Origin of the sequence: Cellvibrio sp. UBA7671, from assembly GCA_002483145.1 — a bacterium.
Taxonomy (GTDB): Bacteria; Pseudomonadota; Gammaproteobacteria; order Pseudomonadales; family Cellvibrionaceae; genus Cellvibrio; species Cellvibrio fibrivorans.
The window spans coordinates 173,014-261,408 of record DLHJ01000012.1; the positions used below are offsets into that span (position 1 = coordinate 173,014).

At 49.6% G+C, this 88,395-nt stretch carries 78 protein-coding genes (1 of these 78 only partly in view); 48 read left to right on the top strand and 30 right to left on the bottom strand.

Going from position 1 to position 88,395, the window contains the following annotated elements:
- From B4E62_RS09120 to blaKHM, 3 genes are all read left to right on the top strand, one after another.
- On the top strand, positions 1-86 hold the 3' end of the coding sequence (locus B4E62_RS09120; protein ID WP_331351835.1) for a hypothetical protein. Its footprint begins 3,634 nt before the window's first position; the window shows 86 of its 3,720 coding nt (coding positions 3,635-3,720); its start codon lies off the left edge, out of view; it ends in the stop codon at positions 84-86.
- 178 nt (positions 87-264) lie between these two features.
- On the top strand, positions 265-1,467 hold the full coding sequence (gene nhaA / locus B4E62_RS09125) for a Na+/H+ antiporter NhaA (protein WP_331351836.1): 1,203 nt from the start codon (positions 265-267) through the stop codon (positions 1,465-1,467).
- Between the two features lie 56 nt (positions 1,468-1,523).
- Positions 1,524-2,243, top strand: a complete 720-nt coding sequence (gene blaKHM / locus B4E62_RS09130) for a KHM family subclass B1 metallo-beta-lactamase (protein ID WP_331351837.1) — start codon at positions 1,524-1,526, stop codon at positions 2,241-2,243.
- A 165-nt stretch (positions 2,244-2,408) separates the two neighbouring features.
- Here blaKHM and B4E62_RS09135 read toward each other — a convergent pair whose 3' ends face one another.
- From B4E62_RS09135 to B4E62_RS09145, 3 genes are all read right to left on the bottom strand, one after another.
- Entirely contained in the window at positions 2,409-2,690 is a 282-nt protein-coding gene (locus tag B4E62_RS09135; protein ID WP_331351838.1) for a hypothetical protein, read from the bottom strand.
- A gap of 94 nt (positions 2,691-2,784) precedes the next feature.
- Positions 2,785-3,993, bottom strand: a complete 1,209-nt coding sequence (locus B4E62_RS09140) for an RtcB family protein (protein WP_331351839.1) — start codon at positions 3,991-3,993, stop codon at positions 2,785-2,787.
- A 560-nt stretch (positions 3,994-4,553) separates the two neighbouring features.
- On the bottom strand, positions 4,554-5,708 hold the full coding sequence (locus B4E62_RS09145; RefSeq protein ID WP_331351840.1) for a DUF3592 domain-containing protein: 1,155 nt from the start codon (positions 5,706-5,708) through the stop codon (positions 4,554-4,556).
- 586 nt (positions 5,709-6,294) lie between these two features.
- On the opposite strand from B4E62_RS09145, the gene B4E62_RS09150 reads away from it, so the two are divergent.
- The gene (locus B4E62_RS09150; protein WP_331351841.1) at positions 6,295-8,403 is read left to right on the top strand and encodes a pectate lyase; all 2,109 of its coding nucleotides are present in this window, start codon (positions 6,295-6,297) and stop codon (positions 8,401-8,403) included.
- A gap of 77 nt (positions 8,404-8,480) precedes the next feature.
- Here B4E62_RS09150 and B4E62_RS09155 read toward each other — a convergent pair whose 3' ends face one another.
- From B4E62_RS09155 to glyQ, 4 genes are all read right to left on the bottom strand, one after another.
- Positions 8,481-9,242: a lysophospholipid acyltransferase family protein gene (locus B4E62_RS09155; RefSeq protein ID WP_331351842.1), complete on the bottom strand. Its 762-nt coding sequence runs from the start codon at positions 9,240-9,242 to the stop codon at positions 8,481-8,483.
- Between the two features lie 23 nt (positions 9,243-9,265).
- Entirely contained in the window at positions 9,266-9,841 is a 576-nt protein-coding gene (gene gmhB / locus B4E62_RS09160; protein WP_331351843.1) for a D-glycero-beta-D-manno-heptose 1,7-bisphosphate 7-phosphatase, read from the bottom strand.
- Between the two features lie 100 nt (positions 9,842-9,941).
- Positions 9,942-12,020, bottom strand: coding sequence for a glycine--tRNA ligase subunit beta (gene glyS, locus B4E62_RS09165; protein WP_331351844.1), 2,079 nt, complete (start codon positions 12,018-12,020; stop codon positions 9,942-9,944).
- The gene (glyQ, locus tag B4E62_RS09170; protein ID WP_331351845.1) at positions 12,020-12,970 is read right to left on the bottom strand and encodes a glycine--tRNA ligase subunit alpha; all 951 of its coding nucleotides are present in this window, start codon (positions 12,968-12,970) and stop codon (positions 12,020-12,022) included. The genes glyS and glyQ overlap by 1 nt, the downstream gene beginning before the upstream one ends.
- 201 nt (positions 12,971-13,171) lie before the next feature.
- Between glyQ and B4E62_RS09175 the strand changes: the two genes are divergently transcribed.
- The 14 genes from B4E62_RS09175 to B4E62_RS09240 all read left to right on the top strand — a co-directional run bounded on the left by B4E62_RS09175 (position 13,172) and on the right by B4E62_RS09240 (position 29,892).
- On the top strand, positions 13,172-13,717 hold the full coding sequence (locus tag B4E62_RS09175; protein WP_331351846.1) for a cytochrome b: 546 nt from the start codon (positions 13,172-13,174) through the stop codon (positions 13,715-13,717).
- Between the two features lie 221 nt (positions 13,718-13,938).
- A complete protein-coding gene (locus tag B4E62_RS09180) occupies positions 13,939-14,505 on the top strand; it encodes a CBS domain-containing protein (protein ID WP_310069041.1) in 567 nt (188 codons plus the stop codon).
- 395 nt (positions 14,506-14,900) lie between these two features.
- Complete coding sequence (locus B4E62_RS09185; protein ID WP_331351847.1) at positions 14,901-18,356, top strand: glycosyl hydrolase; 3,456 nt, start codon at positions 14,901-14,903, stop codon at positions 18,354-18,356.
- A gap of 175 nt (positions 18,357-18,531) precedes the next feature.
- Positions 18,532-19,416, top strand: coding sequence for a lysophospholipid acyltransferase family protein (locus B4E62_RS09190; RefSeq protein WP_331351848.1), 885 nt, complete (start codon positions 18,532-18,534; stop codon positions 19,414-19,416).
- A gap of 109 nt (positions 19,417-19,525) precedes the next feature.
- Positions 19,526-20,347 (top strand): ATP-dependent zinc protease, encoded by an 822-nt coding sequence (locus tag B4E62_RS09195; RefSeq protein WP_310069037.1) that lies wholly within the window; start codon positions 19,526-19,528, stop codon positions 20,345-20,347.
- 66 nt (positions 20,348-20,413) lie between these two features.
- Entirely contained in the window at positions 20,414-21,979 is a 1,566-nt protein-coding gene (locus B4E62_RS09200; RefSeq protein ID WP_310069035.1) for an inactive transglutaminase family protein, read from the top strand.
- Positions 21,979-22,989, top strand: a complete 1,011-nt coding sequence (locus tag B4E62_RS09205) for an alpha-L-glutamate ligase-like protein (RefSeq protein WP_310069032.1) — start codon at positions 21,979-21,981, stop codon at positions 22,987-22,989. The genes B4E62_RS09200 and B4E62_RS09205 overlap by 1 nt, the downstream gene beginning before the upstream one ends.
- Positions 22,990-23,666: 677 nt before the next feature.
- Entirely contained in the window at positions 23,667-24,926 is a 1,260-nt protein-coding gene (locus B4E62_RS09210; RefSeq protein ID WP_331351849.1) for a DUF5924 family protein, read from the top strand.
- A 90-nt stretch (positions 24,927-25,016) separates the two neighbouring features.
- Complete coding sequence (locus tag B4E62_RS09215) at positions 25,017-26,402, top strand: glycosyltransferase family 4 protein (RefSeq protein ID WP_331351850.1); 1,386 nt, start codon at positions 25,017-25,019, stop codon at positions 26,400-26,402.
- Positions 26,389-27,102 (top strand): class I SAM-dependent methyltransferase, encoded by a 714-nt coding sequence (locus B4E62_RS09220; protein ID WP_331351851.1) that lies wholly within the window; start codon positions 26,389-26,391, stop codon positions 27,100-27,102. The genes B4E62_RS09215 and B4E62_RS09220 overlap by 14 nt, the downstream gene beginning before the upstream one ends.
- Positions 27,099-28,187 carry a prenyltransferase gene (locus B4E62_RS09225; RefSeq protein WP_331351852.1) on the top strand — a complete coding sequence of 363 codons (1,089 nt, stop codon included), beginning with the start codon at positions 27,099-27,101 and terminating at the stop codon, positions 28,185-28,187. Before B4E62_RS09220 ends, B4E62_RS09225 begins: the two co-directional genes overlap by 4 nt.
- Before the next feature lie 56 nt (positions 28,188-28,243).
- The gene (locus tag B4E62_RS09230; RefSeq protein WP_331351853.1) at positions 28,244-28,969 is read left to right on the top strand and encodes a 16S rRNA (uracil(1498)-N(3))-methyltransferase; all 726 of its coding nucleotides are present in this window, start codon (positions 28,244-28,246) and stop codon (positions 28,967-28,969) included.
- Positions 28,970-28,979: 10 nt separating this feature from the next.
- The gene (locus tag B4E62_RS09235; RefSeq protein WP_331351854.1) at positions 28,980-29,441 is read left to right on the top strand and encodes a tRNA-uridine aminocarboxypropyltransferase; all 462 of its coding nucleotides are present in this window, start codon (positions 28,980-28,982) and stop codon (positions 29,439-29,441) included.
- 196 nt (positions 29,442-29,637) lie between these two features.
- A complete protein-coding gene (locus tag B4E62_RS09240; RefSeq protein ID WP_331351855.1) occupies positions 29,638-29,892 on the top strand; it encodes a hypothetical protein in 255 nt (84 codons plus the stop codon).
- 147 nt (positions 29,893-30,039) lie between these two features.
- On the opposite strand, the gene B4E62_RS09245 is transcribed toward B4E62_RS09240, so the two are convergent.
- The 13 genes from B4E62_RS09245 to pilG all read right to left on the bottom strand — a co-directional run bounded on the left by B4E62_RS09245 (position 30,040) and on the right by pilG (position 47,754).
- A complete protein-coding gene (locus B4E62_RS09245; protein WP_331351856.1) occupies positions 30,040-32,061 on the bottom strand; it encodes a DUF3732 domain-containing protein in 2,022 nt (673 codons plus the stop codon).
- Positions 32,058-32,522: a three component ABC system middle component gene (locus tag B4E62_RS09250; RefSeq protein WP_331351857.1), complete on the bottom strand. Its 465-nt coding sequence runs from the start codon at positions 32,520-32,522 to the stop codon at positions 32,058-32,060. Before B4E62_RS09250 ends, B4E62_RS09245 begins: the two co-directional genes overlap by 4 nt.
- Complete coding sequence (locus tag B4E62_RS09255) at positions 32,519-33,646, bottom strand: hypothetical protein (protein WP_331351858.1); 1,128 nt, start codon at positions 33,644-33,646, stop codon at positions 32,519-32,521. Before B4E62_RS09255 ends, B4E62_RS09250 begins: the two co-directional genes overlap by 4 nt.
- Positions 33,647-33,655: 9 nt before the next feature.
- Complete coding sequence (locus B4E62_RS09260; RefSeq protein WP_331351859.1) at positions 33,656-34,006, bottom strand: hypothetical protein; 351 nt, start codon at positions 34,004-34,006, stop codon at positions 33,656-33,658.
- A 95-nt stretch (positions 34,007-34,101) separates the two neighbouring features.
- Positions 34,102-34,440: an FKBP-type peptidyl-prolyl cis-trans isomerase gene (locus tag B4E62_RS09265; protein WP_310069008.1), complete on the bottom strand. Its 339-nt coding sequence runs from the start codon at positions 34,438-34,440 to the stop codon at positions 34,102-34,104.
- 23 nt (positions 34,441-34,463) lie between these two features.
- Complete coding sequence (locus tag B4E62_RS09270) at positions 34,464-34,949, bottom strand: chemotaxis protein CheW (RefSeq protein WP_310069006.1); 486 nt, start codon at positions 34,947-34,949, stop codon at positions 34,464-34,466.
- An 82-nt stretch (positions 34,950-35,031) separates the two neighbouring features.
- On the bottom strand, positions 35,032-35,949 hold the full coding sequence (locus B4E62_RS09275; protein WP_310069003.1) for a chemotaxis protein CheB: 918 nt from the start codon (positions 35,947-35,949) through the stop codon (positions 35,032-35,034).
- A 9-nt stretch (positions 35,950-35,958) separates the two neighbouring features.
- Entirely contained in the window at positions 35,959-42,873 is a 6,915-nt protein-coding gene (locus B4E62_RS09280) for an Hpt domain-containing protein (protein WP_331351860.1), read from the bottom strand.
- A gap of 41 nt (positions 42,874-42,914) precedes the next feature.
- Positions 42,915-43,772 (bottom strand): protein-glutamate O-methyltransferase CheR, encoded by an 858-nt coding sequence (locus B4E62_RS09285; RefSeq protein ID WP_310068996.1) that lies wholly within the window; start codon positions 43,770-43,772, stop codon positions 42,915-42,917.
- 86 nt (positions 43,773-43,858) lie between these two features.
- Positions 43,859-46,015 (bottom strand): methyl-accepting chemotaxis protein, encoded by a 2,157-nt coding sequence (locus B4E62_RS09290; protein ID WP_310068993.1) that lies wholly within the window; start codon positions 46,013-46,015, stop codon positions 43,859-43,861.
- 126 nt (positions 46,016-46,141) lie between these two features.
- Positions 46,142-46,684 (bottom strand): chemotaxis protein CheW, encoded by a 543-nt coding sequence (locus B4E62_RS09295; protein ID WP_310068991.1) that lies wholly within the window; start codon positions 46,682-46,684, stop codon positions 46,142-46,144.
- A 131-nt stretch (positions 46,685-46,815) separates the two neighbouring features.
- On the bottom strand, positions 46,816-47,178 hold the full coding sequence (locus B4E62_RS09300; protein WP_310068988.1) for a response regulator: 363 nt from the start codon (positions 47,176-47,178) through the stop codon (positions 46,816-46,818).
- 180 nt (positions 47,179-47,358) lie between these two features.
- Positions 47,359-47,754: a twitching motility response regulator PilG gene (gene pilG, locus B4E62_RS09305; protein ID WP_007639219.1), complete on the bottom strand. Its 396-nt coding sequence runs from the start codon at positions 47,752-47,754 to the stop codon at positions 47,359-47,361.
- A 362-nt stretch (positions 47,755-48,116) separates the two neighbouring features.
- Between pilG and gshB the strand changes: the two genes are divergently transcribed.
- The 4 genes from gshB to ruvX all read left to right on the top strand — a co-directional run bounded on the left by gshB (position 48,117) and on the right by ruvX (position 51,157).
- The gene (gene gshB, locus B4E62_RS09310; RefSeq protein ID WP_310068976.1) at positions 48,117-49,070 is read left to right on the top strand and encodes a glutathione synthase; all 954 of its coding nucleotides are present in this window, start codon (positions 48,117-48,119) and stop codon (positions 49,068-49,070) included.
- Between the two features lie 44 nt (positions 49,071-49,114).
- On the top strand, positions 49,115-50,038 hold the full coding sequence (locus tag B4E62_RS09315) for an energy transducer TonB (protein ID WP_310068973.1): 924 nt from the start codon (positions 49,115-49,117) through the stop codon (positions 50,036-50,038).
- A gap of 63 nt (positions 50,039-50,101) precedes the next feature.
- Positions 50,102-50,698: a YqgE/AlgH family protein gene (locus tag B4E62_RS09320; RefSeq protein WP_310068969.1), complete on the top strand. Its 597-nt coding sequence runs from the start codon at positions 50,102-50,104 to the stop codon at positions 50,696-50,698.
- A gap of 39 nt (positions 50,699-50,737) precedes the next feature.
- Positions 50,738-51,157 carry a Holliday junction resolvase RuvX gene (gene ruvX, locus B4E62_RS09325; protein WP_331351861.1) on the top strand — a complete coding sequence of 140 codons (420 nt, stop codon included), beginning with the start codon at positions 50,738-50,740 and terminating at the stop codon, positions 51,155-51,157.
- A 71-nt stretch (positions 51,158-51,228) separates the two neighbouring features.
- On the opposite strand, the gene B4E62_RS09330 is transcribed toward ruvX, so the two are convergent.
- Both B4E62_RS09330 and B4E62_RS09335 read right to left on the bottom strand, forming a co-directional pair.
- Complete coding sequence (locus tag B4E62_RS09330; RefSeq protein ID WP_310068963.1) at positions 51,229-52,374, bottom strand: PilT/PilU family type 4a pilus ATPase; 1,146 nt, start codon at positions 52,372-52,374, stop codon at positions 51,229-51,231.
- A gap of 77 nt (positions 52,375-52,451) precedes the next feature.
- On the bottom strand, positions 52,452-53,486 hold the full coding sequence (locus B4E62_RS09335) for a type IV pilus twitching motility protein PilT (protein ID WP_310068960.1): 1,035 nt from the start codon (positions 53,484-53,486) through the stop codon (positions 52,452-52,454).
- A 62-nt stretch (positions 53,487-53,548) separates the two neighbouring features.
- Between B4E62_RS09335 and B4E62_RS09340 the strand changes: the two genes are divergently transcribed.
- From B4E62_RS09340 to B4E62_RS09430, 19 genes are all read left to right on the top strand, one after another.
- Entirely contained in the window at positions 53,549-54,253 is a 705-nt protein-coding gene (locus B4E62_RS09340; RefSeq protein ID WP_331351862.1) for a YggS family pyridoxal phosphate-dependent enzyme, read from the top strand.
- Positions 54,254-54,276: 23 nt separating this feature from the next.
- Positions 54,277-55,098: a pyrroline-5-carboxylate reductase gene (proC, locus tag B4E62_RS09345; protein ID WP_331351863.1), complete on the top strand. Its 822-nt coding sequence runs from the start codon at positions 54,277-54,279 to the stop codon at positions 55,096-55,098.
- Between the two features lie 49 nt (positions 55,099-55,147).
- Entirely contained in the window at positions 55,148-55,741 is a 594-nt protein-coding gene (locus B4E62_RS09350) for a YggT family protein (RefSeq protein ID WP_310068953.1), read from the top strand.
- Positions 55,742-55,754: 13 nt separating this feature from the next.
- A complete protein-coding gene (locus B4E62_RS09355) occupies positions 55,755-56,054 on the top strand; it encodes an antibiotic biosynthesis monooxygenase (protein WP_310068950.1) in 300 nt (99 codons plus the stop codon).
- Between the two features lie 179 nt (positions 56,055-56,233).
- On the top strand, positions 56,234-56,776 hold the full coding sequence (locus tag B4E62_RS09360; RefSeq protein ID WP_310068948.1) for a sigma-70 family RNA polymerase sigma factor: 543 nt from the start codon (positions 56,234-56,236) through the stop codon (positions 56,774-56,776).
- Positions 56,773-57,477 carry an anti-sigma factor gene (locus tag B4E62_RS09365; RefSeq protein WP_310068943.1) on the top strand — a complete coding sequence of 235 codons (705 nt, stop codon included), beginning with the start codon at positions 56,773-56,775 and terminating at the stop codon, positions 57,475-57,477. Before B4E62_RS09360 ends, B4E62_RS09365 begins: the two co-directional genes overlap by 4 nt.
- Before the next feature lie 169 nt (positions 57,478-57,646).
- On the top strand, positions 57,647-59,236 hold the full coding sequence (locus tag B4E62_RS09370; protein WP_331351864.1) for a DUF4331 domain-containing protein: 1,590 nt from the start codon (positions 57,647-57,649) through the stop codon (positions 59,234-59,236).
- A gap of 10 nt (positions 59,237-59,246) precedes the next feature.
- Positions 59,247-59,744 carry an Ig-like domain-containing protein gene (locus B4E62_RS09375; RefSeq protein WP_331351865.1) on the top strand — a complete coding sequence of 166 codons (498 nt, stop codon included), beginning with the start codon at positions 59,247-59,249 and terminating at the stop codon, positions 59,742-59,744.
- Positions 59,745-59,874: 130 nt separating this feature from the next.
- Entirely contained in the window at positions 59,875-60,996 is a 1,122-nt protein-coding gene (locus B4E62_RS09380) for a hypothetical protein (RefSeq protein ID WP_331351866.1), read from the top strand.
- Between the two features lie 2 nt (positions 60,997-60,998).
- Positions 60,999-62,111 (top strand): HupE/UreJ family protein, encoded by a 1,113-nt coding sequence (locus B4E62_RS09385; RefSeq protein WP_331351867.1) that lies wholly within the window; start codon positions 60,999-61,001, stop codon positions 62,109-62,111.
- A gap of 7 nt (positions 62,112-62,118) precedes the next feature.
- On the top strand, positions 62,119-64,194 hold the full coding sequence (locus B4E62_RS09390) for a TonB-dependent receptor (RefSeq protein ID WP_331351868.1): 2,076 nt from the start codon (positions 62,119-62,121) through the stop codon (positions 64,192-64,194).
- A 274-nt stretch (positions 64,195-64,468) separates the two neighbouring features.
- Positions 64,469-66,496: a dynamin-like GTPase family protein gene (locus tag B4E62_RS09395; RefSeq protein ID WP_331351869.1), complete on the top strand. Its 2,028-nt coding sequence runs from the start codon at positions 64,469-64,471 to the stop codon at positions 66,494-66,496.
- A gap of 135 nt (positions 66,497-66,631) precedes the next feature.
- Positions 66,632-67,774 (top strand): homoserine O-succinyltransferase MetX, encoded by a 1,143-nt coding sequence (gene metX, locus B4E62_RS09400; RefSeq protein ID WP_331351870.1) that lies wholly within the window; start codon positions 66,632-66,634, stop codon positions 67,772-67,774.
- Entirely contained in the window at positions 67,774-68,361 is a 588-nt protein-coding gene (gene metW, locus B4E62_RS09405) for a methionine biosynthesis protein MetW (RefSeq protein ID WP_310068857.1), read from the top strand. Before metX ends, metW begins: the two co-directional genes overlap by 1 nt.
- A 42-nt stretch (positions 68,362-68,403) precedes the next feature.
- Positions 68,404-68,862 (top strand): DUF4426 domain-containing protein, encoded by a 459-nt coding sequence (locus B4E62_RS09410; protein ID WP_331351871.1) that lies wholly within the window; start codon positions 68,404-68,406, stop codon positions 68,860-68,862.
- Positions 68,863-68,947: 85 nt separating this feature from the next.
- Positions 68,948-69,553 (top strand): XTP/dITP diphosphatase, encoded by a 606-nt coding sequence (locus B4E62_RS09415; RefSeq protein ID WP_331351872.1) that lies wholly within the window; start codon positions 68,948-68,950, stop codon positions 69,551-69,553.
- A 1-nt stretch (position 69,554) separates the two neighbouring features.
- Positions 69,555-70,748, top strand: coding sequence for a radical SAM family heme chaperone HemW (gene hemW, locus B4E62_RS09420; RefSeq protein WP_331351873.1), 1,194 nt, complete (start codon positions 69,555-69,557; stop codon positions 70,746-70,748).
- Positions 70,749-70,763: 15 nt separating this feature from the next.
- Complete coding sequence (locus tag B4E62_RS09425; protein WP_310068845.1) at positions 70,764-71,084, top strand: heavy metal-binding domain-containing protein; 321 nt, start codon at positions 70,764-70,766, stop codon at positions 71,082-71,084.
- A gap of 78 nt (positions 71,085-71,162) precedes the next feature.
- A complete protein-coding gene (locus B4E62_RS09430) occupies positions 71,163-71,579 on the top strand; it encodes a Dabb family protein (protein WP_310068842.1) in 417 nt (138 codons plus the stop codon).
- A 73-nt stretch (positions 71,580-71,652) separates the two neighbouring features.
- On the opposite strand, the gene B4E62_RS09435 is transcribed toward B4E62_RS09430, so the two are convergent.
- The gene (locus B4E62_RS09435) at positions 71,653-72,423 is read right to left on the bottom strand and encodes an exodeoxyribonuclease III (RefSeq protein ID WP_310068839.1); all 771 of its coding nucleotides are present in this window, start codon (positions 72,421-72,423) and stop codon (positions 71,653-71,655) included.
- A gap of 210 nt (positions 72,424-72,633) precedes the next feature.
- Between B4E62_RS09435 and pyrE the strand changes: the two genes are divergently transcribed.
- Both pyrE and B4E62_RS09445 read left to right on the top strand, forming a co-directional pair.
- Positions 72,634-73,284: an orotate phosphoribosyltransferase gene (gene pyrE, locus B4E62_RS09440; protein ID WP_310068837.1), complete on the top strand. Its 651-nt coding sequence runs from the start codon at positions 72,634-72,636 to the stop codon at positions 73,282-73,284.
- Positions 73,285-73,307: 23 nt separating this feature from the next.
- Complete coding sequence (locus B4E62_RS09445; protein ID WP_310068835.1) at positions 73,308-73,916, top strand: hypothetical protein; 609 nt, start codon at positions 73,308-73,310, stop codon at positions 73,914-73,916.
- A 75-nt stretch (positions 73,917-73,991) separates the two neighbouring features.
- On the opposite strand, the gene slmA is transcribed toward B4E62_RS09445, so the two are convergent.
- The 4 genes from slmA to coaBC form a co-directional block, all read right to left on the bottom strand.
- On the bottom strand, positions 73,992-74,591 hold the full coding sequence (gene slmA / locus B4E62_RS09450) for a nucleoid occlusion factor SlmA (protein ID WP_310068832.1): 600 nt from the start codon (positions 74,589-74,591) through the stop codon (positions 73,992-73,994).
- Positions 74,592-74,663: 72 nt separating this feature from the next.
- The gene (gene argB, locus B4E62_RS09455; protein ID WP_310068830.1) at positions 74,664-75,572 is read right to left on the bottom strand and encodes an acetylglutamate kinase; all 909 of its coding nucleotides are present in this window, start codon (positions 75,570-75,572) and stop codon (positions 74,664-74,666) included.
- Between the two features lie 6 nt (positions 75,573-75,578).
- The gene (locus tag B4E62_RS09460) at positions 75,579-78,107 is read right to left on the bottom strand and encodes a phosphomannomutase/phosphoglucomutase (protein ID WP_331351874.1); all 2,529 of its coding nucleotides are present in this window, start codon (positions 78,105-78,107) and stop codon (positions 75,579-75,581) included.
- Positions 78,108-78,164: 57 nt separating this feature from the next.
- On the bottom strand, positions 78,165-79,367 hold the full coding sequence (gene coaBC / locus B4E62_RS09465) for a bifunctional phosphopantothenoylcysteine decarboxylase/phosphopantothenate--cysteine ligase CoaBC (protein ID WP_331351875.1): 1,203 nt from the start codon (positions 79,365-79,367) through the stop codon (positions 78,165-78,167).
- A gap of 203 nt (positions 79,368-79,570) precedes the next feature.
- On the opposite strand from coaBC, the gene radC reads away from it, so the two are divergent.
- The 5 genes from radC (at position 79,571) to B4E62_RS09490 (ending at position 86,623) form a co-directional block, all read left to right on the top strand.
- Entirely contained in the window at positions 79,571-80,170 is a 600-nt protein-coding gene (radC, locus tag B4E62_RS09470; RefSeq protein WP_331351876.1) for a RadC family protein, read from the top strand.
- A 66-nt stretch (positions 80,171-80,236) separates the two neighbouring features.
- A complete protein-coding gene (locus tag B4E62_RS09475) occupies positions 80,237-82,366 on the top strand; it encodes a hypothetical protein (protein WP_331351877.1) in 2,130 nt (709 codons plus the stop codon).
- Between the two features lie 8 nt (positions 82,367-82,374).
- A complete protein-coding gene (locus tag B4E62_RS09480) occupies positions 82,375-84,555 on the top strand; it encodes a hypothetical protein (protein ID WP_331351878.1) in 2,181 nt (726 codons plus the stop codon).
- Positions 84,552-85,151, top strand: coding sequence for a hypothetical protein (locus B4E62_RS09485; RefSeq protein WP_331351879.1), 600 nt, complete (start codon positions 84,552-84,554; stop codon positions 85,149-85,151). The genes B4E62_RS09480 and B4E62_RS09485 overlap by 4 nt, the downstream gene beginning before the upstream one ends.
- A gap of 164 nt (positions 85,152-85,315) precedes the next feature.
- Positions 85,316-86,623: a tyrosine-type recombinase/integrase gene (locus tag B4E62_RS09490; RefSeq protein ID WP_331351880.1), complete on the top strand. Its 1,308-nt coding sequence runs from the start codon at positions 85,316-85,318 to the stop codon at positions 86,621-86,623.
- A gap of 125 nt (positions 86,624-86,748) precedes the next feature.
- Here the strand turns inward: B4E62_RS09490 and B4E62_RS21395 are convergent, their stop codons facing one another.
- The 3 genes from B4E62_RS21395 to B4E62_RS09500 form a co-directional block, all read right to left on the bottom strand.
- Complete coding sequence (locus B4E62_RS21395) at positions 86,749-87,006, bottom strand: helix-turn-helix domain-containing protein (protein WP_414633257.1); 258 nt, start codon at positions 87,004-87,006, stop codon at positions 86,749-86,751.
- Positions 87,007-87,595: 589 nt separating this feature from the next.
- A complete protein-coding gene (locus B4E62_RS09495) occupies positions 87,596-88,027 on the bottom strand; it encodes a hypothetical protein (protein ID WP_331351881.1) in 432 nt (143 codons plus the stop codon).
- A gap of 54 nt (positions 88,028-88,081) precedes the next feature.
- On the bottom strand, positions 88,082-88,395 hold a 314-nt coding region (locus B4E62_RS09500), incomplete at its 5' end, for a hypothetical protein (protein WP_331351882.1).

Here is an 88,395-nt window from a genome sequence, read left to right on the forward strand (position 1 = left end):
GTAAATATGGCCAGGCACCCTTCAATTCGCCGTTGGCGGGCGACAAGTATTATGTGTTGGGCTTGGGCAAGGTAGCCTGCCAGTAAGCCATTCGCAGTAGTTGTTTTATGAAACCCGCGCTGGCTACACCAGCGCGGGTTTTTGCATTCCAGTGGTGCACCAACCGTAAATTTAGGCAAATAAGCTATTGATTCGCTTGTAAAACTTTCGTTTCACGCCCATAAACCCCAATTCACGTAAAAAGATGAACAGGGCGAGGTACACATGATCCCGGGAATTAAGGCATTTTTTAAACTGGAAGCAGCGAGTGGTATTTTGTTGATATTGGCGGCCATCTTGGCGCTAATCGCAGCTAACTCCAGCTTAAAAATCTATTACGACCAGCTGCTTTCAGTGGATGTAGTCGTCGCCGTAGGCAGTTTTTCCATCGCCAAACCCCTGCTGCTATGGATTAACGATGGCCTGATGGCGCTGTTTTTTCTGATGGTCGGGCTCGAACTCAAGCGCGAAGTATTGGTCGGTGAGTTAAACCAGCTCTCCAAAATCGCCCTGCCGGGAATAGCGGCAATTGGCGGGATGCTGGTGCCCGCGTTGATTTATGCATTTATCAATCGCCATGATGCCTACGCTCTGCACGGCTGGGCGATTCCCACCGCAACTGACATCGCCTTTGCGCTCGGCATCCTGAGTCTGCTCGGCTCGCGCATTCCGGTGAGCTTGAAAGTCTTCCTTGTCTCGCTCGCGATTTTTGATGATATAGGCGCGATCATTATCATCGCGCTTTTCTACACCGATAACCTCTCACTCACCGCGATCATCAGCGCTGGTATAGGTATTGGTGTGATGGTGCTGATGAATCGCCAGGGTGTGGTCAGCAAAGCGGCTTACCTGTTTGTCGGCTTGGTGGTGTGGGTGAGCCTGCTCAAGTCCGGCGTACATGCGACTTTGGCGGGCGTCGCCATCGCCCTGTGCATTCCTTTCAGAGGCCTGGATTCCGAAGGTAAAGTGCAGAGCCCCATGCACGACATCGAAAAAGACCTGCACAGCCCGGTCGCCTTTGCGATCCTGCCGCTGTTCGCCTTTGCCAACGCGGGTTTGTCGCTCTCAGGGCTGAGCATCAACGATGTCTTCTCACCTGTATCGCTCGGCATTTTGCTCGGCCTGTTCGTGGGCAAACAATTGGGCGTTATGCTATTCACCTGGCTCGCGGTAAAACTGCGCATCGGCAAACTGCCGGACGATGTTAACTGGGCGCAGCTCTACGGCGTTGCGGTCATCTGCGGCATCGGCTTCACCATGAGTTTATTTATCGGCTCACTCGCGTTTGAACAAACCATTGAAAATCAGGCAATGAATGACCGCTTGGGGATTTTGGTGGGTTCGTTTTTGTCGGCGCTCTTGGGCTATGTGTGGCTGCGGTATGTGGCTAAGCCGAAGGTGGACGTGGGGAGTCATGATCAGGTGTAGTGATTTGAATATCTATAGGCAGCATCTTTTTTAACAAATTAAAGGAATTCAACGAAATGAAAGTTTTTCTAGCTGCAAGCTTATTTTTTTTATCAAGCATCACTTTTGCTGAAGATCCACTACCCGAATTGGAAATTAAGAAAATCGACGACGGTGTTTATCTGTACACCGCTTACGAAAAAATCGAAGGCTGGGGGCTGGTTGGTTCTAACGGATTAGTCGTGCTTGATAACAAAGATGCGTATCTGATTGATACACCCATTTCAGCCCCAGACACTGAAAAGTTAGTGAAATGGATTGACGCACAGGGCTTTACAACCAAGGCAAGTATTTCAACACATTTCCACAGCGACAGCACAGGCGGTATTGCATTTCTCAACTCAAAGTCCATTCCAACTTATGCCTCCAAGCTAACTAACCAGTTGCTTAAAAAGAAAGGCGAAGCACAAGCCACTCATTCGTTTACCAAAAACCCCTTTTGGTTGGTCAATAAAAAGATAGAAGTGTTTTATCCCGGTGCTGGTCATACACGCGATAATCTAGTGGTGTGGATGCCAGAGCAAAAAATTCTATTCGGCGGCTGTTTTGTCAAACCGGAAGGTCTTGGCAATCTGGGTGATGCAGTGATAGAGGACTGGCCTGCTTCTGCCGAAAAACTTATCGCCCGCTATAGCAGTGCAACATTGGTGGTTCCCGGTCACGGAAAAATTGGCGATGCATCGCTACTGACAAAAACCAAGCAGCGTGCAGTTGAAGCTGTTGCCGCTAAAAAGTGAATGTCAAATAGGAGCGAGCAATGAACACCCATGAAAAACTCAATTACGTCGAATTTGCCGCGTGGTCGGAAGCAACAAATTAATCGCTGTAACTAAATGGCACTGGTTTACGCAGTACCAATTTCATACGAGTACAAATAGAGCAGCCCAAAACACGGATTTCATTTAGTGCAGGGTGATTATCGCGCGCTTTGGGCTGCTCTCTTGCGTATCGAAATTATTAACACTAATTCTGCTCCCCGCTGGTGAACGGGTGGCCGATGCCCCTCCTTTTACATCAAGCCACTCGTTAACTTTGCGTTTCATTTCATGCTTGGCGGCCTTACGTTTAGCTTTTTCCGTTTTTTCATGCACACCACCTTTGCTCATAATGGGGTGAAATGCATGACCGTTGCGCCGTTCCTGTTTCTTACCTTTTGTGTTCCTGTCGTCTTGCTGATTGGGCATGATTGCCTCCTGTTAACTGGCTAGTAAAAACCATTCGGGATTGTTCGCCGCTATTAAGCGGCGTTTTGCTTTTGCATTCTTGGCGATGAGTTCATCATCCTTTTATACACAAAACTTGTTTGAGTGTATGAACCACTTCTATCAAGTCAGATTGGTTGTGCATAACCTCATCAATGTCTTTGTATGCCGCAGGAATTTCATCAATCACTGCTTTATCTTTGCGACATTCAACGCCTTTGGTTTGTGCGATTAAATCTTCTTTGCTAAATGCATGGCGTGCGGCCGTTCGGCTCATTTTTCTACCGGCACCGTGGGCACAGGAGCAAAATGAATCGGCATTGCCTTTTCCGCGCACAATAAAAGATTTAGCGCCCATGCTGCCGGGAATAATTCCCAGCTCACCTTCGCGTGCACTAATGGCTCCTTTACGGGTGACCAATACATCAGCGCCGAAATGATGTTCGCGGCTCACGTAATTATGGTGACAGTTAATCGCGTGGCGATCGGCCTGAAACTTGGGCAAAAACGGTGCTATCGCACGCAATACCAAACCCATAATTTCATTGCGATTTAAACGCGCATATTCCTGTGCCCAATTGACTGCCGTTACATAATCCACAAAGTGCTCACTGCCTTCGGTGAAATACGCCAAATCTTTATCGGGCAAGTTGTGAATGTGTTTTCCCATATCTTTTTTGGCGAGGGCAATAAAATATTGCCCGATCGCATTACCTATTCCACGGCTGCCAGTGTGCAGCATGATCCACACGTCTTTGTTTTCATCCACACAGACTTCAATAAAATGATTGCCGCTACCGAGTGTTCCCATTTGTTTAGTCCAAATGGTGTTCGGTTGTTTTAACATCTTCATCACTGTGGGATGTTTTTCAAAAAGCCACTCCACACCCGCTGCCATTTGTTTGCATGCGCCTTCACGAATGCTTACCGTTTTATGCGCGAGCAAACCGACTGGCACGGCGCGTTCGATCGCACTGCGCATTGCGGGGAGGTTATCCGGCAGTTGGGATGATTTAACCGAAAGCCGCACCGCACTCATGCCGCAACCAATATCCACACCCACTGCAGCGGGAATAATGGCATTTAACGTTGGTATCACCGCGCCTACGGTTGCACCAATACCTAAGTGCACATCGGGCATGGCGGCTATGTGCGAATGAATAATTGGCAGCTCGGCAATTTTTTTCAGTTGCGTCAGCGCCTCATTTTCAATATCGCGGGTGTAAATTTTTACGGGTTTAAAACCATTTCCCGCATTTTTGTTTAATTCAATTTTTACAGGCATAGAAATCCCTTAAGTGAAATTTTTGAAAAATCACTTTGCTTTACAAAAAATGAAACCTTCGAGTTGGCTTTTTAAATCGCAGAAAAGAAAAAGCCCCGATTAGTTTCCTAATCAGGGCTTTAGTGTTGCGCCTGACAGGAAGGTTTTGTTATCACCTTCCAAGTCTGAATACTCAAAAGGGTTTTAGCGGTTGGTATAATTCGCGTAAGTCATAATTGAGTACTCCATAAGTTGTGACAAACAAGTTGTCGGGTTGAAAAACAAAGTGCTTTTAGCACCTTGGAAATTGGGCGCGATAATACGCCGTTTTTTTGAGCTGTCAATAAAACGCCTAAAACTTTTTTAGAAACGCTGTATGCTTTCCTAGCGATTTTTTAAGTATGTTGTCGAATCATTTTCAACGTATCAATCTATTCAATCTTATATCCACTCAACCCCCCAATCGCCTCCAACGCCAACTGCACCGTATCGCGTCCTTTTAAATTCATTGCGATGGGAATTTTTTTGCCGTCGTGGTTGAGTGCGATAATTTTTACAAATGTCTTGTTAGTCGTTTGCGCTCAGTAGTCAGAGCGGGCTTGTTCGGCAGTGGCAAACATGGGGATCTCAAATTCGCGCCTTAGGTTCACACCCGGTAAGCGGGCGGCCAATTCCAGTCGCCAGAAGCGATAGTCAGTACTCATAGGTTCGGACGCGGGCAGATTATCGGGGATGTCAAAATGCAGGCTTAACGCTGTGCCACCCAGTGCGGATGCTTGGCTATCTGCCAGCCCCTGTGCTTGCCAGAGGATAGTTTCCGTGAGGTGGCGATTTTTGTTGGAGCCGGTTGCATAGCTGTGCACACATTGCAGGCGGACGTGAAAACGTTGCTGGTTGTTATAAGCCAATGGTAGTTCGAGTGTCCCCCCAAACTGTCCGCCGATGAGGCAGGGATAGGGGTGAAGCCTCAGTGTCAGTGGACCAAAGCGACGCCAGTCAAGCGTGGTGTTAATTGCCTGGTAGAGCAGGTAAATCCCTATCAATGGAAACACCAGAATAAGCAGGAAGAAAAAATTTCCCGCCGCCAGTTCACGTGGAACTGCCGTAACACCCAGTAGTGAGAGTAGGTTCCAGATCAGGGTGAAGCCCCAGGTAAGCCAGAGCCCACTTTTGCTATTGCAGCTTACTTCCGGGCTGGCCCGCCGCTGTCCGCGCCAGGGCTTGTGCATCGGAGTGCTGCGCAACAGGTTGCTTAGGGCGGAGTATGACAAGCCAATTCCAATGCTGCCGAACATCACTACAAATATCATCTGGAAACCCACCATGCCCCAATGCATATCGCGATTGAGCACTGCCTCGGTGGGGTTGGACGGGTTTACCCAGGCGGGCACGGATTGCTGCTGGCGCCAAGCCTCTTTCAAGACATAAGCCAGGTTGTATTGGAAGTCACCGATATTGTCGCTACCTTCCATGATTGATACCCGCTCGCCGGTGTAGTGTTTTCCCTGATATTGATAGAGGTACCGGGCCTTAGGCGAATAGGTGCTGCTGTCACCACTATTGTCTATCACCAGTTCGGCGTGCTGTAACTCGGCGCTTACCTGAGGCCAGGATTTCATCTGCTGCCATACAAACAGGTTGGGAAGAATACTCAGAAACAAGGTTATTAGGCCGACACCGGCGAAGGGCAATCCCAGCAGCAACATCATCCAATAAACTTGCAGGTTTTTATTCATATGTGCGAATTTCCCTGGTGATCCGAACCTATGGTGGATTGCCATTTTGAGGGCTATCTAAGCCCGATTAAGATCAGAGAGTGTAGCGGTTAAGGGGCTCCTGGGGTACATCGGTACCGGCTGCCTTAAACTAAGTGTTAAGGCGAATGAAAACGATTACACCTGTTTTATTAAAATAAAGTAACCGTTATCAAAGAAATTATTAGTATTTTTATCACAAAAAATAGTGATTTCTGTGATTTCCCAACTTGACGATTTTCCCGCCGACGCGCACTATGTTTGCCTTGGCAAGCGCTGCTTGGCCAAGGCGGGAATCATTCACAGGTTCCCGAAAGGGGTTCCGGTACCAATAACAATAAAGCCGGTCACCCGGGATGAGTTTTCAGGCGGTTCATCCAGTGTTATTTCCCAAGGTTTTTATCCCAACAAGGCTGCGTTCTTTATTGGTTCTCTAAGTCCAGCAGCCATGGCGCCTTGACGGCGTATCGGCGTTTTCGGTCTTTATCCCTGCTGCAGATCAGCGGCAATGTTTTGCACATAACAACAATCCGAATAACAACGATATAGCTACGACAAGGTAACCAAGATGAAATCTACGACTATTACCCGTCGTATTGGCCAGTACGTGTTTTGCGCGGCTGCCAGTACGCTACTCACCTGTGCCGTGCAGGCACAAACTCTCGGCGCTAACCTCGCTATTACCGGCCCCAGTGCTGCTGCCGATGGTTCCGGTTTTGATAATACCAAGCTGGTGCGCGATGGCAGTACCAGCACCGTTTCCCTTGCCAGTGGCACCAGCAACCAGCGCGTGTCGGTGAAATGGGGCAGTGCGGTGACGTTTAATACTGTGATCCTGCGTGAAGCAGGCAGCAAAGTGACGACCTGGAGTTTGGTGGATAACGATACCGGCACAGTCCTGGCGACAGGGACCGGAATCGGTGCGCAGCGAGTGGTAAATATCGCAAGCCGCAGCACCAAAAAAGTTAATCTGATTGTGAATGCGACCAGTGCGCCCGGCATTGCGGAATTTGAAGTCTATAACGCGACCGGCACTGCATCTTCAACTCCAGTCTCCAGTGTTGCTCCGTCCAGCGTCCCTGCATCCAGTACACCGGTGAGCAGTTCATCCAGATCCTCAGTTGCACCGAGCAGTATTCCTGCCTCCAGCAGCCGTTCATCAGTGGCGCCCAGCAGTGTGCCTGCGTCTTCGGTAGCGCCAAGTAGTGTTCCTGCATCCAGTAGATCGAGCAGCAGTGTTTCATCGGTTGTGGATAACGGTACCATCAGCGCTGATTGTATTCGCGTAGCGACTAACCCATCAGTCAACTGGCGCGATACTTCGTTGAAGACCGATCAGGAAATTGTTTCCTGTTTGTCCAAAACCTTGGGCGAGCCAGTCGGTTACGGTGAAAATGCCAAAGGTGGATACGACCCTAACGGCAACAGCAAACTCACCATCATTACCAAAAATTCCAGCGTGTCAGTTGAGCAACAAATTCTCAACGCGATTACCGGCGAAGAACACAACTGGATCGTATTCGACAAAATCCAATTCGCGCAGCCGCACGAAATTGGTATGTACCGTTTAGGTTGCAGCAACCCGACGGTGCAATCGATTCTCGGCGCGACCGAAGCCGAGTGTGTGAACTACACGCAATGGTGCGCAAAAAATGGTGTGAGCAGTGCGAATTGTGTTACGCAATTTTTTAATAACGCGATGAATAAATCCAATAACCCGATTCGCAATCCAGTCATTGGCTCTAACAAAACCATCGACGGCCGCGGCAGTGAGGCTTACTTCCTGTTCAGTGGATTTGCGATTGGAAAAGACCAGACAGGCACGCCAACGCAAACTGCTAACAGCGTGATAATGACCCACCTGAAATTCCAGGGCGCCGGCCACACGGAAGACCATTACTGTGACCCGGATATGATCCGCTCCACTGGGGCATCAAAAGATATCTGGATTCACAAAAATACCTTCGATACCACTGGTGACTCCGCGTTTGATGTCAAAGTCGGCGCACACAATGTGACTATGTCATTTAACCGTTTGGTGAATGTGAAGCGCGCGGTATTGCACGGCTCCAGCGACAGCCACACCATCGACAAACAAATCACCACCACCATGCACAACAACGCGTTTGTCACCACTGACGACAGCTATATGTTGTTGGGTAATACCCTGCGCCGTGTACCACTGTTGCGCCACGGTAAAACTCATATGTTCAACAATGTGTTTGTAAATTATCGCAACCAGATTTTGAGTTTGCGGGTGGGCGCGAGTGCGTTGATGGAAGACAGTGTATTTGTGGTAAATGCCGTACATCAGGAGAAAGCGACAGTCGAAGCATCGCTCGCGGAAATCAGCGCGAATTTATTCAAAGATATTAGCGGCGGCTCTTTCCGCAATGATCGTAACCTGCTCTGGTTCAGTGACGCTGCGTGTAATTTAACGGCGTCTACCCAAACTGCATTGACGGCGACTAACGGCACAGTCGCTAACTTGGCCAGCAATTACAACGCCGCATCACAGGCGACTATTAATAGCTGGCGCTTTGCTGCCGGTCAGTATCTGGTGGATTATGTGAGTGCAACAGCGGGCAAACACGGCCAGATCCCTTATAACTCACCACTCGCGGGTGACCGTTATTATGTATTGGGTTTGGGCAAGGTGGCTTGCCAGATTCGCTAAGTTATTGGTTCTAACGCGTTAAATAAAAACGGCCGATCTGGAAACAGATCGGCCGTGTTGTTTCAAATCTACTACGCTTATTTCATATCAAGATCGGCATTAACACTCATTCGCTTTCCATCTTTTCGTGCTGGTGGCATTTTCGCAATCTCACCTTCAATCCAATTTTTTACTTCTTCCGTTAATTGCTTGCGGTCTTTGCCTTCGGTTGCAAAAGGTTCGCTGATCACAACGCGAATAGTGCCGGGGTATTTTATAAACTGTTTGTGCGGCCAACATTCACCCGCGTTGTGTGCAACGGCGATAATCGGTACTCCTGCGCTGATGGCGATATCGGCACCGCTGCGTGCGTAGTTGCCAATCTGGCCAACAGGTGTACGAGTGCCTTCAGGAAAAATCAATAAGTTATTGCCTTGCTGTAAACGACGCAGGCCTATGCGTTTAATTTCTTTTAAGGCTTGGATCGGGTTGCTGCGGTCAATGGCGATGGGGCGCAAACTCGCTAAACCCCAACCAAAAAACGGGATGCGGAATAATTCTTTTTTAAGGATAGTGCTGACCGGGCCAAAATAATATTGCAGGAACATGGTCTCCCAAGTGCTTTGGTGTTTGGCCATTACTACACAAGGAAATTTATCTGCGTGTTTGCTGCCAATAATTTCAAGGCGTACACCGCAGCAAATGCGCAACCAAAACATCACAAAACGGTTCCAGCAAGTGACAATGCGCCAGCGCCAGCTGTACGGAAATATCGGCCAAATAATGACGCCAATCAAACCGATAATGATGCTCGTCAGGTTGTAACCAATACTGAATAAAAGACTGCGGAGTTTGAGCACGTTAATTCCTGTTATCTGTTCCGTTAATGAGTAGATGCAAGAATAAAATCTGCAGCGGCGGCGAGGTTGTCAAACACTTGCACTTGCTCGGACGTGACTTGTGGTGAATCTGTTTGCAAACCGGGAACTGCTAATTGCGCCAGTGTGCGCACGCCATTGCCGGTTCTTACCAGCGCTGGTTTGCAACCCTTTTGCACGGCGGCCTGTAAATCGCGCAGGCTGTCACCGATAAAATAACAAGACTCTACGGACGTATTAAATTCGGCTTCAATCGCATCCAACATACCCGGCATAGGTTTTCTGCATTTGCAGTTGTCATCCGGGTGATGGGGGCAATAAAAAATCCCGCCGAGCTCTCCGCCGTTTTCTTCTACCAAGCCAGTAATTTTTTCGTGCATGGACTCCAGGTCTTCCAGCTCAAATTTACCTTTGGCAAGGCCAGCCTGGTTAGTGGCGATAACAACGGTAAAGCCCGCTTTGTTCAAGCGCACAATGGCATCGATGCTGCCTTCAATCGGAATGCATTCATCGGCGGATTTCACATAGTCGTCGCGGTCGTGATTAATCACACCATCGCGGTCGAGAATAATTAATTTCATGGATAAATCCGATAGATCTGTATGCCCTCGTCATACCCGCGAACGCGGGTATCCAAAAGCTGGATTCCTGCGTTCGCAGGAATGACGGAGGGGGATGAGATTAGTTCTTGGCAGGAACCAAATAAGAAATATCCGCCACTTCCAAAAACAATCCACGCAGTTGTTGCAGTAACGCCAAGCGGTTTTGTTGCAGCGCCGGGTCATCACTCATCACCATTACACTGTCAAAAAAAGCATCAACAGGTTGTTGTAAATCGGCGAGTGCCGCGAGTGCTTTGGTGTATTCACGTGCAGCGAACAGCGGAGCCACTACAGCGGCTTTTGCACTGACAGCTGCAGCGAGAGTTTTCTCTGCGTCTTCTTGCAAGAGTGCAGCATTAACTTCCGTACTATGCGCCGCATTTTGTTTAGCGAGAATATTGGATACACGTTTGTTCGCCGCAGCGAGTGCCTGCGCTTGCGACAACTTGCTGAATTCATTGACCGCGAGTACACGCTGGTTAATGTCCAGTGGTTGCGACAATTGTTTTGCGGTTACCGATTGGAAAACTTCTGCGGGGATATTGGCATCTTCAAAGAAAGCGCGGAAACGCTCCAGCATGTAAGCCAATACTTGCTCGACCAACTCATCACCAACAGTGAGATTTTTGTGTTGGTTTTTAGCGAAGGTCAGCAGCTCACGCAAATCGAGCGCGAGATTTTTTTCCACCAGAATGCGTAGCACTGCAATACTTGCACGACGCAAGGCAAACGGATCTTTGGAGCCGGTAGGTTGTTGGCCAATACCAAAAATACCGGTGATAGTATCGAGGCGATCAGCAAGCGCGATAATCGCGCCGGTCGTTGTTGCAGGCAATTGGTCGCCCGCAAAGCGCGGCATATATTGCTCGTTCATCGCAGCGGCAACTTCGGCGTTTTCGCCATCGTTAACCGCGTAGTAATAACCGGCGATGCCTTGCATATCGTCGAACTCGCCGACCATATTGGTTACGAGATCAGATTTACACAATTGTGCAGCACGTTCTGCTGATGCGGCATCCGCATTTAATTTACCGGCAATTAATTTTGCCAGGCCAGCAACGCGTTCGGTTTTATCGTAAATGGTGCCGAGCTGCGCCTGGAACACGATAGTTTTTAAACGATCGCGCAATGACGCGAGCGTGGTTTTCTTATCAGTTTCAAAGAAGAACGCCGCATCGGAAAGACGCGGGCGAATTACACGTTCGTTACCGTCGATAATTTGCGATGGATCTTTACTTTGAATATTTGCCACGGTAATGAAGTTGTTTTTTAACTTGCCGTTAACATCCACCACATGGAAATATTTTTGGTGTTCTTTCATGGAAGCAATTAGTGCTTCAGCTGGAACAGCGAGAAAACGCTCCTCAAATTTTCCGGTCAGCGCGACTGGCCATTCAACCAAGGCGGTAACTTCATCGAGCAGGGCAGGTTCGATAACCGCAACACCGCCGACTTTTTTCGCTTCGGCTTCCACTTGTTGTTTGATGGTCGCACCGCGCTCAGCAAAATCCGCGACAACAAAACCGGTATTTTTTAATACGCTGGCGTAATCGCTCGCTTTAGCGAGGTCGATAGTGTTGTTGTAATGGAAACGGTGGCCGCGTGTGGTGCGGCCAGCGGTTAAGCCGAGCAAGCTGGCGTTGATAACATCGCTACCAAACAACATCACCAACCAATGAACAGGGCGTACAAACTCTTCGCGTTTTGCGCCCCATTTCATGCGTTTGGCAATGGGTAATTTTGCCAAGGCATCGGCAACAACAGCTTCAAGTAATTCAACGGTTTTTTTACCTTCGGCGGTAATACGTGCAACCAGTTTTTCCGCTTTGCCGTCATTTTCTGCTTTCAGCTCGGAGGCTGCGATACCATTTTTTTCGGCAAACGCGAGCGCGGCTTTGGTGGGCTGGCCTTCTTTATCAAACGCGATTGCCGCTGGTGGGCCCCAGACAACTAATTCTTTCGACGGGGTTTCGCTGGCGAGATTTTCTACCAGTACGGCCAAACGGCGCGGTGCGGCAAAAGGTTTAATTGCGGTGAACGATAATTCCGCCGCTTTTAAATTCGCTTCAATAGTTTCGGCAAACGAAGCCATCAAATTCTTCAATGCTTTTGGTGGTAACTCTTCGGTACCCAATTCAACTAAAAAATCAGCAGACATTATTTTTCCTCCGCAATTGCAGCGAGCATTTCGTTGCGCAGGGCTTCAGGCGCAAGTGGGAAGCCGAGGGCTTTGCGGCTATCGTAATAGGCTTGGGCAACAGCGCGGGACAGCGTGCGCACGCGCAAAATAAAACGCTGGCGCTCGGTCACGGAAATCGCGTGGCGCGCATCGAGCAAGTTAAAGGCGTGTGAGGCTTTCATCACCATCTCGTAAGCGGGCAGCGGCAGATTTTTTTCCATCAAGCGCTGGCTTTCTTTTTCGTAGAAATCAAAATTATTGAACAAGAATGTGGTGTCGGCTTCTTCAAAGTTGTAAGTAGATTGCTCCACTTCGTTTTGATGGAACACATCGCCGTAGGTAACTTTGTCGCCGTTAGGATTAATTGTCCATACCAGATCAAAAATCGAATCCACACCTTGCAGGTACATGGCGATACGCTCGATGCCGTAAGTGATTTCGCCAGTAACGGGGAAACATTCGAGACCGCCAACTTGTTGGAAGTAAGTGAACTGCGTAACTTCCATCCCGTTCAACCAGACTTCCCAACCCAGACCCCAAGCGCCGAGGGTGGGCGATTCCCAGTTGTCTTCCACAAAACGGATGTCATGCACGTTGGTGTCGATACCCATTTCGCGCAGTGAACCTAAATACAAATCCTGAATATCGGCGGGCGAGGGTTTCATCGCCACCTGGAATTGATAGTAGTGTTGCAAGCGGTTGGGGTTTTCACCGTAGCGGCCATCTTTCGGGCGACGGCAGGGCTGCACATAGGCGGTATTCCAGGTTTCCGGGCCTATGGCGCGCAGGAAAGTCGCAGGGTGGAAAGTACCGGCGCCGACTTCGAGGTCGAGCGGCTGCAGAATCACGCAACCCTGGCGCGCCCAATAATCTTGCAGGGCGAGAATCAAGCCCTGGAAGGTGCTTACGTCATAACGTTTTTCGGACATGGTAGACCTGATCTTATGAAGGTAGAAAAATGCGGCGATTATAGCCATCAAACCCGCGCAATGGCAGCGCCTGGTCAAGTTCTGTAAAAATACCTGTGCGACCGGAACGATTCGCTCAACAACAGGACAAAAGCGCGCAGACCGCTACCCTGCTTCCAGGGCACACAACAACAAAAATCGATTAGCAACCAAGGAACACCTATGGATACCCAAGAAAAACTAAGCCCCCTGACCATCGCCCTGCACTGGGTTGTCGCCCTGACCCTGATTGCCCTTATCGGGATCGGCTTTTATATGTCGTGGTATGAGGTTTACCCGTTGTACGACTGGCATAAAGCCTTTGGCGTGCTGATTTTTGCGGTGATTCTGCTGCGCGTGTGGTGGCGGATCAAAAACGGTTGGCCAACGCCAGTGCGTGACTACCCGAAACTCGAACATCGTTTGGCGCAGGCGACCCATTGGGTATTGATTGTTGGCACGGTGCTGATGCCGATCTCGGGCATGATTTATTCCGGTCTGGGCGGTTACGGCATCAAAGTCTTCGGTTGGGTGATGGTGCCGGGCAATAAAAATGCGGAAGGCCAGACTGAACCCTTCCATGCGGGGTTGAGCAGCTTGGGGCAGTTCACCCATGAGTGGCTGGGCTATCTGCTTGCGGTGGCGATCATCCTTCACATTGCCGGTGCAATCAAGCATCACCTGATCGATAAAGACCGCACGCTTTTGCGCATGCTCGGCCGCAAATAGCCTTGAATTGGTGCGTTTTGATTGTAGATTTGCGCGCCGAGTAAAGCCCACGTAAACACGGAGTAAATCCAGCGTAAAAGCCCGCTTGTGCGGGTTTTAATCAGCCCCGGTAAGGCCTATGTTGTATTTACAGAGAGAGCGCCAGGAGGGCGATCAAGTCGCCGGATGCATTTGAATTACGCGCTCCTTCTGGATTACTCATTTTCTTATCGGGGCTTGTTATGAAAAATTTAAACGTGTTTGCGTTAGCGGCGAGTGACCATTTGGTGCAGCCAGAAGAGTTTAGCGATGTTCAGGCCACTACCTCCGCGCTGGCGATTCTCACGGATTTCCGCAGCCATAAACCTCATATGGTGGATAGCCATCTGGAAGCGACTGAAGCGCTGGAAGTGATGTTGGCCGAAGCTGTCAAAACCAAAATTGTGGTGGATGACAGCAAAGAATTTATCGGCGTGATCAGCGTAGACGACCTGGCCGACCACAATATGTTGCTCAAACAAATGGCGTTGCACGTCAAACGCGATGAGCTGCTGGTGCGCGATCTAATGCACGCCCGCGCCAATATCCGCGCCGTTGAATACGATCAATTCAAACATGCGACTGTGGCCGATATCGTTTCTACCCTGAAGAAAACCCATCAGGAATATCTGTTGGTTGTGGATAAAGATGCGCATCATATTCGCGGCATAGTCTCCTCACGCGATATCGCCAGCCGTTTGCATGCCCCAGTGGAGATCGAGAAAGAGCTGACCTTTGTGGATATTTTTACCGCGGTAAAAGTGCACTGAAATACAGCGTACTTACTGCTCGCTTATATTGCTTCATCGTTAACACTCCCTCGGCGCCCTGTGGCGCCTTTTTTTTGCATCCCGTTTTTATAGGGCTGTCCCAAGGCCGGCAAATGGCCCCTTGCGTGCGTTGAGACAGCCTCTTCCCGTAGCAGCTGTTACTTCTTGTAACCCTCGCATCCTTTTGATTTTGTTGACTTATTTTTTATGTTGGTGACCTTTGTGCGGGGTTGGATACCACCTTGCAGGCACTTGGCAAACTGGGACGACGCAGGTCATGGGGTGGTAGATCCTGTCGCTTAAGGGGTCTTTCCGGGCATGGGAATGCAGCGGTCTCGCAAGGCAGGTGACCCCTCTAATAATCAATAACAACATTTGTCTTTTGAGAGGTTCACATGAAAACCATCTTATCGGCCGCTGCTTTAATGCTGACGGCGACGCACTTATCGGCACAGGTACCCAATCCCCCACCCAGCACCACACCCACCAATAATCCGGTAGCTGTGGGCGCGGGTAGTTATCTCACCAATTGGGATGGGCGCATCGATGCGGCGATTCCTGACAACCGCGATGTGCAAGTGACCAAACACATCACCACTAATCTCGCTAACCAACCTATGCCCACCAATTCCTGGTGGAGTTCGATCCTCTGGGCGGGTGTAAATGACCCCTGGCAGGATTGGGGCACACGCGGGTCGCACAATGTCAGTTACGCCCACCCATTTGCGATCAAGCCAGAGCTGAATGGGGTGCGCCTTTATTCGCCGCGGCAGGAGGATTTTTGGGCGATAGATTATGCCTTTGTCGGCACTATGCCAGCGCCTGCGACCCAGTGGATCAATGGTGTCGAGCATCCGATGCATGAGACGGTGTACTTTAAAGAGTTGGATTTTGTGTTGGGCAATACGGCGGCGAGCGGCAACTTCAGCGCTAAAGTACACGACTACAGCGACTGGTTTGTCACCACGCGGATGGAGGCGGGCGCAGGTGCTATGGATCTGACCTTCGGTCACGGATCGCCCTATGTATTTGCCAACTACACCAACGGTAACCCCACCATCAGTTTTGCCAGTCACAGCACCGCACCGGTTGCGGCGAAAACCCCGGAAGTCTGGTCAGGCACCAGCAGTTCAGCGGTGATTGGATTTTCGGTGCAGGGTCGCAACTACGCGGCATTTGCACCGGCGGGCACCAGTTGGACCGGTTTGGGAACCTCCAAAATCACCGCCAATCTACCCGCGGGCAAAAAATACTTTTCGGTTGCCGCATTGCCCAGCCGCGCGGCACTCGCGCTGATGACCCAATATGCCTACAACCATGTCACTGGTTCGCAGGTAAGTTGGAACTACCGCGCGAGCGACAGTAAGTTGCTCAGCACCTATGCGGTCACAACCAACAATTACCCCGAATCGACCGGTACCGGCACCTTGATGGGGCTCTACCCTCATCAATGGCGCAAACTGGCCAGCGGCGCGACCCTTACCGGTGAAAGCTATTTCACCCCGCGCGGCAGTATGAAACTGGCGCAAGGCAGTTCATTTACCACGGCGATTACCTACCAAGGGGTGATTCCCGCCATGCCCGCGCTGACCGATACAGCCGATAAGACCCGTCTCTCCACGCTGGTAAACAACGTGCGCAACGAGACCTTTACCCATCGCGATACCTATTACACCGGCAAGCGTTTGGGCAAGGTGGCCTCGCTAATCCCGCTGGCACAGCAAACCGGCAATACCGCCGCTGCCACCCAGTTTAAAGATGAGCTTAAATGGCGCTTGGAGGGATGGTTAAAAGCCGATGTCATCGATGATTTGGAACCATCGCCGTTTGCCAAAAACCTGTTCTACTACAACAGCAACTGGGGCACCATGCTCGGTATTGATGGCAGCTTTGGCAGCCTGAAAGAGCTGAACGACCACCATTTCCACTACGGTTATTTTGTGCGTGCGGCGGCAGAATTGGCGCGTAACGACAAAAACTGGGCGCAACCCCAGCAGTTTGGCGGCATGATCGAGCTATTGATGCGCGACTACGGCAACTGGGAGCGTCCGCGCCATCCGGCCACCAGCGCCACCGGTAAAATGTTCCCCTTCCTGCGCAACTTCGACATCTATGCCGGTCACTCCTGGGCATCTGGCCATGCGCGCTTTGGTGCGGGCAACAACAATGAGTCATCATCCGAGGCGATGAATGCCTGGACCGCGATGATCCTTTGGGGAGAAGAGACGGGTAATACTGCGGTGCGCGATGCCGGTATCTTCCTCTACACCACCGAGATGACGGCGATCCAGGAATACTGGAACAACGTCTACGGCACCAACTATCACCCCACCTACACCAAGCCTATGGCGTCATTGGTCTGGGGTGGCAAAACTGACTATGCCACCTGGTTTAGTGGTCAGGCGGAAGCCATGCACGGCATCATTTTGTTGCCGATCCAGTCAGGCTCGCTCTATCTGGGCCAATTCCCGGACTACGCCAAAACCAATTTTGACTTTATGGCTAATGGCCGCACCATGTTTACCATGTGGGACGCGATTTTTTATGCCTACCAAGCGGTTTATGATCCGGTGACGGCACTGGCCAATTTCAATGCGAATGAAGGCCGGATGCGCAACTCAATTGCCGGGCCTGCCTGTGCAACTGAAGAGGGTAACTCACTAGCTAATACCTACGCCTGGATCAAAACCTTTCACCGTTTTGGGCGCATCGATAACCAGGTAGTCGCAACCAATCACGCCAGCTTTGCGGTATTCCGCACCGCTAATGAGCGCACCTACGTGGCCTACAACGCAAGCGCTACCGATGCCAAAAACGTGACCTTTAACGACGGCACCAGTTTGCTGGTCAGCCCGGGAGAACTGAAGGTTTATACCAGTGTGGTTGTGCCGGTATCGTCCAGCAGTGTGTCTAGCAGCAGTGCAGTAGTGCCCAGCACTAGCAGTTCGGTGCCTGGGACATCAGCTAGCAGTCGGTCGTCATCAAGCCACAGTACTCAGTCGTCCTGCAGTTCAGGCTTCTGTGGTCCATCGTCGGTTAGCTCTTCATCACGTAGCTCGTCATCCGTATCCAGCTCCTCCTCGTCAGTAGTGACTACGGGAGTGGTGCAAATGACCGCTTTGGCCAACGGCGGCATGCAGTTCAGTGTTCGTGTTAACGAGCGTAAGCAGCAAGTACATTTGTTTGCGCGTCGCAATGGCGGCCAGGACTTTGTGGTGATCGACCTGCAGGCGCAAGCTGGTGGTGAAGTAAATAATGGCGATGGAACCTACACCTACCAAGCTAGCCGCACCGGTGCTTATGTAGCGGGCGATTTGGTTGAGGCGCGCTTCTACACCTTCACTCCTGCTAGCGGCCAAATGTTCCTGCCGGGTCCAGGTGAAAATAGCTGGAGATCAGTGACCTATGGGGCAGCCGCATCCTCGTCGGCTCCATCGAGTATGTCCAGCTCGTCGATACTGCCCAGCAGTTCGTCAGTGCCGTCAAGTAGGTCGTCAGTACCGTCGAGTCTGTCCAGCTCTTCAGTGTCATCCAGCAGTTCGTCGGCATCGACTACCGGGTACACAGCGACAGCGGTAATGCCCAATGGTGCACCTGTGGCCTACACCACCACTGCGACCTATGTTAACGGCGGGGTAAAAATCACCTTTACGACCAGTGAAAATCTCAACTGGGCATGGTGCTTTACCCCTGGCTGGAACAACATGACCCGTGTTGTCGGAAACAGTTTTGAGGTCACTATCCCTAATGTGACTCCCGGTTCTGCTATCAACTACTACTTCACCGTAAATACAGCAACGCGCGGTGAAGCCAACAATAACAACCAGCCCCATCAGTGGACGGTTCAATAACCTTGTAGTGAATTGATCACCAGGGACTAGTGCGTCGACAGGAGGGATCTTGTGAATTACCAACCGGCACCTGCAAAGGTGCCGGTTTTTTACATTAAGGCACTGCTGGAATACTGTGTCCATCGCACTTTTCCGGTAAGCTGCGCGCACTTTTAGTTGTACTGGCGCAGGCTCCATGAAAGACCATCTGGCTCCCCTGATTTTTAAACTGCTCGCCTTGCTACCGCTTGGCATGTTGCGAGCGCTGGGTAGTGCCGTTGGTTTAATGATGTGGTTGCTTAATGGCCGCGCCGCCAAAGTAACGCGCGAGAATATCGCGCTCTGTTTTCCTGAATTATCTCCCGCTCAACAAACAACGCTCACCCGCCAAAGCTTGCAAGAAACCGCTAAAACGGCGATGGAAGCCGGTGCCATTTGGCGCAATTCCTGGGCGTGGTTGCAGGGCAAGATTGTGGCGCTGGAGGGCGATGAAATCCTCCGCGCAAAGCTTGCGGAAGGGAAGGGGGTGCTGGTGCTGGCGCCGCATCACGGCAATTGGGAAGTGGTTGCGCCTTATCTGGCCAGCGTCGCCAACCTGACTGCTATGTACCAGCCGCTCGATAATCCGAAAATGGACGAGCTGGTGTTGGCCGGGCGCAGCAAACTCAATATCACCATGGCACCCACCAATCGCAAAGGCGTGATGATGCTCTTCAAGGCACTGCAGAACGGCACTATTGTTGGCATCCTGCCCGACCAGGTACCGGGGCGCGATGCGGGCGGGGAGATAGCCCCCTTTTTTGGTCAGCCAGCGTTGACGATGACACTGGTGCATGGGTTGATCCAGCGAACTGGCTGCGCTGTTTGTTCCTGCTATGCCGAGCGTGTGGCGGGCGGTTTCAAGCTGGTGGTGATGGCGGCTGACGAACAGATTTACAGCGAAGAACAGTTCGCTTCGGTTACGGGTTTGAATGCCAGTGTGGCCGCCTGTGTGCGCCGCGCGCCTGCGCAGTACCAATGGGAATACAAGCGTTTCCGCCGATTGCCGGAACCTTATCCCAAGCGCTACCAGTTCAAATAGGCGGCTAAGGTTAAATCCAGCTGCAGTGGTGTCTTAGCGGGTTTCAGCGGCTACAATTAGCCCACTGTTTTTTTTAATAACTATTTTCCTGATATTTCTGGTTGTTGTGATGAATAAAAAATCTGTTTTGATGATGCGCCATCCCTTGCGCAATCTGGCGTTGGTGACACTGGCGATCACATCGCTCGGTGCCTGTACCCAGCAAAAAGCACAGCAGCAATTGCAGGCCGAGTTGAACGCCTCCAAAGCCTGTATCGCCAAGCAGGAGCTGCAGGCCCAGCAAGTCAGCGGGCAGCAGGTTGAAATCCTGCGTCAGCTGCAGGCAGTGCAACAACAACTGGTGGTGCAGCAACAGGCAATTGAAGCCAAACCGCAGATTATCGAGCGCGCTGCGCCGCAAGTAGCCTGCCCGCCAGTACCGGCGGCCAACAGCAAAAAAAATCAGGCGAAAGAACAACCGCAGACCGATAAACAAATCGTGGGCTTGCGCGAGCAGGCATTGATCGCGGGGTTGAATATAGTGATGCAAGCGCGCATCAGCACCAATGTTGCCAACTCGGTAGTAGACGCGCGCAATATCCAGATGTTTGAGCGCAACGGCGAAGAGTGGGTACGTTTCACGATTTACAATCCCGAGACCAAAGAGCCCCATGTCCTGGAGCGCAAGCGTCTGCGTTTCCAAACCGTGCAGACCGCCAACCCCACACCTGACCGCCGCCCGGTTGTTGAGATTCGCTTCACCATCGGCAAACTCACCCAGAAAGGTGAATTTATCCTCGCCGACCGCAGCACATCTGAATATCCCATCCTGATCGGCCGCAATTTACTGCGTGATGTGATGCTGGTGGATGTGAGCGGCAATAACCTCGCGCCGCTGGTGCGGGTCGATGACGCTGCCAGCAGTGCCAGCTCATCCGCCGCGAAAAAATAATGTATCAATACTAGCGCCGGCCATCCGCGCCGGCGTTGCAAGGCCCGCCTTTAAGGAAACCGATTCATGAAAAAACCTTCACGCGCCCCCTTTTACGCCGTTATCGGCCTGCTTGCGCTGGTCGGGCTGACCACTGCCTGGATGCGTCATCACCAGATGGAAATTCCCTTCACCCCCGGGGTGCAAAAACCCGTGTGGCTGATTGAGGCGCGCATCGATTTTGATGCGACCGGCGAGCCGGTTACCGCGCGTTTGGGTTTGCCCGATGATCCACCCGGCTATCGCAGCTTCAGTGAGCAGGCTGCCGCACCCGGTTACGGCTATTCAGTGGTGAGCGAAAACGGCGTGCGTCGCGGTGAATGGTCCAAGCGCGAAGCGGTAGGTCCGCAGACGATTTATTACAAAACCCAATTTATCGAAGTGGATTCAAGCCCTGCTGTGCCCGCGCCCTTTGAAGTGCCCAAAGCGGCCCACGTCGATTGGGACGGTTCCTCGCAGGAGACTGCTGCCCAGCAAGTGCTGGACACCGCCTACGCCAAGTCCAGCACCCCGCAAAGTCTGGCGCGTGAACTGATCAAACTGCTCAACTCAGACACCCTCGACCAAAACTCGGCGCTGCTGCTCTCAGCGCAAACCGAAAAATCGGCGCTGCTTGAAAAGCTGATTAACCAAGCCGGCATAGCCGCGCGTCCGGCGCTGGGTTTGTATCTGGAAGATGCCCGTCGCCACCAAAACCTGACCCGCCTGGTACAGGTGTACGACGGTGAAGACTGGGTGTTGTTCAATCCCTACACCGGCGAGCAGGGCGTACCTGAGAACCTGTTGCTCTGGCATACCGGCGGCGAATCGATTCTGGATGTGGCAGGCGGCAACCGTTCGCGCGTGAGTTTCTCGATGATCCACCAAACCGTACCGGCGCTGGATCTGATCAAGGCCCAATACAAAGACAGTGTGTTCAGCGTGCTCAGCATCCAGCACCTGCCAATTGAAGAGCAGAGCATGTTCAAGCTGTTGCTGCTGTTGCCGATCGGCGCGTTAGTCGTGGTGTTTATGCGCATCATCATAGGCCTTAAAACCTCGGGCACCTTTATGCCGATTTTAATCGCCATGGCCTTTTTGCAGACGTCATTGGTGTTGGGGGTGGTGAGTTTTGTATCGGTGGTTGCCATGGGGCTGGTGCTGCGCACCTATTTATCGCGGCTCAACCTACTACTGATTTCACGGATTGCGACGCTAGTGGTGCTGGTGATATTTATCATCTCGGCGCTCAGTTTGATCGGCTACCAGATGGGCTTTAATACCGGCATGACTATCACATTCTTCCCGATGATCATCATCGCCTGGACGATTGAGCGTATGTCGATCCTGTGGGAAGAAGAGGGTCCTAAAGAAGTGATGGTGCAGGGTGGTGGCAGTCTGTTGGTAGCGGTGCTCGCTTATACCCTGATGCAATTCTCGCTGGTCGGCCACCTGACCTTTAACTTCCCCGAGCTGAATCTGGTGGCGTTGGCGCTGATCATGTTGATGGGTCAATACACTGGCTACAAACTCTCCGAGCTGCGCCGTTTCCGCGCCATGGTGGATAACGCCAATACCGGCAAGCTGACTGATAGCAGCAAGGGAGCCGATTAATGAGTGCGCCATCAACACCTGTAGCGGCACCGGCGGGTATCAAGCGCTGGTGGAATTCCTGGGTTAGCCCCTGGCGCCTGAAGCGTATGGGCATCCTCGGCATGAACTGCCGCAATCACGACTTTATCGCCGCCTACAACCCGCGCAGTCTGTTTCCCTTGGTGGATAACAAGCTGAAAACCAAACTGTTGGCAGAAGAGTACGAAGTCGCCACCCCGAAGTTGTTTTTCGTGGTCAACGTCCAGCATGAAATTGCGACCATTGAAGACAAGCTGATGGCGCTCGATGCCTTTGCCGTCAAGCCCGCCAAGGGTTCAGGTGGTAAAGGGATTCTGGTGATCATCGGCCGTCGCGGCGACAAGTTCATTAAATCTTCGGGGGCGGAAATTACCATCGAAGATATCAAGCGCCATATGACCAACGCCCTCGCGGGTCTGTATTCATTGGGTGGCAAACCGGATGTGGTGATCGTCGAAGACCTGATCCAGTTCGATGACTACTTTAAGGATTACTCCTACGAGGGTGTACCGGACATCCGCATCATCATCTTCAAAGGCTATCCGGTGATGGCTATGCTGCGCCTCGCGACCCACAAGTCGGACGGTAAAGCTAACCTGCACCAGGGTGCTGTTGGTGTTGGTTTGGATATCTCCACTGGCCGTGCACTTAAAGCTGTGCAGCACTCCAAACCGGTCACCCATCACCCGGACACCAAGCGCGCGCTCGATGAAATCCAGATCGCCGATTGGCGCAACTGGCTGCTGCTGGCGTCCAAGTGCTATGAAATGACCGGCCTCGGCTATATCGGCACCGATCTGGTATTGGACAAAGTGCGCGGCGCGCAATTGCTAGAGCTCAACGCGCGCCCCGGTCTCGCAATTCAAGTTGCCAATGGCCGCGGTTTACTGCCGCGCCTGCGTCACGTTGAATCGCTCAAAGAACGCATGCACCGCACCGCTGAACAGCGGGTGGATTATGTAATGAAGACGTTTACGGCAGATGGTTTGTAATCTGGCGTAATTTTTTAATCAGCGGCGACTATCGCCCTAAACCTGACTGGAGTAGTAATTATGGCGACATCCGCTATTGTTGGGCCTGGCCTGTTAATGGGTACCTTTGCACTTATCATCCTCACCGGTGTTGTTCTCGCGCTGGTTGAAAAACGCCTGGAGCCAAAACGCGAGCATTGATATGCGTGGGTAAACAAGCGCAAGCGATAAATAAAAAACCGGGTCATTTTGAACCCGGTTTTTTTATGCGCGAATGAAATCCCGCCAAATAGAGTGCGCAGCACTTACACGAGTGGAATTTGCGCTGGATCAAATAGTATCGCGCGCGCGCGATTGTGACCCATCGCAATTGATCAAGATCAAAAGCACCGGATCATGAAACTAGCAATCTACTCCTGAAGGCTCTGTGCTTTTGTTAACTGTAGTGTCGTTAATAGATCAGTGCGATAACTGATGGAGAAATGATTATGTTGATTTCAGGTATTGTTGCAACTGCATCCCTAGTAGCAGTGTTGGTACTCTTGTTTGTCGGTGGTTTGGCGCTTGCGGCGGTGGATAAACACTTTGATGCGGGGCGCAAGCACTAACTTTTGCGATAGTTCACAGCCCGGCAGCGGTTAACCTATACACTGCAGTGACTTATTGGCTATTTTGTCGATAACAACGAGTGATAGTGAATGATGTTGTCGGTGCGTGCGAGAATTACAGCGCTAGTTGAGTGGCTATTTGCGTTTGCGCAGCGCTATCCGTTTGCGATAGCGCTGTTTGGTTTTGTCTCGGGTGTGCTCAGTTTTGTGATGGTCGAGCGCAATCAGGAATTCGCCCAGCTAATCGCCGCCATGATGCTGGTGAGCTGGCTGTGGCTAGCCTCGGAGGTGTTATTAAAGCAGGGCATTTTTCATTGGTTTGGCTTTAAGTTACCGCCCGCGTTGGTCAGTTTCGCTACGCAGATGGTGCATCAGGAAAGTTTATTTTTTGTTGTGCCCTTCTTTTTTATCACCACTGCATGGAACAGCGCGCAGATGACATTTACCGGGCTGTTAATGGTGGCCGCGCTCGTATCGATTATTGACCCCATTTATTACCGCTGGCTAGCGCAGCGCCGCTGGCTGTACTTTATCTTTCACGGTGTGACCTTATTTGCAGTATTACTGACTGCGTTGCCGATTATTTTTCAAATACCCACACCCAAAGCCTATCTTCTCGCCTTGCTTATATCGATCGCAATGACGCTGCCCAATGTTGTGAACTCGATGAAGATGGTGTGGTGGAAACGCTTCTTTTCCGCCTTATTCTTAATTGCTGCTGCAGGTTTATTCGGTTTATTGATGCGCCCCTGGGTTCCCCCGGCGACACTCTGGCTCACCGAGGTAGCCATTACCGATGAAATGAATACCGAAGAGCGCGTGCCGGTGCGCGTTTATAAAACGGTGTCGGCTGAGCAGTTGCGCCAGGGTATTTATGCTTATACAGCGATCCACGCTCCGCGCGGTTTAAATGAGACGATTTACCATGTCTGGACCCACAACGGCAAAGTCATCGATAAGGTAGCGTTGCATATCAGCGGCGCGCGCGAAGAGGGCTATCGTTCTTGGTCGCGCAAAGAAAACTTCCCCGAGAATTCAGTCGGGCGGTGGAATATCCGGGTGGTGACTGAAGCCAACCAATTGATTGGCATTCTGCGCTTTCGGGTTGTTACCGCCCCCGGTGTTGAGCAGCCTAGCAAGGAACCTACTACCGACCCTGTTGAGGCACCTGAAGTAGAGGCCAAGACAGAAGCCGGTACAGAAGTCGGTACAGAGTCCGGCACTGAGTTAAGCGCGGAAACCAGTGTGGATACAATCACCGAAACGAGTACAGAGACAAGTAAAGAGACCGATACGGAAACGACCAGTGAAGAACCTGTTATCCCGCCCGTATCTATGCCAAGCGAATAGCGCCAGCTGGAAAACTGCCCGGCAGTGCCGACAAACACCTGTCGGCAACAAACACCTATAATGCGCAAAACATTCAGGTGTCTGTTGTCCATGTCTTATTTCCCTGTCACCAATGAACAGCCCAATACTAATAGCTCGGCGCCGTCGGTAGCGCGTGTCGAAATTTCGGCGGCTAAACCACGCGCCTTGCGTATTGCATTATTGGGCTACCGCAGTCATCCACATGTGGGCGGGCAGGGGATTTACTTGCAGTATTTAAGCAAGGTGTTGGTGGAGTTGGGTCACAGCGTTGATGTCATTTCCGGCCCACCCTATCCTGAATTAGATCCACGTGTATGCTTGATCCAATTGCCAAGCCTCGATTTATACGCGCACCCGAATCCCACGCGCGCGCTGCGGCCAAAACATTTTCTGTCACTCGCGGATTTTTACGAGTGGTGGAGTAAATTGAGCGGTGCCTTTGGCGAGCCTTATTCGTTTGGCCGCCGGTTGCGTGCGTATTTTAAAAAACATAAACCGCAGTACGATATCGTCCACGACAACCAAAGCCTTTGTTATGGCTTGTTGGATTTGCAAAAACGCGGAGTGAATGTCATCGCCACTGTGCATCACCCGATTACCCAAGACCGCGATCTCGCACTCGCTGCCGCCACCGAAAAAGGCCAGCACTGGTTGATCAATCGCTGGTACAGTTTTTTGGCGATGCAAAAAACCGTGGTGCAGCAACTCAGCCATGTGATCACCGTATCGCAGCAATCGCAGCGCGATATCGCCGCCGCATTTGATCGCCCGGCGCAAAACATTCAGGTGATTCCCAACGGTGTGGATACCAGTATTTTTAAACCGCTCGACAATATTTCGCGCACACCATTTCGTTTAATTACCACCGCCTCATCGGATCAACCCTTAAAAGGCTTGAGTGTACTTTTGCGTGCGCTGGCACAATTGCGCAGTGAATTTCCCGAGCTGCATTTAATCGTGATCGGAAAATTAAAAGAAAATGGTGAAACACAAAAGGAGTTGCAGACGCTAAATTTGCAAGACGTAGTGCAATTTAAATCTGGTATCAGTAATCAACAACTAGTCGAAGAATATGCGCAGGCGAGTATCGCTATAGTACCTTCACTCTATGAAGGTTTTGGTTTGCCCGCTGCCGAAGCCATGGCTTGTGCAGTGCCACTCATTTGCAGCGACGGCGGTGCACTGCCAGAAGTGGTGGGAGATGCTGCGCGTTTGGTGCGCGCCGGCAATGTGGATGAATTACAAAACGCGCTACGCGAATTATTAATCGACGAAAATGCACGCGAACATTTAGGTTCACAGGGTCGTGCGCATATACTGCAACAATTGAGTTGGGATTGCGTCGGCAAAAAAATGGAGGCTTATTACCACCATATGTTGCAGCAACTAGCACAGGGTGACGCAGTAGAAGACCGAAAATTATCGCGCGAGCAGATACAAAATGCTTACGATTAATTTTCACGATTTTCCGCTCAATGACGGCGATCTGGTGTTGGATCTGGGCTGCGGCGAAGGCCGTCATGTGATCAATGCCTACTTGCACGGCGATGTCACCGCCATCGGCGTCGATTTAAACCACCGCGATCTACTCACCAGCCGCGAACGTTTTTTACCTTTTGCACAAGCTTCAGGTAATAAACAATTTTATCTGCAACAAGCCGATGCAACCCAATTGCCCTTTGCCGACCACAGCGTCGATAAAATTATTTGCAGCGAAGTACTGGAACATATTCCCGACTATCAAGGCGTGCTTGCTGAAATCGAACGCATCTTAAAACCTGGCGGCCTGCTGGCTGTTACTGTGCCGCGCGCTTGGCCAGAAAAAATTTGTTGGTGGTTAAGCCGCGAGTACCATCAAGTTGAAGGTGGCCATATCCGTATTTTTAATGGCGCACATCTGCGTCGCGAAATAGAAAAACAATCGTTTCAATTTTACAAACGCCACTGGGCGCATGCACTGCATTCACCCTTTTGGTGGCTAAAATGCCTCTGGTGGAAAACCCAGGATACCAATCCGCTGATCAAAAGCTATCATCGTTTATTAGTCTGGGATTTAATGAAAAAACCCTGGCTAACACAAACGCTGGAAAAATGGCTAAATCCGATTATGGGAAAAAGTGTGGTGATGTATTTCAGGAAAGAGAATTCACAATGAAGAATTTATTGCTCACTAAAGGATTTTTCCCCGAGTCGCTCCTGCGTCCGACGGTCAATTATATTTTGCAAACCCAATTACCCAACGGTTGCATCCCATGGTTTACCGGCGGCAAGGCTGATCCTTGGGATCATATCGAAGCCGCTATGGGTTTAACCATTGGTGGTGAACTCGCCGCCGCGCGCCGCGCCTATCAATGGCTTGCACAAGAACAGCTTGAAGATGGCAGTTGGTGGGCAAATTATCTCGGTGACGAAGCAGTCGATAAAGATCATCGCGAAACCAATTTTATTGCTTATATCGCCACTGGCATTTGGCATTATTACTTGGTGACGGAAGATCTAAATGTTCTGCGCGAATTTTTCCCGTCCGTAAAAAAAGCGATTGAATTTGTCTTGCGCTACCAGGCACCGACGGGCGAAATCTATTGGGCAGTTGCTGAAGATGGCAGCGCAAAAAAAGATGCGTTGGTAACAGCGTCCAGCTCAATTTATAAAAGCCTTGAATGCGCAATTTTAATCGCGCAGACGCTGGGCGAAGATTCGGCGCATTGGTATAAAGCCTATCAACATCTCGGAAATACATTGCGTCATCATCCTGAATGTTTTGACCGCACCTGGGAACCCAAAACCCGTTTTTCTATGGATTGGTTCTATCCTATTCTTACCGGAATTGCGCAGGGCAAATCCGCGCAGCAACGCATCGACAGTAAATGGCATACCTTTGTTGAACCCAATATCGGCTGCCGCTGCGTAAGCGATGAACCCTGGGTAACAGTTGCAGAGTCCTGTGAATTAACACTCGCATTATTAGCAGCAGGCGAACACGCCAAAGCGGTAAATTTATTTAGTTGGTTATTCCAATTTATGGACGCAGATGGTGGCTACTGGACCGGCTACAATTTCCGCGATGACGTAATCTGGCCACGCGAAAAAACTACCTGGACTACCGGCGCAATTTTATTAGCGGCCGATGCCCTAACCGAACACACAGGCGCGTCGCGTCTATTTATTCAATCTGCATTAATAGCGGAATCTGCGGTGGATGATACAGACCAATCACTGCATGCCAAAACCGAACATTGATTTTTGCGCAGTTGATCTTCTACGCAACCAATTGATCTTTTAAGAAACTAGCGACTATGCGAATCCCACGAATTTTTACCGAACAAAATTTGCTGAGCGGCGAACAGATCGAACTGGAAGAATCCGCCTCGCACCATTTAAGCAAAGTGCTGCGCATGCAAGCCGGACGCGAATTGATTCTATTCAACGGCGCCGGTGGCGAATTCGCTGCGACTATCCATGAAGTGAATAAAAAACATGTGATCGTCAGTGTGCAAGAACACACAGTGGATAATCGCGAATCGCCACTGGAATTGGAACTCGCCATCGGCATTTCGCGCGGAGAACGGTTTGAGTGGGTGCTGCAAAAAGCCACTGAACTCGGCGTCACCAAAATTACGCCGTTAATAACCGAACGCACTGAAGTGAAAGTGAATGGCGACCGTCAGGAAAAAATGCACGACCGCTGGCAGCACATCCTCGTTAGCGCCTGCGAACAATGCCAACGCAATTTGCTTCCACAATTATCCGCTCCCATCCAAATTTCCGATTGGCTCCCGCACGTTAATTCTGATTTGCGTTTCGTCTTACATCACCGCGACAGCCAGCGTTTACCCGCCGATAAAACGCCCGTCAGCGTCACCCTGTTAATCGGCCCCGAGGGCGGATTAAGCGAACGCGAAATCGCCCACGCATTAGAGCAGGATTTTAAAGCGCTGACTTTAGGCCCGAGAGTATTACGAACGGAGACGGCACCGGTAGCGGCGATCAGTCTGGTGCAGTATTTGTGGGGGGATTTTTAACACATAGAGAATGAAAATATTTTTACTTACTCATGAACGCGAACTGTCGCGCCCCTCCAATACGGGCGTGTTGGCACAAAGCATCGCGCCGGAAATAGTAGAGCGAATCATTTGGGCGAGAAATACACCTAACCCTGCTTTGTTGAGTGCAATCAACAATAAAAATACCGTATTACTTTATCCTACAGACGATACCGACGCTGAACCGATTGAGTCGTTTGAAAATATCATTTTGCTGGATGCCACTTGGCAAGAAGCACGCAAAATATTTAACAAAAGCCCTTATTTAAAAAGCTTACCTAGAACTCATATTAAACCCCGACAAATTTCCCAGTATCAACTTAGGCGCAATCAACCGGAGGGAGGTTTGTGTACGGCTGAGTGTGTGGTGGAAATACTAATTGCAAAAAATCACCTTGATATTGCTGAGCGTTTAGACGCTGCATTTATGCTTTTTAATTCGAAGCTATAGCTCTGTCCTAAGCATTCCGGATGCTGAATTAACACTAATTAAGTGTCCAGCCAAACATACAGGCGCAGCAAAGCCAAATTAAGATGGTACTTCCGGTGAAATACCCCCAGCAGCAACTGGATCTCACTGTACAAAGTTTAAAGCGGGTACGTTGATTAACCTTAGATACATGCTTTTTAACAATGAGGTATTTGATATGTCTAATGAATTGAAATTTGAATATGAAGGCATGGAGGTTAGCATCACTTACGATCCATCAACCAACAAAGTTAAGCGCACCGTTACCGAATCCGGTACGGAAATTCATAGCGATGAATTAACGTTTGATAAATCGTTGGTTGCGAGCTTCGATGTAATGAGTGCGGAAGAGCAAGCAAAAATAGTTACTGCATGGGGTTCGGCAGGAATTAAAACGAGAATAGAAGAGGGGCAGCTTGGTTCGAAGAAATAATATGAACGTCTTTGGCTAAGAATAGTTATCCATTGCTATCCAAAATTCCTTAAGCAGCTAAGCGATCTAGACTTGAACAAGAGGCTACCCAAACCCCTCGTTCAAATTTTTTTAATTATTTCAGGTAAATAGATTCATTATTAATCTTTATTCTTGCCAAGAAGGTACTGGTTCAATTAATCCACGCGTTCTCCATCTATTGCCATAAACCAGAGATTCGAAGTCGGTACCATCGGATAACGTCAAATTATCAGTATGATCAGTAACAATAATTTGCGGAGAAAAACCATAATTTTCTTGTGTTTCAGTGCAGTAAATTGATAGTTGACTGAACAGGTTTTCCACTGCCTCCATATCGTCATCAGTTTGATAATCCTCCCCATCACGATGTTCGAGTTTATTAATTAATTCTTTGTTGAATTGCTCAGACTTGTCGAGCTTAAAACTTGGAAAATAGACTTGAGTAGGTTGATCTAAAAATAGTATCGACGGGATTGCGCACTGCTCACCTAATGAAGCGAAATATTTATGCAAAGCAAGAAACAATGTTACATGACAATAAAGCCAATTGGCGCCACTACCCATTGACCTTAAAAATATTTTTTCATCTTTAGGTGTTAAGTGATAAAGATCAAAATTTTCAAATGAAAAATGCAAATTAATAGGTTTATAACTCGACTCAAACTCAAAATGTTTTCCTATTTCAACCATAAAACCATTTACTGTCTCATCGGCTATACGCATTCCATCTTGATAATTATAGTTATTAAGCTTAGCCATTACGTCTTTTAGCTCAGATTTGGTTTTTTCAAGTCTTCGCTCGACATCTGAGTCGTCAGCCAAACTTAATGAATCTATTAGAACATCTAACTTAGCCTTAGATTGCAAAATAAGTTCATAAAGGCTCTTCTTTTCTGCCATTTGCTTTTCAATCTGCTCAAGTTCATTTGCTTGTGACTTTATTTTTGAAATTTCTTCGCTCAATTCATTAGTGTCATGTTTTATTTTTGCTAGTTCTAAGTCGAATTTAGCTCGCATCGGTTTGGCTTGAATCAAGTTGTTTGAAAGTTTAAAAATGGCTTGCTGAAGCTGTTGCGCACTTTCTTGTAGTTGTTCATGTTCAGTGTGACAAAAGGGGCAGACAGATTTAGCAACATTAACGGTTCCGTCTTGATTAAAGCCTATACCGTTAGTAACGAAGCGCTCCTCTTCCTCAATGTGTCGATAAATTGAACCGGACTGGCGTTGTAATTTTCTGAGTTGCGCAGTCTTGGCTGCTAACTCTCTCTGCAGTGATATATGTCGTTGCACCGCTATGCCAGAAAGAGGTTCTATATTTTCAGGCCTAATGACACTGTTTAACCTCTCTTTAGCATTTTGTGGGTGTAGGAAAATATCTCCTAAAGAAACGGGATCATGTTCAAAACCCATTACTGAATATAATTGCCGAAGGACAGGTTCTATTTTTTGCTTTTGATTATTTGCTAGTTTTACATTAGCTTCCTGTTCTTTTTTAATACGGCTTAACTCGAAAGTTAACGATTCTTTTTCTTGAGATAATAAGAAAAATTCTTGATCTACTAACCCTAAAAAAATCTTACTATGATCTATTGCTTGATCTCGCTTTGCCTTTTCATCAAATCTATAAAATAGTGCATGTTTATTTGCCACTAGGTTTTGGTGTTGCAACATAAAAGATGCAAAACTACGAATAGATGGAGTAGGAGATTTCGCATTGTTTTTACGATTTTCTCTTACGAACAAAGACTCATCAACATCATCAATATCTAAAAATAAGTCTCTAACTATTTTTAGATAATCTTTCAATGGCCTAAAATGTGTTGAGATAAAATATTCTGTATTTATTTTTTCAGGTGAATATTTTTCTTCTCGTCGAAAGAAAGCTTTTCCATTATCCGGCAACCGGCCAAGTACAATATGCTGTCCATTAACATTAATATACACGTAATAAATGGCTGCGCTGTCTGTTATTACACCTTTTGGTACTGTGTATTCGCTGCTCCCAAAGCAATAATCAAAAATCTCTATCAACGCACTTTTTCCAGTTGAAGATTTTCCCGTAACAACATTTAATCCTTTCTTGAATTTAACGGGGTGCGTTTTGCCTATTTTGTCGATTACTCCTAATTCATGGATAAATGTTTTCATCGCGGTTTTACCCCTAGCATTGCATAAATTTCCGTTACGGAAAGATTGCTAAAAATCCTTCCTAAATTTGAAGCACATTTTTGATTTATAAATTTTTTATTGGTGGATTTATTAAATGATACATTTAATGACTTTGGGTCTATATTTAGCCAATCATTAACTAAGCAATACTGTAAACTCTGATCAGTCAATCCTCTAAAATTATCTAACCTTTCTTGCATGTCGTATAACATGGCTTTATCAGAAAAAATAGTCCAAATCGTACTTCCTCCAATGCCTCCTAATCTGGCTCGTTCAATTTTTCCGTTAAATAAATGATGGCTACATAAAGGAATAACTAATTGAGACAATAATATATTTTCATCTACACCTATGAGTTCCGAATAAAAAGACGACAAAAATTCTCCATACTTAAATGGATTATATTTTGTTAAGTACAGTGCATCAACTAGGCTATTCATGGCTCAACCTTCCAACGTAGGTCTTGTTCTTCTGTATCCATTGCATCATGGATAAGTCCATTTTTGTATTCAATAGGAGGAATATCTGATTCAATATTTAAAGGTATTTCATTAATAATTTGATTATAAAATAATTTTGAATCTCTAACTGGATGGGTACAACTAAGTTTTGCTGTGGAATGACTTAACTTAAACCTTTTAATTAATTTCTTTTGGTATTCGTCTGTTTTTTTTCTAAATAGTGGATATTCATCTAATTCCTTATTCAATGAATTATTGAGTTCCAACCAATTCCCAATTGCATCTGGAATAACATCGTGATGATCGATTTCAACTATCTTTTTTACAAATAATGAGTCCTGATAGGTAGATATCTGTTCTTTTGTTGCTTCATAGCCTTCAAATGTTGGAAATGTGTACTCTTTTTTACAATACGTAGAAGTTAGTTCTTCGCATTTGGCTGCGAACTGCTCCTTTTTAACTTCCCATGCATGTGAATGTGCTTCGTCATATACGAAGCCCACAAGTCCTTGTAAATAAGCTTCTTTGTTACTATTAGGTATTCCAATTGGGTTAGAGAGAAGTTTATCTCGAAGAGCTTTTTCATCATCAGACTCAGTGAATAGCACGACCTTAGCTAGAACAGATTTCAAATGGATTGGATCTGCCTCCATTACAAATTTTTGAAGTACCACAATAGGCTTTGGTTTTTCAGCCGTTAAATCTTCTTGTGTTCTAGTAGCGAAGATAGCATTTAATATGTTGAATCTTTCTTCTGCGTCTTGTTGATTCCAATTTTTTAAAGTACTAGTTGAACCAAATTTTTGAGTAGTGTGGAGAACTAGCGCACTATAAAGATGATGCTGAAATTCTGGGGCCAGCCAGTTCTTGAGTGTGTTCCATAAGTTCTCATGATGATCACCCAAAGAGTCAGAATAGTTTTTCACTTCAACCTGTTTAGATTCTTCCATCGAATCACAAAGTAAACTGACGTCACCATCTCGCTCGAACCAAATGGACTGACCTTCTTTTAAGGAGAAACATTGATCCAAACCAATTAGCACTTGATAATGAAATGCAAGAGCTGTTTTCAATGCAGAGTTTTTTGTTTGCCCATTACTCATGTTCGCTCCTTACCGGGCGCCTTTAAGTTGTGAATTGAGAGTTTTTGCATAATATTTAATTACACTATTTGTATTGCCCATTAGTAGTTTCAGTGTCTGGAAAAACTTATACGGTGCTTTCAACTCTTTTCCATCCAAAGAAATTAAGTTGTGGCCAAAGTTTTTTACAATGAGTGTTAATTTGATATTTTTTGAAGAATAAAAAATGAGTCTGGCGACATTAACTGCTTTTAAGAAAATAGCTGACAGCAACCAGCTATTGAGTTTAGCCAGTGAGATGAGTTTGGGATTGGTTTCGCGCAATTCGTTAACCACAGTCTTCCCATCATGGGTATTGGCTAACACCCTGTCATTATTCATATGTATTTCCTATCTCCATCCAATGGCACAAGTTTCTACTATAGCCAAGGATTTGAAAAATACACTTCATTACAGGGGATTTGGGGCGGTGAGGGTTAATCGTCCCTTGTCAGAACTTCCAGTAATTCGATTTCAAATACCAGATTCGAATTGGGTTTTATCAGCGCGCCGATTTGGCGTTCGCCGTAAGCTAAATGTGCGGGAACTTGCAGTTTGCGTTTGCCGCCGACTTGCATGCCGATCAGGCCTTGATCCCAGCCTTTGATCACGCGGCCGGTGCCGATAACGCATTGGAAAGGTTTGTTTTTGCGGAGGGAGGAATCGAATTCGGTGCCGTCTTCGAGCCAGCCGGTGTAGTGGGTGGTGATGAGGGCGCCTTTGACGACGGTTTTGCCGTCGCCAATCTGCAGGTCTTCAATGATGAGTTCGTTCATAGCTGGGGGGATTGCGCGGACAATTAATTATCGAGGTGCAGATAATCCAAAAACGCGCGCTCCATTGCTTCTACGTGAGGGATAACCGCTTCTTCGCCCGCCCATGAGACGTGCATAAGTTCGAAGGGTTTATTGTCGGCGTCTTCGCGTTCGGTAATTTCTTCTTCGGTGACGCGCGCCAAACGCGGCAGGCCTTGGGTGAGAATCGCGATAAAGGGGAGCGACTCATTGACACCGGTGGTGTTGAGTACTGCAAAACGCGAGCGCGAGGCGACGCCGGGTTTGTCTTCACCGTTCATCACTTCAAATGAAAGCAACGGAATGGTTTGCTCGCGCCAGCTGCAGTTGCCGAGATACCAGGCAGGTGCATCTTCCACGGGAATCACTTGCGAGACGGGCACAATTTCCGCCACGGTCACGTTGGGTGCGAGTAGCAAACGCCCCTGGATCGGAATGAGCAGGCTGGCGACTTCTTGTACTTTTTTCTCGATGCGCTGGGGTGCTCTCATGAAAATCTGATCCTGTCGGTTCTCGTTGTACTTATTAAAGATGTACTTATCGAATTTGTACTTGGCACTTATCTAACTGGTGTTAGCGTTTCAACTGTGCCAGTGAACGCGCCAAATATTCAGGCGTGCCATTGAGGCTGACACAGCCGGTAGCAAGGGCGGAGACGGGCATGGAATCGCTGGTGCAATCATCGGGTGATTGTGCCCAGGCCTTACCGCCTACTTGTTTGATAAGTCGGCAACTTGCCGCGCCATCATCACCCATGCCGGTAAAAATAATCAAGCCGCAGCGCTCGCGGTAAATACGCGCGGCATTGGCGGCAATCTGGTCAATCGAAGGCGCGTAACTGCCTTTCCACGACTGGCCGTAATTCACGACTAATGTACCGTTTTCCAGAATCTCAACTGGATCGCGCGCGGTTACCAGCGTCAGGCTGTTGGCCTCTAACACTATGCCCTGGGTGGCGACCATGGCCGGATAGCTACCGGCGTTGCTCATCATGCGGTTGAGCGTTGCTGCCTGATTGGCATCTATGTGTTGTACATACAAAAACGCGATACCCAGATTGGCGGGCAATTGCGCCAGAAACCGCTTTACCGCCGCCGGACCACCGGTGGAGGCGGCTAATACCCAGAGTTCGCTGGCGGGATTGGCCTGCTGCAAGTTGATATCGCCACGCAACCGCTGCAAACGTAAACCGGTGCGCCGCAACCAGGCGCTGTGATCTTCGCTGCCTGGCGCAAATTCGCTGCTATCGCTGAGGATAATCGGCACCCGGCTTTGCGCGAATAACTGTTCTAACAAATGTTGCTCGTCGCAATAATCTTCTGCGACATCCACTACCCAAGCATCCAGCGGCTGCTCCAGTAACTGTTGGTTGGCTGCTTCGCGCGCCGACAGCAACAGGTGACCACTTACTTTGTGACCCGACTGGGTAATCAGTTGGGTCAGCGCCTGCTGCTTGTGGGCACTATCGACCAGTATTCCCAGTTGCAGCATGGGGCCGCCTTACTTCACGGTTTTGCCGAGCAATTCATTAATGTTGCCGAGCAGCAGATCTTCCTGATAGGGCTTGCCCATGTACTTGTTCACGCCAAGGCTGAACGCGCGTTCGCGGTGTTTTTCACCGGTACGCGAGGTGATCATAATGATTGGTAGATCCTTCAGGCGCGAGCTGGTGCGGATATTTTTAGCGACTTCGAAGCCGTCCATACGTGGCATTTCGATATCCAGCAGCATCACGTCAGGCATATGGTCTTGCAGCAATTGCAGGGCTTCAACACCGTCTTTCGCTGCGATCACTCGGAAGCCTTCGCGCTCCAGGAAGCGGCCGGTTACCTTGCGTACGGTTACCGAGTCATCCACTACCATTACAGTCTTCTCAGACAAATCTTCTTCCGGCGCAGCGCCAATTTTGAGCGGTTCGAGCAAGATGGCGTTTTGCAGGCCGAGTGCCAGCTGTTCGCGGATCATGGCGTGCAGATCCAGAATCACCACCACATTACCATCGCCCATTACCGTAGCGCCGGATACTCCGCGCACCGCACTGAACTGGGCGCCGAGGGTTTTTACCACGATCTCGCGCGAGCCGAGCAGGCGGTCCACTTGCAGCGCTACTGTGTGCTCGGTACTGCGCACCAGTACCACTGGCAGCGGCAGGGTTTGACCATCGAGCTTCGGCTGGGCGCTGGAGTCGAGCAGATTGCCCAAGTAGCGCACCAGATAGTTTTCACCGGCGTAATCAAAACGGGCGGTGTCATCTTGATAATAGTGCTCCAGCTCGAAGGGGCTGACGCGCACAATACCTTCAATCGAGTTGAGCGGAATGGCGTAAAGGTCATCGCCAATCTGCACCATCAGTGCGCGGTTCACCGATACAGTAAACGGCAGGCGGATGGTGAATTCAGTACCCGAGCCCCAGTTGGAATCGATAAACATGGCGCCGCCGAGCTGTTTGATCTCGGAGTGCACCACGTCCATACCCACACCGCGGCCGGAAATCTGGGTGACTTTTTCGGCGGTACTGAAGCCGGCGTGCAGGATGAACTGGATAATATCCTGGTCGGCGAGCTGAGCGTCGGCTGACATCAGGCCACGTTCAATAGCTTTTTCGCGCACACGTTTCAGGTTGATACCGCGACCATCGTCGATGAGGCGCAGGATTACATCGCCGCCTTCACGGCCGAGGGTCAGCAGGATACGGCCGTTCGGGTTTTTACCCGCAGCGATACGCTCATCAGGCGTTTCGATACCGTGGTCAACCGCGTTACGCAGCATGTGTTCGAGCGGCGCCACCATACGTTCCAACACGGTACGGTCCAGTTCGCCTTCGACGTTATCCAATTCGAAATCCACTTCTTTGCCCAGCTCGGTCGCCGCCTGGCGGACGATACGACGCAAGCGCGGCACCAGACGGGAGAAGGGCACCATGCGCGAGCGCATCAGGCCTTCTTGCAAGTCGGTGTTAATGCGCGACTGTTGCAGCAGCAAGGTTTCGGTATCGCGGGTTTTATCCGCGAGGGTGTATTTCAAGTCCATCAAGTCAGATGCGGATTCGATCAGCGAGCGCGACAGCTGCTGCAACTGCGAGTAGCGGTCCATCTCCAGCGGGTCGAATTCTTCGTGCTGCATCATTTGTTCCTGACGGAACAAGACTTGTGCTTCGGTTTCGATATCGAGGCGGCGCAGCTGTTCTTGCAGACGCTGGATGGTGGAATCCATCTCCTCGATTGATCCGCTCAAGTCGCTGACTTGCTGCTCCATACGGCCGCGGCTGATGGAGGTTTCACCGGCGAGGTTTACCAGTTCTTCGAGCAATTCTGCGGAGACTTTGACCACTTCTTGCGGGCCGGTGCGGCGTGCAGCCAAATGCTGTACTTGCGCTGGGCCGGTATTGCCTGAGCGCAGACCGCCACCGTATTCCGTGCCGGGAATAGCGCCGGGAACCGGAGCTACAGGTTTGGCTTTAGGCGCAAAGGTCAGTACATTCGGCTTCTGGCTGGGGCTGCCGTCATTTTCGTAACCGGTGCGTTCATAGCTGTTGTCAACAAGATCGCGGGTGTTATCGACGACAATAGTGGGTTTGTTGTAAGACGGTTGTTCGTCTTGCAACATAGGTACATCTTCCGCGTATTGGATGTCCTCAACCGCTTCGTCAACACTGACGTAGTTATCGGCTGGGGCATAGTTATCCAATACAGGAACGTAGCTATCCAACACCGGTGGTTCTGGTTCATCTTCGGCTGTATCAGCTACACCACCGTTCATGCGCGCTTGTGCCTTGGCAACGCCGGCGTGCATACGATCCTGATAGCCATGCAGGCGGTTGAAGAAGGATTGATCCAACTCAACATCATCGCCCATCTCAATCAGGATGGTTTCAAAGTCGTGCGACAAGTCGCCCAAATCAGTCAGGCCAGCGAGTCGTGCACCGCCTTTAAAGGTGTGCAGTGAACGCTTCAGCTCTTCAACACAGCTACTATTGTTCCAGTCGTCCTGCCATTCATTGAGCGACGTATCGATTTCTTCCAGCAGCTCACCTGCTTCTTCGATAAAGATCTCGACGATTTCCGGATCAAAGTCTTCATCTACCGCCAGTTCTGGTTCGGCCAGCGCTGGTTGGGGAGCCACAAATTGAACTTCAGCGACGGGTTCAGCTGTGACTTCTATAGGTGCTTCAACGACCAGATCTTCTGCTTCTGCATAAATTTCGTCAGAGGGCTCGCTGCCTTCCGCTTCCTGAGAATCGTGTAGTTCAACAGCCTCATCATAGACAGGATCTTCTTCAACCAGACTGATTTCCGGCAGCAGGGTGTAGGCGGTATTGTCTGCGTCTTCATCTACCAGCTCGATATTGTCAGCATCAGAGTCATAGCCGGCATGGGCTACAAACTCATAGGCACTTGGCTCGCTACCCGCAGGTTCGTCGAATTCGATGACCTCATCCAATTCGGCGAGCGGAATCTCTTCCTCTTCTGCCGCCGCCTCTTCAACTGCAACTGGTGCAACTTCTTCCTCGAACAGGGGGATATCTTCCTCAACCAACGGAATTTCGTCGTTGATCAGGGTGCTGAGAGTGACCACTTCGGTGCTGAGCAATTCATCCAGTGCATCGTTGACGGCATCCGGAATCCTGTGCAGGTTTTGTCCGGCTGCTATGGCATCCACCATATCCAACAGGGCGATGTGGGCGGCATTTAGGGTGGTGCAAACCGCTGGTGAGCAGGCCAACTGCTCGGCGATCACTGTCTCATAGACACTGTGGATTTTTTCGCTCAGCTCGGCCATGGCCGGCAGATAGGCGTGGGCTGCGGCTTTGGTGAGTTTGCCCAACTCGTCCATTACCGGGATCAACTGGATGGCATCGGATGGATCGGCGGCCCACTGGGCGATAATCTTGTCCGCGTCCAGCAGCAGGTTCATTTCCTCGGCCATAAAAATGGCGAGCAATTCCGGGTCTACCGGACGCTTGCCGCTCTCATCCAGCTCTTGCAGGCTGACGAGCGGGGCGACGTGGATCTCGCGCAGCTCATTCACACGCGCTACAAATTGCTGCAGGCGGGGAATATCGACCACTTCACCTGCTTCGATTTGATGCAGGGCAATTTGTGTGTAGCTGACGGCATCGCGCAACAGTTGGAGGATATCGTCATTGATATTAACGTGATAAGAACGTAGCTCTTTAACGAAGCGCTCCAGCGGCGTTGCCAATTCCGCCACCTGTGTAACTTCGGCCATATGCGCGCTGCCTTTGAGCGTATGCAATGCGCGCTGCATGCCTTCACTGGGCGGCTCGTAAATGGGCGCTTCAGCTTCCATGCGCGCGATATATTCCTCGACCACTTGCAGATGGGTGAGAGCTTCGGCGCCGAAAATTTCCCACAGCTGGGCGTCAGGATCGTCGATGTCAATATCGTCGTTGGTCGCTGCGCTGTAATTGAAGCTAACGGCTTGATGTTCACTGTAGGCTTGCGCCAGTTGGGCGACGTCATCTTCGTCGACGATTTCAACCTGGTCTTCCAGTGTCATCAAGGGTGGCGTTGGTTCTTCTTCACTATCAAGATCGAGAACCTCGTCTCCAACTTCCAACTCAACCACGGGTAAGTCAGCCATTTCCAGCGTTAATTCTTCATCAGCGCTGTCGCTAGCTTCTTCATCTTCAACTGTGAAGTTCAGCTCTTCAGACAGCTCGGTGATGGCTTCGTTATAAGCCTCTGAGACGTCCAGTTGCGGTTCTTCCAGTTGTATTTCAATGTCAGGTTCTTGAATCTGTTGTTCTTCTTGCTCGGCGTCAAGGTCGAGGCCTTGTTCATGTTCCTCATCATCTCCCTGCAGTGTGTAAGCGTCACTGCTATCAACAGCTTCAGGCATGGATACAGGAGCAGGGCTATCGCCCAGTTCGGCGAGCAGTTCGTCCGGGGTGACACCTTGGGAGAGAGAGACCGCCTGTTGGCGATAGGTTTCGGCCAATTGTGCATGGGGATTGGGTTGATTGTCGCGGAAGGCGGCGATCATATCCGGCAGCAATTGGCGTACTTTTTCAATGATATGGATGTGTACGGCGCCGGCGACTATAGTGCGGTCGATCACGCGGTTGAGCATGTTTTCGATCGACCAGGCCAGCTCGCCGATCTCATTGGCGCCGACCATGCGGCCGCTGCCTTTCAAAGTATGGAACGCGCGGCGGAATTCGGTCAGCGCTTCCTTGTTTTCAAAATTCTGCGCCCACTGCGGGAAGTATTCGCCAATGGTCTCGGTAACTTCGGTGGCCTCTTCGATAAAAATCTCGATGATTTCGTCGTCGATGTCTTCATCGTCGCGCTGAATTACCGGGGCATTGCTGGTGGCGACGAGATTGCTTTCCGGTTCATTGACTGCTTCTGCTGTGTCTTCTTCATCGCTTTCATCAAGCTCCGCAATAGCTTCTGCGATGGTGATCTCTTCCACCTCAGCCGCCGGGAGTTCAGCCTCAGTTTCGCTAATCACGGTGTCAGTGGTTAGTACGGGAGCCGGATCAGCTACCGGTGTTTGGACCTCAGCGTAAAGGGCAGAGAGATGGGCGAATTCATCTGCAATCGGAGTTTCCGGTTCAATCACTTCTTGATAAGCGGCGGCTAATTCTTCGGCAGCATCGCTTTCTTCGATGATCTCCTGTTCGGCCAGATTAGCATCGGCATAGTTGGTGGCCTGGGCAGGCACTGCGTCGCTGGTAGATTTACTGGTTTTGGCAACAGCGTAACCAAGGCTGGCAACACTTTCTTCTGCCACGCTCAGCAGCAGGTCGTTTTCTTCTTTGCGGCCGCCGCTACTCAGACGCTCCAGATAGTACTCAACGCTGGTAATGGCATCGGCCAGCGTATCCAATGTGGTCCATTGCGGGGTGGAATCCTGTTGCAGCAGTTGCTCTTCAATAAACCGGGCGCAGGCACCCAGAATTCGCGCTGGGCGCGGCAATGGCATTATCTCCAGACCACCGCGGATTTCGCGCAGGGTGGTAGGCACACTTTGCAGATGTTGGCGGTTCCACTGGGAGGCGATGTATTCGATGATTGCGTCTTTGGCGTGCTCAAGGCCGTTGCGCGATTCGCGCAGCACAGACTCTTTGGCACGCGTGAGGGTGATATCCGAGTCTTCACCGCCCGCGTCTTGCCCACCCATTTCGGCCAAACTATCGAGGGAGTTTTCAACCGCAATCAGCTGACTGGCGACTGCAAGTAATTGTTCGTCGCTGAGTTGGCTGCTGGATTCGACTACCAAATCCAGCGCGGCGCCCTGTTCCAGTACGCGCTTGCGCAGGTCGCCCAAGCCAAGTACCGCCAAAGTATCGGCGACCCGTTTGACGATGGGCAAAGCATCGCCCAGTGCCGACTGGGTATCGCCGCCGGCGAGGCAGATATCCAGGCTATTTTTGATCAGATTAAGTTCTTCTTTGAGCGCACCTACCACCGAGCGCATGGCTTCGGCATCGGGCACCGAGAGCATGTTTTGCGCTTCTTCGCCGCTCTCTTTGCCTTCCAGCAGCGCCTCTTCAAGATGGTAGTTTTCATAGACGCGCTGCAACTGCGAGTTGGGCGGAAAGCCGGGGGCGTGTTTGCCCGCGCGCGCAACGTAATAGAGCAGGTTTTTGATCAGCTCATCGTTGGTGAAACTGTTGAGTGCCTTGGTGCCGTGAACGGCGAGAACCTTGATCTCTTTATCCAGCTGGCGTAGCAGGTTTTTGACCGCGACGCTGATTTCAATCGCATCGATTTCAATCGCTTCAACCAGTGCCAGCGAGATATCCCAGAGCGCAAAGCGCGCAGTGCCGTGAGTGAGTTTTTGCAGGCGCGAAAACGCTTTTTGCAGATAGGCGAGATTTTCCTCCGGGTTGACACCGCGGATAAAACCCGAGGCGGCGTACTGGTACATCTGGCGCAGTTTGAGCACCATGGCCTGGAATTGCACATTATCGTTAGTGACGGGCAGGCGTGCGCCGGATACTTTTTTGGCCGGCGTCAGGTTGGGTACAAAGAGTTTGGTATCGGTGAGCAGGCTCTCGCCACGCACGGCGCGCAGGTCGTTGAGCAGCGGCAAGACCACCAGCGGATTGTCTTTGCGGGTGGCTTTGACTTGATCGAGATAAAGTGGGAATTGCAGGATGGCGCGCATCAGGACTTCTTGCGCTTCACTGCTGTTGGCGACGCTATTGGCGATCATCGCCTGGGTCAGCTGTTCCATTTCGCTGGCGAGCATGGCGGCGCCATAGAACTCCACCATTTGCAGGCTGCCGTGAACCTGATGGATATGGGTCAGGCAAAAGCGGATGCGCGCGGCATCTTTAGGATTCTCAACATAGCTTTCAAGGGCTTGGCGCGCTTCTTTCAGCGTCTCACTGATCTCATGGATCAACCAATCCAACGCGGCAAAATTGCGATTATCTGCCATGCAGAACTTTCCTCTCGTTATTCTCGCTCGGTGCGAATTTTTTATCGTTCTTCACGAACGTAGGCCTGCACGTGATCATCGCCCGTGCGCTGCATTTCGGGGTGTTCCCAGTCCACCACTTCGCCGAGGCCGACAACTAACAAACCGCCCGGTTTCAGGCGCTCGACCAGGGCATTCAGTACATCGCGGCGCAGCCAGCGGCGGAAATACACCAACAGGTTTTGGCAGAAAATCACATCCACTTGCACTACCGGTAGCTGGCGCGCGTGGATAATATTGGTGTGGGTAAAACACACTCGGTCGCGTAGTTTATTTACCACTTCATAGCTGCCATCGGTACAGAGTTGCAGATAGCGTTTGGCTTCGTCTGGTTTTACCTGTTCGACCCGGCGTTTGCCATAGCGGCCCTTGCGACCGGCCGCCAGCGCCGACGAGCTGATGTCCATAGCGGTAATGCCGTAGTAGGGGCTAATAGCTGCCAACTCAAAGCAGTCGTTCACCACCATCGCCAGCGAGTAGGCCTCTTCACCGGTGGCACAGCCCAGGCTCCATATATCAAAGCTGTTGTTCAGCGCCTGATTGTTAATTTTTTGCTGCAGATAATTGCGCACATATTCGATGGATTCGCGGTGGCGGAAAAAGCTGGTTTCTTTCACCGCGATGCGGTCAATCAAACGCGACCATTCCAGTTTCGCTTCTATTGTTTCCTTGGAAACAAAATCGAAATAGGCGTTGTAATCTTCATGGCCATGGTCGCGCATGCGCGAGGTCATCTGCGACTCCAGCCACGCTTTCTGTTGAAAAACCAACTGGATACCCGTGCGCTCTTCCAGCAGCTTGCCCCATTGGAGAAACTGGTCTTCGGTGAGTGTAGGTAATGTGCGCAGTGACCAGGCCATAGGTACTATCTACATAGGTACTATCTGTAAATTACTTTCGTAAGTTACTGGCTGCGATGCCAGCGGGGGCTGGCATCGCTTGTTTATCAGGCTTTTGAAGTGGCGAAGATGTCGTCGTCGGGCAACAGTTCGTCGTCCAGATCGATTACTTCGGCATTGCTATCGAAATCCATAGCCGGGGTAGTGGCCATAGCTTTACGTGCCGCGCTGGCGCGGCCTTCCGACATATCTTCTTCTGGCAGTTTGAAACCAGCCACAGATTCACGCAGGTCGAGTGCCATTTCGGCGAGGTTACCAATCGATTGCGCGGTAGCAGAGGTACCGGCGGAGGTTTGGGTAGTAATCTCTTGAATAACATTCATCGTGTTGGAGATGTGACCCGCAGACGATGCTTGTTGGCGCGCGGCGTTGGAAATGTTCTGGATCAATTCCGCCAAGCTTGATGATACGTTTTCAATTTCTTCCAGTGCCACACCCGCATCCTGTGCGAGGCGTGCACCGCGCACCACTTCAGAGGTGGTTTGTTCCATCGAAATTACCGCTTCGTTGGTATCGTTCTGAATGGTTTTTACCAGCGCTTCGATCTGCTTGGTTGCGGCTGCGGAACGTTCCGCAAGGCGTTGAACTTCGTCCGCCACCACCGCGAACCCGCGGCCCGCGTCACCGGCCATCGATGCTTGAATTGCCGCGTTAAGTGCGAGGATGTTGGTTTGGTCCGCAATGTCGTTAATCAAACTTACGATATCACCGATCTCTTGTGACGATTCACCGAGGCGTTTAATACGTTTGGAAGTATCTTGAATCTGTTCGCGGATGGTATCCATCCCGTGGATGGTGTTCTGTACCACTTTCGCACCGTTGCCCGCGATCGATACCGCGCGCTCCGCTACCGCTGCCGATTCGGCGGCGTTTGCAGATACCTGGTCAATCGTCACCGCCATTTCGTTTACCGCGGCGGATGCACCGGCGATTTCTTGTGCCTGGTGTTCAGAAGCTTCGGCGAGGTGCAATGCAGTTTGCTGGGTTTCCTGCGCAGCGGCCGATACGTTAACCGCAGTTTCGTTGATTCGCGCAACCAGGATACGCAGCTGGTCGATGGTGAAGTTAATAGAGTCAGCGATCGCACCGGTAAAGTCCTCGGTTACGGTTGCGGTCGTGGTCAAGTCACCGTCCGCGAGGTCAGCCAGTTCATCGAGGAGACGCAAAATTGCGGTTTGGTTACGCTCGTTGGTATCCGCAGTTTCATCCGCGCGTTTACGTGCGCCCATATACTGGTTAAAGCCCAGAAAGAACAAAGAGCCGAGAGTAATAGCGGCGAGCACAATAACAGTCATATTGTTGATGAACGGACGGCTGTCTGCTTGCCCGGCAATTTTATCGGAGATGGCGGCCAGACCTTGTAGCAGTTGTGGGGTGTCGTTCAGCAATGCATCAGATGCCTGACGGGCGCGAGTCAGGGTGGTAGAACCTTCAACCATCTCCTGGATCGATTTGTTTACGCCTTCAAACAGGGTGGTGATCTGGTCAAGACTGGCGCGCGCTTGTGCGTCAGATACACGGGTAATACGCAGTGCCGGGTCGCCGTCTTTCATAGCGGTCAGTACGCGCGCGTAGAAGTTGGCGTCGCGGTTGAATTGGTCGGCGGCATCGCCGGAGTCGGTATCACCGCGCAGCATTTTATCCACGTTACGACCGATACGCTCGGCGCGCCAGGAGAGCAGCTGGGCTTGGATCGCTTGGTCGGCAGGAGCGCCGGATTCAAGCAGGATATCCACGATGTTGTTGTGTTCAGTCTGCAGGGTAGGCAGGTTGTCGTTCAGGGTGTTACCTACGTTATTGAGCGATACGATCAGGTCTTTGTTGGTCGCAATCGCTTGGGCGTTGGTTTTTACCCGGTTCCAGATGGCGCCGAAGCTGTCGAATTCTGCACTGAGCGATGCACGGGTGCGCTCGTCGCTAGCGCGCAACATATCCCATGTACTGCCCATGCTCTCTACCACGCCGGTCAATTCACCAAAGGCTTTTTCATCGCCTGAGGTTGCGTCACGCGATAGGGATGTCAGGCGGTAGGCTTGCGCACGCAAGTCAGCGGCCTGTTGCAGATATCGCTGGTCATTGCTCTTACCCTGGTTAATCAGGAACAGCAACACCATCGCGGCAGCAAATGAAGCCACCAGCAAGACCGAAGCGATAACAGTCGTCGGTTTTGCCTTGAAGGTGGCAATCTTTGAATCAGTTTTCATCTAAGCACTCCTAACCAGCGTTCGGTTTTATTTTTTCTATCCACTGCGCTTTTTGCACGAGGCAGCAAGCTTCAATTTGACTCTCAATCTAACGTTTGGGTTGAACTGTTATTGCATATCTATAAATCAGGTTTTTGCCGCGTTGGTAAAACGCGGATCTTCCGCCAGCAGCGCCGGCCGGAACAGCGACCAGCGCTCGCCCCCCTGCGGGTAACTGCCGGTCACAAACGGCAAAATAGAACTTGCTACGGCTCCGGCCTGCTCGCTGTATTCATCCATGGGAAAGTGCTGCATACCGAAAACCTGATCGACGATAAGGCCGGAATAAAGTGTTTCAGTTTCCAGAATTAATACCCGGCGGTGTTTGCGCGTCCCAGTGAGGCGGTCGCCAAAAAACATTGCCAGATCAAATAGTGGTAACAGCCGGCCACGTACGTTGGCGACCCCTTTCACCCAGGGTTGTACACCGGGCAAATGAGTGTGGTTGGGGACTTCCAGCATTTCCGAAATTTCACCAATAGGCACGACAAAATAGCTGCCCATAAGCGCAAAGCCGATACCGCTCCAGTGGGGGCGTATATCGGCCTGTGCAGGCAGACCGCGTGCCGCTGCGCGGCTGCGCTGGGCTAATGTGAGCAGGGCCTGAAAGGCGGCCTGTGGTTCTGACATAAATCTATCCGTAACTGTCGTGTACCAACACCCGGGGTCGACCCATGAGGCCGTTTTACTGAATGGTCGGTGCTGATACTTGTTGTTATTGTCTATCAATCATCCATGCAGTTGATGAGCTTATCCTTCGATTAGCGCAATACCTCGGCCATTGCCGCCATCAATACTTCCTGGGTAATAGGTTTGGACAGATAGGCTTTGGCACCCTGACGCATACCCCAGACACGGTCGGTTTGCTGGTCTTTGGTGGTCACAATAATGACTGGAATATGCGCCGTCTCAGGGGTTTTTGATAATTGACGAGTTGCTTGGAAGCCGTTGAGGCCGGGCATAACCACATCCATCAGGACTACATCGGGCAATTCTTTTTGCGCCATCACAATACCGGCTTCACCATTGTCAGCGGTCATGACTACATGGCCGTTCTTTTCCAGCATGCTGGTGAGTTTGTAGGTCTCGGTGGGTGAGTCGTCAATAATCAATACTCTGGCCATAAATGCTCCAAAAAAACGAATAATTGTTCCGCAGGCAATGCGGCGAATGTTAAACAGTCCTTTGGAAGTTCATCCAGACTATTACTGTGCTGATACAAAGTGCGCAGTTGACGCGCGAGTAATAGTCAAAAAACAAATAGGCTTAAACCCGGTACTCTTCTTAATCAAACGCTCAATCTATCAAGATGCCTTGAGATGTTTGACGTGCGCTTCTATTGCGCCGAGTAACTCGCTTTTGCTAAAAGGTTTGGTGAGATATTGGTCGGAACCGACAATACGCCCTTTGGCTTTGTCGAACAGGCCGTCTTTACTGGATAACATAATGACCGGGGTGGTCTTGAATTCGCTGTTATTTTTGATCAGGGCACAGGTTTGATAGCCATCGAGACGCGGCATCATAATGTCCACAAAAATAATGTCGGGGCGGGTATCGGCAATTTTCGCCAGGGCATCAAAGCCGTCGGTGGCGGTAATCACCATACAGCCCGCTTTTTTGAGCAGTGTTTCAGCCGTGCGCCGGATGGTCTTGCTATCGTCGATAACCATCACTTTGAGGCTTTCGTAAGTTACTTCCATACTCTGACCTTGCCTTTTGTTATTGCTGCAGTAGTTGCTGCCGCTGCCAGATATACACGTTGATTGATGAAACTTGGTTGAGCGAATAGGTTATATAACGCTCATCCATTAAAACGGGCGTCAAAATAACGCCACCAATGAAAAATGAACTTTTAACACAGTTTTTAAGGTTGCGCCATAACTAGTTGAATATATGAGCAATCCATACAGTTTTTTGTTTTTTTAGATCGCTTTAATCTGTCTGTAATAATCTTGCTTTAATTGCCTTCAGGACTTAACTTTAGCCCGCCCTGTGTGTCCCGGCAAAAATATTTATACATCCTAATAATACACAGTTTGTATTATTTATAAGAGTAAGGTTTATGGCTATCTCTCTCGGCGTGGTAATGGACCCTATCGCAGATATCAAATTCTATAAAGACACGACGCTGGCGCTATTGTTGGCGGCGCAAGAGCGCGGTTGGGATCTGCATTATATGGAGCAGAGTGATCTCTACCTCCTGCAAGGCGAAGCGCGCGCGAATACGCGCAACCTGTTTGTTGCCGACAATGGTGATAGTTGGTTTGAGCTGGGTTTGCATGAGGATAAAAAACTGGGTGATCTGGATGTGATCATCATGCGCAAAGACCCGCCCTTTGATAACGAGTATATCTATAGTACCTACATCCTCGAGGCGGCCCAGAATCAGGGTGCGCTGGTGGTCAATGATCCGCGCAGCCTGCGCGACTGCAATGAAAAAATCTTTGCGACCCAATTTCCGCAGTGCTGCCCGCCAGTGTTGGTCAGCCGCGATATGCTGCGCCTGCGCGACTTTCACCGCAGCCATGGCGATGTGATTTTTAAACCGCTCGATGGCATGGGCGGCAGCCGTATTTTCCGCTGCCGTCAGGACGACCCCAATGTCGGCGTCATTTTGGAAACCCTCACCGAATTTGGTGCCCAGACGATTATGGCGCAGCGCTATATCCCGGAAATCACTGAGGGCGACAAGCGCATTTTGGTGGTGGACGGCGAACCGGTTCCCTACTGCCTCGCGCGCATTCCTGCGCAGGGTGAGACGCGCGGGAATCTGGCGGCGGGCGGGACGGGAGTTGCTCAACCGCTCACCGATCAGGATTACTGGATTGTCGAGCAGGTGGCACCCACGCTGAAAACCAAGGGTCTGTTATTTGTCGGTCTTGATGTCATCGGCAACTACCTGACTGAGATTAACGTTACCAGCCCCACCTGCGCGCGCGAAATCGACAAGGCCTATAACACGGGAATTGGGTCACGGCTTATCGACGCCATAGAGCGTAAATTAGCGGCGCAGTAATCAGCTAAGACAATGCTGCATTTCCCAATACCAGAGTAGATCGAATGAATCAGGCCGTTGCCTTGGAAGAAGAAAGTCTCGCCGTGCCGCCGGTCGATACCGGTGATCGCCTGAGCTTTACCTTTTTTCTGGCCATAGCTTTGCACGCCTTTTTAATCTTGGGCTTTAGTTTCAAGCTACCTGATCACAGTAATACTTCACAGACGATCGAGATCACACTCGCGACACATAAATCGCTGAAAGCACCGGACAACGCTGACTTCCTCGCCCAACACAACCAGGAGGCGAGTGGCACCCTCGATGAAGCCAAGCAACTCACCACCGAGCGTCAAGCGGAGTTTGCCGATACCCAGGTGCGCGAGGTAAACCCGGTACCGCAGCAACAGGCGGCTTCCACAAAAAAGATTAAAGAGCAGCAACTGCTTTCGACTACTGCCAAAAGCACCCAGACTACCCAGCTCAAACTGAACCCTGATGAGCGCGAAGAGCGCGAGGCACTAGACGGTTTGATGGAAGACCAGCCGCTGGATTCCACAGAAATTGCCAGCCTGCAAGCCAAGTTGGATAAACAGCGGCAAGAGTATGCCAAGCGCCCACGTGTGCGGACGCTCACGTCGGTGTCCACCAAGGAATCGTTTGATGCCAAATACTTGCACGAGTGGGGCACCAAGATCGAACAAGTGGGCAACCGCAATTATCCCAAAGAAGCATTGAGTCGCCACATTACCGGCCACTTGCGCTTGTCGGTAGTGATCAACCCCGATGGCACTATCTACGAAATCAAAGTTCTGCAATCGTCCGGCCAGCGCATACTCGATGATGCCGCGCGCCAAATCGTGCGTCTTTCATCACCCTTCGCAAGCTTCCCTCCCGAGATACGCAAACAGGCCGACCGCTTGCAGATTATTCGCACCTGGAATTTTGAAATCACCGGCCAAGGTTCCACTATCACCACGTCGGCCAATTGATCAGCAACCAATAAATTTGCCGCCCCTGCTTGTTTTACCTTTGTTAGGCCTCATACTGAATCCATGAACGAAAAAAGCACATTGACTACAAGTTACGATGAACTTACCCCAGGCAGTTTGCGCGACCATTTTCTTATCGCTATGCCGGGTTTGAATGATTCATCCTTTGCCCACACAGTGACTTACATTTGTGAGCACAGTGACAAAGGTGCTATGGGGGTGGTTATCAATACCGCCACACCTATGCTGCTCAAAGAAATTTTTTCGCAGATGGATCTTGATGACCTCTCTGACCAAGGCGATCAGATTGTAATGAGTGGTGGGCCGGTGCAGCCTGAGCGCGGTTTTGTGCTCCATAGCAATGAGGCCAAATGGCAATCGACGCTGGAAATATCACCCGACATCAGCCTCACCGCCTCGCGCGATATTATTACTGCCCTTGCTGCCGGCCGCGGGCCCAAGCAATGTTTGATTGCGCTCGGTTATGCCGGTTGGGGTGAAGGTCAGTTGGAGGCGGAAATTGCAGCAAACAGCTGGCTCACAGTGCCGGCCGATAAAGACATTATTTTCAACACCCCGTTTGAAGAGCGCTGGACGTCAGCGGCGCAAACTCTGGGTATTGATGTCAATTTAATTTCCAGTACTGCTGGTCACGCCTGAGCTTTCAGGCCCTGCGCGCTTAAGCTTGTTTGAATAATTATGATTAAAACCTTGCTTGCCTTTGATTACGGCACTAAAAATATTGGTGTCGCCTCCGGCCAAACCATTACCCGCTCCGCTAATTCCCAAGCGCCGTTAAAAGCCAAAGATGGGATTCCCGATTGGAACCAAATTGAAAAATTATTGAAGGAATGGCAGCCTGATTTGGTGTTGGTGGGTTTGCCACTCAATATGGACGAAAGTGAAAGTGAACTCAGCGCGCGTGCGCGCAAATTTGCCAACCGCTTGCACGGCCGCTTTGGCGTAAAAGTGGAATTGGTGGATGAACGTCTGAGCAGTTTTGAAGCAAAAAGTGAAGTGATGGAGCGAGGTGGTTCGCGTGATTATAAACATAATCCGGTTGATTCTATTGCTGCGCGACTGATTTTGGAAAGTTGGTTGAAACAAAACCAACCTTGACCTCATTCAGGTCTAACCATAAAAAATGCCGGAATGACCCGGCATTTTTTATGGAGATGATGTTTGGTATTTTAAAACATCTTGCCGCGATTGTTGTGCTCATCACTTTGGATCGACAAACTATCTGCTGCATGGGATAAATAATTTGCATCGGTTTCAGAACCGAGTTTGATCATCAAACGCAAGTCGTTGGGTGAGTCGGCGTGCAACAGTGCATCTTCATAGGTGATCTCGCCGTTGTCGTAAAGCGCATAAAGTGCCTGATCGAATGTTTGCATTCCGAGTTCGGTTGAACGCTTCATCAACTCTTTCAAATCCGACACTTCGCCTTTGCGGATTAAATCCTGCGCCAGCGGGGTGTTGATCATAATTTCCAGACAAGCGCGGCGACCGTTGCCGTCGGGTGTCGGAATTAATTGCTGCGCGACAATCGCTTTCAGGTTGAGCGACAAATCCATCCATAATTGGCGGTGGCGATCGGCAGGGAAGAAGTGAATGATGCGGTCGAGCGCCTGGTTGGCGTTGTTGGCGTGCAATGTACACAGACACAGGTGGCCGGTTTCCGCAAACGCTATCGCGTGGTCCATGGTTTCGCGCGAACGCACCTCACCAATCAAAATGACATCAGGTGCTTGTCGCAAGGTATTTTTCAGCGCTACTTCGAAGGATTCAGTATCAATACCTACTTCGCGCTGGGTAATAATGCAACCCTGGTGTTGGTGGATAAATTCAATCGGGTCTTCAATCGAAATAATATGACCTTTGGAATTTTGGTTGCGATGGCCAATCATGGCGGCGAGCGATGTGGATTTACCGGTACCGGTCGCGCCCACAAAAATAATCAGGCCACGTTTGGTCATGGCCAATTCTTTGATGATTTCCGGCAGTCCTAATTCATCGGGTGCAGGGATTTTGGTTTCAATACGGCGCAATACCATGCCCGCCAAATTGCGCTGGTAAAACGCACTGGCACGGAAGCGGCCAATACCGCGCGCGCTCACCGCAAAATTCAGTTCTTTCTTTTCGATAAATTCCGCGCGTTGTTTTTCATTCATCACACTCAGCACCAGCTCGCGTGCTTTTTCCGGCGCCAGCGGTGTGGCAGTGACGGGCACCACTTTGCCGTGGACTTTGATCGAAGGTGGCACACCGGCGGTGATAAATAAATCCGACGCGCCCTTCTCTACCATCAACGATAATAACCGATCAAAATCCATAACAATGCACCCTAAAAATTATTGAAAAATTGTGCTGTGGGATAACAAGAAAATTAAACACGCTCCGGCACACTTTATTAAAAGTTTTCCGGAAACTTGGCCTTACCCTTGGCCGCTTCGCGGCTGATGATACGGCGCGAGACCAGATCGGCCAGACACTGGTCCATGGTCTGCATGCCGAGCGACGCACCGGTTTGGATTGCCGAATACATTTGCGCGACCTTGTCTTCGCGGATCAGGTTACGGATCGCCGAAGTACCGCGCATAATTTCGTGCGCCGCCACGCGGCCGCCGCCGTTTTTCTTCATCAAGGTTTGTGAAATTACCGCTTGTAAGGATTCCGACAACATTGAACGCACCATGGATTTTTCATTTGCCGGGAATACGTCCACGATACGGTCGATGGTTTTAGCCGCTGATGTGGTATGCAGTGTGCCGAATACCAGGTGGCCAGTTTCTGCGGCGGTCAGTGCGAGGCGGATGGTTTCTAGATCGCGCATCTCACCGACGAGAATAATGTCAGGGTCTTCACGCAGCGCCGAGCGCAATGCTTCGTTAAAACCGTGAGTATCGCGGTGGACTTCGCGCTGGTTGATCAGGCATTTTTTGGATTCGTGTACGAATTCAATGGGGTCTTCGATGGTGAGTACGTGTTCGTATTTGTTGTCATTGATGTAGTCGATCATGGCCGCCAGGGTAGTGGATTTTCCTGAACCAGTCGGTCCGGTCACCAGCACCAGGCCGCGCGGTACGGCGCAGATATCGCGGAACACATTGCCCATGCCCAACTCTTCCATGGTCAGTACCTTGGAGGGAATGGTACGGAACACGGCACCGGCACCGCGGTTCTGGTTAAAGGCGTTAACGCGAAAGCGCGCGACACCCGGCACTTCAAATGAAAAGTCGGTTTCCAGGAATTCTTCATAGTCCTTGCGCTGCTTGTCATTCATAATGTCGTAGATCAAGCCATGCACCTGCTTGTGCTCCATGGGCGGCAGGTTGATGCGGCGTACGTCGCCATCCACGCGGATCATCGGTGGCAGACCCGCCGAGAGATGCAAGTCAGATGCGCCTTGTTTGGCGCTGAAGGCCAGGAGTTCGGTGATATCCATCAGAGCAACCTTTTGTTATTTGTCTGCAGTGCAGACCTTTGTGGCTAATTAGAAAACGGAATATGCACAAGATAGACGACCAGCTCGCGAAAGTCACCGCACGAATTCACCAAGCCGCCACAGCCGCCGGACGAAATCCGCAAACTGTGCAGTTGATCGCTGTGAGTAAAACCCAAGCTGCACAGGCCTTGGCCAATGCCTATGCCTGGGGGCAGCGCGCCTTTGGTGAAAACTACCTGCAGGAAGCGCTCGACAAACAAGTTCAACTGGCCGATCTGAAAGATATTGAATGGCACTTTATCGGCCCGATCCAATCCAACAAAACCCGCCCGATAGCGGCGCACTTTAGCTGGGTACACTCGGTCGATCGCCTGAAAATCGCCCAGCGCTTGAGTGAACAGCGCCCGCCAGAGCTGCCGCCACTGAATATCTGTGTGCAAGTAAATATAGACGATGAAACCACCAAGTCAGGTGTCAGCCTTACGGAATTACCGGTTTTAGTCGCAGCGATCAGCCAATTGCCGCGCCTACGTTTGCGCGGGCTGATGGCAATACCCGCCGCGACCAACAATCCCGCGCAGCAGCGCGCCGCTTTTGCTAAATTGCACCGCGCACTCGAATCGTTAAACCTGCAGGGTTATGGGCTTGATTGCCTGTCCATGGGCATGTCGGGCGATATGGAAGCGGCGATCGCCGAAGGAGCGACCTTTGTGCGTGTTGGTACGGATATTTTTGGCGCTCGCCCTAAAGCGAGTGCGGGACAATAATTTTTTAACCTTAAGGGTTTACTGTGAAAACATCCAGGATTGCATTTATCGGCGCAGGCAATATGGCCAAGGCGATTATCGGTGGCCTGTTGGCCGAAGGTTTTACCCGTGCGCAGATCAGCGCCGCTGGCCCGCGCAAGGAAACACTCAATAAAGTGGCGGATGAATTCGGTATTGCGGTCAGTACCGACAATGCCGCAACTGCCGCTCATGCCGATGTGATTGTGCTCGGGGTGAAACCGCAAATGCTGAAAGAAGTTGCGCTCGGTTTGCGCGGATCCCTGACGCATAAACCGCTGATTATTTCGGTCGCGGCGGGTATTACCACGGCGAGTATCGCGAGTTGGTTGGGTGAGGATCAGGCCATCGTCCGTTGTATGCCTAATACGCCATCACAATTGCGCGCTGGTGCCAGTGGTTTATATGCAAATGCACTGGTGAGTGACGAACAAAAATCGGCCGCTAATTCGATTCTCGGTGCAGTGGGCATTGTGCAGTGGTTGGATGATGAAGCTTTATTAAATCCAGTCACCGCTGTTTCCGGTTCCGGCCCTGCTTATTTCTTTTTATTGATGGAAGCGATGATCGATGCGGGTGTTGAATTGGGGTTAACTCGTGAGTGCGCCGCCGAGTTGACCTTGCAAACTGCACTGGGCGCCGCCATGCTCGCCAAAGATAGTGAGTTTGATGTGGCTGAATTGCGCCGTCGCGTTACCTCACCCAAAGGCACCACAGAGCAAGCCATTCTGTCATTTGAACAAGACAATTTGCGTGCAAGCGTATTAAAAGCCATGACCGCTTGTTCCAGCCGCGCCGTGGAATTGTCCGAGCTGTTAGGCAAGTAATCTTTTTTTGCGCTCAACTTTTTATTGAAAACTATCACCGGAGATTTTCATGTTCGCCAATATTTTGCATCTGATTGTTTATAGCTTGATGTCGCTGTTTCTGGTGATTGTGATTTTGCGTTTTTTACTGCAATTGGTGCGCGCCGATTTTTATAATCCCGTTTCGCAAGCGATTGTCAAAATCACCATGCCGCTGTTAAAACCGCTGCGCAAATTTATTCCCAGTGTGTTGGGGATTGATACGGCCTCTGTGGTGTTAATTATCCTGGTGCAATTGTTGGCTACGGCAATTTTGTCCACCATTATGGGCGCTCCGGGGCTGATCCTGAATCCGCTGCCGCTGATCCTGTGGGGCATCATCGGCGCGCTCACTATTATTTCCAGCATATTTTTCTGGTGCATGATCATCAGCATTATTGGCAGTTTTGTCGCGCCTATGAGCCATCACCCACTGCTCACCCTCGCCAATCAAATTATCGATCCACTTGCGGCGCCCATCCGTAAAGTGATTCCGCCACTGGGCGGGGTGCTGGATATATCGCCGATTATTATTTTATTGGGGTTAAAAATTGTGGATATGTTAATTGCGCGTCTCGCCAATCTTGTCGGCGTATACCCGCAATTGGTACTGGGTTATTGGTAATACCGGAGTGCCCATGTACGCCGTAATTTTCCACGCTGAAATCGCCCAGCTCGACGACGAGTATTTTGCAACTGCCAAACAGATGCGCGAGTTGGCGATGACACATTACGGCTGCGTCAATTTTGTCGCGACTACCGAAGGGAGTCGTGAAATAGCGATTTCCTATTGGCCGAGCCTCGACCATATCAAGCTTTGGAAACAAAATTCCGACCACCTGCGGGCGCAGCAACAGGGAAAGTCGCGCTGGTATAAATCCTACAAAGTGGAAGTGGTTGAGCTGTTACGAACCTACGAGTCAACTTTCTCCCATTAATGTCTATCCGAGTCTTTTTCTAGACTAATCTCCTCTTACCGGTTGGCTAATTTGGCAACCAGTAAAGTTTTATCTGAAATCTGAATCCAAAACCCGTCATCGCCCGTACAGCACTCGAATCGGCCCAATTCTGTCGGAGCGCAGGGGCTGCAAAAGCAACCATAACAACGAGAATTCCTATGGATCCGAATCACGATTTTCTCCATCTGCTCAGCGCCACCGCGCAGGGCGACCGGTTGGCATTTGCCGATTTGTATCGCCAGACGGCGGGCAAGCTCTACGCGATCAGCCTGCAAATGTTGCGGCGCCGCGATTTGGCGGAAGAGGCCGTGCAAGAAGCGTTTGTGCGTATCTGGCACAACGCTGGTGATTACCAACATGAGAAGGGCACTGTGCTTACCTGGATGATAAGTATCGTCCGCTATCGGGCACTCGATATGCTGCGTGCAACCAAGAGCCGCCGAGAAACGGGCGACGAGGGTTTGGAAGAGGCGCTCGATGAGCAGTCCCCGGAACAGGAATTGTATGAACAGCGCGACCGCGTGCGCATCGACCGCTGTATGGACCGGCTTGATGAGGGACAGCGCCAGGCAATAGAAATGGCCTATTTTCGCGGCCTCACCCACATGGAAGTGTGCGATCAGATGGAAACTCCCCTGGGTACCATCAAAACCTGGATTCGCCGTGGTCTGGAACGTTTAAAGAGGTGTCTTGAATCATGAATTATTTAACCGAAGAGCGCCAAAACGCACTGTCTTCCGAATACGTATTGGGCAGTTTGCATGGCCCCGCACGGATCCGTTTCCAGCGGCTGTTGATGCAGCACAACAGTATGCGTCATACCCTCTGGCGCTGGGAAAGCCGCCTGAACGAGTTAGGCACAGCGCTGCCAGATGTTCAGCCAGCGCCGGAAGTCTGGGAGCGAATCCAAGCCCGGTTAGGTTTCACTACAGTGCCACCCGTTACATCATCCAACGTGGTGAGCTTGCCGCAGCGCAAACCGCGCGCTCTGCAATGGCTCGCCGGATTGTCAGCTGCCGCCGCGATCCTGATGGCAGTACTGCTCGTCAATCTGCAACCGGTCGAACCCTTGTTGCCCGGTCAAATTGCCGTGGTACAAAGCGAAAAAGCCCAGGCGCTTTGGCTGATCGAATTGCGCGAAGATCAACTGCTGGTTACCGCCACCGACAAATTCAAAGCACTGGATAATCAGGACTACGAATTGTGGATGGTTGCCGCCGATGGTCGCCCACCGATCTCGCTGGGTCTGTTACCCAAACAAGGCAAGCTGAGTTTGCCACGCTCTGTGTTGTTTGATCAGGTGCAAGTGGCGGCCCTCGCGGTGAGTCTGGAACCGCTGGGCGGATCGCCCACTGGCCAACCGACAACCGTGTTGTACACGGCGGAATTGGTGGCGATGTAATTAGATAATTTGAGTTTGAGCGATTGTTGAGCCCCGCCCTGTGCGGGGTTTTTTATGCCTGTAAAAAACTATTTTCACGTAATTGCAAAATAATCATAAAAAGTTGAATCCAAAACCCAGGTTGAGCCGTTTGGTGTTGTGTTAGTCACATAAACCCAAGGAGTCAACGATGAAACATAATTACTTATCGGCCGTTATCGGCACCCTCTGTGCGAGCTTGCTCGCCACTGGCAGTTTTGCATCCAGCCACCGCGAAGCACCGAATATCACCCGTTCGCCTGCATTAGATTCCACAGATTTTTATGCGTTTAACAGTTACGAATCCGGTCGCGCTGATTTTGTAACTTTGATCGCCAACTATATTCCGCTGCAAGATGCTTACGGTGGGCCCAACTATTTTGCGATGGACCCACACGCGGTTTACAGCATCCATGTGGATAACACCGGCGACGCAGTAGAAGATCTCACCTTTGAGTTTCGCTTTAGCCAGGCGCTCGCCGGTGGCGAAGGCGTGAAGCTCACCGTTGGGCCGGAAGGCAACAGTCGTTCAGTTGCTGTGCCGTTAAAAAATGTGGGTGGTGTTACTGCGACTGATATGTCCGCTGTCAATTTCAGTGAAAGTTACAGCATTAAACTGCGCAGCGGCGATCGTAAAACCGGTACACGCACCGATGTAGCAATGGCATCGGGCATGGGTACAACGTTTAAAAAACCGCTCGATTATATCGGCAATAAAACTTTTACCTCACCGGCGGTTTACGCAACTTACGCCAATAGTTTTATTTACGAAATTGCGATTCCCGGCTGTAGCACCAACGGCAAAGTGTTTGTCGGCCAGCGTAAAGATCCCTTCGTCGTTAACCTCGGTAAAACATTTGACCTGGTAAATTATGTTCCAGTCGAAGGTGATAGTGCACCGGGTGCTGGTGACGGCGGCGGCTTCCCCGGCGGCATCACCCAGTCATCGATGAATGACGATCTGCTCGATAAAAATGTCACCGCAATTTCGCTCGAAATTCCCAAAAGTTGTTTGGTGGGCAGCGGCAATGGCGTAATCGGTACCTGGACTACCGCGAGTTTGCCGCAGGCGCGTATTTTAAATCCGCAGGCATCATTTAATAAAACTGAAGTGAATGGTGGTGCACTTACACAAGTGTCGCGCTTGGGTAATCCACTGGTGAATGAATTAGTGATCGGATTAAAAGACAAAGATCGCTTCTCCGTCGCCGAACCAAAAAATGACGGCCAGTTTGCCGATTACGTAACCCATCCATCGCTGCCGGAATTATTAAATATTTTATTTAAAGATGCAGTGAACACAACGCTCGGTGCAAATCTTCCCACTCTGGCACCAACCAATTTCCCGCGCATGGATTTGGTGACTGCTTTCTTAACCGGCTTCCCCGGCGTTAACCAATTAAAAACCGTTACACCTTCGGAAATGCTGCGCTTGAACACCGGCATTGCCGCAACAGCACAAATGCAACAGTCCGCATTCGGTGTTGCCGGAAATGATCTCGCCGGTTTCCCGAATGGCCGTCGCCCCGGTGATGACGTGGTGGATATCGCCTTGCGCGTGGTGATGGGCCGTTTGTGTTATCCAATTCCTGTTGGTGGTGTGGATACCGATTTGGGTTTGTGTAAACCCGCCGATGCCAACGTGGGTAATGTTCCCTTTACCGATGGTGCACCACTCAACGCCAGCATGATGAAAAACATGTTCCCCTATTTGGCCGATCCATTGGCCGGCTCAAATTAAGGAGATGGAAATGAAATTTTTATTTCTTGCACTTCCAGTCAGCATCGCGGTGTTACTCAGTGCGTGCGGTGGCGATGATAAAAAAAAGCCACCCAAAGTTAATACGCCACCCACAGCAATGAGTACCAGTATCAGCACCCAGTCGGATACACCCGTGACCGGCAAATTAATGGGCAGCGATATGGATAAAGATGCCCTGAGTTTTGCAGTGTCATCGCAACCGGCACAGGGCACGCTGGCATTGCAAAGTGACGGTTCATTTACCTATCTACCTAATGCTGATATGACAGGAATGGATCAATTTACCTTTAGCGTTTCTGATGGCAAAAGCACATCCATGACTGCGATGGTCAACATCACTATCGATCTGCTCGCAGTCAATATGGGTGAGTACACACGCAAGGCCTACAACCAAATGGAAAGTGATACACCGCTATCGCTCAACACCCGTGCGGTTACTCAGGATGTCACCGACGAAGCGGCCTTTGATGATTTGCTAGCGCAATAAAAGAGAAAAATTGTCGATTAATGCCCGCAATGGATGGCGGGTTTTTTCAAATATCAAACATCTATAAAAATCGACTTTAGCGTTAAACGTGAAATTTATTGAATAGCTGAATTTGCAGCGGGTAATAACAATGAACAGATTTTTACCGATAGTATTTCTGTGGGGTATTAGCTGCGGCGGAATTATCCTTGGCAGATACGCATACGCCGAAGCTTACACTCCCACCGAGCCTGATCAGATTATTGCGCAGTGGAATACAACTCCCTCTGAGACTTTGCGGGTATTGCAAATTCAGCAGCGCTTGCAACCTGAAGATTCAAATCGTGTTGTGCAACTGGCAAACGAGTATTTAGAGCAGGCGGCACAACCCGGTCAATCGCGCCTATATGGCGTAGCAGAAGCATTGTTGAAACCGCTGATTGAAAACAATACCAATGACTTATCGATGTTGCTTGCTTGGGCACAGGTGCAACAACATCAACATCGATTTACGCTTGCGCAAGAAGTCCTGCAAAAAATTCTTCTACAACAGCCTGACAATAACACTGCCAATTTGCTTAACGCTCGGTTGCATTTAATTCAAGGCAATGCAGTCTCTGCACAAGCAGCCTGCATGCGCCTATTAGGTCACACCGATTTATTGACGCTCAGCGCGTGCTCGCTGGAAGCGCGCAGCACTCTCGGCGATAAAGAATTGAGTGAAAGTTACACACAGTTGCAGCAGATAGTCGGTACGCAAGGTTTGCCTGACGATGAGCGTCAAATCTGGATACTACAGATACTCGCTGATATGGCGGTGCGTCTACAACAACCACAAGCAGCGCTCGATTTTTTAAACCAAATCAAATCCAAAAATTCACTTAGTGTGTGGGTGCAATGGGCCGATACGAATCTCGCTCTGCAAAATAATCAAATTGTCATTGATGCATTAACACCCTTGGTCAGCACCAGTTCGCAAGCGGATGATTCGCTACTGGTGCGCCTTGCGATTGCTGAGAAAAAAATCGCACCTACCACTTACTGGCAAACACAAGTGCGTGAGCGTATCGCACTACGTGAACAGCGGGATGATCAAGCGCATGCTGCCGATTTGGCCATTTATTATTTGGATATTGCGCCTGACGCGAATAAAGCCTTGCACTGGGCCGAACGCAATTGGCAGCAAGCGCGCGAAGCGAGCGATAAACATTTACTTATACGTGCCCAGCAAGCTGCGGGTGTAGCTGCCGTCACTGAAAAGGCGGGAGCATAAAGATGCGTATACTCAAGTTGATCATTTTTATCCAACTAATTATTTTTTCTGCGTTCTTATCTGCGCACCAACTCAGTACGGCTTACGCCAATCTGCAAATCAACGATCAGGGTTTAATAACTGGGGAATGGCAAGTACGGCTTTATGATCTTGAGCAGGCCATAGGTGTGGATAGCGATGGCGATGGAAAATTGCGCTGGAAAGAGTTACAAGCGCGCGCCGACAGCGTGCATCAATATCTTGCCAATCAGCTATCGATTCACCGCGCTGATAGCACCTGCACATTGTTATTAAGTGATGAGTGGAAAATCGATTCCCATTTTAGTGAATCCTATCTGTTGATACCGCTGCGTGCCCAATGCGCTTTGACCGGTACTATTCGTGTTAATTACAGCGCTTTTTTTAAAGAAGATGCTGAACATAAATTATTGCTGAATCTACGCAGCGATTCTGCCACCAGCAGCCGCTTACTCAGCGACACCCAGCGCAATATTGATTGGGATGCCGCTAGCGGTAATGTCTGGAAAACACTGGGCGAATTTATTTATCAGGGCATGGTGCATATCTGGATTGGTATCGACCATATTTTATTTTTGCTATCGCTCATGCTGACCTGCGTGCTGGTTCGGCGCGGCAACCAATGGTTTGCACAAGCCAGTATAAAACGCATCCTGATCAATACCACCTGGATAGTCACGGCATTTACGCTCGCCCATTCCATCACGCTTAGCGCGACCGCGTTAGGTTTAATTCAGTTCTCCAGCCAATGGGTAGAAGTGGGCATTGCCATGTCGGTAGTTCTGGTTGCGCTCAACAATATTTATCCACTGGTTACGCGCTTGGGTTGGCTCACCTTTGGATTCGGTTTGCTGCACGGCATGGGCTTCGCAGGAGTATTGGGTGAATTGGGGTTACCGGCAGATCAACAACTGCTCACGGTGTTGGCATTTAATCTCGGTGTGGAGATAGGGCAAATGGCAATTGTGTTGCTGTTATTACCGCTATTTATTTTTGTGCGCAACCAAATCTGGTACGCGCGTTATGCCCTTACGGGTACATCGATAGTGATTGCATTAGTGGCGTTGCAATGGGTAGTTGATCGTTGGATTGGTTAAGGACATTATGATGCGTATTAACAATAGTTTGGCCGGTTATTATTTTGCTTTAAGTGTTACGCCTTTGGTAGTGAATGGTTCGGCAAATGCAGCCCAGAACAACACTGAAATGTTGTTGGTAGAAAATGTGGTTGTTTATGGCTACCGCACTGATTTATTGGGTACCAGTATTGCCGCCGCAGAAGGCGTGGTCGGCAGCGCCGAAATTGCCGCGCGGCCGGTATCGCGCACCGGTGAAATTCTGGAATTTGTACCCGGCATGGTGGTTACCCAACACAGTGGTTCAGGCAAAGCCAATCAATATTTTTTACGCGGTTTTAATCTGGATCACGGCACCGACTTTGCCACTTCAGTTGACGCCATGCCAATTAATATGCGCAGCCATGGACATGGGCAAGGCTATACGGATTTAAATTTTATTATTCCTGAATTGATTCAGGATATTCAGTATCGCAAAGGTCCTTACTACGCTGAAGTGGGCGATTTTTCCGGCGCTGGTGCCGCACAGTTTTCGCTAAAAAATACTCTCGCTACTGGCGAAGTCAATTTTACTGCAGGTGATTTCGACTATCGGCGTTTATACACCGCGACGCAACTTGAACTGGATTCAGGGCGATTATTATTTGGCGTAGAAGCGCAGCGCTACGCAGGCCCCTGGACAGATATTGATGAAGACGTACACAAAACCAATCTGCTAGTGCGTTATACATCGCAAATTGGTGGCGGTGAATTTTCGTTGACGGCGATGGGCTACCGCAATCGCTGGAATGCGGCGGATCAAATTCCCCAGCGCGCTGTCGGGCAAAATATTATCGATCCTTTAGGTTCACTTGATACTGATGTAGGCGGCGGTTCCAATCGCTACAGTCTGTCAACGCAATGGGTGAATCCGATTTGGTCAATGAGCGTCTATGTTGTCGATTCAGAGCTAAATTTATTTTCCAACTTCACCTATTTTTTGGATGACCCGATCAATGGCGATGAATTTGAACAAGTGGATGACCGGCAATTGCTCGGAGGAGAAGTCGTACGCAATTGGCAAATAGATGTTGCTGGAAAATCGGCAACACAGAAACTCGGCGTTCAAATTCGGCACGATGCCATTGATGAAGTAGGTTTATTCAAAACCCGCTCGCGCAATCGGTTGTCAACTACCCGTGTTGATGCGATTGATGAAACCTCACTGGCGCTTTTTGCCCAGAGCGACATTCAGTTAACTGAAAAGATGCGCATGCATCTGGGCTTGCGCCATGATTATTTGCAAGTGGATGTAAGCAGCGACCGCGCCGAAAATTCTGGTGATGCATCTGATGGCATCACCAATGTAAAAGCGGGCGTGAGTTACAGTGTCAACGATAAAATCGAAACCTACTTTAATCTCGGCCAGGGTTTTCATTCGAATGATGCGCGCGGTGCAACCATTGTCGTGGATCCGGTATCGGGCGAGTTGATTGAGCCGGTAGATTTATTATCGCGCTCGCAAGGTGCGGAAATAGGGGCAAAATTATTCGATAACAATCGCTACAGCATTTCCACATCGCTGTGGTACCTGGCACTGGATTCAGAATTATTATTTGTGGGCGATGCGGGCAATACTGAGGCCAGCCGCGCATCGGAACGTTCAGGAATTGAAATCGCCAGTTATTTCTGGTTTGCAGAGGGCTGGAGCATTGATTCGGAATTAGCCTGGACGCGTTCGCGCTTTACCGATAATCAGTTGGACGAAGGCAAATATGTGGATGGCTCCCTACCGTTTGTCGCAAGTGCGGGGATTAGTTACGCACCAGCGCAAACCGGTTTCCACGGCGCTTTGCGCTACCGGCATTTTGCCGCGCGGGTGCTGGATAGTTTCGCGCAGCAGGAGGCGGGGGCGACTAGCCTGGTGAATCTCGGCTTGGGTTATCGCTGGGCGCAATGGTCGGTGGGGCTCGACATCCTCAACCTATTCGATAGTGCCGATCACGATATCGATTACTTTTATCCGTCCCGGCTCCCCTCCGAGGCAGATGAAGGCGTTGAAGATTTGCACTTCCATCCGGTTGAACCGCGCAGCCTGCGTATCCGACTACAAGCCTCTTTCTAACAATCGCCCCATTTCTTTTACCAGAGTAGATACCACCCGGCGAGCAAGTTGGCATTCCGGTTTGGTATCGGTTGGCGTCAAATGTTTCACAAAGTAGCAATCCCCTGCCTTTTAGCCCGTTGAAGTGACCACTCACTGCTCAAGATCTAGCCACTGGCGTGCTTTTCCGCTTTAATGACCGAACAACAATAATTAATTAGCCATCGGCTGGTTATCGCGGTCAGTTATTAAATAATGCAAATAACGCCAGATTCGCTATTTTGAGAGTATTGCTATGGACATAAGATCCCTGCACCGCCAAATGACGCATTACAACCGCTGGAAACGCCAGCTGGATGAACGTTTACAGCGTTTTGAGCAGTGGAGCCAGCAGCACGATATGTCCGGTGCGAATATGGGCAAGACCTTGCAGCGGGCACGCCAGTTATTGCGCGGCGAAAGTTTTACCATCGCCTGTGTAGGCGAGTTCTCGCGCGGTAAAACCGAATTAATTAACGCTCTTTTATACACCGGCGGTGGCCGCCGTTTGCTGCCATCGCAACCGGGGCGCACGACTATGTGCCCTACCGAAATCTTTTGGGACGCCCACCAACCCACCAATTGTGTGCGCCTCCTGCCGATCGAAACTCGCCGCACCAATACCAGCCTGCAAAGCTTCAAACGCATCCCGCAAAATTGGGTGGCGATTCATTTTGATGCGCAAGATCACGAGCAGACCCGCGCCGCGATCAATCAAGTTTCGGCCAGTAAACAAGTCAGTGTGGCCGATGCGCTTAAATTGGGTTTTGCACAGGATGAGTTGGGCGAGCGCGACGAGAACGGCATGGTTACTGTGCCCGCCTGGCGCCATGCGCTGATCAGTCTGGATCATCCGCTGCTACGCCAGGGCTTGCGCATCGTTGATACGCCCGGCTTGAACGCGCTGGGCAACGAGCCTGAACTCACGTTAAAAACCCTGCCCGATGCCCAGGCGATTTTGTTTTTGCTCGGCGCCGATGCGGGTGTCACTGCGAGCGATATGGAGATCTGGCGCGAACATATCCAGGTATTGCGCGATAACAACTGCACCGCTGTAATCGCCTTGCTTAACAAAATCGACAGCCTCTGGGATGACCTCACCCCGGCACAAGAGATTGAGGCCAACGTCAACCAATTGCGCCAGCTCACCGCACGACAATTGAATTTGTCGCCCGAGCATGTGGTGGCACTGTCCGCCAAACAGGGTTTACTCGGCAAAGTCGGGCGCAACCAGGCGCAATTGGCGCGCAGTAATTTTCCTCAATTGGAGCGCATTTTGGCCGAATGCGTGATGCGCAACCAGCAGCAGATTATTGGCCATCGGTTAATTGGCGACAGCTATGCGATGGTGATCAACGCGCGCAACAGTTTGCAGCGCCGCCTCACAGACTGTGAAAAAGAATTGGAAGAATTGCGCACAGTTGCACCGGAAGCGGCGGGCGAAAAATTGACTGAGCTGCGCGATACTATTCGCCGCACCCATCACGAATACCACAAGCAGGCGCTGTCATTGCGCACCAGTCAGCGCTTGTTGGAGTCGCAAAAATTATCGCTGCTGGGGCCGATCAGCAGCGGCCTGCTGGAGCAGCAAATCGCGGAAGCCCATGCGAATCTGGCGCAGAGTTGGACTACAGTGGGATTGGCGCGCGCGATCGGCAAATTTTTTGATGATGTAGACAGCAACCTGCGCCATCTTGAACGTGAAATCGAGCGCTGCAACCGCGTGCTCACCTCGATTTACGAGCGGCCTGAGCAGACTGTATCGGGCGATGATTTGATCATGCGTCACCTGTTGAAAATCCAGAAGCAGCGCCGCCAATTGCGCCAGTTGCATACCCGCGCCGACGATTTCCGCAAATCGCTCAGTACGGTATTCACACACAAAGGCGCGCTGATCAGCCGCTTTATCAACACCTTGGTGCAGGAGGTGCGCGCGGTTTATGTCGATTTAAACCAGCACATCCATCACTGGATGCAAGAGGCATTGGCGCCGCTGTTCCATCACAACCAATACCAAAAACAATTGCTGGAACACCACATGCTGCGCCTCACGCAATTGCAAACCCAGCGCAACAGCCACAGTGAACAATTGGAAGTGTTGCAGACCAATATTTACCAATTGCAGACCGCGCTGGGGAATATCGAGCCGCTCTATAAAGAATTGCTGACGACGCCACTAGAGCCGGAATTGATGGCGGATGTAGAGCAGAAGGAGTCGGTAACAGCGGGAGCGCAAGTGGTATCGATCAAGCAGGGCAGACAATCACTGCGAGGCAGCCAATAACCTCGTCAGCAGTTTATCAGTGTATAACTTGCAGCACTGAATGGGTCTCTTTAGACTGTCGCATCGTTTAAAGTCGATTGGGTAAGCTCGCGCTCTACGCGGGTGTTACTCTTTTAGCGCGCTAAAGAGATCATCATGCCAAACCAAATACCCGCTGCTTCGGTGGGTCTTGTCACTCCCCAAACCCATCGCTTCACCGCGCCGCTATTGCTGGCCTGCGGCAGGACGCTCGATGAGTATGAATTGGTCTATGAAACCTACGGCCAATTGAATGCTGCCAAGTCTAATGCGGTGCTCATCTGCCATGCGCTCTCCGGCCATCATCACGCTGCCGGTTACCACAGCATGGACGACAAACGCCCCGGCTGGTGGGATGCCTATATCGGTCCGGGCAAACCCATTGATACCAACAAATTTTTTGTCGTCGCGCTCAATAACCTCGGTGGTTGCCATGGTTCGACGGGGCCGCGTTCGATCAACCCCGCAACGGGCAAAGCCTGGGGTGCGGATTTTCCGATGGTGCGCGTGCGCGATTGGGTCGCCAGTCAGGCGCGCTTGGCCGATGTACTCGGCATTGATGTCTGGGCAGCGATCATCGGCGGCAGCCTCGGCGGTATGCAGGTCATGCGCTGGGCACTGGATTTTCCAGAGCGCGTTCGCCACGCCGTAGTTATCGCCTCTGCGTTAAAACTCTCCGCACAAAATATTGCGTTTAATGAGGCCGCACGCAAAGCGATTATCAGCGACCCGAATTTTTTTGATGGCGATTACATCGAGCACAACACCTTGCCAAAAAATGGTTTGGCAGTGGCGCGCATGATCGGCCACATCACTTACCTTTCCGATTACGCGATGGGTGAAAAATTTGGCCGCGATCTGCGCAGCGGCAGTTTTGAGCTCGGCAATGATGAACCGGTGGAATTCCAGATCGAAAGTTACCTGCGCTACCAGGGTGACAGTTTTGCCAATAGCTTCGATGCTAACTCCTACATCCGCATCACCAAAGCGCTGGATTATTTTGATCTCGCGCGCGAATTTAATGACGATCCCGTCAGCGCCTTTAAACAAACCAAGGCAAAATTTTTGGTGATTTCATTTAGCACCGACTGGCGGTTTGCGCCCGAGCGCTCGCACGAAATTGTGAACGCATTAGTTGGTGCCAATCGCCCGGTGACCTACGCGGAAATAGAATCCAAACACGGCCACGACGCCTTCCTATTACCCGATGAACGCTACGAGCAAGTTTTCGGTCGCTACCTTGCCGGAGTGAAAATCTGATGCGTATAGATCTCAACGAAATCCAGCACTGGATCCAACAGGGCAGCCGCATTCTCGACCTGGGTTGTGGCGATGGCACGCTATTAAAATTTTTGATCGATACCAAACAAGTACAAGGTTACGGCTTGGAAATCGATGCGGCGCAAATCAATACCTGCATCGACAAAGGCTTGAATGTGATCGAGCAAAACCTCGATCGCGGCCTCGGCAACTTCGCCGATAAAAGTTTTGATACCGTATTAATGACGCAAGCGCTACAAACATTGCATTTCCCCCATTTGGTATTGGATGAAATGTTGCGTGTGGGTAAAGAGTGTATAGTGACCTTTCCGAACTTCGGACATTGGAAGGCGCGTTTTTATCTGGCCACGCGCGGCCGTATGCCGGTATCAGATTTATTGCCTTACGAGTGGTACGACACACCCAACATTCACTTTTGTACATTTGATGATTTTGAAGTTCTCTGCCGCGAGCGCAATATCAAGGTAATCCATCGTCAGGTAGTGAATGAACAATCCGGTCAGACGTTAAAAGATTTTATGCCAAACCTGTTTGGTGAAACGGCGATTTATCATTTAAGTAGATAGCTCGTGATTGACTAAAAATGTATCAACCACTGGAGTGTTGTTATGAAAAAGTTACTGCAAAGTGTATTTTTGGTTTTTTTCGCTGCGACTGTTCAGGCACAAGTTGATCAACCCAAAGAAATCCGCACCACCGAAAAGTTCGGCGCCTACACAGTGCATTACAATGTATTTAACAGTACCGATATTCCGGCAAAAGTGGCAGAAGCTTATAAGTTAGTGCGCGGCAAAGATCGCGCGCTGGTGAATATCAGCCTGACCAAAACCGAAAATGGCAGCACCAGTTTGGGATTGCCCGCAGTCGTAACTGGCAGCAGCAAAAACCTGATGCAACAGAAACAAACACTGACATTTATTGAAATCAAAGAAGGCGATGCAACTTACTATCTCGCTCCTTTTGTGTTCAACAATGAAGAAGTGCTGCATTTTGATATTCAGGTCAACACCGATGTCAGCAGCAAGCCGATAAACTTTACCTTTAACCGTACCCTTTATACCGAATAATCTTGTACAAATATTCTGCGACAAAGGCGCCGAACGGGCGCCTTTTCTTTCAGCGGATTATTAATAGAGGCACAAGGGCTTAATTATGAAAAAAATAGTATTGGCCAGTGGCAACGTTGGTAAGTTGCGCGAATTTCAGCAGCTATTAACTGGCTGCGGTTTTGAGGTAGTACCACAATCGGATTTTTTTAGCGAAAACGCCGAAGAGACTGGTTTGACTTTTGTTGAAAATGCCATTATCAAGGCGCGCTATGCTTGCGCCAAAACCGGCTTGCCCGCAATTGCCGATGATTCCGGTATTGAAGTCGATGCACTTAATGGTCGCCCCGGAATTTATTCCGCGCGCTATGCCGGTGAAGGCGCAAAAGATGCGGATAACAATGCAAAATTATTACAAGAATTAAGTGGTACACCCACTGAAAAACGTACCGCCCGTTATCATGCCGTCCTTGCGTTTATGCATCATGCAGAAGATCCGACACCGATTTTATGTCACGGTGTTTGGGAGGGTGTGATTCTCACCGAGCCGCGTGGCGAAGGTGGTTTTGGTTATGATCCTTTATTTTTTGTACCCAGCCATAATTGTGCATCAGCGGAATTGGATAAAGCAGAAAAAAATCGCATCAGCCATCGCGGAAAGGCGATGCAGGAATTGCTGCAAAAATTATCTACCTTGGCTGGCAGTGAATAATATGTCCCTGCAATTGCCGCCGCTATCACTCTACATTCATGTACCTTGGTGCATCCGCAAATGTCCCTACTGCGATTTTAATTCCCATCAAGCGAATAATGATATTCCGGAAGCAGATTATGTCGCGGCATTGCGTTTTGATTTACAGCAGGATCAAACACTCGCGCAGGGGCGCAAACTCACCAGCATTTTTTTTGGCGGTGGTACGCCGAGTATGTTATCGGCGCAAGCGATTGGGCAGATATTGACTGACGCGGAAAAAATTATCGGTTTTGAACCCGATATTGAAATCACACTCGAAGCAAACCCCGGTACCTTTGAGCAGGAAAAATTTTCCGGCTTTCGTGCGGCAGGAGTTAATCGTCTATCCATTGGGATTCAAAGTTTTAATGACCAGCAATTAAAACTGCTCGGGCGTGTACATGGTCGCGCTGAAGCCCTGCGCGCGGTGGGTGTTGCACGCAAAGCTGGCTTCGACAATATCAATCTGGATTTAATGCACGGCTTGCCCGAGCAATCCGTTGATGCAGCCAAAGCCGATTTGCAACAGGCGATTGAGCTCGCACCGGAACATCTTTCCTGGTATCAATTAACCATTGAACAAAACACCGCATTTTATTCTGCACCGCCGATCTTGCCGGAAGAAGAAATTCTCGCCGATATTCAGGATGCAGGCGTCGAATTGTTAGCGGCGGCTGGCTATGCGCAATATGAAATTTCTGCCTATGCGCGCGATAAAAAATGCGCGCGCCACAACCTCAATTATTGGGAGTTTGGCGATTATCTTGGAATAGGTGCCGGGGCTCATGGGAAAATTACTTTCCCAGCGGACAATAAAATCTTGCGCCTGTGGAAGACTCGGTTACCTAAACATTATTTAGATGCAACCGATTCACAAAAAATATCCCCCAATCTGGGCGGACACCAAAATGTATTTGGCGGCGGCAGCGATTTACTATTGCCCGATGCATTGCCACTGGAATTTATGATGAATGCGTTGCGCTTGCACTCTGGCGTACCGATGAATTATTTTGTTCAGCGAACCGGTGTTGATTGGCAGCAACTTGAGCCGCATTGGCAAAAATTAACCCAGCAAGGTTTGGTGGAAATTGTACAGGGTTACGCGCGGCCTACGGTGATGGGCCGTCGCTTTTTAAATCGTGTATTACAAACGTTTATTAATGAAACCGAATAAGTTAAGGAGCCTATTATGCTAATGACCACTACACCGAGCGTTGAAGGAAAAAACATTACCCGTTACTGCGGTGTTGTTGCGGGCGAAGCAATTCTGGGAGCCAATTTATTTAAAGATCTGTTTGCAGGCATTCGCGACCTGGTCGGTGGCCGCTCTGCGACCTATGAGCGCGAATTACAAAAAGCGCGCGAAATTGCTTTACAAGAACTACAAGATCGCGCCCGAGAAATGGGCGCAAACGCAGTAGTAGGTATAGATTTGGATTACGAAGTCATCGGCCAGAATGGCAGCATGTTAATGGTATCGGCCAGCGGCACGGCGGTGGTAATTGGGTAATATTGCGTAAAAGTTATTGTGCTTGTTCTAAATTGGCGTAATTTTTCATCACCTCAATGCCACAAGAAAGGAGCAACAATGACTACTACACGCCGTGAATTTTTAACCGCCAGTGCTATCGCCGGTGCGGCTCTCGCATCACCCATCGTTCTGGCTAAATCTACTACAGCGACCAATTCTATGCCTAAATTACTGCATCATGTTTTTTTCTGGTTAAAGAATCCAGAATCGAAAGAAGATTTGGCTAAACTGATCGCCGGGGTTAAATCCCTTGCGGCGATAGAAACCGTACGCAGTATTCATGTGGGTGTCCCGGCATCAACGGAAAAGCGCGAGGTAGTGGATAATTCCTATCACGTCTCCGAATTGCTGGGGTTTGATGATGTGGCAGGGCAGGATGCCTACCAAGTGCATCCATTGCATAAAAAGTTTGTCGATGAGCACCAGCATTTGTGGAGCAAAGTGGTGGTATACGACGCGCTCGCAGCTGATTGATGGTTCAGCAAAATACCGACAATAAAAAACCCGCTGCGGTAATCCGGAGCGGGCTTTTTTATTGTTTGCGATTTTACAGTTCTATATCGTAATCAATGATGACTGGCATGTGACTGGAAAATTGCTGGGTCTTGTAGATAGCGGCATATTCAACTTTAGCGCCGAGGCTGTTGGACACCACCTGGAAATCTGTACGCCAGCCATCGCCATCGTCTTTAAGGCCCTTTGGCCACCAGCTGTATTCATCACCGTCTTTGTTGACCTTGCGGAACGCATCGACATAGCCAATTTGATTGAATAATTGGCTCAACCATTGGCGCTCGTGGGGTAGAAATCCGGAATTATGTTGATTGGCTGCGCTATTGCTCACATCTTTGGGCGTGTGCGCCATTTGCCAATTGCCGCAAAAGATATACTCGCGACGTTTGCGGGTAATTTTGTCGAGATGCGCCTGAAAGTCATCAAAGAACTTGATTTTGACTTCTTGCGATTCCATTTCTGAACTGGCGCTGGGGGCAAGCAGTGAGCCAACACTCAATTGCTCAAAATCCACTTGCAGATAGCGACCCTCCATATCAACACCAGACGCAAAACCCAAGCCGTAAATAAGCGCCTTAGGCTGCAGACGGGTGTAAATCGCAACGCCGTTGTAGTGTTTGGTACCGGAATCGAAAAAATAGGCGTGATAGCCCTTGAGCTCGAATTCGGGCTTCTCCAGCTCGCGCTCTAGTGCACGTAGATCCTGCAAGCAGATAAAATCTGCATCTTGATTCGCGAGCCAAGTGTATAGGCCGCGTTGCGCCGCCTGAAAAATACCATCGACGCTAAGACTGATAACTCTCATGTTAGCCCCTTGATTACGGACTGTGTATCATACCCGAGCTTTGTGTGATTGTGTTACCGCCAAGGCTGGGTTTTTTGTGGTAGACGTTACGAATTTTCACATCCTTACATTTGGATAGCTGCTGTGACCCAAATGCGGGTCTGCTCATGGGCATGACCTCGTTGTATTTATTTTGTCATCTCAAACTTAGTTCATAGTCGGATACTTTGCATGGAAAAATACCAATTTGACTTTATTCAGCTGGCCATCAGACACCAGGCGCTATGCTTTGGTGAATATGTGCTCAAGTCTGGCCGTACCAGCCCCTACTTTTTTAATGCGGGTAAGTTCCAGACAGGAAAGGCACTGGCCGAGCTCGGTCGTTATTATGCGGCGGCTGTCACCGCATCTGGCGTGGAATTCGATATAGTATTTGGCCCCGCCTATAAGGGGATTCCTTTGGCCGCGACTACTGCCATTGCCTTGGCTGACCAGCATCAGCGCGATTTGCCTTACTGCTATAACCGTAAAGAAGCGAAAGATCACGGCGAAGGTGGAACTTTGGTAGGAGCGCCGTTAAAAGGGAAAGTTTTGATCGTGGATGATGTCATCACCGCTGGCACCGCAGTGCGCGAAGTGATGGGCATTATCGATGCGGCCGGTGCCAAACCTGCGGCCGTATTGATAGGTTTAAATCGGCAGGAAAAAGGCCAGGGGCAGATATCGGCGATCCAGGAAGTGGAACAGACGTTTGGTATTCCAGTTATTAGCATTATCAACTTGAATCACATCATTGATTATCTTGAAAGCCAGAGCGGACAAGAGGCGATGGTAAATAAAATTAAAGAATATCGCGCGACCTACGGTGTAGAGCTCGCGTGATGCAAATGAGGTAACTGATACAGATGCGTAGCCTGTTGTTGACATTGATTACTTGTAGTTCACTATTGTTCAGCAGCTGGGCTGCCGCGCAAATCTCCTCGACTAGCAAAGTAATTTATCGTTACAAAAACAAGGATGGCGTCACAGTATTGGATAGCAAAATTCCGCCACAGTATGTCAATAATGGTTATGAAATAGTATCGCTCAGTGGCAAGGTGATTAAGGTGATTGCGCCCGTAACTCAAGGTGCTGAGGGTGAGCGCTTGTATAAGGAAAAATTACAGCGCGAAGAGCGTGAGCGTGAAGATATTCAATTGCGTCGCAGTTACAGCAATGTAGGTGATATAGAGGCGGCCAAAACTCGCAATCTGGAAAGCTTGCGTGGCAACATTGGTATTTTGCAGGCGAATCTCACCTCGGCCCGCTCACGATTGCAGACCTATCAAGCGCAAGCGGCGGCGATTGAGCGCGCAGGTCGGCAATTACCAGAAGACTTGCTGAAAAATATCAACAATTTGGTGCAGGAAGAAAAAGATATTCAAGTGCAGATTCAACAGCGCGAGGAAGAATACAAAACCGTAGAGCAAAAATTTGATGCTGATCGGAAACGGTTCGTTGAGATTACGCAGTAGGAATAACAACTTTGCGACCATAAAAAAACCGGCGGCTGCCGGTTTTTTTATGGTCGCAATTTTTTTACTGGAATCTTAACCTGCAATTAAAAATCCCTGCGCGATCAATTGCCACTGTTCTTGCCAGTACTCAGTGGGGCGGCGGCGGAATTCGGTGCGCACGAATTCGGCGATGCGGCCATCAACCAATGCAATCAACAAATTAGCGGCTGCAGCAACAGGCAATTGCGGATGCAAGCCTTCGCGCAATTCTGCCTCACGCAAAATCTGTTTTAGCTGGGTTTCAATGCGGTCAAAAAATTGTGCGATACGCACACGCAAACGCTCGGTTTCGCCGGTGAGTGCATCGCCAGTCAGTAAACGCGTCAAGCCAGGATTGCGCTCGGCAAAAGTGAGCAGCAGCGACAGGATTTTTTCGCAGCGTTTTAAAGCCGATTTTTCTTCCGCCAAAATCAATGTCACGCGCGAAAAAATCGTCTCTTCAATAAACTCTATTAAACCCTCAAACATTTTGGATTTGCTGGGAAAGTGGCGGTAGAGCGCCGCTTCGGAAACGCCCACTTCTTTGGCCAGTGCGGCAGTGGTAATGCGCTCGCCTGGGCTGGCCTCCAACATGCGCGCCAGACACTCGAGGATTTGTTGGCGACGCGGAGTTTTGCTTGGGGATTTATTCATGACGACTCCATTCAGAGCGATTCCATTCGGAATGTTGCGCGCCTGAATTTACACAGGGCGCGCGCCATAACATCAAGCATTGCGGGCTTTATTGGTGATCAATGTACCCACGCCGGCATCGGTAAATATTTCCAATAACACTGCGTGGTCAACACGGCCATCAATAATGTGCGCGCTGGTCACACCGGCTTTTACCGCATCGAGAGCACAAGCAATCTTGGGCAACATACCGCCGTAAATAGTGCCATCTGCGATCAAGCCATCTACTTGCTCAGTGCTGAGGCCGGTTAACACCTTGCCCTGTTTATCTTGCAGACCGGAGACGTTGGTGAGCAGCATTAATTTTTCCGCGCGCAAAAATTCAGCAATTTTTCCGGCGACCAAATCAGCATTGATATTGTAAGAGGCGCCGTCGGCACCTACACCAATCGGTGCGATGACCGGAATAAAATCGCTGTTGATTAACATATCGATCACGGCAGTGTTTACATTTTCCACTTCGCCAACGTGGCCAATATCGAGAATTTCTGGTGCGAGCATTTCCGGGGTTTTATGGGTGACGGTTAGTTTTTTTGCCTGGATTAATTTACCGTCTTTACCGGTCAAACCAATTGCCTGGCCGCCGTTGCGGTTAATCAGGCTGACGATTTGTTTATTCACGGTACCGCCGAGCACCATCTCCACCACATCCATTGTGGCGCTGTCAGTAACACGCATGCCGTTGATAAATTCGGACTTGATATTGAGTTTTTCCAGCAGGCTGCCGATTTGTGGCCCTCCACCGTGGACTACTACCGGATTCATGCCGACCAATTTCATCAATACGATGTCGCGCGCAAAACTGTTTTGCAGCTCTTCACCTTCCATTGCATTGCCGCCGAATTTTACGACCACAGTCTTGCCGGTGAAGCGCTGGATGTAGGGCAGGGCTTCAGTTAATACATTGGCGATATTCATCGCTGATTCGCGGTTCAGAGACATAACAAATTAATCCTGTGAATTTAAATTGAACGTTAAACGGTTATCGACTTTGAGTAATTCCCGTTTGAAAATTTGCTGGATTTTTTCCAGTGACTCGTGCGATTCCGCTTCAAAACGCAGCGTTAACGCGGGCGATGTGTTGGAGGCGCGCACCAGTCCCCAGCCTTTGGTGTAATCCACCCGCAGGCCGTCAATGGTGGTGATGGTACCGTTGGCAAAATCGCCGATCTCACTGAGCTTTTTAATCAGCCCGAATTTATCGAGTTCGGGAATGGCGATTTTAATTTCCGGTGTTGAATAGAGTTGCGGGAAAGCTGCAAAAATAGCATCGATTTTTTGGTCGCGCAGGGTAATGATTTCCAGCAGACGTGCCATCGCATAGATGCCATCATCGAACCCGTACCAGCGGTCTTTGATAAAAATATGGCCGGAGTATTCGCCCCCAATCAACGCCTGCGTCTCTTCCATTTTGGCCTTCATTGGCGAGTGGCCAGTCTTCCACATTATCGGCCGGCCGCCGTAGCTGCTGATCACTTGGTTCAACTGGCGTGAACATTTTACATCGAACAATACATCGGCGCCGGGGTTGCGAGAGAGCACATCTTTGGCAAACAGCATCAATAATCTATCGGGCCAAATAATGTCGCCTTTAGGCGTTACGACCACTAAACGATCGCCATCACCGTCAAAAGCGACGCCGATATCTGCATTGGTTTCCTGAACTTTGGCGATTAACGCCTGCAGATTTTTTTCGATGGTTGGATCAGGATCGTGGTTGGGAAATTCGCCATCGAGATCGCAAAATAACGGGATCACATCGCAGCCCAATTCTTCAAACAATTGCGGCGCGACTATACCGGTCACCGCATTGCCCGCATCCACCACTATCGATACGTTACCCGCGAGTGCAACGTCGGAAAAAATACGGTCGATATAATCGGGAATAATTGTGCGCGGAATTTCTTCACCTAGTCCCTGATGAAAACGCTGGCCGATAATGCGTGAGCGTAAATCGATAACAGCATCATCGGCGAGCGCGCGATTATTAATGACGACCTTAAAGCCGTTATATTCTTTGGGGTTGTGACTCGCAGTGACCATTACCCCGCTGCTGGTGTCATCGAAATGGAAGGTAGAAAAATACATCAACGGTGTAGGTACCACACCAATATTAATTACATTGCAGCCCGAGCGCAGAATACCGCGAATCAATGCCTGCGTCAGTGCTTCGCTGTGGGTGCGTCCGTCGCGCGCAACTACAATCGCCTGTTCGCCCTGATCAATCGCTTCGCTGCCTACGGCTTGACCGATAAGTTGAGCAAGTTCCGGCGTAACCTGACTGCCGACCAACCCGCGAATATCGTAGGAGCGGAAAATTTCAGCGGGTACATCTTCTTCACTGATTTTATTACGCGCACTGGCGCTGGATTTTTTACCGGACGCTTGCTGCAAGCCGAGAATATTTTCATCTTCATCAATCACAGCGATATCAAGAATATCCTGCTTCTGAAACAGCGGATTGGTCATGGCATCATCAGCATTGACCGATTCCTTGCTGGTTTTGACCACTTCGGCGATTGAGGGAGTTGCGGCATTTTTTTCGCCCAATTCCATGCGCACCAGAATTTTGCTGAGGAACCACACCAGCGCCAGACTGCCCGCCACTATAACGCTCACAATGGAGAGCCAGAGTGCAGGTAATTCTTCGGCGAGTGATAAGAGTTGGTCGGAAGGCGTAAATTTCACCGCGAGGTGGCTACCTTCAACATTGCCTTGCAGACTGTTGCCTGCAGTACCTGTACCGAGTTTTTTTACTATTTGCGGTGGGCTGCCGGTAAATTGTTGCACCAATATAAACTCGCCGAGATGCTGGTCTGCAGGGGTAAACAGATTGATTAATTCGGCTGCATCTATGGTGACCATGAGTGTGCCCAGCGGCGCGCTTTTGTCCTCGGCAGCGAGTGGGCGAATCCAATTGGTCATCCAGCGTTCATTAATTGCTACCAACTCGGGTAGCGCAGGCTGACGTTTTTCTGCACGCTGGATTAAATCCAATTCGGCATAGCGGATGGGAAATTCCGCCTCGCGATCCAATTGCGCGCTACCTAGCGGGATCAAACGTACTTTGAGGGCGGAAGGTGTTTCACGCAGCCATTTTTTCTCTAACAGGTCGCGCTTCTCCGCAGTGTTATCGGGATTGGTGGCATCAAGGCTGGCGATCAGTTCAGGTTCGGCGGCAAGCTTGTCGATGAGTTGGGTCTGCTGTTGGAAATAATGAGAGAGTGTTTTGCTTCGCTCGTCGACTTTCTCTTGCGTGAGCGAGCGCAAATTTTCTTGTGTTTGTTCGATCACCAACTTTTGGTAGAGCACATAACCTACAACAGCGTTAATGATCAGTGCTATGCCCAATAAGATCAGGAGTATTTTTTGCTGGACTGCGGCTTTGCGTTTGGCGGCGTCCAAGGCGCGTTGCTCGCTGCGAGAGAGATGCGCACCTGTTTCGGTTTTGGGTTTTGACGAATCCTTTGGGTTCACACCTGTACCTTCTACTTAACTGAAACGTGATGTTTGTTGTGCTAACAAACTTGAGGCTTACTGAGCTGTTATTTTTTGGGCAAAGAGTGCGATAAGTTCGCGCGCTAATTGCTGCTTGCTGCGTTGGCTAATCTCGGTCGCGGTATTTTTTTCGACGAGTGTAACGGCATTATCATCACTATTAAAACCAATGCTGCTATCGCTGATATTATTGGCGACTACCAGGTCCAGATTCTTGTGCTGCAATTTGCTACGTGCATATTCCAATAGATTTTCACTTTCGGCGGCAAAACCAATCGTAAAGGGTTTTGGTTCAAGCGCCGCAATACTCGCGACTATGTCGGGATTTTTCACCAGCGATAGCGTTAGTGTATCGCTTTCACCTTTTTTCATTTTCTGTGCGGACATTTGCGCGGGACGATAATCGGCTACGGCGGCAGCGGCGATAAATAAATCGCAGTCCTGCGCTGCAGCCAGACTCGCTGAGTGCATGTCCTCGGCACTGATCACGTCGATGCGCGTCACGCGCGCGGGTGTTGCCAGCTGCGTAGGGCCACTGATTAAAATCGTTTTAGCGCCGGCTTCCGCCGCCGCTTGGGCCAGGGCGTAGCCCATTTTGCCCGAGCTGTAGTTGCTCAGGTAGCGCACCGGGTCGAGCGCTTCGCGCGTGGGACCAGCGGTAATCACCACTTTTTTACCCGCCAAACTGCCGCTGGTAAAGAGGCGGGCGGCGGCATCGACCAGTTGTAAGGGTTCGAGCATACGCCCTGGGCCTACGTCGCCACAGGCTTGGCCACCCTCAGCGGGGCCGAAGATGTGGATCTTGCGTTTGATCAAGGTATCCAGATTGGTTTGTGTGGCCGGGTTATGCCACATGCCTTGGTTCATCGCCGGTGCGATGGCGATGGGTGCGGCGGTCGCAAGACAGATGCTGGTGAGCAGGTCATTGCCCACACCCTGCGTCAGGCGCGCCATAAAATCAGCGGTTGCTGGGGCGATCAACACCAGGTCTGCCCAACGCGCCAGCTGGATATGGCCCATGCCGGCTTCGGCTTCGGGATCGAGCAATTGTGTATGTACCGGATTGCCCGAGAGCGCTTGCATGGTCAGAGGGGTGATAAATTCCTGTGCCGCAGGTGTCATCACTACCTGCACACTGGCACCTGCATCTTGGAGGCGACGCACCAGGTCGGCGCTTTTGTAGGCGGCAATACCACCGGTCACGCCGAGCAGAATCTGTTTATTGGCAAGCGATGTCATAAGGTCGGTTGGGTTCCAGCGATAAAAGAACGTCTAGTGAACAACCTTAGCCCTGCTTGGCGTAATTGGCCACTAACGGCGCCAGCCCCGCAGGGCTTGACGAAAGCGGATTAAGATACCATTCTTGCCAGCGTTTTCGTATCTGTCGGTGATAGTTGCCGACACTAAAAGGAATGACCAGATCTCACTACAAGGAGTTGTCCATGTCGATTGCCCATTGGCCTGAAGCCGAACGTCCCCGCGAAAAACTCTTAGCACTTGGCCCGCGCGCCTTATCTGATGCCGAATTGCTCGCTATTTTCCTGCGTGTTGGCTGCGTGGGTAAATCGGCCGTCGACCTTGCGCGCGAGTTGTTGCAGGAGTACGGTGGCCTGCGCCAGCTGCTAGAGGTATCACAAGCCGAGTTCTGCAAAGGCCTTGGGCTTGGCAATGCCAAGTACGCGCAACTGCAGGCCGTATTGGAGATGGGGCGGCGCCATCTTTCCGCGGCCATGAAAGCGGGCGATTTGCTTACCAGCCCGAATCTGGTGCGAAATTACCTTAGCGCCCAACTGCGTCATCAGCCACGCGAAGTCTTTGCGGTCTTGTTCCTGGATAACCAAAATCGCTTGATTACATACGAGGAATTATTCTTCGGCACTATCGACGGTGCCTCTGTTTATCCACGCGAAGTAGTGCGGCGCGCGTTAGCTCATAATTGCGCAGCCGTAATACTCAACAGTTTTTTCCAGAGCTACAACGGATGTTCAAGCGGCTTGTGGCCCCACGGGCACCTTATTATGAGACTTAAGTTCAAAAGATAACTAATCATTTGAACAAGTGGGCTTGAACAACGGTCTTTATCATCCTTGTTAGAAGGTAACATAAAGATGCGTTATTTCCTTTCCGATAATTCGTTAAAGATTCATGTTGATAATCCCAGAAGTGAACGACCCCAAGTAAAAGATGTTCCTGAACTCCTAGTTTTACGCGCCGATCAAATCAAGATGGTTGTAGAGGCGACATTCAGGAAAATGATAGGAAAGGAATTCAAATCCCAAACTCTATGCGTCGATATCGTACTACGATCACTTGGGCGGTTCCTTAAATGGTCGAAGCTAGAAGAACTTCCTAGAACTTTTGGTGAGTGGCAATTTTTCGTATCGCAATGGGCGCTATGGCATATTAGTAATCGCGATTCGTCGATGACGCTGGATGGTCGATGTGGTGTTTGGAACTCTACAATACGCCCCTGGATTGAGTTCCTCGTAGATGAGGATCACATACCTTTGGGAATATTGATCCCTAATTTTAAGCTTCCGAAACAGGTTGTGGCTAACTCATCGAAACCACTAATTGCAGCGAGTGCGCCAAAATCCACTTATAAAGGGAGCGTGAAGAAGCTGGATAACACATTGGCAGGCCCAATTTTTTGGAAAGCAGACGTTGAGTACCTTGACGAATTTCTAGCCCAATTGAAGGAAAAGGATTGTGTGCTTGGGGAGACGCTGGATGATTATTGGTTCAGGTTAGTAGCTGATTTTCGTAAGGGAAAGCAAATGACCAAACTCGTCTCGGATGCGGAGTTTATGCTCAGGCGCGAGCGAAATGATTGGAAAGAGAGGCTTTCCCCGGGATTAAGCCGCAAAACGGTGGTGACTGCCCCGACTCACCCAAACGGAGCGGCTTGGACGTTGAGGATAATTGGGCATTTTTTGGCAGTGGGGCAGGATCTAAATTGTATTGGACCCCACGCACTCAGAGCACATCCCGCATTTAACTCCAATTTCGCTAGGGTAATGCCATCGATAAACCCGTTCATAGACGCTACCCATCTACATTCCCATCAAATCGCTCATACATCAGGCTATCACATAGTAATGCGATTTCTGGGCATACTAAGTTCTTTAGATATAGCAGTGGCCATAGCCATTATAATTAGGGAACACCCTCATCTGAATCCTGAATCGCTGGCTGGCGCGAAATTGCTTTGCGCGCGAGGAAAATACTACTTGCTACCTCAGGGCGATGGAAGTGCACCGATATTTAGCGTGAATAAGCCTAGAGCCCGATCCAGAAAATATTGCGAATTATCTCAAAGATCTGCAAGGGTATTGAGACATATTCTGCGCGCTACGCACCCGGTAAGAGAGCTAATGAAAAGAGCTGGCGTTCCGCAATGGAGATACCTTTTTCTAGGCATTGTCACCGAATCACGCACGTGGAAACTGGGACATCCTGTCTCCATCAACGCAGGAGTCTTTCACCGGAGTTCTGGCAGCACACTCTTGAACTATTATCCAAATCTTGCAGACCATGGCTTACAGCCCGGAACTTTGAGCCATGCGCGAATAAGGAATACGCAAGGTGTGCTCTCATGGTTCGAGGAAGGAAGTATCAGCGCATGCGCAACTAAACTCGGTAACACTGAAGAAGTGAGCATGAAAAACTACATTCCAGAGTCCCTCCTTAACGCTTGGAATGAAAGAATAATTAGACGATTTCAAAACACATTGCTTATTCTTGCCGCTGCTAATGAAGACTATTTGCTTAATGTAGTCGACCTGAAAACTCCCGCAGACTTAAATCAATTTATCGCACAATTAATTTTTGAAAGCCGTCCAGACGATTCGCCAATAGCAAAAAAAATTCATGAATTATTTGGTGACCGTTATATGTTTTGTTTGCCACACGATACGCGCGACTTGACACGCAACGGGCTTCTATATGTGAGACTTTCAAGAGAAAGCCTAGCAATTTTAATCGGATATAAACATTGGGCATTGGGGAATCTCAGCAATTCGCAATTGTTAATCAAAGACAAGGCATCAGGCAAATCCCCAGCAGACTTCGTAAAACTTACTGAAATGATCCAAGCACTCGTAGTAATGCAAAATCCGTCGGAAAGTTTTCGTGAGGCTCATGACATCGCCCGACTTAAGCGAGTGTACACGGAGGCCGAACTTTTGGTTCCATCTATTTCCGAGCGCTTTAATTCACTGGCCATTTCGGTAGGTTAGGGGGAAAAATGTTTGAATTAGACTTAGCGAATTTGCGATTGGCCGGGAATTCCTCGAACGCTCTTTTGAATAATTATAAATTAATGATTCAAGAGCAAGTCAGGTCTTACGAAGGGGTCTACGAAGCTGAGTGGTTGTTATCCGATTGGGACGAGGAAAGATGGAGGACCACTGCTGGAGAACAGACGCGGGAAAATGGTGTTGGCACAATCATAGGAACCATCGACACCAACTGGTGTGTAATGATGCCCGATGGCATCCTTCTCACATCATCTCTGTATAAACTGTTACTGGGAACCGTAAAAAGAATTTCGTTTCTTCACAGGATGGGATTGATAACCGGATCAATCCCCAGTGTTGCTAAATGGGCTAGATTCAATTTGGATATGATCAGCTTATGTTCATATTTGGTTTTGAATGATGATCGATTCCGTCCAAGCGCGTTCGGCTTCAAATTATTCGATCAATCTGGATTGGAAAGTCTCTTTTTCTCCTTATCTAATGGTGGCTGGACAGACGCGTTAGCACTGGGAAAGAGAACAGTAGATGCATTTTTTACGTCCACATTTGAGGAGCCTTGTCCTCCTGAACTCCTGCTCAGTGTCGAGAGCCTTCCAAATAATATAATTAAAGAAATCTGTAAATGGCTCACCGCCAATGAAGCTTATAGGAAAGATGACACAGCGGCGTTAGATCGAAGTTTCGTCGCCGAAAGAATTAATGCCCCAGTGTATTCCCTTACCGGCCCGAGATTTTTTGGGATATTACGGCAGTTTGAACCAGATTTATATCATCCGACGCTTCAAATACAATCACGGAAAAAGAAGACAGAGCATTTTAGGCACTCAACCCCTATCAAAGCTGAAATATTCAAGCAGGGGCATTCAGTAAGTGCCTACTTCAGTGTAACAACATCGGTACTAAATACAATTCAGGCGTATCGTCATTTGCCACAGGAAGTTCCGTCACCAGAAACATTCAAATTTGATTCAGCGAGACGTAACGCTTTAATAAATTGTTCCAATAATAGCCATACACCGTTTATTCCAATCGAAATTGGGCTTAACTATTTGAATGAGGCCATTCGGTGGATAGAGGTTTATGGCAATGCATTAATCGATTTTTATCTTTCCATTCTAAAAAAAATTTGTACGAAGGTGGACAGCTTAGTTCACAAAAAATGGGGTGCAGTGATCTATCGCGACTATCATCAATTTGTTGGCGAGATAGGAATTCCAGAGGTGTTGAAAAACGCAGGTTTTAAATTCAGTTCGATGGGACCTCCGTCAGGCGAGTCAAAGGATTTTGAACGATTTCACGCTGATCCCTCGCTAGAAGAGGTGATGGAAATTTTTATAGGTGCCGTCGCGGTGATTCTGGGTTTTATGAAGCCGTCTAGAGATATCGAGATTTGCACTCTTCCTCGGGATTGTCTTCTGCGTGATTCATCCGGGGGATACTGGATCGACAGCGCATTGGCAAAGCGGACCATAGCTGAAGTCCGCGCAAAAACCGGGGCGAAGCCAATCCCAGATATTGTTGCTAAGGCAATTCAGCAGATGCAAAAGCTCGGAGGTGGGCTTTGCGAATTATTTGACGAAAAAGATAAATATTTGCGCGGTAGACTTTTCTATATACGTAATTCGGGAAAAAATGGAGCGAGTGTCAATATAGGTGGCCAGATGCTTTCGAGCCACTTGGATCGGTTTTGCGACTACGTTGATAGCCCGTTAGATGTTTACGGACGTAGGTGGTATTTGCGAATTCACGAGATGCGTAAATGGTTTTTACTCCTCCTGTTTTGGTGCGGGAGGTACGATGTTCTTGATGCGGCCCGATGGATAGCGAGCCACACAAACATCAAGCACATCTATGCGTATATAAGCCGAGAGCTCAATACAACTCAACTCGGATCAATTGAAGCTGATTGGGCAATACACCAGCTCGCATCCTACGATGTATCGGGAGCACCCCGTGATAATTGCGAGGGAATAAATTATTTATATGAACAGGTTCTTAAGCGATTCAACTCAAAGTCCTTGAGTTTTATTGACGACCGGCAATGGAAGACATATGTAAAAACGTTATTCCAAGGGCAATATCATTTAGAGCCCTTCATGATTAAAGGCGATGGCATTAACTCTGGCATTTGCATTGCAATTCGAGCGGAAGGGAGAAAGCCATTATGAGCAAAATTCGTGAGCAGTTGGGCCCAGCTCCAATGTGTCAAACCTATGTAGAAACTCGGTGGAAAATTTTGGAGGAAATACTTCAGTGTCCTGAAGCCGCCGATCCAGAGTTTATACGTGTATGCGGATCCCAAGAAGCCTTCGCGGCGGCGGCATTTCCAGCGTTAAAAATTTTTCCGATTTCTCGTAATTCGATGTATAAGTATGCGGACATTATATTGGCGGATAAATTTACAAAGGATAATAAATCGGGAAGGTTTTATCTTGACTGGTTGCGAAAGCAGGTAGCTGATTTGCCGATTAAAACTTCGTCGTTCAGGAGCAAAGCGCAGCACGAACTGAGAAGATCTTTACAAAGTGATGCACTGCTTGAAAAACTGCGTTCCACTGAGGCTGCATTATTAATTCGAGGGGCCGCATACTTGCGTTTGGTTCAAGCGTTTAATTTGATATCTCGCGATCCATCGGTCGAGGAGTTAACCCGGCATCGCATAAGTAATATTTTAGCTGAGCAAGAAACGTTGTTTGAACAGACCTTTCGTGACGAAATTCCTCCGTTTGATTCAAGTAATGTTAGGAAGTTAAATCCAAAATGAAACGCGCCACAAAACTTTATTCTCAGCTCAAAGATCTGGGTGTACCCAGCCACGTTATTCGATACAGATCTTCGAACGGGATCCATTGTACTGCGGAGTTAACCAGACATTTGGTCGCCGTTTTTGTCAGGTGGCCAAGTGGGAAGCCGTGCGATGCGATCAACATGTATTTGCTGGAAAATTCAACTAGATGGACTGGTAAAACAGTTGTTACCGTTGCAGCAAAACTCTCAGAATTAGTTCGATATTGTTCGGCATACGGACGAGGATTCAGTGAATTGGATGACATGGACTTGTCAGTTTTGATTTCAAATCTTTGCTCGGAGACGAATCCAGAATCGCAGCAACGTGTGAGAAATAATAATTCGGTAAGATCCATTATATATTCGGTATTGGGTTTCCTTGTATGGTTTCAGGAAAATTTGAATTTCAGTAACCGTCCTCTCATTGGCACAAAACCTTCTGGCGCTTCTATAATAATCGAGTACAAAAAAACCGGCAGGCGAGGAGAGAAGTTTTTGCATCATCGTTATCTTCCACCTTCAAACAGTACTGATCGAAAGTTACCTATCAGTACAGATACGATTGAGAAGATCCAGCTGCAGATCGAAATTTTATATGAATCTGAAGCCTACCCTGAACCTGCGCGCCGACGATTTGGAAAAAACAAGGATTTGTTCGATGGGTATAGGGAGTACATTACTGCGCGTAGGGAATTTATGATATTCGCGATGCGGAGAACTGGAATGAGGCCTCAGGAACTTTGTGATATGTCTGTGGCAAAAAATAAAGTGAGCCTTAATGGTGTGAATCCGTTTTTGGTTCTGCCTACTCTCAAGAGGCGCCGAAATGATCCGCCGGAGCGCTTCTTCCCTGTCTCGGAAGGCGATGCCGTGAGATTCAATGCATATTTCACCGCGCGTGACGACTGGTATCAGCTATGCCGGCTTACAAACCCTGGCTTGGAAGATGACGGGGCAATGTTTCTTAGCACGGAACCGAAGTCACTCGGTACGGCTATTAGTAAATCTGGTTTAGAAAAAGATTTTAGCAAATTATGCGAGCGCGCTGGACTTCAGAACGTTCAGAGTTGCTTCTCAATGTTTCGGCATCGGTTTATAACCGATCTCGTGATCCTTTATCTGAAAGAATGGCGTGCGCAACAGGGCCAGATGGCGAAGCAAGACTATCGAATGCTTTTAGAAAAGGTTCGTGAAAAGACAGGGCATAAAAGCGTCGAATCGTTGTGGCATTACATTGATCTTGCGCTATCTATGGAGGGCGTCTGGGATCCGATCAATAGGGCTGCAAAACGGCTCGATGCATGCGAATCTCTTCGACATGATTTAGTCGATCTAAAACGCAAATTAAAATCTGAAAAAGGTGGCGGAACCGACTCTGAAGCGATTAATTTTGCGATTGCTCGTCTCGAATCGATAATTGAGGAGAGAAGATTGACTATCAAAATATAGTGGGTGTTTCTGAAACTACGTTTTGTCGGCAAAGCGCCACTCTAATTGATTGACCGACTCGGACTGTAGAGTGATCGATAGTGCGGCAGTCATCGTCCCCGGCGATGGTTTAATAACATGTCCAGTCATTGCTCGTTTTGAATGTCCACATCTCTTAGAACAGCATCGAATCCATCCCGTGGATCCACTCCCACAGCATTGCAATATTCAATGAATTCGAAAAATTCCAGCTTGCGGCCGCCATCCTCGATCCTTCCAATAATGGAATAAGGCACGTCAAGCCTCTCGGCGAGCGTACGTATGGTTAGTCCGGCCTCAAGCCTTCTAGATTTTAGCCAGGCTCTCAAGATGGAGTAACTCTTTGAATTACGGGAATAGCGCATTGTCCAGATTGTAAAGACGAGCTACACTGTGTCGAAATTCGACACAAATTCCCTCCTCGCCAGGAGCCGGTCGCGATGTTTGAAACGACTAAAGAAATGCAGTTACCTGTTTATCCGACCGCGTCTGCCAAGCGTATGCAATGGCACTCCTTTACTCAAACGCTACCTATCAGGTGGTTTCATATCAGGTATTTTTGTGACGATTCCTTGACTGAACAAATATTACTGACGGGAGATTTGGACGTGTTGGAATCGATAAATTCCGATCCAACCTTTCGGTTAATAAATGTCAATTTAGCAAGTCCACCGGCAATGAATGGTACCGATAATTGGGCATTCTCCCCTCTTCGCAGAGTGACAACATTGACGAGGAAGAACCGTAGGATGGAGGAGCTCCTCGGTTACGAATACCACGCTGATGACGGAACGATATTATTTGAGCCATTCAGTGGCGTTACGCCTTTCGATCAGAGTGAGGTGGCACGAGCTGATTTGTTCATACGTGCTCGTCCAATGGCTGAAGTCATGATAGATCCTCTTTGATAGCATGGAATTTATTCCTGATTAATGCATATCCAGTAACTGTGATCTAATCAACCGGAAGGTTCCGAATTTTTTCTATTTCCTTTAGCTTTTCTTTTCTTGAGAGAAAGAATTCCATAAACGCAGCAACTATAAGTTCTTTTTTTAATTCGTTTCGATTTTTGATTTTCACTCCTGACGTGTAAGTAGTTGTGCCGTTTAGAGTGTGGGGAAATGAAATCGTCTGATATTTCATATCGATACTCACAGTGAAAACGGACCGCTTGGCTATTTCATCTTCGAAGGAAATGGATACCTTACTCACATACCTTTTTATTTTTATATTCTTTGCATATTGTCTCAATTCGTTCGAAATTTCTTCGAAGGTGACAGTCACCACACAGACTAAAAAATCCGTTACCTGATCCTTGGATGAAAAAATCGGATCAGGTTGTAGAGCTTTATAAAATTTGTTTAATTCATTTTTCCAATCATTCATTTCTAGTTCCTAGTCGCAATTGTAGGATGGGTCAATTTTCCAATCCAGGTGGAGCTACTCAAAACGTCCGATACTCTTTCGTTCGGTCCGTTCTGTCTCTTTGCGAGCATCTAGAAGGCATTGATTCAGCTCCGCTTCTAAAATGTTTAACTGAGCCTTGATTTTTGGACTGTTGGTAGGATTGAGACTGCTGAGCAATTTCAATCGACTTTCAAGCAGTATTTCTCTCGACGCGTCCCAAGTCATCGGAACAAAACGTCGGACGTACTCGGCTATGATTTTGTCCAATTGGGGAGCTAGTTCAACTAGTTTGATGGTTATTTTGTTGACTTGCAGCCGAATTTGACCCACCTTTGCGTTTAATAATG

Coding starts and splice junctions, on each gene's coding strand:
- nhaA (WP_331351836.1), top strand. CDS start 265: ATGATCCCGGGAATTAAGGCATTTTTTAAACTGGAAGCAGCGAGTGGT.
- blaKHM (WP_331351837.1), top strand. CDS start 1,524: ATGAAAGTTTTTCTAGCTGCAAGCTTATTTTTTTTATCAAGCATCACT.
- B4E62_RS09135 (WP_331351838.1), bottom strand. CDS start 2,690: ATGCCCAATCAGCAAGACGACAGGAACACAAAAGGTAAGAAACAGGAA.
- B4E62_RS09140 (WP_331351839.1), bottom strand. CDS start 3,993: ATGCCTGTAAAAATTGAATTAAACAAAAATGCGGGAAATGGTTTTAAA.
- B4E62_RS09145 (WP_331351840.1), bottom strand. CDS start 5,708: ATGAATAAAAACCTGCAAGTTTATTGGATGATGTTGCTGCTGGGATTG.
- B4E62_RS09150 (WP_331351841.1), top strand. CDS start 6,295: ATGAAATCTACGACTATTACCCGTCGTATTGGCCAGTACGTGTTTTGC.
- gmhB (WP_331351843.1), bottom strand. CDS start 9,841: ATGAAATTAATTATTCTCGACCGCGATGGTGTGATTAATCACGACCGC.
- glyS (WP_331351844.1), bottom strand. CDS start 12,020: ATGTCTGCTGATTTTTTAGTTGAATTGGGTACCGAAGAGTTACCACCA.
- glyQ (WP_331351845.1), bottom strand. CDS start 12,970: ATGTCCGAAAAACGTTATGACGTAAGCACCTTCCAGGGCTTGATTCTC.
- B4E62_RS09175 (WP_331351846.1), top strand. CDS start 13,172: ATGGATACCCAAGAAAAACTAAGCCCCCTGACCATCGCCCTGCACTGG.
- B4E62_RS09180 (WP_310069041.1), top strand. CDS start 13,939: ATGAAAAATTTAAACGTGTTTGCGTTAGCGGCGAGTGACCATTTGGTG.
- B4E62_RS09185 (WP_331351847.1), top strand. CDS start 14,901: ATGAAAACCATCTTATCGGCCGCTGCTTTAATGCTGACGGCGACGCAC.
- B4E62_RS09190 (WP_331351848.1), top strand. CDS start 18,532: ATGAAAGACCATCTGGCTCCCCTGATTTTTAAACTGCTCGCCTTGCTA.
- B4E62_RS09195 (WP_310069037.1), top strand. CDS start 19,526: ATGAATAAAAAATCTGTTTTGATGATGCGCCATCCCTTGCGCAATCTG.
- B4E62_RS09200 (WP_310069035.1), top strand. CDS start 20,414: ATGAAAAAACCTTCACGCGCCCCCTTTTACGCCGTTATCGGCCTGCTT.
- B4E62_RS09205 (WP_310069032.1), top strand. CDS start 21,979: ATGAGTGCGCCATCAACACCTGTAGCGGCACCGGCGGGTATCAAGCGC.
- B4E62_RS09210 (WP_331351849.1), top strand. CDS start 23,667: ATGATGTTGTCGGTGCGTGCGAGAATTACAGCGCTAGTTGAGTGGCTA.
- B4E62_RS09215 (WP_331351850.1), top strand. CDS start 25,017: ATGTCTTATTTCCCTGTCACCAATGAACAGCCCAATACTAATAGCTCG.
- B4E62_RS09220 (WP_331351851.1), top strand. CDS start 26,389: ATGCTTACGATTAATTTTCACGATTTTCCGCTCAATGACGGCGATCTG.
- B4E62_RS09225 (WP_331351852.1), top strand. CDS start 27,099: ATGAAGAATTTATTGCTCACTAAAGGATTTTTCCCCGAGTCGCTCCTG.
- B4E62_RS09230 (WP_331351853.1), top strand. CDS start 28,244: ATGCGAATCCCACGAATTTTTACCGAACAAAATTTGCTGAGCGGCGAA.
- B4E62_RS09235 (WP_331351854.1), top strand. CDS start 28,980: ATGAAAATATTTTTACTTACTCATGAACGCGAACTGTCGCGCCCCTCC.
- B4E62_RS09240 (WP_331351855.1), top strand. CDS start 29,638: ATGTCTAATGAATTGAAATTTGAATATGAAGGCATGGAGGTTAGCATC.
- B4E62_RS09245 (WP_331351856.1), bottom strand. CDS start 32,061: ATGAAAACATTTATCCATGAATTAGGAGTAATCGACAAAATAGGCAAA.
- B4E62_RS09250 (WP_331351857.1), bottom strand. CDS start 32,522: ATGAATAGCCTAGTTGATGCACTGTACTTAACAAAATATAATCCATTT.
- B4E62_RS09255 (WP_331351858.1), bottom strand. CDS start 33,646: ATGAGTAATGGGCAAACAAAAAACTCTGCATTGAAAACAGCTCTTGCA.
- B4E62_RS09260 (WP_331351859.1), bottom strand. CDS start 34,006: ATGAATAATGACAGGGTGTTAGCCAATACCCATGATGGGAAGACTGTG.
- B4E62_RS09265 (WP_310069008.1), bottom strand. CDS start 34,440: ATGAACGAACTCATCATTGAAGACCTGCAGATTGGCGACGGCAAAACC.
- B4E62_RS09270 (WP_310069006.1), bottom strand. CDS start 34,949: ATGAGAGCACCCCAGCGCATCGAGAAAAAAGTACAAGAAGTCGCCAGC.
- B4E62_RS09275 (WP_310069003.1), bottom strand. CDS start 35,949: ATGCTGCAACTGGGAATACTGGTCGATAGTGCCCACAAGCAGCAGGCG.
- B4E62_RS09280 (WP_331351860.1), bottom strand. CDS start 42,873: ATGGCAGATAATCGCAATTTTGCCGCGTTGGATTGGTTGATCCATGAG.
- B4E62_RS09285 (WP_310068996.1), bottom strand. CDS start 43,772: ATGGCCTGGTCACTGCGCACATTACCTACACTCACCGAAGACCAGTTT.
- B4E62_RS09290 (WP_310068993.1), bottom strand. CDS start 46,015: ATGAAAACTGATTCAAAGATTGCCACCTTCAAGGCAAAACCGACGACT.
- B4E62_RS09295 (WP_310068991.1), bottom strand. CDS start 46,684: ATGTCAGAACCACAGGCCGCCTTTCAGGCCCTGCTCACATTAGCCCAG.
- B4E62_RS09300 (WP_310068988.1), bottom strand. CDS start 47,178: ATGGCCAGAGTATTGATTATTGACGACTCACCCACCGAGACCTACAAA.
- pilG (WP_007639219.1), bottom strand. CDS start 47,754: ATGGAAGTAACTTACGAAAGCCTCAAAGTGATGGTTATCGACGATAGC.
- gshB (WP_310068976.1), top strand. CDS start 48,117: ATGGCTATCTCTCTCGGCGTGGTAATGGACCCTATCGCAGATATCAAA.
- B4E62_RS09315 (WP_310068973.1), top strand. CDS start 49,115: ATGAATCAGGCCGTTGCCTTGGAAGAAGAAAGTCTCGCCGTGCCGCCG.
- B4E62_RS09320 (WP_310068969.1), top strand. CDS start 50,102: ATGAACGAAAAAAGCACATTGACTACAAGTTACGATGAACTTACCCCA.
- ruvX (WP_331351861.1), top strand. CDS start 50,738: ATGATTAAAACCTTGCTTGCCTTTGATTACGGCACTAAAAATATTGGT.
- B4E62_RS09330 (WP_310068963.1), bottom strand. CDS start 52,374: ATGGATTTTGATCGGTTATTATCGTTGATGGTAGAGAAGGGCGCGTCG.
- B4E62_RS09335 (WP_310068960.1), bottom strand. CDS start 53,486: ATGGATATCACCGAACTCCTGGCCTTCAGCGCCAAACAAGGCGCATCT.
- B4E62_RS09340 (WP_331351862.1), top strand. CDS start 53,549: ATGCACAAGATAGACGACCAGCTCGCGAAAGTCACCGCACGAATTCAC.
- B4E62_RS09350 (WP_310068953.1), top strand. CDS start 55,148: ATGTTCGCCAATATTTTGCATCTGATTGTTTATAGCTTGATGTCGCTG.
- B4E62_RS09355 (WP_310068950.1), top strand. CDS start 55,755: ATGTACGCCGTAATTTTCCACGCTGAAATCGCCCAGCTCGACGACGAG.
- B4E62_RS09360 (WP_310068948.1), top strand. CDS start 56,234: ATGGATCCGAATCACGATTTTCTCCATCTGCTCAGCGCCACCGCGCAG.
- B4E62_RS09365 (WP_310068943.1), top strand. CDS start 56,773: ATGAATTATTTAACCGAAGAGCGCCAAAACGCACTGTCTTCCGAATAC.
- B4E62_RS09370 (WP_331351864.1), top strand. CDS start 57,647: ATGAAACATAATTACTTATCGGCCGTTATCGGCACCCTCTGTGCGAGC.
- B4E62_RS09375 (WP_331351865.1), top strand. CDS start 59,247: ATGAAATTTTTATTTCTTGCACTTCCAGTCAGCATCGCGGTGTTACTC.
- B4E62_RS09380 (WP_331351866.1), top strand. CDS start 59,875: ATGAACAGATTTTTACCGATAGTATTTCTGTGGGGTATTAGCTGCGGC.
- B4E62_RS09385 (WP_331351867.1), top strand. CDS start 60,999: ATGCGTATACTCAAGTTGATCATTTTTATCCAACTAATTATTTTTTCT.
- B4E62_RS09390 (WP_331351868.1), top strand. CDS start 62,119: ATGATGCGTATTAACAATAGTTTGGCCGGTTATTATTTTGCTTTAAGT.
- B4E62_RS09395 (WP_331351869.1), top strand. CDS start 64,469: ATGGACATAAGATCCCTGCACCGCCAAATGACGCATTACAACCGCTGG.
- metX (WP_331351870.1), top strand. CDS start 66,632: ATGCCAAACCAAATACCCGCTGCTTCGGTGGGTCTTGTCACTCCCCAA.
- metW (WP_310068857.1), top strand. CDS start 67,774: ATGCGTATAGATCTCAACGAAATCCAGCACTGGATCCAACAGGGCAGC.
- B4E62_RS09410 (WP_331351871.1), top strand. CDS start 68,404: ATGAAAAAGTTACTGCAAAGTGTATTTTTGGTTTTTTTCGCTGCGACT.
- B4E62_RS09415 (WP_331351872.1), top strand. CDS start 68,948: ATGAAAAAAATAGTATTGGCCAGTGGCAACGTTGGTAAGTTGCGCGAA.
- hemW (WP_331351873.1), top strand. CDS start 69,555: ATGTCCCTGCAATTGCCGCCGCTATCACTCTACATTCATGTACCTTGG.
- B4E62_RS09425 (WP_310068845.1), top strand. CDS start 70,764: ATGCTAATGACCACTACACCGAGCGTTGAAGGAAAAAACATTACCCGT.
- B4E62_RS09430 (WP_310068842.1), top strand. CDS start 71,163: ATGACTACTACACGCCGTGAATTTTTAACCGCCAGTGCTATCGCCGGT.
- B4E62_RS09435 (WP_310068839.1), bottom strand. CDS start 72,423: ATGAGAGTTATCAGTCTTAGCGTCGATGGTATTTTTCAGGCGGCGCAA.
- pyrE (WP_310068837.1), top strand. CDS start 72,634: ATGGAAAAATACCAATTTGACTTTATTCAGCTGGCCATCAGACACCAG.
- B4E62_RS09445 (WP_310068835.1), top strand. CDS start 73,308: ATGCGTAGCCTGTTGTTGACATTGATTACTTGTAGTTCACTATTGTTC.
- slmA (WP_310068832.1), bottom strand. CDS start 74,591: ATGAATAAATCCCCAAGCAAAACTCCGCGTCGCCAACAAATCCTCGAG.
- argB (WP_310068830.1), bottom strand. CDS start 75,572: ATGTCTCTGAACCGCGAATCAGCGATGAATATCGCCAATGTATTAACT.
- coaBC (WP_331351875.1), bottom strand. CDS start 79,367: ATGACATCGCTTGCCAATAAACAGATTCTGCTCGGCGTGACCGGTGGT.
- radC (WP_331351876.1), top strand. CDS start 79,571: ATGTCGATTGCCCATTGGCCTGAAGCCGAACGTCCCCGCGAAAAACTC.
- B4E62_RS09475 (WP_331351877.1), top strand. CDS start 80,237: ATGCGTTATTTCCTTTCCGATAATTCGTTAAAGATTCATGTTGATAAT.
- B4E62_RS09480 (WP_331351878.1), top strand. CDS start 82,375: ATGTTTGAATTAGACTTAGCGAATTTGCGATTGGCCGGGAATTCCTCG.
- B4E62_RS09485 (WP_331351879.1), top strand. CDS start 84,552: ATGAGCAAAATTCGTGAGCAGTTGGGCCCAGCTCCAATGTGTCAAACC.
- B4E62_RS09490 (WP_331351880.1), top strand. CDS start 85,316: ATGTATTTGCTGGAAAATTCAACTAGATGGACTGGTAAAACAGTTGTT.
- B4E62_RS21395 (WP_414633257.1), bottom strand. CDS start 87,006: ATGCGCTATTCCCGTAATTCAAAGAGTTACTCCATCTTGAGAGCCTGG.
- B4E62_RS09495 (WP_331351881.1), bottom strand. CDS start 88,027: ATGAATGATTGGAAAAATGAATTAAACAAATTTTATAAAGCTCTACAA.